Here is a 108186-nt window from a genome sequence, read left to right as displayed (position 1 = left end):
TATCCTGCCGCTTCTGCCGACCCCCGCGGGCTTTGACATGCGCCGCTTTCTGGACAAGCTCGGGCCGCGCCGCGATGTCGAGGGGCTGCACCCCGAGAACGCGGGCCGCCTTGCCCTCGGGCGGCCTGATATTACCCCGCCCACGGCGGAGGCCGCAACGCTGGTGGCCGCGCATCTGGCCGGATCGCTGCAAGGCGCGGTGGTGTCGGTGATCGGGGCCTCGGCCTCGGTCGGGCGGCCCCTGGCGCTGTCGCTTCTGGCGCAGGGCGCGACCGTGCGGGTGGCACAGGAGACGGTGAAGGACCTGCCCGCCGAGACCCGTGACGCCGATATTGTCTGCGCCGCCGCCGGGGCGCCAGGGCTGGTCAAGCGCGACCACCTGCGCAAGGGTGCCATCGCGATTGACATTGGCGTCACACGCGCCGGCGACCGGCTGATCGGCGATATCGACCCTGACGCCGCGCGGGGGCATGTCGCCTGGTTGACCGCCGTGCCGGACGGTGTCGGCCCCGTCACCGCCGCCTGCCTGCTGCGCAACGTGCTTCGGCTTGGCCGCTGACCGCCGCCCCCCCGCGTTTGTCGAATCGGCGAAAAGCGACTAGTGTTTCGAAAATCGAAAACAGGGAGGGAAGACGATGATCAAGACCATAGTGGCGGCCAGTGCCGTCCTTGCCGTAACCGCAGGGCTGGCAGCCGCGCAGGAGGAGGTGCGCCCGAACGTCTTCTTCGCCGGTGAGCTGGAGGAACCCGGCAGCGACCGCGCCCTGATGCAGGGCCTCATCCTCGACCTGATGACGGCCTGGGCCGATTGCAACGCCGAGGCGATGCAGGCGTCGGTGTCGCAGGACGTGTTCTTTGCCTACCCGACCACCAGTTACACCGGGCTTGAACCGATGCTGGCCGATCTCGATGCCTTCTGCGGCATGGCGACGGACGTATCCTTCTACCTGCCCGCCGACGCCTTCTATATCGACACGGTCACGGGAAGGATCGCCGCCGAAGTGCAGTTCCGCGCCTTCCAGCGCGGCAATTACCAGGTCGTCAACGATGTCTGGATCGCCACCGTCGAGGGCGGCGAGATCACCATCATCAAGGAATATCTCGACGGTCGTGTGAAAGACCTCCAGGCGTTGGAGATCCTGGAGAGGGATGAAAGCCCCGAGATGCTGACGCCCTAGCCCGCCCGCACCGAGGAATGGGAGGCGTGCTTCCCCATCGTGCGCGCCGCGCCGATCAACACCTGTCCGCCGTCTGAATAGGCGGGCAAGTTGGCGGCGGTCACGGGGCCGCCGCCAGAACCTCCACCTCGACCAGGAACTCGGGCCGGGTAAAGCCCGAGACGATGACCAGCGTGGACGCGGGCAGCCGGGTGACACCCGCCAGCCACGCATCCCGCGCGTCCATGTAGCCCTGCATATGCTCTCGCGCGGTGACAAAGGCGTTGATGCGGATCGCATCAGTGGGGGTCATCCCGGCCTCGCCCAGGATCGCGGTGCAGGCGGCAAAGCACAGATCGGCCTGCGCGCGGGCGCCCTCGGGCACCGTCCCGTCAGCGGCCAGCCCAAGCTGACCCGAGGTGGCAACCAGCCGGTGACCGGCGGGCACCTCGACCCCGTGGGCGTAGCGCGCGAAGGGCGGGGCGATGGTGTCGGGGTGCAACATGCGCATGGGTCAGTGTCCTTTCCGGGCGGCTGCTTCCGTGGCGGCAACGAGGTTCAGCAGCAGATGCGCCCGCGTCATCGCCCCGAGCGAGCCGTGACGCGGCGTCACGAACCCGGCCTTCGCGGCGACGTCATCGGCGATGTCCGAGACCATCTGACCGCCCACATGGCTGATGCCCACCCCCACCACGGCGGCGCCGGGACGGATCATCTCGGCGGTGACGAAATCCGGGATACCGACCGCCGAGATCACCACATCGGCGGAGGCGACCGCAGACAGATCGCCCGAGCGCGAATGCAGCAGGCACACATCCGCGTCGATCCCCTTGCGCGACAGCAGCATCGCCAGCGGCCGACCCACGATGGACCCGCGCCCGAGGATCACCACCTTGCGGCCCGCCAGCGGCACCTGCCTGGCCAGCAACAGATCGAGAATCCCCGCAGGCGTGCAGGGCAATACCCCGTCGCTGCCCCATAGCAGCCGCCCCAGATTGACGGGATGGAACCCGTCCACATCCTTGGCCGGATCGACGGCGGCGACAATCGCGTCACTGTCCAGGTGATCGGGCAGGGGCAGCTGGACAAGAAGACCGTGGCGCGCAGGGTCAGCGTTGAGCCGCGCGATGAGGGCCAGCAGATCGGCCTGGCCGGTCCCGGCGTCCAGCACCATGGCCTCTGACGCGATGCCCACCGCTTCGCAATCGGCGTGCTTGCGGGCCAGGTAAGCCTCGCTGGCCGGATGCGCGCCCACCAGAACGGTTGTCAGATGCGGCTGGACACCACGGCGGCGAAGCTCGGAAACCCTGGCCGCCACCTCGCGCAGGCGGCTGGCGGCCAGGTCTGCACTGTCAAGACTGACGGCGCACATATCGCGTCATTCAAGCCCGATGGTCGGGTCGATGAAGCGGTTCGTCACGACATCGCCCGGCTGCACATCCGGGTCGGCGCGCTCATCCAGGTTGGGCGACACGATCTCGTAGATCGCCTGCACCCGGTCCATGTCGAAATCGCCGATGGTGTCGTTGGGCCCGTTGCCGATGATCCCGGCCTCGCGCATGACGGCGGCGGCATTGGCGACCTCGTCCGCGGGCGTGTTCCACCAGCCGACGGCATAATCGCCCTCGTTGAAGGCGACGACGACCTCGTTCACCTCCTCGGGGTCGGTGATGTAATCGACGGCGGCCTGCTGCATGATCGGCACCAGCGCTTCGAGGCAGGGGGCAAGCTCCTCCATCCGGTCGCGGCTGACCGAGACCATGCCGGTATAGTTCGGATAGCCCAGGTCGTTGACCAGCACGTAATCCATCGGGCGGCCCCAGTTGTTGCCGTTCTCGAACTTGTAGACCTCGCTGGTGATGAAGCCCTGGTTCAGCCAGGTGCCGTTATTGACCACGAAGTTTTCCGCATCGCCGCGATAGCCCTCGACGAAGACGCTTTCGGGCACGCCCGCCTCGACAAGGTAGCGCCCGAATGTGCGGTTGATGGTCGAGACATAGATCATGCCCTGTTCGGATTCGGCGAAGGCGATCAGGTCCTCGACCGAACCGAAGCCGTCCGGGTATGTGCCCGCGTCCCAGATCAGCGCCTGCGGGGCCAGTTCGAGCGGGGTGAACACGCCCACGGCGGGGAAGCGCTCCGAGAAGATGAAGGCGTTGTCCAGCTCATGATAGGCCAGATGCGGCACCAGGCCCGCGCGGTTATTGCCCAGGAACAGCGCCGAATAGGCGGTTTCGCCATCGGCCAGGCCAATGCCGCCGCCCCCCTCAAGCACGACCAGTTCGATACCGGTAGAGCCGAGCGGCCCGCGATAGGCGCCCTGTTCCATCACCCCGCCCGAGCCGATCATTTGCAGGATCGGCCCGTGTTCGGCCTGCATCAGCCAGTCCTTCTGGATGATCAGCGGGTTGGGGCAGACCCCGCTCAGATCGGTGGTGTAGTTCGCCTCGGCAAACTCTCCGGCTCCGGCGGCCGTGGCCGATACGGCCAGCGCGCCAAGAACGCTTGTCAGATGTTTCGCAGTCATGGTCGTTTCCTCTCTGTTGGCGTTGTTTTGATCAGGTTCATACACGTCCGTGCCATTCCCCGAACAGCACGTTTCCGACAAACTGGAAGAACAAATAGACAGAGATCGACAGGGCCGAGGAGGCGATCAGCGCCGCGTACATCTCCTCGTACTTGAACTCGATCTTCGAGTTGATGAGCATCTGGCCAAGCCCGCCCGCGCCGGCCAGGAAGAACAGCTCGGACACGATGGCCCCAATGACGGCCAGCCCCGCCGAGATGCGCAGACCGGCGAAGAGGGCAGGCGCGGCGGAGGGAAAGCCCGCTTTCCACAGCGTCACCCACCAGCTTGCATTGGCGAGGCGGAAGAGGTCGATGACGCCCCGGTCGAGGCTTTTCAGGCCCAGAAGCAGCGTGGTGGGGATCGAAAAGAAGGTGAACAGCGCGACAATCAGAACCTTCGGCAGGAAGCCGAAGCCGAGCGCGGCCTGGATCAGCGGGATGATCGCCAGAATCGGGATGGATTGCAGCGCCACCAGATAGGGAAAGATCGCGCGTTCCATCACCGTCAGGCGGAACATGATGATGGCCAGGATGATGCCGATGGGGATCGAACAGGCCAGACCGGCGGCGGCGATCGACAGTGTCACCAGCGTGCGGGTGCCAAGCTCGGCCCAGACCTCGGGGCGGGAAAAGGCCATCTCCCACAGGCCCGAGGCGCTTGGCATCAGGAACAGGCGATGATCCGGCAGGCCCGAGCGGACCCAGGCGTAAAGACCAAGCAGCGCCAGCCCAAGCAGGATGGGCGGCAGCACGGTATAGACAAAGCGCAGCGCGGGTGGGGGGGGCGCGACATTGGGAACGGGCTTGTGCGCGCGAAGGGCGGCGGCGTCGGACATCAATCCTCTCCTGTGTCATGCATGGTGGCCTGAAGCGACTCGGATACCAGCGCGCAGCCCTCGGTAAAGGGCGCCTCAAAGCGCATCGCGTGGGTGCGCGGGCTTGGCAGGTTCACCTCGAATTCGGCATGGATGCGGCCCGGTCGCGCGCTCATCACCACGACGCGGTCGGACAGGTAGACCGCTTCCGGGATCGAATGGGTGATGAAAAAGCCGGTAAATCCCTTCTCGCGGTGCAGCGCCGACAGGTCTTCGATCAACCTCTCTCGGGTGATCTCATCGAGCGCGCCGAAAGGCTCGTCGAACAGGAACACCGTGGGGTCCAGCGTCAGCGACCGCGCCAATGACGCGCGCATCTTCATGCCGCCCGACAGGGCGCGCGGGAACCGATCCTCGAAACCTTTCAGCCCCACCGCCTCCATCTGCTCCAGCGCCTTGCGCCGCCGTTCGGACGCGCGCACGCCGCGCAGCTCCATCATCAGCTCGACATTCTGCAAGGTCTTGCGCCAGGGCAAGAGCGTCGCCTCCTGAAAGACAAAGGCCAGATGCTCGCGGTCGATGCGCACGGTGCCGCCGGTATGCTGCAACAGCCCCGAGGCGATGCGCGCCAGCGTGGATTTCCCGCAGCCCGACGGCCCGATGAACGAGACGAACTCCCCCTCGCGGATGGTCAGGGTGATGTCCTGCAACGCCTCGGTGCCGTCCGGGTAGGTCATCGACAGATTGTCGAACGCCACCGCCGTCGCGCGGTCGGCGCGCGTCGCGGGGTCATGCGCGATCTGGTGGACCCCGTATGCGGGCGCGGAACCGGTAGACGTCTGGTTCAACATCAGAACTTCCTCATGGATTTGCCGACCTTCTCGATGAACGCATCGACGTCTTGCCGGGGCAGGCGGTCGATATTGTAAAGCGCATGGTAGGACACCTTGACACGCGGATGACAGATGGCGCGCAGGAACCGGGTCGCGTTCTTGCGGGGCGGATCGCCCAGAACCGCGGCCCGCCAGCGCTTGGACCCGTAGGTCGTGACGGTCGCCAGTTTCCTGATATTGGTCAATCCCGGACCAAGCCGGTTTTTCTCGAACACGAAGGACACCTCGGGCAGGAAGACGCGGTCGATATACCCTTTCAGCATGGCGGGCCAACCGAAATTCCAGACCGGATGGCAGAAAACCAGCGCATCGGCGGCTTCCAGGCGCTCGACGTAAGGCTGCACCGGCGCGCGGTTGGTCGGAACATCATGGTAGAGGCTGCGCCCCTCGGCCGACAGCACCGGATCGAACCCGGCCTTGTAGAGGTCGAGATCGTCGACCTCGTGCCCCGCCTCGGTCAGGTTCTCGATGACGGTTTGATGCAGTGTCGCGGCCAGGCTGGTCTCAAGCGGATGGGCATAGATGACATGGACACGCATCGCTCAATCCTCACCCGCCGTCGCGCCGAAAAGATAGCTCCGCCCCGCCTCAGGCACCCAATCGGGGTTGTCCCAGGCGATCATCTTGCCGGGGTTGAGCAGCCCCTTGGGATCGGTCCGGCGCTTGAATTCCAGCTGCGCGGGGTCGGTCTCCTTCATACCGCCTTCCTCCAGCGTGACGCGGTGCGGGTTGAAGACGGTCAGGCCAAGCTCCTCCTCCAGGATGGTGACGATCCGCTCCAGCCGCGCCTCGTCGGTGTAGCGGACCAGGGGCAGGGCGACGGCGCGGACCTTTCCTTCGATGCGGGTGAACTCGATATGGATCATCACCTCGTCGGCGAAGCGGTTCTTGATCGCGGTGACCTGGCCGCTGACATCTTCGCCGAACATCATTTGCAGGTAGGTGATGGAGGGATCGACCTTGAGGGCGCGAAGCGTGGTGTGGTTCCAGCCGATCTCGTACAGCTCGGGAAACCGGCCCTCCTGCGCGCCGTCGCGGTAGCGTACGGTTCCGCCCATTTTTCCCACCAGCGCCTCGAACGCCGGCAGGGTCTGCGCCGAGACATAGACCGCCACCAGCGCCTCGCCGGGGTTGGTCAGCTTGCGGTGGCGCAGGAAATACGCCTCGGCGATGCCGGGCTCGAAAAGCGAGATCATGCGGTTCAGGATGTCCGGGTCGTCGCCGCAGGCAAACGCAAAGGCCAGCGCCGCCTGCGTATCGGGCAGCCCCACCAGAACCTCGCGCCACGCCGTCGCAGGGTCGATCGGCAGCTCCACTTCGGTGATCACGCCGTTGACGCCATAGGCATGGGCGGCCTTGTGAACATCGGCGCCGGTCAGCTCGATCACCTGCGGTTCGGCCTCCATGGTCAAGATGCGCAGGCGGTGGATATTGGCCGGGTTGCGCAAGCCGCCCCACCGGATCGCGCCCACCCCGCTGGATCCGCCCGCGATGAAGCCGCCGATGGTCGCGGTTGCCACGGTCGAGGGAAAGAGGCGGATCTCCTGCCCCGTCGCGCGCGCCTCGGTCTCGATCTCGGCAATGATCGCGCCGGGCCCGGCAATGACGCGCCCCGTGCCGATCTCGATCCGGTTCAGCCGTTCGGTCAGCAACACGCAGCCGCCCTTCAGCGGCATGGCCTGCCCGTAATTCCCGGTCCCCGCGCCGCGCACCGTCACCGGCACGTCAAAGCGGAAACAGGTGGCGAGGATGTCGCGCAGCTCAGCCTCGCTTTCGGGCGTGGCCAGAAAATCGGCCCGCACATCGGCCAGTTGCCGTTTCAGGATCGGGGAATACCGATAGAAATCCCGGCTCTTGCGCTCGATCGGACCGGCGGCGGTCTCGACCGCGATACCCTGCGCCGTCAGCGCGTCGATACAGTCCGGGATCCGCGCGGTCATGATGCGGCCTCCTTGCGGGGCAGGTCGCGCAGCGTGCTCTGCGCGCTCTCGCGGCCCCCGATCAGGATGGTCCGATCCTCGGGCCGGGTGGTCAGGATGCCGCTCCAGTTGCGGGCCGGTAGCAGGACCAGGTCGGCGGCAGCCCCGGCCCGGACACTGCCCGCCCCGCCGAGGCCGAGCATGTCGGCGGCCACATCGGTAACGGCGCGGAGCCAGCCGCCGAGATCGTCATCCAGATGCAGCGAATAGGCGGCGTCGGCGAAGAGGTTCAGCAAGTCGTAGCCGCCGAAGGGAAAGAAGGCGTCGCGCACATTGTCGGTGCCGAAGACGACCGGCACGCCGCGCGCGGCAAGCTCGTGGATCGGCGCCATGCCGCGCCGCGTGGGCGTGCGCCCCGCCTGACGGTCCTGAAGGTAGAGGTTGGTGCGCGGCAGTGACGCCACAGCGATGCCGGAGCGGGCGATCACATCCACCGCGCGGTCAAGCTCATCGGCACTCATCAGCCCGAGCCGGCAGGTATGGCCCGCCAGGACGCGACCGGCGAACCCGGTGCGCAACACCGCCTCGGCCAGCGCGACCGTGGCCGAGGGCACTGCGCGCAAATGCTCATCGACGTGGAAATCCACGTCCAGCCCGTGCCGTTCTGCCCCCGCCAGGAACGCATCCAGCAGGTCAGGGTCGGCCCCGTCCGGGCCAATGAACGCCCCCAATACGCCGCCCGCGCGCGCCACCTGCGCGCAGCGCGTGTCGAAATTTTCCGCCCTGGTTCGGTCAAGGGCCGCCAGCGCGACCGGTGTGATCTGCATTCGGCCCGCGAACGTCTCCGCCACTTCGGAAATCGCGCGCCAGCCCGGTTGCTCCTCGGGCAGGTCCATGCAGTCGATATGGGTCCGCATCGCGCCGACGCCTGCTGTCAGCGCCTCCTTGACCGCGCGGGACATCCGGGCCGCGTAATGCGCATCGTCCCAATCGCGCATCGCCGCGCCCATGGTTCCGATCGCGCCCATCAAGGTGCCGTCACCCGCGCCGGTCTCCGCGATCGTGTCGGATTTGTCGAGGTGGACATGCGGTTCAACGAGGCGCGGCAGCGCGGTCCAGCCCCCGGCGGGCACCTGCAACGCCTCCGCGATTTCGTCCGGCGCGCAGATGCGACCGGCGGCAACCCCCAGGCTGGTCCGCACGAGGCCCCCCTCCATCCCGCCAGTCATCGCGATACCGGGCAGGTCGCGCAGCAGCGCCTGCGGCACGGCGATGTCGTGCAGGATGTAGGGTTGCGGGGCCTGCGGAAGGGGCAGAGGCGCGCTCACGGGGCGCTCCAATCCGGCTGATGTGCTGCGATTTCATCGAACAGCGAGCCAAGCCGCGCGGCGGCGGTCTCGACAATGACCTTGCCCGCCTCGGCGCTGGCGGCGGCGGCATTGCCCGCGGCCCCCTCGGCATGCAGGTCGCGCGCGGTCCAGCCGGTCGAGACCGCGCCGAGGAACCGCAGATGCGCGTAGGTCTCGGCCATGGTCCGGTTGGTCGAGACGAAATCGCGGGCCTCTCCCATATCGACAAGATCGGGGTGCAGATGCAGCATCGCCGCCGTCTCCAGAAAGCCGCCGTGAATGTCGTCGATCCGCGCGCCCTCGGGGTGGTCGCCGATGCCAAGCGCCATCCAGCCAAGCGTCGAGGCGAAGAGGTCATGCCTGATCCGCGCGCGGCGCACGGCGGTGTGCAGCGCCGGGATATTGCCGCCATGGCCGTTGATGAAGACCAGTTTGGCGATGCCCGCCGACGCGACGCCCCGCGCTACGGCCATCAGCGCGGCGATCATCTGTTCCGTCTCAAGGGTCAGCGTTCCGGGCCAGTCGTGATGTTCCTCCGACACCCCGAGGGAGAGCGTCGGCATCAGGTAGACCCGCGCCGTTTGCGCCTGCGCCGCGCCGCGTTCGGCCAGCGCCTCGGCCAGCAGGTGGTCGGTGCCGAGCGGCAGGTGCGGCCCGTGCTGCTCCACCGCCCCCACAGGCACCACCGCGACCGCGTCGGGCGGGGCGGGGAAATCTGAACTGCGTAGGCGGGACCAGCGATACAGGCTCATGGAGTATTCGTTTATCGAAGTTTCATTCGCTATCAGCATCGCGCAGCTTGCCCGCCAAGGCAACCCGTCCCGCGCGCGGCGGCTCGAATGTCTTGCAAATGCGCAGGAAACGGGCAAAGGATCGGGCGAAATGACCAATTCCGCAACACCCCCCCCGCCCGAGGCAGGCCAGCGAATCGCCGAGGATTCCGAGATTTCGCTGACCTTTCGCAAGGGGATGCAGGTGATGCAGGCCTTCGACGGCAAGGACCGGTTGATGAGCCTCGCCGAGATCGCCCGCAAGGCCGGTCTGAACCCCGCCGTCACCCGCCGGTTGGTGCGCACGCTGTTGCAGAACGGAATGCTGATCGAGAAGGGCCAGCGCTACGAGATGACGGTCGGCGTGATGCGGCTGGCGCGCGGGTTTCTCGACGGTCACGGCATCGCGCAGGTGATCCAGCCGATCCTGCGCAAATCCGCCGCCAAGATCGGCGAGAACATCTCCTTTGCGCTCAGGGATGGGCCCGAGGCAATCTATGTCGCCCATGCCTATCTGCCCGGCCAGTTCACGCTGAACATGATCTCGGTCGGCACCCATGTGCCACTGGACCGCACCGCGACGGGCCACGCGATCCTGGCGCATCTGGACCCCGCCGACTGGCCCGAGGGCTGCGATGCCGACGCGCTTGCGCCCTCGCTGGACAGCACCCGCCAGCGCGGTTTCGCCTTTCTCGATTCCGGGCTGGTGACCGGCGTGACCTCGATTGCCGTGCCGGTCTTTTCCGCCGCGCGGCAGGTCACGGGGGCGATCTCGATGCTGTTTCCGACCGGGCGCTACACCCCTGACCAGACGCCGCAGCCGATCATCGACGAGATGCGCCAATGCGCCATCGACATCGGCACCACGCGCTGATCCGTCAGGCGGCGCCATACCCCGCCCCGCCACAGCTTTCCACGATCAGTCGGTCGCCCCGGTCCAGCACCACCGCCGAACGCGGGCCCAGGATCTCGACCGCGCCGCCCGCGCGCCGGATCTGCGCCGCCGCCGGTTTCGGCGCCCTGCCCCCCGCGGACCCTTCCGGCACCCGCTGGAACCGCTCGCCCCGGACCGAGACCGCGATGCCGTCCGACAGCGCCTCATAGACCCGCCGCACCCCGTCGCCGCCGGGAAAGCGCCCCGCCCCGCCCGAGCCGCGCCGCCGCTCGGCGCTGATCATGCGGATCGGCAGCTCCGCCTCGATGATCTCCACCGGCGTGTTGCGCGCATTGCCCACATCGGTCGAGGTGCCATGCGCGCCGGGTGCGTCCGGGCCGCCGCCCGCCCCGCCCGCGACGATCTCGGTCGCCAGGAACCGCGCGCCATCCGGCCCCTGTCCCGAAAACGCGATCACATAGGCCATGCCGCAATTGGCCGCCGGACGGCGCTTGGGGTCCATGCCCGCCAATGCCGCCAGCACGGTCGAGGTGATCGCCCGGACCATGTTGGTGCGCGCGTTGACCGGGGCGGGCGGCGCGGCGTTTACCACGCTCGCCTCGGGCAGGACCAGGCGCAGGCAACGCAACAAGCCGCCATTGCGCGGGGCACCCTCTGGCAGCAGCGTCAGCATCGCATAGAGCAGGGCGGAAAGCGGCCCCGACGCGACGCAGTTGATCGGCGCGGGAACCTGCGGCGAGGATCCGGTGAAATCGGCACTCAGCCCCTTGGGCGTCACCGTCAGGCGCACCGACACGCTTGAGGTGCCAAGCGCCGCGTCGGGGTCCAGCCCATCCGTCGCGCGGGCCTCGGCCCTTGCCAGCCGTGCGAGCGCGGCCAGCGTTTCGGCCTCGCCTCTGTCCAGCAACTCGCCCGCCGCGTGAAGAAACCCATCCACGCCGAGGTCACCCACGATCCGCCGTAGTCCCCTCACCGCCGTCAGGCTTGCGGCGATCTGCGCGTCCAGATCGGCCAGCACCGTCTGCGGCACCCGGCTGTTGGCCGCGATCAGCCCGCGCATTTCCTCGGACAGGCGATGGTCCGCGCCCGCCCGCATCACCGGCAGGCGCAGCCCCTCCTGCGCGATCTCGGTCGCATCGGGCGGCACCGATCCGGGGCGTGTGCCGCCGATATCCTGATGGTGCAGCAGGCTGGCCGCGACACCGATCAGTCGCCCTTGCGCAAAGACCGGCAGCATCACCGCGATATCGGGCAGATGCGTGCCGCCCGAATAGGGATCGTTGGCCAGGAAGAGATCGCCCTCGCACATCCCCTCCGCCGGGTAACGCGCAAAGAGCGCCTGAACCTGTCCCGGCAGCGCGCCCAGAAGCAGCGGGATAGCCTCCGACATCGCCAGCAACTCGCCGCCCGCGGTGAACAGCGCCGAGGCACAATCCGCCGCCTCCCGCGCGACCGGAGAGACCGCCGTGTCCAGCAGCATCCGCTGCATGGCCTCGGCCAGCCCATCCAGCCGCATCTGCAAGATCCGGCCCGCCTGCGTCATCCGCCTACCCTTTCCAGCCGCGTGCCGCCGGGGATAGCGACTGCGCGCCAACCTTTCGGGGCGGCCACCTCGCCTTCGCCCATATCCCGCGCCAACGCGCCGGTCAGGTCGTCCGCCCGCGTGCAAAGCTGCGTCACATGCCCCGGCCCCTGCGGCGCGATCGCATAGCGGGCGCGATAGGCGGCGTGATACGCGACGGCCAGCCCATCAAGCCGTTCGGGGTCGACGGCCACCTCAAGCTCCGGCATCCTTGGGCGCGGCGCGATGCGGGCGTGGACGGTGCCTTCGCCCTTTGCTGTCAGCATGTCTGCCGTCACGTTGTCCAGCGCCGCGTCGATCCGGGTGATCGTCTCGCTGCGCCTCGGGGCCTGCGCCAGCCCCACCGCCCCGGCGATGGCGGGCAGATGCGGCAGCAGCACGTGATCCAGCCCAAGCGCCTCGGCGATCCCTGGCCCCATCAGCGCCCCGGCCCCGCCTGTCAGCACCAGGCCCGCGCGGGTCGGGTCGGTATTGCGACGGGTGGCGTGACGGGTGATCGCCTCGGCCAGCGCCTGAGACGCCACGCCAAGCAGCTGTGCCGCCTCCGAGGTCGGACAATCGCTCTGCCCCGGCATCAACCCGGCCGCGATCAGCGCGTCATCCAGCGTGTGGCGTGACCCGGCCACGGTTTGCGCGCCGCCGATCGCAAGGCTTTCCAGATCGACGCGGCCCCCCCGGATCGGCAGCCCCGCCAACACGCCCCCTTCGGTCAGGGCAGGGGCACCGCCGCGCACCAGCGCGATGTCGGTGGTGCGTGACCCGATATCGAGCGCGACCGCGTCACCCTCCGCCGCCAGCGCCGCCGCCCGGAGCGACGCCGCAGGCCCGCCCGCGATCAGCGGCACCAGCGACGTTGGCGCCGCCGTCAACACGCCGCGCCCGTCGCCCCAGACCCATCGGCCCGCAAACCCCGCCCCCCGCAGCCGCGCCCGAAGCGCGTCCAGCGCGGGCAATGCCGTGATCCGCAGCCAGGCGTCCAGAACGGTCGAGACCGTGCGTTCGAACTCGCGCGGCTCAGGGTCGATCCGGTGCGACAGGCTGACGGTCAGGCCGGGGGCCGCCGCGCTCAGCGCCTCGGCCACGGCGCGCTCATGGCGGCCATCGACATGGGCATGCAGCAGGCAGACCGCCACCGCCGTGATCCCCCGCGCCGCGAAGCCCTCGGCGATCCGCGCGACCTGGCCTTGATCGACCGGCGAGATCTCTCCTCCCCCGGCATCCATCCGGGCCGAAACCCCCTCGACACAGTCGATGAGGTGCTCGGGCGTGGCCACCCGCGTCACCGGATCGTAGAGCGACAGGCGGTCCTGCCGGCCCAAAACGGCGACATCCTCGAACCCGGCACTGGCGATCAGCCCGATCTGCGGCAGGCCGCCACCCTGCGCGTCATGCAGGCAATTGAGAAACCCGGTCGAGGCGATGCGAATTTCGGCAAGCGCCCCCGGCGCGATACCCAGGCCCCGCAGCCCCGCCACCACATCCTCGGACAGATCGCCGCCCACCGGCTCCTTGGCGTGACCGATCACGCCGCCATCCCCCCAGGCCAGCATGTCGATGAACCGCGCGCCGACATCCACACCGAGCCGCGTCATGCGACCTCGATCCGCACGGGCCGCGATGCGGTATCCCGCGTGCCCCGGCCGCGAAACAACAGCGGCGCGGCGGTCAACAGGATCGGTGGCGGATCGGTCCCGGCGCGCATGCCATCCCTTGCCTCTTCTCGGATGGCTTGATTGTTCGGTCCCGCCTGTCAAAATGCAAACGAATATACCTCACCTCTGCATAAGAAAATCTGATGAAGATCACCCTGCGCCAGATTCGCGCCTTCGCCGCCGTTGCCGAAACCCAAGGCTTCACCACGGCGGCCGAGCGGCTGAACCTGACGCAATCGGCGGTCAGCATGCTGGTGCGGCAGTTGGAGGAGATCCTCGGGCTTGAATTGTTCATCCGCACCGGGCGCGGCGTGATGCTGACCGAGTTCGGCGACCAGGCCCGCCCGGTCTTTGCCCGCGTCATGGCCGATCTGGAGGGCGTGCAGGACGCGGCGCAGGGGCTCAGGGCGCTCAGCCGGGGCACCTTGCGGCTGGCGCTGACGCAGGTTCTGGCGGCGACATGGTTGCCGGGTGTCCTAGACCGGTTCAGCCACGACCATCCCGGCGTCGCGCTGGAGATCGCCGACATCACCGGCGACCGGATCGTGCAGGCCATCGCGCGCGACGAGGCCGAAATCGGCATCGGTCCCGCGCGCAGCCATGGGCCCGATGTCGTCTCACTCCCGCTCTGGCGGGTGCCGATCCGGCTGGTGACGCCGCGCGGGCAGGGCACAGGGCAGGAAGGGCGGCAGTGGATCCACTATTCCGACGAATTCCGCGTCCTGCTGGAACAGGCCCACCAGTTGCACGAGGCGGCGGGCAGCGCGATCCGGGTGCGCAGCCTGATCCCGGCGTTGGCGATGATCGGGCGCGGGCGCTACGTGACCGCCGCGCCCTCCTATGCCGCCGGTTTCGCGGAGCAGTTCGACATCGCGTTCCACGATTTCCCCGATCCCGCCGTCACGCAGGAGTTCATGATCTACCTGCGCCGCGACCATGCGGTGTCTCCCGCCGCGCGCGCCTTTCAGGAGATCGCGGTGTCCGCGCCGCCGATCGGGGCGACACGGCTTGTGGTGACCAGATAGCGCCCCGGCATAGGGGCCACGCGCGCCCCGAAGACAGCGGGCCGATCCGCCCAAACGATCCCCTCCGCCTCGGGCAAAGGCCCCCAGAGCGCCGCCCCTGATCCCGCCTCCGCGCCCGCCGTCAAATCAACCTCGGCCGGTTTGCAGGCTCCGTCCTCCGCCCCCGGCCAGCCGATGCCGTGCAGGAACGCCGGTTCCGCCAGCCGCGTCATCGGGTCCAGCCTTGCGCCATCCGATACACCCGCCAGCCAGCGCCATTGGCCTCTTGCACGCAATCGCATCCCCTCGCCATCGTGCCAGAGCCAGAGGGCCGACCAATCAATCAACCCCGCCCGCCCCGCGCGGATGGTCAGCGGCACGGGCGCGTCCTCGGGCAGGCCCGGAAACGCCGCGACCGGCGCCTGCGTCAGCGAGACCAGCGCCGCGTCGAACCCGTTTCGGGCCATCATCTGCGCCAGCGACACGCGCAGCGGGAAATAGCCGTCGATCGTGTCCTCGAAGATGCGGGTGTCGGTTAGGGGCATGGCTCAGAACAGCCCGAAATATTCCTGATGCTCCCAGTCCGAGACGGTCATCAGGTAGCGATCCCATTCCGCGCGTTTCAGCGTCACGAGGTAATCGACCACACCCTCGCCAAGCGCCTTGCGGTAGAACGCCGATCCCTCGAACGCCTCGACCGCCGCGATCAGACTGCGGGGCAGGGGGGTGCCGGCCTCGGTATAGGGCGTCTCGCTCGGGCGGGGCGCGGGCTCACCCGCCTCGATCCCCGAGAGCCCTGAGAGGATCTGCGCGGCAAAGGCGTAATGCGGGTTGGCGGTGGTATCGGCGACACGGTTTTCCACGCGTGAGGCATCATCGCCGGGGGCCAGCAGCGCGCGCAGCATCGCGCCCCGGTTATCCGCGCCCCATTGCACCGAGTTGGGGGCCAGCTGGAACGGCGCGAAGCGCTTGTAGCCGTTCACCGTCGGGTTGGTCAGCAGGCAGGACGCGGCGGCGTGTTTCAACAGCCCCGCGATCCAGCCGCTGGCAGCTTGCGTCAGCGCGCCATCTGCCTCGGGCCGGAACAGCGGCCTGCCGGTCCGCGCGTCCTGCAAGGATTGATGAATATGCCAGCCATTCGCGGCGGCATTGGGCAGGTTCGGCTTGGCCATGAAACTGGCATGCAGCCCGCGTGTGTGACAGACCTCCTTCACCATGGTGCGGAAGAGGACGAAGCGATCCGCCTGCACCTGCGGGTCCGACGGGTCGAAGGTGAACTCGAACTGGCTCGGCCCCATCTCGATCTCCATCGAGCGGGGGCGCAGCCCAAGCCCCTCGGCCATCCGCCGCAGATGATCCAGCAGCCCCTCGACCTCGGCATATCGGGTCTCGGTCAGGTATTGGTAGCCCTGCGTCAGGTTGCGCGTCTGAACCGGCGCACCGGGCATGGTGGCCTGCGCATGGGTCAGCGCGGGGTCCAGCCGCTCGAACACCTGGAACTCCACCTCCAACCCGAAAAGCGCGCGATACCCTGCGCCCTCCAGCTTGCCCACGGCATCGGCCAGAACCGCGCCCGAGGAAAACGAGACCGGCGCGCCCGACCGTTGGCAGACATCGCAGAGCAGGATCGCCGAATGTGGCGACCAGGGCAGCGGAAAGAAGCGCGCCGGGTCCGGCCACAAGATCACGTCGCCCGCGCCGCCAAAGGGCTGATCGGCGACCGAGACACCCGCGCTCCAGACCGGGAACACGGTGCGGTGCGAGGTGTCTTTCAGAAGCAGCGTCGAGGGCACGCCGATGCCGGAAGTGAAGGCCGAGGCCAGCGCGCGGGCAACAATCATCTTGCCGCGCAGGATGCCGTGCTGGTCGGCAAAGACCATGCGGATGGTCTCCAGGCCGGTCTCCTCGACCTTGGCCAGCAACGCCTCAGCCGCCGCAATCGCGGCCCCATCGTAGCGGCCCGCGCGGGTCAGGGCCGCCGTGAAATCATCCGAACCCATAACAGCCCCTCAGACCGTGGCGTCCCAGGGGCACTCTGCCCGACGCGCCAGATCGGCCGCGCGGCTGGCTGATTTCCAGTCCTGCGTCCCGGCGATGGAATCGTTCGACAGCGGCCCGACCAGGCGCGTCACGTCATCGCCGCGCATCGGCAAAGCACCCTCGTCGCCCTCCTCAACCGCCTTGATCGCCTGCCGCAGCATCCGGCGATACCGGATGATCGCCACGTCGCTGCGGCCCAGGTGTTCCTGCGTGCGGTCCTGGATCGCGCCCATGCCTTCCACTGCCCATTGGTCATGCACGTTGATGTCCAGCCCCATGCCGGTATAGGTCAGCCGCTCCTGCTCCGCCGGGTCGTAGTGGTAGTTGTTCTCGCGGTTCTTCAAGGGCGCATAATCCGGCAGGCGGTGTTCCTTCAGGCGCTGCGCGCGCATCACCTCCTTGTTGACGGGATTCTTGAAGCTGGTGAAGACGGTGTACCAATAACAATTCTCGTCATCGACCGGCACATGCCATTGCGTGATCGTCATCTCGCGCGACATCGGGATGCAGATCGCCTCGGGGAAGATCTGGTTGGTCACGCGCACATGGGTCAGGTCGTTCGCCATGTGGCGCAGCGCGGTGATCCTGAGGCCGTATTCCGTCTCATCGACCTGGATGTCGGGGCGCGGGTATTCGCGCAGAACCTGCGTCATCGGCATGTCGGTATGGGCCGCCTTGTCGCGGAACTGCTGGCCGTATCCCTCTTCGGGGTCGGCATCCTCCAGGAACCGGTGCAGGTAGGAGGCATGCGCCGGGTCGATCCCGATTTCCAGCGCCTGCAGCCAGTTGCATTGCCACAGCCCCTTGAAGGCGAAGACGTGATCCTCGGGTGCGCGGAAACAGTCGAAATTCGGGAAAGCCGGTGGGTCACCGGGTCCGAGATAGGCAAAGACCACACCCGCGCGGTCTACCGCCGGGTAGCGCGGGCCGCCCTGGACCTCGCGGATGTCGCCGCTGGCTGGGTGGTGCGTCGGGGCCTCGGACGGGTCGGCCTGCCGCGTGATCAGCAGCAGGCCGTCGCCCTCGCGGATCAGCGCCAGCCGTTCGCCCATCAGGTTCACCGGCACCGGGACATCGCCCTGCACCTCGTCGCTCAGCGCGGCGGGCTGCCAATAGCGCCGCAGCACCGCGCCCGCCTGCGTTTCCGGGCCGATCCGGGTGATCTGGTCGTTAAGCTCCTGGCTGATCATCTGCGTTCCCCTTCCGAGACCTGGGCGAAAATGACGCCGCCCTCTTCGCGCACCGGCACCATCGGCACCTTGATCTGGGTGTGCATGGTCGAGCCCTCGGGTTCCGCAGGCTGTTCGACACATTGCCCGGTGCGATCAAAATGCCAGCCATGGAACGGACAGCGCAAGCCGTTATCCTCGAGCCGCCCGAAACACAGATCGGCACCGCGATGCGGGCAGTTGCGCCCGATTAGGCCAAGCTGGCCCTCATCGTCGCGGAAAAGCACATAGCGCTGCCCCGCCAGCGTCACCGGCATCACCGCGCGGCCCGTGTCCAGTTCAGAGCTGCTGGCGATCCGGGTCCAGCGGACGGTTTGCGTTTCGGGATGCGATGTCATGGGGTGCCTCGGGGGGTGTTTCTATATCCGAAGATTTGTTCGCAATAGGACGGTAGGCCAGGTTGCACGACAGGTCAACGCCGCGCCATTTCTTGACATGAATAATGATTCATGTTTCATAAACGTGGAGGAGACCCAAGGGAGAGGAACTCAAGACATGAAACGGACATTTTCGGCCGCGCTGCTGGCCTCGGTCGTGGCGACTCCGCTCGCCGCCGAGATCCGCATCGGCCATATCTACGGCCAGACCGGCGCGCTGGAGGCCTATGCCGCCCAAAGCCACACCGGGCTGATGCTGGGGCTGGAATATGCCACCGGCGGCACGATGGAGGTGAACGGCGAGCCGATCAGCGTGCTGGAATACGACACGCAGCTTGACCCCGCCCGCGCTCGCGCGTTGCTGGCCGAGGCCTATGGCGATGACGAGGTGCATATCGCGGTCGGCCCGGTGTCTTCTGGCGTGGCGCTGGCCATGCTGCCCGTGGCCGAGGAATACGAACAGATCCTGATCGTGGAACCGGCGGTCGCCGATTCGATCACCGGCGCGAACTGGAACCGCTATATCTTCCGCACCTCGCGGAACTCCTCGCAGGACGCCATTTCCAACGCCATCGCCCTGGGCGAAGAGGGCGTCGCCATCGCCACGCTGGCGCAGGACTACGCCTTTGGCCGCGACGGCGTTTCGGCCTTTGCCGAGGCGCTGGAGGGCACCGGGGCCGAGATCGTGCACCAGGAGTTTGTGCCGACCGACACCACCGATTTCACCGCCGCCGCCGAACGCATCTTCCAGGCCATGGCGGATGTCGAGGCCGAACGCCGCGTGCTCTTCATCATCTGGGCGGGCGGCGGCAACCCGATGGGCGCCTTGAACGCCATGGACCCCTCGCGCTTCGGGGTCGAGATCGCCACCGGCGGCAACATCCTGCCCGCGCTGGTGGCGTATCGCGACCTGCCGGGGCTGGAGGGCGCGACCTACTATTATTACGAGATCCCGCAAAACGAGGTGAATGACTGGCTGGTCGAGACGCATTTCGAACGCTTCGGCACCCCGCCCGATTTCTTCACCGCGGGCGGCATGGCCGCGGGCATCGCCATCGTCGAGGCGATCGAGGCCGCGGGCACGTATGAGGATACCGAGGCGCTGATCGCGGCGATGGAAGGCATGACCTGGGAAACCCCCAAGGGCCCGATGACCTTCCGCCCCGAGGATCACCAGGCGATGCAATCCATGTATCACTTCCGCATCGAGGTGCAGGACGGCGTCGATTGGGGCGTGCCGGTCCTGGTGCGCGAGATCGAAGCGGGCGACATGGACGTGCCGATCCGCAACTGACCCCCCGGCCCGGCACGCGCGCAAGCCTGCCGGGCCGCCTTACCAGGATCTTCCCGACATGACCCGGACACTTCTGGAAACCACCGACCTCACGGTTCGGTTCGGCGGCCATGTGGCGGTCGATCGGGTCACCTGCGCCTTTCACGCGGGCGAACTGACCGCCATCGTCGGGCCGAACGGCGCGGGCAAGACGACCTATTTCAACCTCATCTCGGGGCAGATCGGCGTCAGCGCGGGCCGGGTGAAGCTGAAGGGCCATGACGTGACGCGGTTCAACGTCTCGCGCCGCTGCAAGATGGGCCTTGGCCGCGCCTTCCAGCTGACCAACCTTTTCCCCGCGCTCAGCGTTCTGGAAAACGTCCGCCTCGTGATGCAGTCGCGCATGGGCAAGGGGTTCAACCTCTTCACCACGGCGGCCAGCCATACCGAGATCACCGAGGCCGCGATGGCGGTGCTGTCCCGCGTGCGCCTCGACGGTCTGCGCGATCAGAAAGTGTCCGAACTCAGCCACGGCAACCAGCGCAAACTGGAGGTGGCGATGCTGATCGCGCTCGACCCGGATGTCTACATGTTCGATGAACCCACGGCGGGGATGAGCGTCGATGAGGCCCCCGTGGTCCTCGACCTGATCGCCGAGCTGAAACAGGACCGGGACCGCACGATCCTGCTGGTCGAACACAAGATGGACGTGATCCGGAGCCTCGCCGACCGCATCATCGTGCTGCATAACGGCGCGCTGGTCGCCGATGGCCCGCCGGCCGAGGTCATGGCCTCGGACGTGGTGCAGGAGGCCTATATGGGCAAGGAGCTGGCCGATGTCTGACCCCATCCTGACGCTCGACGCTATCGCCACCGACATTGCGCAATACCACATCCTGAAAGGTGTCGGTTTTCAGGTGCCGCGCGGGCAGGTCACCATGCTTCTGGGGCGCAACGGGGTCGGCAAGACCACCACCATGCGCACGATCATGGGCCTTCTGCGCAACAAATCCGGCCAGATCCGGTTCGACGGGCAGGAGATCGGCGCGCTTCCCGCCTCGGCGCGGGCGCGGGCTGGCATCGGTTACGTCCCCGAGGATATGGGCATTTTCACCGATCTGACGGTCGAGGAGAATATGCACCTCGCCGCCGTCTCCGGGGCCCCCGATCAGGCCCGGCTGGATTGGCTCTTCTCCGTCTTCCCGCCGCTCAAGACCTTCTGGCGGACCTCTGCGGGCAACCTGTCGGGCGGGCAGAAACAGATGCTCTCCATCGCGCGCGCCATGATAGAGGAGCGTCGCCTCTACCTGATCGACGAACCCACCAAGGGCCTCGCGCCCGCCATTGTCGCCACCATGGTCGGTGCCCTGCGCGACCTCAAACGCCAGGGCGCATCCATCCTGCTGGTCGAACAGAATTTCGCCGTCGCCCGCGCGCTTGGCGACAAGGTTGTCGTGATGGATGACGGCCATGTCACATGGGAAGGCGACATGGGCGAGCTTGCAACCGATACCGGCCTTCAGGAACGCCTGATGGGCCTCAGCATGGAGGCCGGATGATGTCAGCCGCCCCCGATCATAGCCCCACATTCGCGCGCCTCACGCTCATCGACCGGCTTGGCCGCGCCGCGCCCTACCTGCTGGTGCCGGTGCTGGTCGTGCTCGGCTTCCTGGCCATCGGCGCGCCGACAAGCTGGCTGACGCTGACGGTCTCGGGCCTCGCAATGGGGATGATGATCTTCATCATGGCCTCGGGCCTCACGCTGGTCTTCGGCCTCATGGACATCATCAATTTCGGCCATGGCGCGTTCATCTCTCTGGGCGCTTTCGTCGGCGTCTCGGTCCTTTTCGCGCTGCCGGGCTGGACCGATGCCGCCTCGCTGCCCCTCAACATCGCCGCGATCCTGCTGGCGATCCTCGCCGCGATGGTCCTGACCGGCGCGCTGTCCTGGGTGTTCGAGCGGGTGATCATCCGCCCGGTCTACGGCTCGCACCTGAAACAGATCCTGATCACCGTCGGCGCGCTGATCGTGCTGGAGGAGGCGATCCACGTCATCTGGGGCGGCGAGGAGATCTTCCTGATCCGCCCCAGTGAACTGCGCGGCGCGATCACCTTCGCCGGGGCCGCGCTGGAGAAATACCGCATCCTCGCCGTGGTCCTCGGCCTCGCCATCTTCTTCGCCCTGCGCGTGGTCCTGCGCCGCACCAAGATCGGCCTCATCGTGCGCGCGGGCGTGGAAAACCCCGACATGGTCGAGGCGCTCGGCTACCGGCTGAAACTGGTCTTCATCGGCGTCTTTATCGCGGGGTCCGCGCTGGCGGGTCTCGGCGGGGTGATGTGGGCGCTCTACGAACAGGTCATCACCGCCGGCATGGGCGAGAACATGATGGTGCTGATCTTCATCGTCGTCATCATCGGCGGGCTCGGCTCGGTCGAGGGGGCCTTTGTCGGCGCGCTGCTGGTCGGCCTCCTGCAGAACTACGTCGCGTTTCTTGAGCCGAAACTGGCGCTCATTTCCAACATCGCCCTGATGACCGCGATCCTGCTCTGGCGGCCCGAGGGCATGATGCGCGTAGCGAAAGGACACTGATATGGGTCTCCGGCTTCTCTCGGGCGATGCGCCCCGTTCAGGCATCCTGTCCCTGCTGCTGATCGTGGTGTTCCTGGGCCTCGCCCTCGCGCCGTTCCTCTTTCCGGGGGTGCGCGCGTTGCACACGGCGGCGACGATCTGCGTCTTCATCCTGCTGGTCGCCTCCTATGACCTGCTCTTGGGCTATTCCGGCATCGTCAGCTTCGCGCACACGATGTTCTTCGGCCTCGGGGCCTGTGGCGTGGCGCTGGCCTCGATCCATATGGGCCGGGGGTGGGACGCGCTGCTGGTCGGCACGCTGTCGGGCGCGCTGGCCGCTACGGTGCTGGCCTATGTCATCGGCCTCTTCTCACTCAGGGTGCGCGCGATCTTCTTCGCCATGATCACGCTGGCAGTGGCTTCCGCCGTGGCGGTGCTGGTCAGCCAGCTGTTCCAGTTGACAGGCGGCGAGGACGGCCTGACCTACCAGATCCCGCGCGAACTGACCCCCGCCTTCCGGTTCGGAGAGGTCTTCGGCACCAACCTCAACGGGCGGCTCCTGAACTATTACCTGGTATTCTTCGCCTGCCTCGCCCTGTTCCTGCTGCTCCTGCGGCTGGTCAATTCGCCTTTCGGACGGGTGCTGCAATCCATCCGCGAGAACGATTTCCGCGCCGAGGCCATTGGCTACCGTGTCGTGCATTACCGCACCGCCGCGACCTGCATGTCGGCGGCCATCGCCGCACTCGCGGGCAGTCTCTACGCGATCTGGCTGCGCTATGTCGGCCCCGACACGACGCTGAGCTTCGAGATCATGATCGACGTGCTTTTGATGGTGGTGATCGGCGGCATGGGCACGATGTATGGCGCGGTCATCGGGGCCACGATCTTCGTGCTGGCGCAGAACTACCTGCAAAACCTGATGGGCGTGGCGGCCGAGGCCACCGCAAACCTGCCGCTCATTCCCGACCTGATCGACCCGAACCGCTGGCTGATGTGGCTCGGTATCCTCTTCGTGCTCAGCGTCTATTTCTTTCCCTCCGGCATTGTCGGGCGGCTGAGGGCAGGGCGCTGAGCCCCCCCCAACCCATCCTGTTCCTGCATGGCTGGACGATGCGGGGGGCGATCTTCGATGACGTGATCGCGCGGCTCGGCCCCGGTTTCGACTGCGCCGCCCCCGATCTGCCCGGTCACGGCTGTGCCGCCACGCGCCCCGCCACGCTGGAGGCCTGCGCCACCCTGGTTGCGCATAGCCTCGCGCGCTGGCCGGGGCAGCGCCCGCTGGTCGTGGGCTGGTCGATGGGGGCGGCGGCGGCCTGGCGCTACATCGCCCGGCGCGGAACGGGCAGGATCGGCGCGCTGATGACGATCGACATGAGCCCCCGGATGCAGCCCGCCCCCGACTGGCCGCACGGGCTGATCGGCCAGAACGCGGCCAGCATCGCCGCCACCACGGCCCGCTTCGCCGAGGATTGGGAGGGGGCCACCCACGGCATCGCCGCCACCATGTTCGCAAGCTCGGACGGCGCGCCGACCCTCACGCGTGAGGAGGCGCGCCAGGTGATCCTGACGCAGGATCCCGGCCAGATGCGGCGGCTGTGGCAGGATATGGTGACAATGGACCTGCGTGGCGTGATCGGGCAGATCGACCGCCCCTACCTCGTCGCCTCGGGCGCGAAAAGCCGCGTCTATCCCGGCAGCGCCGCCGACTGGATCGCCGAAGCCGCCCCGCACGCGCGCCGCCACGTCTTTGCCCATTCCGGCCATTCCCCGCATCTGGAGGAACCCGAGACCTTCGCCCGAACCGTTCAGGACTTCGCCACCCTGATCCCGGCCTGACCTCAGGCCCCCACATCCTTGACCTTCACCAGCGCGCGGCCCGCGCAGATGACGGTGCTGTCGGGCGCGGTGCAGCTTGCCCAGAGGTCGACCAGGTGCTTATCGGGCCTTACCTTCGTCACCTCGACCGTCGCGGTCAGGTCCGTGTTCAGCGGCGCGGGGGCGCGGAAATCCAGCTCCTGTTTGAGGTAGTTGGTCCCCGACCCCGGCAGGCGCACCCCCAGAAGGTAGGAGAACAGCGCCGCGATCAGCGGCTCGGGCACATGTGGCCCCGGCGCGGCCCCGGCCAGATCGGCGAACTCCGTCAGGTCGGCCTCCGTGTAGCTGCGCGTCACCTCGGCGCGATCGCCCACCTGCATCACGCCACCTCCGTTTCGGCCAGCAAGAGCTCGGCATCGTCGGCGCGGCGGAAGGCGCGCAAGGTCAGCGTGCCGGGCACATCGCCGGTCACGCGCAGCACCACCTCCTCGCCCGCGTAGCAGGGGTTGGGGAACATCATCGCCTGGTTGATCTGCCGCAGGCCGGGGGTGTGGCGCTGCACCATGCCCCAGAATTTCGCGTAGATCAGCATGCCGTGGCTGACGGTGCGGCCAAAGCCCGTGCGTGCCGCGAAATCCTCATCGACATGGATCGCATTGTCATCGCCCGAGACCGCCGCGAAGGCGTCGAACTCGGCCTGCGTCGGCAGCCAGGTTTCCGTCAGATCAAGCATCGAAAAGCCTCCTCAACTCGGGCTTGCGGATTTTTCCGGCGGCGGTGCGGGGGAAGTCCCCGACCAGCCGCAGATGGGCAGGCACCTTGTAACCCGCCAGCCTCTCCCGGCACCAGGAACGCAAAGCCTCCGCCTCCAGTTCCGCGCCGGGGCGCAGCAGGACGAAGGCGGCGCCGGTCTCGCCCCATTTCTTGTCCGGCACGCCGATCACGGCAACCTCCAGGATCGCGGGATGCGTGTCCAGCACCCGCTCGACCTCCGCCGGATAGACGTTTTCGCCGCCCGAGATGAACATGTCCTTGATCCGGTCGACGATGTAGTAATATCCCTCCGCGTCGCGCCGCCCGACATCGCCGGTGGCCAGCCAGCCATCCTCGGTAGAGGCCGCCGCCGTCGCCTCCGGGTTCTCGTAGTAGCCGGGCGTGATGTTCGGCCCGCGCAGCTGCAATTCGCCCTCGCCGGGGCTGCCCTCCGCGACCCCCGCCAGCCGCACCTCAGTCAAGACCTGCGCCTTGCCGACCGAGCCGATCTTCTCCGAGGCATGGTCCGGGTCCATCAGGAACACGGTCGGCCCGGTCTCGGTCATGCCCATCCCGTTCAGCACGTCGAGGCCGCGTTCGGCGAAGAACCGGATCAGCGGCTCGGACAGGGGCGCTCCGCCGCAGCCACAGCGCACGCCGCGCCAGTCGATGCGGTCGATGCCCTCGGTCAGCGAAAACGCCTGGTAGATCGCGGGCACGCCGAAGAACTGCGTCACCGCGCCCTGGCCGATCAGGTGCAGCAGGGTGGCGGGCTCGAACCTCGGCAGGATGGTCGAGGAAGCACCATTGAGGAACACCGGCAGCGTGTAGAGGTTGATCCCCGCGGTATGAAAAAGCGGCAGGAAATTCACCGAGCGGTCGGCCCCGGTCAGCCCGATCGCCTGGCCGATATTGATCGCATTGGCCCAGGCCATGCGCGCCGTCTGGATCACCGCCTTGGGCCGCCCCGTGGTGCCGGAGGAAAACAGCAGATACCAGGGCCGTGTCGCCGGGATCTGGTCCCGCAACGCAGGCCCGCCCGCGTCGATCCAGTCTGCCAGCCCGTCCTCGATGCCGATGGTCTGCGCGCCGATGGCCCCGGCAACCTCACCCGCCAGCGCCGCATGGTCCGCGTCATGCAAGATCGCCTTGACCCCGATGGGCCCAAGCGTGTCGGCCAGTTCCGGCGCGGGTTGGCGCCAGTTCAGCGGGCAGAGGATCACGCCCGCCTTCTGGCAGGCAAAGAGCGTCAGGAAGACCTCGACCCGATTGAGGCACAGGATCGCCAGCCGGTCGCCCGCCGTGATCCCCTGCACCTGCAGCCCCTCGGCAATCGCATCGGCGGCGGCGTTGACCTCTGCGAAGCTCCAGTCCCGGCCCCGGTCGTGGAAGGCCAGCGCATCCGGGGCGATCTCGGCCCGTTTCAGGGCCATGTCGGGGATGTGGTCAAGCATCCGCCCGCGCCCCTTCGCCCAGGAACCGCGCCATGCCCTCGCGTGTCTCGGGTCGTCCGATCAAGGCACGAAAGGCCCGCGTCTCCGCCTCCAGCCGCGCCGTTAACGCCGCCACCCGCGCACCGTCCCAGATCAGCCGCTTTGCCGCCAGCGCGGGCGCGATCCTCATCCCGGTCAGCATCTCCGCCGCGCGGTCTTCCGGCGCGTCCTGTACCTCGCGCGCCAGCCCCGCCTGCACCAGATCCGCCGCCGAAGCCCGCGCATCGGACAGGAGCCAATCTTGCGCCGCGCCCGCGCCGATCCGCTCGGGCAGCAGCGCGGTCCAGCCGCCATCGGGGGCAAAGCCCACCTGCGCGTAGTAGGGCTGCACGAAGGCATCCGGCGCCAACACGGCCAGGTCGCTGGCAAAGAGCAGCCCCGCCGCGCCGCCCGTGATCGCGCCCCGCGCGGCGATGGCGAAGATCACCGGCATCTCGACCATCCGCCGCAGCGCATCCTGCAACAGCGGCACCACCGCGTCGGCATGGGCCTCGGGGTTTGCCGCCCGGAAGAACGCCGCCACATCGCCGCCCGAACAGAAGTTCCGCCCGCCCGCGATCACCGCCCGATCCGCGTCGGAGGCGTCCAGCGCATCCAGCCCCGCATGAAACTCGCGCAATATCCCCGGCTCAAGCGCATTGGCGCGCGGCCCGCACAGGGTCAGGCGAAAGACGCCCTCCGCCCCGGCCTCGGCCCGCACCTTCATGGCGCGAGGCCCCGGCAGATCATGCGATGCGCCTCCGCGACGACATGCTCGATATCGGGGGCGTCGTCCCACAGCACGAACCGGTCGCCAAGCGCCTTGGCCATGCCCATCAGCGCCCAGGCCCGGACCTCGGCATTGCCGGGGCTGACCTCGCCGCGCGCCTCGGCCTCGCGCAGGCCGGTGGCGTAGCCTTCCGCAAAGCCCGAGAAATAATCCTGATAGGCCTCCGGGTCGGCAAAGCGCGCCTCCTCGACGATGCGGTAAAGCGCCGGGCGCGCGGCGACGAAGCGCAGGAACGCCTCCAGCCCCGCGCGTTCCGCCGACAGCCGGTCGGGCGCCTTGGCGATGGCCCCGGCCACCTGCGCCCTCGTGGCATGGCCCATCTCCTGCACCAGTTCGCGGAACAACTCTTCCTTGCTGGCGAAATAGATATAGAATGTGCCAAGCGCCGTCTCCGCCCCGCGCGTAATGTCGGCGATGGAGGCGGCAGAGAACCCGCGCGCGCCGATCACCTGCTCGGCCGCGTCCAGGATCTGCGCCCGCCGGGCCTGACCCCGCTTGGTCTTGGGAAGGGTGGGTTTGTCCATGGATACATGAATACTGATTCATGTTTCATTTGGCAAGCCGTCACAGCGCGTGTCGCAAAGAGGCAAGACCGCCCCGCGCCTTGCATGGCTGGCTGGACGCGGAACCGAAGCAAAGAGTGGCCCCCGATGTCCCGCGATCCCCTGCTGCACCCCTACACGCTCAAGCACCTGACCCTGAAGAACCGGGTGATGACCACAAGCCATGAGCCCGCCTATCCCGAGGACGGGATGCCCAAGGACCGCTACCGCGCCTATCACGCAGAACGCGCCCGCGCGGGCGTGGCGCTGACCATGACCGCCGGATCCGCCATCGTCAGCCGCGACAGCCCGCCCGCCTTCACCAATGTGTTGGCCTACAAGGACGAGGTCGTGCCGTGGATGGCGAAGCTGACCGATGCCTGCCACGACCACGGCTGCGCGGTGATGATCCAGTTGACCCATCTGGGCCGCCGCACGCGGTGGGACAAGGGCGACTGGCTGCCGTCCCTCGCCGCCGCGCAGGACCGCGAACCGGCGCACCGGGCCTCTCCCAAACTGCTGGAGGAGTGGGACATCGCGCGCATCATCACGGATTACGCCGACGCCGCCGAACGGATGCAGGCGGCGGGGTTGGACGGGATCGAGCTTGAGGCCTATGGCCACCTGATGGACCAGGTCTGGTCGCCGCTGACCAACGATCTGGACCCGCCCTATGGCGGCTCGCTGGAGAACCGGATGCGCTTCGGGCTGGAGGTGATCGACGCCATCCGCGCCCGCGTGGGCCCCGATTTCATCGTCGGCATCCGCTACGCGGCGGATGAGGCGCAGGCGGGCGGCATCACACCCGAGGAAGGCTTGCAGATCGGCCATCGCCTCAAGGACACGGGCCAGGTCGATTTCCTCAACATCATCCGGGGCCGCGTCCATACCGACCCGGCGCTGACCGACGTGATCCCGGTGCAGGGCATGCGATCGGCCCCGCATCTGGATTTCGCCGGTCGCGTGCGTGCCGAGATCGGGCTCCCCACCTTTCACGCTGCGCGCATCCCCGATGTGGCCACCGCCCGCCATGCGATCTCCTCCGGCCTGCTCGACATGGTCGGCATGACCCGCGCCCATATGGCCGATCCGCATATCGTGCAGAAGGTGATCGAGGGGCGCGAGGATGATATTCGCCCCTGCGTCGGTGCCACCTATTGCCTCGACCGCATCTACCAGGGCGGCGAGGCGCTCTGCATCCACAACCCGTCGACGGGCCGCGAACTGTCCCTGCCGCATCTCATCCCGCCCGCCGGAACGCGCAAGAAAGCGGTCATCGTCGGCGCAGGCCCCGGCGGGTTGGAGGCCGCGCGGGTGGCGGCGGAGCGTGGCCATGTCGTGACCGTGCTGGAGGCCGCCGCCGACCCCGGAGGCCAGATCCGCCTGACCGCGCAAACCCTGCGCCGGGCCGAGATGATCGGCATCATCGACTGGCGCATGGCCCAATGCGCCGCCCGCGATGTCGCCTTCCGCTTCAACAGTTTCGCCGAAGCCGACGACGTAACCGACCTCGCCCCCGACATGGTGGTGATCGCCACCGGCGGCATGCCCGAAGTGAGCGTGCTGGAGGAAGGCAACGACCTCGCCGCGACCGGCTGGGATATCCTCGCGGGCGATGTGAAGCCAGGCGCGGATGTGCTGATCTATGACGAGGCGGGCGATCATGTCTCCCTGCAAGCCGCCGAACTGATCGCCGCGACCGGGGCACGGGTCGAGATCATGACCCGTGACCGCAGTTTCTCGCCCGAGGTGATGGGCATGAACCTGGTCCCCTATATGCGGACGCTCCAGGCGCAGGACGTGGGCTTCACCGTCACCCGTCGCCTCAAGGGGATAACGCGCAATGGCAACCGCCTGTCTGCCCGGATCGGCACCGATTATTCGGATCATGAGGACATGCGCGATTACGACCAGGTCATCGTCAACCAGGGCACCACGCCGCTCGCCGATCTCTATTTTGACCTGAAACCGCTCTCCCGCAACCTCGGCGCGGTGGATCACGGCGCGCTGGTCTCGGGGCAGGGCGCGCTCTTCCCCGACCGGAACCCCGAGGGCGCGTTCACCCTCTACCGCATCGGCGATGCCGTCTCGGCGCGCAACACGCACGCCGCGATCTACGAGGCGATGCGGATGGGCGTGCGCTGGTAACGCGGGCCTTGCACATCCCGCAGGCTCCGGGCCAAAATCCCTGACGAAGGATTTTCCCCCACCCGGAACAGGCGCCGCGCATCCCATGACCATCGCCCAATGGCTCCAGGCCACCGCCGAGGCCCACCCCGCGCGCCCCGCCCTCTATCTGGGTCATGATCTTATAGAAGATTATGCAGGCTTTCACGCCGCTGCTGCCCGTGTCGCCGCCGCGCTGGTCGGGATGGGCGTCACCCCCGGCGACCGGGTCGCGCTGTTCCTTAAAAACACGCCCGACTACCTGATCGCGCTTTTCGGGGCCTGGTTTGCCGGGGCCGCCGTGGTTCCCGTCAACGCCAAGTTGCACCCCGCCGAGGTCGCCTGGATCCTCTCCAATGCCGGCGCGCGTCTCTGTTTCGCCTCGCCCGATCTGGCCCACGGCCTGCCCGCCCTGACCGACGCGCAGATCCTCACCGAGGTGCCGCAAGCCGCGCCCCTCGCCGCGCCGGTCCCGCGCGCGCCCGACGATCTGGCCTGGCTCTTCTACACCTCCGGCACCACCGGGCGGCCCAAGGGCGTCATCATCACGCATCACATGCTCACCGCGATGAGCGACAGCTACCTGACGGATGTCGACCAGGTCCGCGCGCAGGACGCCGCGCTCTACGCCGCCCCCCTCAGCCATGGCGCGGGGCTCTATTCCATGCTGCATGTGCGGGCAGGCGCCCGCCATATCTTCCCGCCCTCCGCGGGCTTCGATCCGGCCGAGATCCTCTCGCTCGCCCGCCATCACGGCAACATCCACATGTTCGCCGCCCCCACCATGGTCAAGCGCCTGACCGACCATGCGCGGGCGGCGGATGATCCCGGCACGGGCCTGCGCAGCGTGATCTACGCGGGCGGGCCGATGTACCTGGCCGACATCATCGCCGCGACCGATCATTTCGGGGATATCTTCATCCAGATCTACGGCCAGGGCGAATGCCCGATGGCGATCACCGCGCTGTCGCGTCACGATGTTGCCGACCGCAGCCATCCGCGCTGGCGCCAGCGTCTCGCCTCGGTCGGACGCGCGCAGACCGGCGTGCAGGTCCGCGTCGATGCACCTCCGGGCGAGACCGGCGAGATCCTTGTGCGCGGCACCCCTGTGATGCCGGGTTATTGGCGGAACGCACAGGCCACCGCGACCACGCTGCAAGACGGCTGGCTGCATACCGGCGATATGGGGTATCTCGATGCCGACGGCTACCTGACGCTTCAGGACCGCTCGAAGGACATGATCATCTCGGGCGGCTCCAACATCTACCCGCGCGAGGTCGAGGAGGTGCTCTTGCAACACGCCCGCGTCACCGAGGCCGCCGTCATCGGCCTGCCCCATCCCGACTGGGGCGAGGAGGTGGTGGCCTTCATCGTGGGCGACGCGACGGCGCAGGAGCTGGACGATCTCTGCCTCAGCCAGATCGCCCGCTTCAAACGCCCCAAGCGCTATCGCCATGTCGCTGGCCTGCCCAAGAACAACTATGGCAAGGTGCTGAAAACCGAGCTGCGCACATGGAGGGAGACAGACCCATGACCGACCTCACCGGAAAGACCGCCCTTGTCACCGGATCCTTGCAAGGCATCGGGCTGGCCATCGCCACGGCGCTCGCAGGCGCGGGCGCGCGCATCGCCGTGCACGGGATCGGCGGCGACGCGCAGATCCACGAGGTGTGCGAAGGGTTGCGCGCCGCCGGCAGCCCGCAGGCCGAATTCTTCGCGGGCGACCTGCGCCAGCCCGACCGGATCGACGCGCTGATGGAGGCGGTCGGCGCCTGGGGCGGGGCCGACATCCTGGTCAATAACGCAGGCATCCAGCAGACTGGCCCGCTGGCCGACATGCCGCGCGACGCCTGGGACGCGATCCTGGCCGTCAACCTCTCCGCCGCCTTCCACACCATGCAGGCGGCACTGCCCGTCATGGCGGATCGCGGCTATGGACGGGTCGTCAATATCGCGTCGGTGCAGGGGCTGGTGGGCTCGATCCACAAGGGGCCATACGTCGCCGCGAAACACGGGCTCGTGGGCCTCTCCAAGGTGGCGGCGCTGGAATATGCCGCCGTTGGCTCGGCACGCACGGGTGGCGTCACCGTCAACTGCATCTGCCCCGGCTGGACCGAGACCACGCTGATCGCCCCGCAGATCGAGGCCCGCGCCGAGGCCCTCAGTGGCGACCGCGACAAGGCCATCGCCGATCTTCTCTCCGAGAAACAACCCTCGCGCCGCATGTCCGACCCGTCCGAGATCGGCGCGCTGGCGCTCTGGCTCTGCGATCCCGTGGCCCATAACGTCACCGGCACCACGATCCCGGTCGATGGGGGCTGGACGGTGCAGTAGCCGCGCCATTGACGGGCCGGGGACTGTCGATCCGACATCAGTGTTTCGCGCTTTATCTCAGCCAAACCCGTCCGACCCGGATACCGCGCGCTGGCCTCACCCAATCGACAGGCCGCCGGACGGCCCGTCGATGGCGCGGCGGCTTCGCCTTGATTCCGCGCCGGGACAGATTAACCCCGCGCCGCCACCGCCATCGTCTTCAGCACCGCGAACAGCCGTTTCCCAGGCTCCAGCCCCAGCCGTCTGACCGACCGCTTGGTGATCCGCGCCATCAACCTGTGCCCATCATGATCCAGCGCCACCAGCGCGCCCGATCCCGGCCCCGCCCGCACCTCGCGCACCGTCACCGGCAGGATGTTCAGCGCCGAGATGCCCTGCGGCTCCGTCTCGCTCAACATCACGTCACGCGCGTCGATGCGCAGCCGCAGCCTGTGGCCCAACTCACCGGCCTGACCCGGCAGCCAGAGGGGGGTGCCGCCAAGCCGCAACTCGGTCAGCCCGTCGCGCGCGTCATAGCCCGCGATACTCACCTCCAGCACGGCGGCCGCCATGTCGCGGCTGATCTCGGGGGCCATGCCTTCACCGGCAAAGACCTGCGCCACCGGCCCGAGCGCCTGCATCTGCCCCCCGCGCAGCAGCATCACCTGGTCGGCCAGTTGCGCGACCTCCTCGACATCGTGACTGACATAGAGGATGGGCAGGCGGGCCTCGTCGCGCAGGCGCTCGAAATAGGGCATCAACTCCTGTTTGCGCGCCCGGTCCAGCGCCGAAAGCGGCTCATCCATCAAGAGCAACTCGGGGTCCGACAGCAGCGCGCGGCCAAGTGCGACCCGCTGCGCCTCGCCGCCCGAAAGCGTGCCGGGCGCGCGGGTCATCAGCGCGCCAAGCCCCAGAAGATCGACCATATCGGCCAACCCGTCGCGGGACTTCGCGCCGTAAAGCAGGTTCCGCTCCACGCTCAGATGTGGAAACAGGCGCGCCTCCTGGAACACCACCGCGACACGGCGCTTGGCGGGCGGCAGGAAGACGCCCGCCCCGGTATCCACCAACACGCGGCCATTGACGCAAACCCGCCCCGCATCGGGCCGGATCAGCCCCGCAACGATGTTCAGCACGGTCGTCTTGCCCGCGCCAGACGGCCCGAAAACGGCGGTCAGCCCGCCCTTTACCTCGGCCTCCACCCGCAGGGTCAGCCCGTCGAACCCATGCGTGATGTCGATCTCGACGTTCACCGCCCCAGCCTCCGGCGCATCCGCGCGGCCAGAAGCTCCGAGGCAATCAGCGCCCCCGCCGACAGCAGGATCGACACCACGATCAGCCGCAGCGCAGCGCCCTCCTGTCCCGGCACTTGCAGGAAGGTGTAGATCGCGGTCGGCACGGTCTGGGTCTGGCCGGGGATGTTGGAGACGAAGGTGATCGTCGCGCCGAACTCGCCCATCGCCTTGGCGAACCCGAGGATCGCGCCCGCCGCGATACCCGGCGCCATCAGGGGCAGGGTGATGGTCAGGTAGACGCGCGCGCGGGACGCCCCGAGCGTGCCCGCCGCATCCTCAAGCCGCCCGTCCACCGCCTCCAGCGCCAGCCGCACCGCGCGCACCATCAGCGGAAAGCCCATGATCGCGCCCGCCAGCGCGGCGCCGGTCCAGCGAAAGGCGAATTCCACCCCGAAGAGGGCGAAGAACCGGCCCAAGGGCCCTTGCGTGCCGAAAAGCACCAGCAGCAGGTAGCCGGTGACGACGGGCGGCATGAGGAGCGGCAGGTGAACCGCGAGGTTCAGCGCCGATTTGCCCCAGAACCGCCCCCGCGCCAGCGCCTGCGCGGTGATCAGCGCCAGCGGCAGGCTCAGCACCGTGGCCCAGAACGACACTTTCAGCGACAGCGCCACCGCGCCCCATTCCGCCTCGCCCAGGCCAAGCATCACGGCGTGACCCCGGAAAAGCCCTGCGCCCGGAACGCCTCCAGCGCCTCCGGGCCGGACAGGTAGTCGAACAGGGCCGCGCGCCCCGGATGCGGCCCCCGTGCCACCATCGCCAGCGGGTAGGCGATGGGATCATGCAGGTCGGCAGGCACCTCCGCTTCTACCGCCAAACCGGGATCGGCGGCCACATCGGTGGCATAGATCAACGCCCGCGCGACCTCGCCCCGTGCGGCGAGTGCCGCCGCCACCCGCGTGTTCTCGGTCTGCACCAGATACGGCAAGACCCGATCCCATTGCCCCAACGCCTGCAACGCCTGCCGCGCGTAGATGCCGACCGGCACCGCCTCGACGAAGCCGGTGGCGATGCGGGCATCCTCGGGCAATGCCGCCAGCGCCGCCTCGATCCCGCCGGGCGAGATCTCCCCCTCCCGGCCCGCCAGCACCAGCGTATTGGACAGCACCACCCGCGCCGCGCCGTCCAGCAACTCGCGCGCTTCCAGATAGGCGGCCCAGTCCGCATTCGCGCCGAAGAACAGATCGGCTCTTGCGCCTGCCTCAATCTGGCGGGCCAGCGTCGCGGTGCCTGCATAGGAGACCGTGACCGGCGCGCCCTGCCATCCCTGCAGCGCGGCCTCCAGCCCCTGCCGCAGGCTGGACGCGGCAAAGACCAGGATCGCCTCCGAGGCCGCCACGGGGCGGACAACAAGCGGCGCGGCCAGCAGGCCTAGCATCGTGCGGCGGGTCAGGTCCATGGCGGCACATTCCATGAGGCGCCCCCCGCACGCAAGCGTGTCGTGCGGGAGGCGCACGCAACCATGTCGTGCGGGAGGCGCACGCTGGCGCGACCTGCGGGGCGCGCGCACGCAAGCGTGACGTGCATCCGCGCCACAAAGCGCGAATTCCCCGGCCCCCTGCCTTGTTCGCCCCCCCCGCGCACTCTACATCGCATCCCATGAAGCGCTTTATCCCCTTTGTCTCCGGCCCGCCCCTCGTCGCCGTGATCCGCCTGCATGGCGTGATCGCCTCGGGCGCGAAACCCGGCACGCTCAATGACGCGACGCTGGCCCCGCTGATCGAAAAGGCGTTCCGCAAGGGCAAGCCCAAGGCGGTGGCGCTCCTGATCAACTCGCCCGGTGGCTCGCCGGTGCAGTCCTCGCTGATTGCCGCGCGCATCCGCGGGATTGCGGATGAACACGACATTCCCGTCCATGCCTTCGTCGAGGATGTGGCGGCCTCGGGCGGCTATTGGCTGGCCTGCGCGGGCGATCATATCTGGCTCGATGACAGCTCGATCACTGGGTCGATCGGCGTGATCTCGGCCAGCTTCGGCTTTGACAAGCTAATGGCGCATCACGGCATCGACCGGCGCGTGCATACCGCCGGCAAGGACAAATCCATGCTCGACCCCTTCCGCCCCGAGCGCGAGGAGGACGTGACCCGCCTGAAGGATCTGCAGCGCCAGATCCACGACAGTTTCATCGCCCATGTGAAGGCGCGGCGCGGATCGCGCCTGACCGGCGAAGACCTCTTTACCGGCGAGATCTGGGTCGGGCAGGGCGCGGTCGACCTTGGGCTGGCCGATGGCATCGCGCATGTGCAGCCCAAGATGAAGGAGATCTTCGGGGACGACGTGAGGTTCAGCCGCTATGGCCCCAAACGGGGCCTCTTCGCCCGGTTCGGCGCGCAGATCGTCGGCGATGCGCTGGCCCAGATCGAGGATCGCGCCGCATGGGCGCGGTTCGGGCTGTGACGCGATGATCATCAAGATCGCCACATTCTTCCTCATCGGCATGGCCGTGCTGGCCATGTTCGGACGATTGCGCTGGCCCGGTGGCGCGCGTCGCCGCCGCGACCTGCCGAAACCCACCACCTGCGCCCGCTGTGGCCAGATCAACCTGACCGGCGGGCGCTGCCCGACCTGCGACGAAGGACGCGGCTGAATTGCTGATCACCGAGTTTCTGCTGGCGGGCCTCGGCCTGGTGATCTTGTTGCTTGCGGGCGACACGCTGGTGCGCGGCGCGGTCAACCTGTCCCTGCGCCTCGGCATCCCCGCGATGATCGTCAGCCTCACGATTGTCGCCTTCGGCACCTCCGCGCCCGAGCTTCTGATCTCGGTCAATGCCATCCTCGACGGGGTGCCGGGGCTGGCGCTTGGCAACGTGGTGGGGTCGAACACCGCCAATATCCTGCTGGTCCTGGGGATCCCTGCGCTGATCTCGGGGCTCGATACGCGCGACTGCGACACGCGGCACGATTTCCAGATCATGATCGCGGCGACCTTCCTCTTCATCGCGCTGGCCTTCGCGGGGCCCTTCACATGGTGGCACGGTCTGATCCTGCTGGCCGGGCTGGCCCTGATGCTGTCCCGCGCCTTCCTGTCCGCGCGCAACCACAAGCGCGCCGGGAAACGCGCCGCGGCGCAGGCCGAAGACCTGGAGGAGGTCGAGGGCGCCGACCCCGACATGCCCTGGTGGAAGATCGCGCTCTACCTCGTGCTCGGCCTGGTCGGCCTGCCGCTTGGGGCGGATATCCTGGTCGATGCCTCCGTCACCATCGCGCGCAGCTTCGGCGTCAGCGAGACCGCCATCGGCCTGACGCTGGTGGCCGCCGGCACCTCGCTGCCCGAGCTTGCGACCACCGTGATGGCCGCGATCCGCCGCCATGCCGAGGTGGCGCTTGGCAATGTGATCGGCTCGAACATCTTCAACCTTCTGGGCATCATCGGCGTTGCCGCGCTGGTCGGGCCGATCCCGGTCGATAGCGGCATCCTGCGCTATGACCTCTGGGTGATGCTGGCCGCCTCGCTGCTGCTGATCCCGTTCGTCTACATGAAATGGGTCATGGGTCGGGCTGTGGGCCTGGTGCTGTCGGCGCTCTATGTCACCTATGTGGTGATGGTCTTCACCTGATCACCGGCAGAACGGGGTTAACAGGGCGGAGTCCGGTCCTTTTTTCGGGGCCTCCGGTCCACTTGTCCACCGGTTAACATGGGGTAACAGTCCTGTGACAGTTCCATGACTGCAACGCCCCACAGGGTGCGGCAAAGAAAATTCAGCAATAAAATCAGTAAGTTAAAAATATGCTCAAAAATTAGGCAAATCACGGAAAGCTGCCGAAAACAACGATTTTTTCTGCCTGCCCAAGATTTATCCTAAAGGTTATCCACAGAAACCGTTGATACTATTTAACTTGATCAGGATTGCCGGGCGTTGCAGGCCGCAAGGGAATCGATTCAGATTGGTAACAATGCCCGAAACCGACCCAGAACCGCGCCTTTCCGGCCATGAGGCCATCGCCGCCTTCGCCCGCACGCTGGACAATTCCCCCGGCGTCTACCGGATGCTCGATGCCGAGGCGCGGGTGCTTTATGTCGGCAAGGCGCGCAACCTGAAAAAGCGCGTCTCGAACTACGCCAAGCCCTCGGGTCATTCCCCCCGCATCGCCCGGATGATCTCGGAAACGGTCGAGATGATGGTGCTGACCACGCGCACCGAGACCGAGGCGCTGCTCTTGGAACAGAACCTCATCAAGCAGCTCAAGCCGCGCTACAACGTGCTCTTGCGCGACGACAAGAGCTTTCCGAATATCCTTGTGTCCCGCTCGCACGACTATCCGCAGATCAAGAAACATCGCGGCGCGCGCAAGGAAAAGGGCAGCTATTTCGGCCCCTTCGCCAGCGCCGACGCGGTCAATCGCACGCTGAACCAGCTGCAAAAGGTGTTCCTCTTGCGCAACTGCTCGGACGCGACCTTCGACAGCCGCACGCGCCCCTGCCTTCTCTACCAGATCAAGCGCTGCTCGGGGCCTTGCGTCGGGCTGATTTCGCGTGACGATTACCTCGCCTCGGTCAAGGATGCCGAGAATTTCCTTTCCGGCAAATCCGCCAAGATTCAGGAGGTGCTGGCCAGCGAGATGCAGGACGCCTCCGAAGCGATGGAGTTCGAGCGCGCCGCCGCCCTGCGCGACCGCATCCGCGCGCTGACCGTGGTGCAGGGCGCGCAAGGCATCAACCCGCGCGGGGTGGCCGAGGCCGACGTGATCGCGCTGCATATGGAGGGCGGGCAGGCCTGCGTTCAGGTCTTCTTCATCCGCGCCAACCAGAACTGGGGCAACCGCGATTTCTACCCCCGCACCGGCTCGGGCGCGGGTGAGGCCGAGGTGCTCGAGGCGTTTCTCGGCCAGTTCTACGATACGAAAATTCCGCCCCGTCAGGTGATCCTGTCTCACGCGATCGAAAACGATGACCTGATGGCCGACGCGCTCGGCGAGAAACTGGGCCGCAAGGTCGAGATCGTGGTGCCCTTGAGGGGCGAGAAGATGGAGCTTGTCGCGGGCGCCGCAAGAAACGCCCGTGAAAGCCTCGCCCGCAAGATGAGCGAGGCGGCAACGCAAGGAAAGCTGCTCAAAGGTCTGGCCGACGCCTTCGGGCTGGAGACCGTGCCGCAGCGGATCGAGGTCTATGACAACAGCCACATCCAGGGCACCAACGCCGTCGGCGGCATGATCGTGGCGGGGCCGGAGGGGTTCCTGAAAAGCCAGTATCGCAAGTTCAACATCAAGGGCGACAGCCTGACACCGGGCGATGATTTCGGCATGATGAAGGAGGTCTTGAGCCGCCGTTTCAAGCGGCTGCTCAAGGAAGACCCGGACCGGCAGGGCGATACCTGGCCCGACCTTCTGCTGATCGACGGCGGCGCGGGGCAGGTCAGCGCGGTGGCCGAGATCATGGCCGATCTGGGAGTCGAGGGCGTGCCCTTCATCGGTGTCGCCAAGGGCATCGACCGCGACGCGGGCAAGGAGGAGTTTCACCGCCCCGGCCAGCGCCCCTTTGCCCTGAAACGCAACGACCCCGTGCTCTATTTCATCCAGCGCCTGCGTGACGAGGCGCACCGTTTCGCCATCGGCACGCATCGCGCCAAACGCGCCAAATCGGTCGCCGCGACGCCGCTTGACGACGTGCCGGGCGTGGGTGCCACCCGCAAGCGCGCGCTCCTGTCGCATTTCGGCAGCGCCAAGGCCGTTTCCCGCGCCGACCTCGCCGATCTCAAGGCGGTCGAGGGCATTTCCGGCGCGCTGGCCGAGACCATCTACGACTATTTCCACGAGCGCGGCTAAAGCGGGATTCTGCCCGCTGCGGCATAAGGTTGCTTCCCTGTCCCGCCCCGACAGGTTAAGCCTGTGCCATGCGTTGGACCTTGCCGAACCTGCTGACCGTTTCGCGGATGATCGCCGCCCCCGGCGTGGCGGTGATCTTCCTGATATTGCCCCGTCCCTACGCCGATTGGGTGGCGCTGATCCTCTTTGTCAGCGCGGCGATCACCGACTGGATCGACGGCTACCTGGCGCGGCTCTGGAAACAGCACAGCCGCTTCGGCGCAATGCTGGACCCGATCGCCGACAAGGCCATGGTGGTCATTGCGCTCGCCACCCTGATGGGGCTTTTCGGCTTCAACACCTGGCTGATCATCCCGGTCTCGGCGATCCTCTTCCGCGAGGTGTTTGTGTCGGGTCTGCGCGAATATCTCGGCCATGCGGCGGCGTCGCTCAAGGTCACCAGGCTGGCCAAATGGAAGACCACGGCGCAGATGATCGCCATCGCGGTGCTGTTTTCCTTCGGCATTTTCGAACATAATTTCGGCATGAACATCATCGGCATGGATGCCGAGATCGTGGCGGGCATATTTGCCGGCGAGATCGAGGATGAATTCGGCCTGGTCTGGCTCAGCAATGGCGCGGCCCTGGCCTATTGGGGTGGCACCGGGTTGCTCTGGTTCGCCGCCGCGCTGACGCTCTTGACCGGGGCCGATTACCTGATGAAGGCCATGCCGCACCTGAGGGATGACCCGAATGATTGAGCTGCGATATTTCGCCTGGCTGCGCGAGCGCGTCGGCACCGGCCATGAACGGATCGAGACGGATGCCCGCACGGTGGCCGAGCTGATGTCGGAACTGGCCGCCCGCGACGAGGGCTATGCGCTGGCCTTCTCCGACCCCTCCACGATCCGCGCCGCCGTGGATCAGGAACTGGCCGATCTGGACGCCCCGATCGAGGGCGCGCGGGAGGTTGCGTTCTTCCCGCCGATGACGGGGGGCTAGGGGCAATGGATATCCGGGTGCAGGCCGGGGCCTTCGACATGGGGGCCGAGCTGAACAGCTTCGCCGCCGCGCAGTCCGGCGCGGGCGCGGTGGTCAGCTTCACCGGCATCACGCGTGACCTGGCTGAGGGCGGGCTGGAGCGGATGGAGATCGAGCATTATCCCGGCATGACCGAAAGGGCGCTGGCCGAGATCGCGGCAGAGGCCGAGGCACGCTGGCAACTGGCCGGCAGCCTGATCCTCCACCGCTACGGGCCGCTGACCCCTTCCGATCCGATCATGATGGTGGCCACCGCCGCGCGTCACCGGGGCGATGCCTTCGCGGCGGCGGAATACCTGATGGACTACCTGAAATCCCGCGCGCCGTTCTGGAAGAAGGAAATCACCCAAGCCGGCGCGGAATGGGTGCAGGCGAAGGAGGCCGATGAGGATGCCCTCAGCCGCTGGTCCGATCCGGACGAAAGGGGCTCGTGAGGGGGCTTGGAAACTTGCGGGCCCGCAAGGGCGAAAAGCGGTTCGTGAACGCCGGGGCGTCACACCCGGCGCGCGGTGGTCCGACCGATCTGCCTTGGCCCTGTCGGGGCTGTCTTCGGCAGACCGCGAAAACCTGATTTCCAAAAGGTACCTGTCCGCCACCCTGCCGCAAGACCGTTAACACCGCCCTAACGCAGCCAATAAAAAACCGCCCACATCTTCTTTGTTCCGCAAATATCCCGGGGGTTTGGGGGCAGCGCCCCCAACCGGTCGGATTGCGCAGCAATCCGACACCCTACCCCTGGCTCTCCTGTTCGACATAGATGCGCAGCTCTTCCGCCTCGCGCCGTGCCTCGCGCAGCCCTTCCATCGCGGCGCGCAGCTCGGCCTCGGTCTGGGCGATCTGGTTGGTCAGTTCCGCCTCGCGGTGCTGCAGGTAGGTGATCGCCTGGTCGCGCGTCTCCTCGGCGTCGTGCAGCGCCTTGGCCATCTCCTCCAGCTCGTTCATGTCGACGCCCGACACCCGTGTCAGGCGATGGATCAGCCAGTTGGCGAACCAGCCAAGCGCGAAAGCCACAAAGAGGATGATCGCGATCACCACGATGAATTCGGTGCGGTTCATTCGGTCTCTTCCTCTTCGTGATCGGGCGCAAGCCCCTCGGGCCGCATCACGGGCCGGGGGGCATTGGCCAGGATGGCCGCGCGCTCCTCGGCCGCCTCGCGCAGTTCACGCTCGCGGACGTCAGTCAGCAGCATGAACTCGATGCGGCGGTTGGCCTCGCGGCCCTCTGCGGTGTCGTTATCGGCCACGGGGCGTGTCTCGCCATAGCCCTGCGCGCTGAGATTGCTGGTCAGCACCCGGCGCGCCAGCAATCCGTTCAGCACCGCATCGGCGCGGGCCTGGCTGATATTGAGGTTCAGTTCCTCGCGGCCCTGCGTATCCGTGTGGCCGCCGATCTGCATCTCGACATGCGAGCAGTCGCGCAGGATCTCGGCCAGGTCGTCCAGCACCTCGCCCGCCGCCTCGTTGATCTCGACCGAACCGGGATCGAAGGTGATCTTGCGCCGGTCCAGCACTGTGTTGACGCGGTCGAGGCATTGCTGGTCGGTCAGCTCTCCGGTGATCGGGTCGAGGCTGGCCATGTAGGTCACGTCGATCTCGAAACTGGCGGCGTCACCCAGCTGTTGCGCCAGCAGGCGCGACAGGTCCGACGTCGCGTCCTCGCTGCCGGAATTGCCGCGCAGGATCAGGTGGTCGGGTTCGACCGTGAGCGAGCCGTTGGGCAGCCGCGACAGCGCTTCAAGCCCGGCCAGCACGCGCAGCGGCCAGCCTTCGGGCAGGTCGGGATCGGTGCGGGTGGCCAGGTAGGTGTTGCGGCGCCCGAAAAGCGCATTGGCATAGGCCAGCACGGCGGCCGAGACGCGGTCATCGGGCAGGCGACCGCGCAGTTGCACGTAGCCTTCCGGGCTGCGCGTCGCGGTGAAGCGGGGCGGGCCATCGGGTTCCGAGCCTTCCGCGGGCGCGGCGGGCAGCACGGCATGGAGCGAGAAGACATCCGGCAGCGCCGCGTCCAGCTCGCCGATCACGGTATCGAAGAGGCTGCCCGGCGTGCCCTCGGCGGCGACCAGCGACAGGTCGGCATCCGAGAAGGTCAGCGTGGCCCCCTCGAACCGGCTGGCGGCGGTGATCGCGGTCTCGACCGCCTCGGCCCAACGGGGCGAGGGCACGCCGAGGCCGATGACGCAGCTTGCGTTCTCGGCGACGCCCAACTCGATGGCGGTCTCCAGGATGCGGTCGCGGTCGGCTTCGGTGCCGACAGAGCAGGCTTCGAACCGGGGGGTGCCGTCTTCGACCACGTAGCGCAGGGTGAAGGGGGTGATGACGGGGCGCGGGGCCGAGATGTCCATCACCAGGTCGATGCCGTCGGGCAGATTGTCCTCCAGGAATGCGACCCAGCCGGCGCGCTCGGCGGGGCTGTTCGAGACCGCCTCGACCTCGACCCGGCCCGCGAAGATCGACACTTTCGAGCGCGGCAATTCGGTCAGCGCCAAGAGGCCGTAGCGCACCGCGGCGTCCCATCCTTCGGGTGCCGCGAAATCGGCGGTTTCGACCATGTTGGCCACGTCCAGCCCGGCGGTGATGTCGGAGATGCCATCGGTCAGCCGGTCGGCGCCCTCGGTGCCCGGAATGAGACCGATCAGCGACACGCCGGTGCCGTTGCGCAGCATCTCGATCGAGAAGGTCGGCGCGGTGATGCCCTCGGGGTCCAGCACCGTCATCTGGTCTACGACCCGGTCGCTGTCCACCACGGTGCCCGCCCGGCGCAGGGCGCGAAAGCGCGTGGCCTCGTCCGGGGCCTCGCCCATCAGGAAGACTTGCAAGCCGTCGGCGTCGATCTCGACCCAGTCCAGCCCGTCCTCGCGCATCGCGAAGGAGACATCCTCGACCGATTGCCGCTCGACCGTCTGGGCCCCGATCACGGCCAGGCCAAGGCTGATGCCCGCCGCCAGGGCGAAACTCGCGATCGCCGCGAATGTAAAGCTGATACGCATCGGGTGGGTCGTGCCTCTGCTCTTGTTCCGCCAAGGCTTATCCGCTTGGCGGGGCGTGTTCAATCACACCAGCGCGGCAAGGGCAAGAAATAGCGCAGCGATCAGCCCCGCATCGCGGTTCGAGCGGAAAAGCCGCAGGCAGGTGGCATTATCCCCGGTGTCCAGCTGGCCAAGCTGCCAGACCAAGTGCCAGCCGAACCCCCAGGCGCCCGCGATGGCCAGCACCATGGCGAGGATCCCGGCCTCGGGTGGCAGCGCCAGGATGATCGCGACGGCCATCAGGACGACCGAGGCGATCAGGAAGCCGCGCAGCCAGGGCTTGCTGTTCTCGCCAAAGAGGCGCGCGGTCGATTTCACGCCGATCAGCGCGTCATCCTCGACATCCTGATGCGCATAGATCGTGTCGTAGAACAGCGTCCAGGCGATGCCCGCGAGGTAGAGCATGAAGGGCGCAAGCCCGAGGCTGCCGGTATGCGCCGTCCAGGCCAGCAGCGCGCCCCAGTTGAAGGCGAGGCCGAGAAACACCTGTGGCCACCAGGTGAAGCGCTTGGCGAAGGGATAGATCGCGACGGGGATCAGCGCGGCAAAGCCAAGCAGGATCGCGGCGCTGTTGAAACTCAGCAGGATCGCCAGCGCGACCAGGCATTGCAGCGCCATCCAGATCAGCGCCTGGGTGACCGTGACCGCGCCCGAGGGGATCGGCCGCGACCGGGTGCGCGCGACCGAGCCGTCGATACCGCGATCGGTGATGTCGTTCCAGGTGCAGCCCGCCCCGCGCATCAGCACCGCGCCGATGCCGCAGCCCGCGATGATCCACAGATCGAACCAGCGTGGTTCGGTCGCGGCAGCGGCCAGCAATACACCCCACCAGCAGGGCAAGAGCAGCAGCCAGGTGCCGATGGGCCGGTCGGCGCGGGACAGGCGCAGGTAGGGGCGCGTCCAGGCGGGCGCGCGCCGGTCCACCCAATTGCCCGTCACCGCGTCGGCAACTTGCCCCACTGGCGTTTCATTTCTCGCGGTCATATGGTCCGCCCCATGTCGGTCAAAGCCAAAATCCGCCTCTACGTAGAGCATCCATTGGGGCAAGGGCAAAGCGTTCCTCTGTCGCGGGACCAGGCGAATTACCTGTTCAACGTCATGCGCCTGCAAACCGGGGCGATGGTGGCGCTTTTCAACGGGGCGGATGGCGAATGGCAGGCCGAGGTCGTGGAGGCGGGCAAGCGCGGCGGGGTGCTGGAGTGCCAAACACAGAGCGCGCCGCAGCGGATGCCGCCCGACCTCTGGCTCCTCTTCGCGCCGATCAAGAAGGCGCGCACCGATTTCATCGTCGAAAAGGCCGCCGAAATGGGGGCCGCGCGCATCCTGCCGGTGCAGAGTGAGTTCACCAATGCCGAGAGGGTGCGGCAGGACCGCTTGCAGGCCCATGCTGTGGAGGCGGCCGAGCAATGCGGCGGCGTCTTCGTGCCGCCGGTGGAGGGGTTGCAGAAACTCGACCGCGTGCTGGCGGAGTGGCCCGAGACCCGCGCGCTTGTCTTTTGTGACGAGGGGTTGGCGGGCGGCTCCTCGCCCCTTGCGGCGCTCCTCGCCCGGACCAGCGGCGAGGACATCCGCAAGGATGGAGGAGCGGCCATATTGATCGGCCCGGAGGGCGGGTTTTCGGATGCGGAACGCGCGCGGCTGGCGGCGATGCCGCAGGCCATTCCGGTGGCGCTCGGCCCCCGCATCCTGCGCGCCGATACCGCCGCCGTCGCCGCCCTGACCGCCGTGCAACTGGCCTGGGGCGATTGGGGATGATCCGGCCCGATGCCCTTGCCGCCCTGAAACGCTGGCGCGAGGCGATCATCGCGGGCTGTGTCATCGTGCTTGGCCTCTGGCTCGGCCTCAGCCCCGGCCCGGTGGTCGAGGGGGTGGGCTATGTCCTCGCCCTGATTGGTGTCCTGCTCATGATCCTCGCGCTGCGCCGCATCCGGTTTACCCGTCCCGGCGACGGGCCCGGCGTGGTGACGCTGGATGAGGGGCGCATCGCCTATCTCGGGCCCTATTATGGCGGCGCGGTCGCGATCCGCGACATGACGCGGCTGGCGCTGCGCCGCGCCCCCGGTGGTCAGACCTGGGTGCTGACCCATCCCGAGGGGGTGCTGGCGATCCCGGTGAACGCGCTTGGGGCCGATCAGCTCTTCGATGCGTTCTCGGCGCTCGATGGCCTGAACATGCCGCATTTGTTGCGCGCGCTTGGCGATCCCACGCCCGGCACCGTCACGCTTTGGCAGGCGGATCGCCCCGTGGCCTTGACTTGACCCGCCGCCGGGGTCAGGGATTGGGACCGTTATCAGCCCCGTCGTGAAAGGCCCGACCCCCCATGTCCATCCCCCAATCCGGCGGCGGCCCCATCGAGCGGCACGAGCAATTGGCCGAATACCTGGCCTCGGGCTGCAAACCCAAGGCAGACTGGCGCATCGGCACCGAGCACGAGAAATTCGGCTATTGCAAGGACACGCTGAAGCCGCTGCCGTTCGAGGGGGATCGCTCCATCGTGGCGGTGCTGGAGGGGTTGCGGGACCGGCATGGCTGGACGGAAGTGCGCGAGGGCGGCCACCTGATCGGGCTGGAGAAGGACGGCGCGAACGTGTCCTTGGAACCCGGCGGCGCGCTGGAATTGTCGGGGGCACCGCTGGAGACCATCCACGCCACCTGCGACGAGGTGAATATCCACCTGCGCGAAGTGAAAGACATCGCGGATGAAATCGGGGTAGGCTTCATCGGCCTCGGGGCCGCGCCCATCTGGACGCATGAGCAGATGCCGCTGATGCCCAAGGGGCGCTACAAGCTGATGGATGCCTATATGGGCAAGGTCGGCACGATGGGCCGGGTGATGATGCGGCGCACCTGCACGGTGCAGGTCAATATCGACTTCGCCTCCGAGGCCGACATGGTGCAGAAACTGCGCGTGGCGCTGGCGCTGCAACCCGTCGCCACCGCGCTCTTCGCCAATTCGCCCTTTTTCGAGGGCAAGCCGAACGGGCATAAATCCTGGCGCTCCCGCGTCTGGCGCGACCTGGATTCGGCGCGGACGGGGATGCTGCCTTTTGTCTTTGAAGACGGGTTCGGGTTCGAGGCTTACGCGCAATACGCGCTCGATGTGCCGATGTATTTCGTCTATCGCGACGGCAAATATATCGACGCGCTCGGCATGTCGTTTCGGGATTTCCTGCAAGGCAAGCTGCCCGCGCTGCCCGGTGAGACGCCAACGCTGTCCGACTGGGCCGACCACCTGACCACGGCCTTCCCCGAGGCGCGGATCAAGAAATACATGGAGATGCGCGGGGCCGATGGGGGCCCGTGGCGGCGGCTCTGCGCGCTGCCTGCCTTCTGGGTCGGGCTGACCTATGAGCAGTCGGCGCTGGATGCGGCCTGGGATCTTGTAAAAGATTGGGATGCGGAGACGCGTGAGGGGCTGCGGGTTGCGGCCTCGGTCGGCGGGTTGCAGGCCGAGGCGAACGGTATCCACATGCATGACCTCGCGCGGCAGGTCGTCGAAATCGCGGAACACGGGCTTGCCACGCGGGCGCGGCCCGGCGCGGGCGGGCTGGTCCCGGACGAGACCCATTTCCTGAACGCGCTGAAGGAGAGCCTGGAGACCGGCCAGGTGCCCGCCGATGAATTGCTGGCGCAGTACCATGGCGACTGGGATGGCGACCTGACGCGCATCTACGCGGAATACAGTTACTAGGGGCCCCATGACACTCAGCCACATCACGTTCATCAGTGCCGACCTGGACCGGATGGAGGAGATGCTGATCCGGGTTCTGAAGGCGCGCAAGGTCTATGAAAGCGGCGCGACGAAATTCTCGCTCTCGCGTGAGCGGTTCTATGATGTCGGCGGCGTCTGGGTCGCGGTGATGGCCGGCGAGGCGCTGAAGGAACGCAGCTACAACCACGTCGCCTTCTATGTCGACGAGGAAGAGCTGGAGGAACGGCTCGCCGAGATCGCGGCGCTTGGGCTGGAGGTCATGCCGGGGCGCGCGCGGGTGCGGGGTGAGGGGCATTCGATCTATTTCTACGGGCCGGACGGGCATCTGATCGAGCTGCATTCCGGCACGCTGGAAGCGCGGCTGGAGCGGTATCGGGAGGGGTAGGAGCGCGCAGCCTGACGGTCAGGATTTGGATCCGATCCGGGGTTCCTCGCCGCGCATGAGCCGTCCGATATTGGTCTTGTGCCGGATCACGACCAGCACCGCCAGAAGTGCCGTGACAAGGGCCGCCTGCGGCATGCCCAGGAGGCTGATCCAGACCGGCGCAAGGACGGCCGCGACCAGCGCCGAAAGCGAGGAGATGCGCGTGATCGCGGCGGTCACGGCCCAGGTCAGGCAGGCGGCGATCCCGGCGGGCCAGAACAGCGCCAGCAATGTTCCGAGGAAAGTGGCGACGCCCTTGCCGCCCTTGAAGCCCAGGAAGACCGGGAAGCAATGGCCCAGGAAGGCGAAGAGGCCCGCGAGTTGCGCCGCGTCCTCGGCCAGCAGCGCGCGTGCCAGCAACACCGCGATGCCGCCCTTGCCCGCGTCGCCAATGAGGGTGAGGAAGGCGGCCAGCCTGTTGCCGGTGCGCAGCACGTTGGTGGCCCCGATATTGCCCGACCCGATGGCCCGGATGTCGCCAAGCCCGAATACCCGCGCCATCACCAGGCCGAAGGGCACCGAGCCGAGCAGATAGGCGAGGAGCGCGGTGAGCGCGAGGAGCGGCGCGGAGGTCGCGAAGACGGGGATCATGGCGCGCTCCGGTCATAGACGGTCTCGCCTGCGACCACGGTCAGGCTCACGCGCCCTTCCATCCGCATCCCGTCAAAGGGCGTATTCTTGGATTTCGAGCGCAGCCTGGAGCGGTCCAGCACGAAGGGCGCATCGGGGTCGAAAAGGACCAGATCGGCGGGCGCGCCTTGTGCCAGCCGCCCCGAGGGCAGGCCGAGGCGGCGCGCGGGGTTCAGCGCCATGGCGCGGAACAGCTGCGGCAGGGTCAACTGGCCCGCATGGTAGAGGCGCATCGCGGCGGGCAAGAGCGTTTCCAGCGCGACGGCGCCCGAGGCCGCGACCTCGAAAGGCAGGCGCTTGCTTTCCTCGTCCTGCGGCGTGTGCATGGAGGAGATGATGTCGATCTGGCCATCGTGCACGGCCTCGACCATGGCCATGCGGTCATCCTCGGGGCGCAGCGGCGGCTTGACCTTGAAGAAGGTGCGGTAATCGCCGACGTCGAACTCGTTCAGCGTCAGGTGATGGATCGAGACGCCCGCGGTTACGTCCAGTCCGGCTTGCTTGGCGCGGGCCAGGGCGGGCAGGCTGGCGGCGGCGGTGATCTGGTCGGCGTGGTAGCGGGCGCGGGTCATCTCGACCAGCGCGAGATCCCGCTCCAGCCCCATCCGCTCGGCCATTGGCGAGACGGCGGGCAGGCCGCGCAGAGACGCGAATTTGCCCGAGGTGACGGCGGCCCCGGCGGAGAGGTCGGGATCCTGCGGATGCGCGATGATCAGCGCGCCCAGGGAGCGGGCATAGGTCATGGCACGGGCCAGCACCTTGGGGTTGCGCACCACGTGGTCGCAATCGGTGAAGGCGACGGCGCCCGCGTCCATCAGGAACCCGATCTCGGTCATTTCGGCCCCGGCGCGGCCCTTGGTCAGGGCGGCCATCGGCAACATGCGGACGCGCGCCACCTCGGCCCCGCGCCGCCGCACGAAGGCCAGCACCTCGGGCGTGTCCAGCGCGGGCGTGGTGTCGGGGCGGGTGACCATGGTGGTGACGCCGCCCGCCGCTGCCGCCAGCCCCGCCGTGCGGATGCTTTCCTTGTGGCGTTCGCCCGGTTCGCAGGTCTTGACGCCGATGTCGATGATGCCGGGGGCCAGGGCCTGGCCGTTGCAGTCGATGCGCGTGCGGGCCTCGATCCCTTCGGGGCTGCCGGTGCCGATCCCGGCGATCACGCCATCCGAAATCAGCAACCAGCCGGGCGCGTCGCTGTCGGCCTCGGGGTCGATCAGGCGGGCGTTTTCCAGAAGCGTGGTCATGCGGTGTTGCCTTGTGTCAGCGCGCTGCGGGCGTCGCGCAGCATCCGGTAGACCTCGCGCGCGTCGTCGATCAGGTAGAAGCCGGGGCGGGTCGCACCACGGCCCTGCACGCCCGAGAAGATCACCGATCCGGGGATGCCATCCTCCAGCAGGACGCGGTCCATCCGGTCGATCGGGTAGCTCAGCAGCGTGCGCCGCATCAGCAGGTTCACGCCGACAAAGGCGGTGCGGTTGGTCAGCGTGTAATGCGTCCCCGCGCGCTTGATCGTGTCCCAGATCGCGTGGCCGCCGAGCATATAAAGGCCGATGGCCAGGAAGGGCAGGCCGAAAAGCGGGAAGATCTGGAACGGGAACGGCACATCCGCGCCGCGGGTCATCGACGTGGCCATGCTGATCCAGAAGAGCGAGAATCCGGTAAAAAACGCCCCCATCAGCGTCAGCGGCGAGGCCAGGCTGCGCCAGCGGATGCCGGTGCCGGGCTGACCCTGCCAGAGGATTGTCTCGCCCGGTGCCAAAAGGCCCTGCCAACCCTGCGGATGCGTGTTCTCGATCATCGCAATGCGGCCCAGATCAGCAGCCCCGCCAGCACGATCACCGCGACCAGCACGAGCGAGGCGATGGAGCCGGGGCGCCCCGGTTGCGGGGCATCCGCGGGCGCGTCGCCGATGACGCCTGCGGCGGCCTCGGATTGCAGCGGCGGCGCGACGGAAAAGCGCGGTTTCTCCTCGTAGCGGCCGACAAGGGTGAGGGGGGCGGAAGGGGCGATCCGCGCGGTCCCTTCGGGCAGTGCGGCATCGAAGAGCAGCAGGACCGGTCCGGTCAGCGCGTCCAGAGTTTTGGCATCCGGGCCCACATCGTCGGGGTTCATGCCGTTTGCCTCGGTCAGATAGGCCGCCATGCCGTAATCGAGGATCGAGGCGGCGTCGAAAAGCTCGTAGTAATCGGGATCGAGCGGGCCCGCGCCCACGGCCTCGGCGATGGGGGTGGTGCCGGTCTCGCCCTCCTCCTGGAAGCCCTCCAGCGCCTCTTGCGGCAGATCCACCCGGAACACCCAGACCGTGCGCAGGGATGTGGGGACGTCAAGATCGTCGGTCATCGCGGGATACCTCCTGGCTGGTCCTGAGTGTGGCCTCGGGGGGCGCAGCGGGCAAGCGGATGCTCATGGTGCACTCCCTCGGGCGGCGGTCTCGATCCTTGCGGCCACGTCGCGGGGGCTGGCCATGTATTTCATCAGGTGCTTGTCGCCAGCATGGGTGATGATCTGCACGGCGCTGCCAAGGGTGCGGACCTTTGCGATTTCGGCCAGCGGGATGCGGCGGGATTCGGGGCCGATGATCTCGGTCCCGGTCAGGGTCCATTCGGCGCGGGCCTCATCCGAGGCGAGGTAGAAGGCGCGCACGGCGACGGCAAAGAGGCCGCCCACGGCCCCGGTCCAGACATGCGGGTTGTCCATCAGCCACAGCACGCCCATGCCCACGGCCATGGCAAGGGCGGCCAGCCAGGCATGGGCGCGCCAGTAGGTCATGCGGTCGGCGTGGAAGGTGGTGTCAGGCATGGGCCGCCCGCTCCGCAGCCAGGTTCTGCGCCAGCAGGTCCATCGCCGCCATGCGCACGGCGACGCCCATTTCCACCTGCTCCTGGATCACGCTTCGGTTGATGTCATCGGCGATGGTGCCGTCGATCTCCACCCCCCGGTTCATCGGGCCGGGGTGCATGACGATGGCATCCTCCTTGGCGCAGGCCAGCTTCTCGGCATCCAGCCCGTAGCGGTGGTAATATTCGCGCTCCGACGGGATGAAGCCGCCATCCATGCGCTCACGTTGCAGGCGCAGCATCATCACCACATCCGCGCCCTCCAGCCCGCGCGCCATGTCGTCATAGACCTCGACCCCCCAATCGGCGACGCCCGCGGGCATCAATGTGGGCGGGCCGATCAGTTTCACCCGGTTCTCCATCTTGCCCAGAAGAAGGATGTTGGACCGCGCCACGCGGCTATGCGCGATGTCGCCGCAGATGGCGATGTTGAGGCGGTGCAGCCGGCCCTTGCGGCGGCGGATGGTCAGCGCGTCCAGCAGCGCCTGGGTCGGATGCTCATGCCGCCCGTCGCCCGCGTTCAGCACCGCGCAATTGACCTTTTCCGCCAGCAGGTTCACCGCACCGGAATGCGGGTGGCGCACGACCAGCAGGTCGGGGTGCATCGCGTTCAGCGTCAGCGCGGTGTCGATCAGGGTCTCGCCCTTCTTCACGCTGCTGGTCTGCATCGCCATGTTCATCACATCCGCGCCAAGCCGCTTGCCCGCGATCTCGAAGCTGGCCTGGGTGCGGGTGGAGTTCTCGAAGAACATGTTGATCTGGGTCATCCCGGCCAGCGCGGTGGCGTGCTTGTCGGTCGTGCGCTCCCGCTCGGCGTAGCGGTCGGCGAGGTCGAGGAGGGTGGTGATCTCGGGCGGCGACAGCGGCTCGATCCCCAGAAGGTGACGTTTGGAAAATGTCATGCGCCCGATCCCTTGGCCACCGGCGTGCCCGGTCCCGCCGCTTATAGGAAAGAGGCGCGGGGCCGACAAGGCGCGCTTGCGCGATGGCCAGTCCGGCGCGATGGTGGGGCGGGGGAGGGCGACATGCACAACCTGGCGCTGCCGAAATGGGACACGGTCATTCGCTGGAGCGAATTGCCGGGCGAGGGGCGGCCGATCCTCTGCCTGCCGGGATTGAGCTCGGCCGCGCTGCCAACCTTCCTGCCGATGATGATGCAGCCGGAATTGCGCGGGCGACGGGCGCTTATGCTGGATTACGTCGGATCGGGCCTCAGCGGGCATTCGGCCCTGTTCGGCTCGTCGCTGGCCGAGCATGTGGAGGCGGTCGTCGCGGTGCTGGAGGCGGCGGGGACAGGGCCGGTCTGCGTGTTGGGTCATTCCATGGGCGGCACCGTGGGGATCGCGCTGGCATTTGCGCGGCCCGACCTGGTGGCGCGGCTCATCGTCTGCGAGGGCAACGTGACACCGGGCGGGGGCGCCGCGACACGGGCCATTGCCGGGTTCGACCGGGAGGATTTCGTGAATGGCGGCTACGCGGAGATGCTGGCGCGTCGGCACGCGGCGGTGATGGCGGGCGATGTCTTCGCCAATTTCCTGGAAGCCGCGCGGGGCGGGGTCGATCCCGGCGCGCTGCATGACAATTCGGTGATGCTGGTGGCGTTGGAGGAGGGGTTCGAGGCGCGGTTCCTGGCGTTGAGGCTGGAGCGGCATTTCGTCTATGGCGAACGGAGTTTTCCGGGCACGACCGGAAAGGTAATGCCGGACGCGCCCGACCCCGCGTTGTTGCGCGCCCATGGCGTCGGCGTTCATGTGGTGCCGGGGGTGGGCCATGGCCTGATGGCCGAGGATGCGGCGGGGTTCGCGCAAGTGGTGGGGCCGGTGCTGCGGCAGGCGTGACATGCTGCCGTCGATCTGGCCCGAGCAATTTCGAAATTGCTCATGAGCGCCTTGGAAGGCGCTTCCCCCCTCAAGCCAGATGCGCCAGCACGTTGACCAGCCGCCCCGCCGGGTCGCGCAGGTAGAAGCGGCGCACGCCCCAGGGCTCGTCGGTCAGGGGATAGGCGATCTCGGCCCCCATATCGGTGGCGCGGGCATGAAGCGCATCGACATCCTCGACCTCGATGGAGACGTCAGGCACCGGCGTGCCGGAGCCGCCTTCGCTGGCGATGCTCAGCTGGACCGGCGCGCCCTCCGCTCCGGCCAGCGTCACGATCCAGCCGTGATCCATGACCTTCCGAAGCCCGAACAGGGCGGCATAGAACCCGGCGACGCCATCCACGTCATCGGCGGCGATATTGGTGACGATGCGTCTTACGGTCATGTCGGTGCGCCTTTCGTGAGGGGTTTGCGCATCAGAACCTTCTGCCCCTCGCGGCCGGTTTCGGCCCATCCGAGCCGCGCATAGAGGGCGAGGTTTTCGGTCAAAGCCTCATGCGTGGCCAGCGCGAGGTTGTCATGGCCCGCCGCGCGCGCGGCCTCCTCGGCCCGCGCGATCAGGGCCTTGCCGACGCCTCTGCCCATCGCCGCCGCCGTCACCGCGACGTTTTCGATCTGTGCGCCCTCGTCCATCCGCAAGATGATACCACCGAGGATCTCTCCCGCCTCTTCCGCCACGAAAACCGGTGTGCCCGCGATGGCCTCGGGCACGCCGTCGGCCACGGGCGGCAGGGTCAGGCCACGCCCGTCATGGACGGCATAGGCCGCCACGATGGCGCGCGTCAGCGCGGGCGCATCTTCGGGCCTGGCGGGGCGGATCACGAGATCGGTCATCGGGGCAGTCTGACTCCCATTGTCCTTGGCCGCAAGCGGGCGTAGCTTGGCGCAATGGACCCCGCGACCGACTTTCATGCCCTGAAATCCCTGCTGCAATGGCAGGTGGAACTTGGTGCCGATGAGGCGATCGGGGAGGCGCCGCTCAATCGCTACGAATTGCCCGAAGCGGCCCCCGCACCCGCGCCCAAAGCCGCGCCGACCGTGGCCGCGCCTGAGCCGCGGGAGGGGCCCGACCCGGTGGTCGAGGCGCGCAATGCCGCCGCGCGGGCGGGCGACCTGAACAGCCTGCGCGCCGAACTGGAGGGGTTCCCGCATTGCGACTTGCGCATGGGGGCCACGAACCTCGTCTTCGCGGATGGCAACCCCGCCGCGCGCGTCATGATCGTGGGCGAGGCACCGGGCCGGGACGAAGACCGCGCGGGCAAGCCCTTCGTGGGCCGCGCAGGGCAGATGCTGGACCGGATGTTCGACGCCATCGGGTTGAACCGGGCCAGCCCCGACGCGGAAACCGCGCTCTACATCACCAATATCCTGCCCTGGCGCCCGCCGCAGAACCGCGACCCGACCCTGCCCGAGATGAACATGATGCTGCCCTTCGTGAAGTGCCATATCGAGCTGGTCGCACCGGAAATCGTCGTGCTGATGGGCAATATCCCGTGTCAGGCCCTCATCGGCCAGCGCGGCATCACAAGGCTGCGGGGGACCTGGACCGAGGTGCAGGGCCGTCCCGCGCTGCCGATGTTCCACCCCGCCTTCCTCTTGCGCCAGCCGCTGATGAAGCGCGAGGCCTGGGCCGATCTCTTGGCTCTCAAGGCACGGTTGGAGGGGTAGATGCGTATCCTCGCCTTCTCCGACCTGCACCTGTCGCGTGCCCGTGCCGCCGATCTGGTCGCGGCCAGCGTCGATGCCGACCTCGTTCTCGGCGCGGGCGATTTCTGCGGTTTCCGCGAGGGGCTGGCGGAGGCGATGGAGATGCTGGCGGACCTCGCCGCGCCGCTGATCATGGTGCCGGGCAACCATGAAACCGCCGAGGAACTGCGCGCCGCCGCGCGGGCCAATATGCGGGTGCTGCATGGGCAGGGCCTGGAGGAACAGGGCCTGCGCATCTTCGGTCTTGGCTATGGCATCCCGCTATCGCCCTTCGGGGACTGGTCCGTCGAGATGGACGAGGACGCCGCCACGCTGCTGCTGGACCGCTGCACCGGGGCGGATCTGCTGCTGACCCATTCGCCGCCCAAGGGGCTGGCCGACCGCACCGCGACCGGGGCCAGCGTCGGTTCGGCCGCGATCCGCGCCGCGATCGAACGCTTGCAGCCGAAACTGGCGCTCTGCGGGCATATCCACGAATCCTGGGGGCAGGAGGGGCGGATCGGGGGCACCCTTGTCGTCAATCTCGGCCCCACTGTGCATTGGTATGAGGTCACCCCATGAGGTGGCTTGCCGCGCTTGCCCTGATGACCCTGCCCGCCGGGGCCGATCCGCTTGGCCTTGTCGATTACGACGCGGTGATCGCGGCGCATCTGGATGGGGGGCCGGAGACGTCCCGGATCACGCTGGAGGGCGGCGTTGTGCTGACCCTCGATGCGGAGGGCGCGTTGATCGACGCCCGCGATCCGGGGGATGCGCTTGGCTGTCTTGCCAATGGCCTCGCCGAGTTGAGCGCCGCCGCCCGCATCTGCCCCGGCGCGCTGAGCCCCGGTGGTGCGGATGCCGTCGATACCGCCATCGCCCGGCTGATCCCGGCCTATGCCGCCGGGGTCCGGCCCGACCCTGCCGACGTCGCCACCGTCGCCGAACGGTTCGAGGCGCTGGTGCGGACCCGGATGGGCGATGTGCTGATCTGCGGGCTCACCGAACACGCGCTGTTCCTGCGGCAGTTCCTGCGGACCCCGGAAGGGCAGCTCTGGCTGGATAACGCCCTTGTGACCCCGCGCCTGCCTGTCTCTGACCCTTGTTTCTGAAAGCCAAAGCCCCATGACCACCCCGCCGCATCGCCTGAACCCCGACCGGGATTTCATCCCCGTGCGTATCGCCATCCTCGCGGTCTCGGACACGCGGGGGCTGGACCAGGACAAGTCCGGCGACGTGTTGCAGGGACGGATCGAGAAGGCGGGCCATATCCTGGCCGCGCGCACCATCCTGCGCGATGAACGGGCCGAGATCGCCGACCAACTGCGCGAATGGTGCGCCGACCCCGAGATCGACGTGGTGATCAGCACGGGCGGCACCGGGCTGACGGGCCGTGACGTGACGGTCGAGGCGCATCGCGATGTCTATGAGAAGGAGATCGAGGCCTTCGCCACCATCTTCTCGCTGGTCTCCTACCAGAAGATCGGCACCAGCGCGGTGCAGTCCCGTGCCACCGGCGGCGTCGCGAACGGCACCTATCTTTTCGCGCTGCCGGGATCCAGCGGGGCCTGCAAGGACGCCTGGGACGAGATCCTGCACTGGCAGTTGGATTATCGCCACAGCCCGTGCAACTTCGTCGAGATTTTCCCGCGCCTCGATGAACACAAACGACGGAAATGACGCGGCTGATCGTGCAAGCTTTACTTGGCCCTCTCGCGGGCACACTCTATCTATAGCCTGAACCGATTGCCGAAGGTCTGGCCGATGCGCTTTTTCCGCCGCTCCCTTGCGGGGCTGTTCCTGATTTCGCTGACAGTGGCGCTGCTTGCCCTGGCGGGCAATTCGGTATGGACCGCGTTGCAGGCGCGCTGGTCCGAGGAGGGGCGCCCGGCAGAGGCCCGTGAACGGGTGTTCACGGCGGAGGTGGTGACGCTGGAGCCCGTGGATACGGTGCCCATCCTGACCGCCTTTGGCGAGATCCGAAGCCGCCGCACCCTGGAACTGCGCGCGCCCGCCGCGGGCACCGTGCTGGAACTGGCCGAGGGGTTCGAGGATGGCGGCGCGGTCGAGGCAGGGCAGCTTTTGCTGCGCATCGACCCCGCCCTTGCCATCTCGGCCCGCGATGTGGCCGCCGCCGATCTGCGCGAGGCAGAGGGCAACCTGGCCGAGGCCGAGGCCGCCGTCATCCTGGCACGCGAGGACGTGGCCGCCGCGCAACGTCAGGCCGAACTGCGCGACCGCGCGATGGAGCGTCAGCGTGACCTGGTCGAGCGTGGCGTCGGCTCGGCCGCGTCGCTGGAGACCGCCGAACTGGCCGCCGCAAGTGCCGGTCAGGCGGTGCTCAGCCGCCGTCAGGCGCTGGCGCAGGCCGAGGCGCGGCTGGACCAGACCGGCACCCTTGTGGAGCGGCGCGAGATCAGCCTGGCCGAAGCGGAACGCGTGCTGGCGGAAACCGAGCTGCGCGCCGAGTTTGCCGGCGTTCTGGCCGATGTCGCGGTGGTGCAGGGCCGGTTGGTCAACCGCAATGAACAGGTCGCGCGGCTGATTGACGCCGACGCGCTGGAGGTCGCCTTCCGCGTTTCGACCGCGCAATATGCCCGCCTGCTGGATGCCGACGGAAGCCTGCCGCGCGCCGATGTGACCGTGCTGCTGGATGTGCTTGGCATGGATGTGACCGCGCCCGCCCGCCTGACCCGCGAAAGCGGCGCGGTGGAGGAAGGGCAATCGGGGCGCCTGCTCTATGCCGAATTGCAGGAGACGCGCGGCTTTCGGGTCGGCGATTTCGTGACCGTGGCCTTGCAGGAGCCGGAACTGCGCGATGTCGCCATCATCCCCGCCACCGCGCTGGATGCCGAGAACCGCGTGCTGGTTCTGGGCGAGGAGGACCGGCTGGAGGAGGCGCAGGTCACGCTTCTGCGCCGCCAGGGGGACAATGTCATCATCCGCGCGCCGCCGCTCTACGGCGCCGAGGTCGTCACCGCGCGATCCCCGGTTCTGGGGGCGGGCATCCGCGTCGATCCGCTGCGCCCCGGCCAGGCCGAGGCCGCGCCCGAGACGCCCGAGACCATCGCGCTGGACCCCGATCGCCGCGCGCGCCTCATTGCCTTTGTCGAGGGCAACGCCTTCATCCCCGAGGACGTGAAGGCCAGGATGCTGTTGCAACTGAATGAACCCGAGGTGCCCACCCGCATGATCACCCGGATCGAAAGCCGGATGGGCGGATGAGGCGGCTGCCTGACAAAGCGGGCGGCGTGCTGTCCTATTTTACCCGCCACGCCACGGCGGCGAACCTGCTGCTGGTGGTGCTGATCGTCGCGGGGCTGGCCACTTTCCCGCGCATGCGGGCGCAGTTCTTTCCCGATGTGGTCGTCGACAGCATCCGCGTCAACGTGGCCTGGGACGGGGCCGGGGCCGAGGATGTGGACGCGGCCATCGTCGCTGTGCTGGAGCCTGCGCTGCTGTCGGTGGAGGGCGTGACCGAGAGCAGCGCCACCAGCCGCGAGGGCAGCGCCAGCATCCGGCTGGAGTTCGAGCCGGGATGGGACATGGGCCGCGCCACCGATGACATCCAGGTCGCGGTCGATGCGGTGAACACCCTGCCCGAGGACGCCGAAGAACCACGGGTCACGCGCGGGGCCTGGCGTGACCGGGTGACGGATGTGGTGATCACCGGGCCGGTGGGCGTCGACCAGTTGGGCCGCTTCGCCGATGAATTTGTCGCGCGCCTTTTCGATCAGGGTGTCACGCGCACCACGATCCGGGGGGTCGCCGCGCCGCAGATCATGGTCGAGGTGCCCTCCGTCATGCTGATCCGGCATGACGTCTCCATGGCCGCGATTGCACAGGCGATTGCCGCCGAGGTCGATACCGCACCGGCGGGCGACGTGACCGGGGCCAATGCCCGCGTGCGCACCGGCGTGGCGCGGCGCAGCGCGGTCGATATCGCAGGCATCGTCTTGCGCAACAACGATGACGGATCGGCGCTGACCATCGGCGATGTGGCCAGCGTCACGGAAACCGGCATCGACCGGGACAGGGCCTATTTCGTGGGCGAGGATCCGGCCATCTCGATCCGGGTGGACCGCTCGGACCGGGGCGACGCGATCGGCATCCAGGAACAGGTCGAGGCCGTGGCCGAAGCGATGCAGCTGACCCTGCCCGACGGTGTCACGCTGGACCTGATCCGGACGCGGGCCGACTATATCCAGGGGCGGCTCGACCTGCTGCTGGATAACGGGTTGATGGGGTTGGGGCTGGTGGTGCTGCTGCTCTTCCTCTTCCTCAACGCGCGCATCGCCTTCTGGGTGGCGGCGGGTATCCCGGTGGCGATGCTGGCGGCCATTTCGCTGATGTACCTGGCCGGGCTGACGATCAACATGATCTCGCTGTTCGCGCTGATCATCACGCTAGGCATCGTCGTGGATGATGCCATCGTGGTTGGCGAACACGCCGATTTCCGGGCCCGACGATTGGGCGAATCCCCCATCGTGGCGGCGGAGAACGCGGCGCGGCGCATGGCGGCGCCGGTGTTTTCCGCCACCATCACCACGGTGCTGGCCTTTGCCGGGCTGGTCGCCGTGGGCGGGCGGTTCGGCGAATTGATCGCCGATATCCCCTTCACCGTGATCGTGGTGCTGATCGCGAGCCTGGTGGAATGTTTCCTGATCCTGCCCAACCACATGGCCCACGCGCTGGCCCATACCGCGAAACGGCATTGGTATGACTGGCCGAGCCGCATGGTCAATATCGGCTTTGGCTGGTTCCGCGACCGGGTCTTCCGCAATGCGATGCGGGTGGTGATCTGGGCGCGCTACCCGGTTCTGGCGGGGGTCATCCTGGTGCTGGCGGGGCAGGTCGCGGTCTTCGTGCGCGGCGATGCCACCTGGCGCTTTTTCAACGCGCCGGAGCAGAGCAGCGTCTCGGGCAATTTCGCCATGCTGGAAGGGGCGGACCGCGCCGACAGCCTGGCCATGATGCGCGAGATGCAGCGCGCAACGCAGGCCGTGGCGGCGCGCTACGAGGAGGAATACGGGCTGTCGCCGCTCTCCTATGTGCTGGCCGAGATCGGCGGCACCACCGGGCGGGGTCTGGCGGCGGCGGATAACAAGGATGGCGATCTGTTGGGCTCCATCGCGATCGAGCTGATCGACGCCGACCTGCGGCCCTATTCCAGTTTCCAGTTCGTTTCGGACCTGCAGGACGAGGTGCAGAACCATCCCCTGGCCGAGGCGGTCAGTTTCCGGGGCCATCGCGGCGGGCCGGGGGGCGACACGCTGGACGTGCAGCTTTTCGGGGCCGATACGCAGATCCTGAAGGATGCCGCGCTGGCGATCCAGGCCGCGCTTGGCGCCTTTCCGGAAGTCTCGGCGCTGGAGGACAGCCTGGCCTATGACCGCGAGGAACTGGTGCTGGAGCTGACCCCGCAGGGGCAGGCGCTTGGCTTCGATATCGGGTCGCTCGGGCGGGTGCTGCGCAACCGGCTCAACGGGATCGAGGCGGCGACATTCCCCTCGGGCGTGCGCACCGCGACGATCCGGGTGGAGCTGCCCGAGGCCGAGCTGACCGCCGATTTCCTGGACCGGACGCTGCTCAGGTCAAGCTCGGGCGAATACGTGCCGCTGGCCGATCTCGTCTCGGTCACCTCGCGCAGCGGCTTTTCCACCATCCAGCGCGAGAACGGGCTGCGCCTGGTCTCGGTCACCGGCGACATCTCCGAGGACGACCCGGCCCGCGCCGAGGAAATCATGGAGGAATTGCGCGAGGTCATCCTGCCGCAGGTCGAGGCCGATTTCGGCGTGAATTACCGGCTGGCGGGGCTGGCCGAGCAGGAGGGGGAATTCCTCACCGACGCGGCGGTCGGCTTCGCGCTGTGCCTCATCGGCATCTACCTGGTGCTGGCCTGGATCTTCGCAAGCTGGACCCGGCCCCTGGTGGTGATGGCGATCATCCCCTTCGGGCTGGTCGGCACGATCTACGGGCACAATGCCTGGGACGTGCCCTTGAGCATGTTCACGGTGGTGGGGCTGATCGGGATGACCGGGATCATCATCAACGATTCCATCGTGCTGGTGACGACGGTGGACGATTATGCCGAAACGCGCGGGCTGGTGCCGGCGATCATCGACGCGGCGACCGACCGGCTGCGGCCTGTCCTGCTGACGACGTTGACCACGGTCCTGGGGCTGGCGCCGCTGCTGTTCGAGCGCTCCAGCCAGGCGCAGTTCCTCAAACCCACGGTGATCACGCTGGTCTATGGGCTGGCCTTCGGGCTGGTGATCGTGCTCCTGGTGGTGCCGTCGATCCTGGCGATGCAGGCCGATATCGGCCGCCAGGTGCTGGCGTTCCGGCGCGGGTTGCGCGCGGGCGCGCGGGCGCCCTGGATGTTGGCCGGTCTGGGGCTGGCGGTGCTCGCGGTGGCGGCACTCTTTGCGGCCACTGTCGGGTCGGTGCTGATGACGGGGGCCGCGTTCGGGCCGCTGGAGGGGGCTTTGCCCGAGGGGATAGGCGGGGCGGTGATCGGCTTTGGCGCGGGCGCGGCCGCGATCTGCCTTGGCGCCTGGCTGGTCGGGCTGCTGGCGCATGGCGTATCTGGCTTGCGCCGCGCGTGAGACGGGGCGGAGCCTGCGTCGACGCAGGCTTTCTTCATCCGCGTCGACGCGGACGGTCTGCGCGGTTGGGCTACCCCCGGATACCCACGGCGCTGCGATTGCGCGGGACGTGATCCCGGGATCGGCCCTGGGTCCACCCCATCCGGCCAGCCTGCGGCCCCATATTGGGCCGTGGCGGGCAGTGCGGTCAGGGAAAGAGGCCCCGCGACGAGGACCGAAAGAAGGCGCGGGCGAAGGCCATGGAAACCGGTCAGACCCTGCGGCAAGCAAAGGAAAGTCACGTTTTGGCGAAATGACGCCCCGCCGGGACCGGGCCACGCCTTGCAAGGGCGCGGGTTTGCGCACATTCTAAAGGGCAAGAAGATACCGGAGAGGCCATGAGCACGAATTTCACCGGTCAGATGCTGATCGCGATGCCGGGGATGGGCGACCCGCGATTTGCGGATTCCGTCGTGTTTCTGTGCGAGCATTCCGACAAGGGCGCGATGGGGCTGATCATCAACAAGCCGGTGCTCGAGCTGAACTTTGCCGAAATGATCGGACAATTGGGGATCGAGGCGGTGCGCCCGCCCGATATCCCCATCCTCTTCGGCGGCCCGGTCGAGACCGGGCGCGGCTTCGTGCTGCATTCCGAGGAGTATGGCAGCGACGCCACCACGATGAAGGTGCCGGGCGGCTTTGCGATGACCGCGACGCTGGACGTGCTGGAAGACCTGGCGCATGGCGGCGGGCCGAAACGCGCCGTCATGGCGCTTGGCTATGCCGGGTGGGGCGCGGGGCAGCTGGAGGCCGAGATCGGGCGCAATGGCTGGCTGACTTGCGAGGCCAATGCGGGGCTGGTCTTCGGCACCGATTGGGATGCCAAGTGGGAGGGCGCGCTGGCCCTTCTGGGGGTGTCGCCGCTGATGCTGTCGGGGGATGCCGGGAGGGCGTGATCCCCGTGGCGACCGGGGCGGGGCGATCGGGCTCGGCCCCCCTGACGGGAGCCCTCGCCCGACCGCTTGGGGGATCTTCCCCCAAACCCCCTGGGATATTTTCGGAACAAAGAAGAAGAGTGTCGGTCAGGACCGCGGCGCGGCGGCGCGTCTCAGGCGGTCGTTGATGGCGCGGCCGAGGCCACTGTCGGGGATCGGCGCGATGTGGATCGGGAGATTGCGGGCCATGGCCAGGGCGTCGGCCTCGTGCAGGGTGCGAAAGAGGCTGGCGGCGGCCTCGACCAGGTCGCCGGTGCGGCTGAGGGTCAGGTCAGCTTCGGCAGGGCCGAACCCGATGCGGATCGCATGGGGATCGGAAAGGTCGGAGTTCAGCACCAGCGCCGCGGCGGGGGCGTAGTGGCTGCCCAGTTGACCGGGGGCCTGCACCGTGCCGGGGGTGGTGTCGGGAACGAGCGGGCCGGTCAGGGGCTCCACCGCCTCGCGCGGCAGGCCACCCTCGCGCAACAGGCGCGTTCCCTCGGGGCCGGGGGCGAGGATGGTGGATTCGACGCCGACCGTGCAGGGTCCGGCATCGAGCACGGCTGCGATGCGGCCGGATAGCCCGGCAAGGACATGCGCGGCGGTGGTCGGCGAGATGCGGCCCGAGGGGTTGGCGGAAGGGGCGGCGACCGGGCCGCCGAGCTTGGCCAGCACCGCCTGCATGACGCCATGTTCCGGCACCCGCAGCGCCACGGTCTCCAGCCCGCCGGTGACCAGCGGCGAGAGGCCATGGCCGGGTTTGAGCGGCAGCACAAGCGTCAGGGGGCCGGGCCAGAAGGCGCCGGCCAGCGCCTCCGCGTCGCCGGGAAATTCCGCGATACCCCGCGCGGCCTCACGCGAGGGCAGGTGCACGATCAGCGGGTTGAAGCGGGGGCGGCCCTTGGCCTCGAAGATCCGCGCGCAGGCGAGGTCGCTGGTGGCGTCACCGGCCAGGCCATAGACGGTCTCGGTCGGCAGCGCGACAAGCTGGCCGTCCGCGAGCCACGCGGCGGCGCGGTCGATGCCCTCTGCATCCGGGTGCAGGGTTTGGGTCTGGTATGGGGCCATCCGCGACGTTACGTTTCTGTTGATCGAGGTCAGGCGGGTGTCATATCCGCAAGCATGGCCCATAGCGCGCCCGAGCGTCGCTGCCAAGGAGGAGAGACCATGCCCTATACCGCGCCGGTATCCGAATTCACCTTTCTGATGGAGCATGTCGTGGGTCTGCCCCGCGTCGCCGGGACCGAGCGCTTCGCCGAGGCGACCCCCGATATGGTCAGTGCGATCCTGACCGAGGCGGGCAGGCTGGCCGATGAGGTTCTGGCCCCGCTCAACCGTGGCGGCGACCTGCATCCGGCGCATCTGGAAAACGGCGTCGTGCGCACCAGCCCCGGATTTGCCGATGGCTACCGCGCGATTGCCGAGGGCGGCTATATCGGCATGTCGGCGGACCCGGACTATGGCGGGCTCGGGCTGCCGATGGTGCTGACCACGGCGGTGAACGAGATGATCGGCTCGGCCTGCCTGTCGCTGCAACTGAACCCGCTTATGACGCAGGGCCAGATCGAGGCGCTGGAGCATCACGCCAGCGACGATCTGAAGGCGCTCTACCTGCCCAGGCTGACCTCCGGCGAATGGTGCGGCACGATGAACCTGACCGAGCCTCAGGCGGGCTCGGATGTGGGCGCGCTGCGCGCCAAGGCCGAGGAGAATGGTGACGGCACCTACGCCGTGTCGGGGCAGAAGATCTATATCTCCTGGGGCGACAATGATTTCACCGAGAATGTCTGCCACCTGGTGCTGGCGCGGCTGCCCGATGGGGTGCCGGGGACCAAGGGCATCAGCCTCTTCCTGGTGCCGAAATACATCCCCGATGCGGAGGGCAAGCCCGGCAAGGCGAATGATCTGAAAGTCGTCAGCCTGGAGCACAAGATGGGCCTGCACGGCTCGCCCACGGCGGTGATGCAATATGACGGCGCGACCGGCTGGCTGGTGGGCAAGCCGCATGGCGGCATGGCGGCGATGTTCACGATGATGAACAACGCGCGGTTGGGCGTCGGTGTGCAGGGGCTGTGCCAGGCCGAGGCCGCCTATCAGCAGGCACTGGATTATGCGTTGGAGCGCAAGCAGGGCCGCAGCCCGGTCGAGGGCGGCACCGGGACGATCCTGGACCATGCGGATGTGCGCCGGATGCTCTCTGAGATGAAGGCCGAGATCTTCGCCGCGCGCGCCATTGCGCTGGCCAATGCCGCCGCGATCGACATGGCCAGCGCCACGGGCGAGGATGCGTGGAAAGCCCGCGCCGCCCTTCTGACGCCGGTGACCAAGGCCTACGGGACCGAAACCGGCATCAAGGTGGCGCAGATGGGTATCCAGGTGCATGGCGGCATGGGCTACATCGAGGAAACCGGGGCGGCGCAATACCTGCGCGACGTGCGGGTCACCGCGATCTACGAGGGCACCAACGGCATCCAGGCGATGGACCTTGTCGCGCGCAAGATGATGGATGGCGGGGCGGCGATGTTCGCGCTGCTCGATGAGGTGGACCAGACCGCGATGGATGCCGGGGCCGAGGGTGCGCGCCTCTTGGCTGCCTCCGGCGCGCTGCGCGAGGCGACGGAAAAGCTGGTGGCGATGGAGGTGAACGATCGTTTCGCGGGCGCTGTTCCTTTCCTGATGGCGGTGGCGCGTGTCCTGGGCGGGCATTTCCACCTGCGCGCGGCATTGGCCGACGAGGCGCGCCTGAAACTGGCGCGGGTGTTCCTGAACCGGCTGCTGCCCGAGGCGCATTCGTTGCTGGCGCAGGCGGCTGCCGGGGCCGATGACCTCTATGCGCTCAGCGCCGAAGAGCTGTCGGCGTGATCCGATACCCGTTCGATGCGGCGCCGGAGGAAGGTGATGCGAGAGAGGTTGCCGACGGCATCCTCTGGATGCGGCTGCCGCTGCCGATGGCGCTGGATCATGTGAATGTCTACGCGATCCGCGACGGGGCGGGGTGGGCCGTGGTCGATACCGGTTTTGACACAAGCAAGACCCGCGCGATCTGGGAAACCCTGCTGGCGGGTCCGATGCGGGGGCTGCCCGTGACGCGCGTGATCGTCACGCATCATCACCCCGATCATGTCGGGCTTGCGGGCTGGTTCATGGCGCGAGGGGCCGAGCTGATCACCACCCGCACCGCCTGGCTGACGGCGCGGATGCTGGTGCTGGACGTGCAGGAGGCACCGACGCCCGAGACGCTGGCCTTCTGGCGCGCGGCGGGGATGGATGCCGCAACGCTGGAAAAACGCGCCAGCGAACGCCCTTTCAACTTCGCCGATATCGTGGCCCCCCTGCCGCTTGGCTTCACCCGAATCCGCGAGGGTGATGTGGTGGAGATCGGCGGACGGCACTGGGATGTGTGCATCGGCCATGGCCACGCACCGGAACACGCGACGCTCTGGTGCCGCGAGGAGGCGCTGGTCTTGGGCGGCGATCAGCTTCTGCCCTCGATCTCGCCCAACCTGGGTGTCTACGCGACCGAGCCCGCCGCCGACCCGGTGACCGAGTGGATCGAAAGCTGCACCCACCTGGCGCATTGCGCGAAGGCCGATCACCTGGTCCTGCCGGGGCACAAGCTGCCCTTCACCGGCCTGCCGGACCGGCTGCGGCAATTGATCGAGAACCACCACGGCGCGCTGTCACGTCTTCGTGAACATCTGGACCGGCCTCGAACCGCCGCCGAGTGCTTTGCACCGCTGTTCAAGCGCAGGATCGACGCCGGAACCTATGGGCTGGCGCTGGTCGAATCGGTGGCGCATCTGAACCACCTTCTTGCCTTGGGCGAGGTCACGCGCGAGAAACGGGAGGATGGGGCCTGGGCCTGGCAACGAAAGGCGTGACGCGATGGACAAGGATATTCTAACCTCCGCCGAGGCGATGGAGGCCGCCGTCCTGCCCGATGCCGGTGCCGTGCATTGCGACCCCGGCGCGCCCAAGACCGCCGAACAGCAGCCGCTGCCCAAGAAGCTCAAGGAAAAGCCTGTCGAGGAGAAATCGCCCGCCGAATGGGCCTATGAGCGGATCATCCTCTACATCAAGAATTTCGAGGACCAACTGGATGCCGAGCATGAGGTCGCGATGGGGTTCACCGGGTCCGATGCGGGGGTGATGCGGATCGAGGGGATGGGGTTTTTCGCGCCCGATATCATCACCTTCTACGGCACCGACCCCGCTGGCATCAAATCGCAGCTGATCCAGCATGTCAGCCAACTCAGCGTGACCCTGCGCGCCCTGCCGAAGCAGGTGCCGGACCAGCCCGCGCAGCGCATCGGGTTCCGCCTGGCCGCCGATCTGGAGGACGGCGACGCGTGATGCGGGCAATGCGCGGGGGCGATCCCGCGCGATCCCGCCGCGCATCACCCGGCGGTCCAAGAAAACACGGGGGGGCGCTTTGCCGATTGCATGCTGGCGGGCGACGGCGTGCCGGTGGCGCGATTCGAGGTGATCCGCGATCCGGAAGTCTCCGACCATTGCCCGCTGCTGCTGGAAATCGGTCGCGCAAACCGGTCACAATCGCGCGCCGCGGCGCATTGTGCATCGTGACAAGGGCGGGAAAATCGGCTAATTCGGGATCAAACACCAATCATTGCAAGCGGGATGCGATAGCGGGACCATGGCTGACACCGAACACAAGCACGGCGAAATGGACATTCAGGATCATGAGGCGACCTTTGACGGCTTCGTCAAGTTCCTGACCAATGCGATCATCACCTGCATCGTGGTGCTGGTGATCCTCGCGGTGTTCTTCCAATGATCGTGCGGCGCGCGTTCCTGGCCCTGGGGCTTGTTCTGGGTCTCGCGGCCTGCGGTGCGGAACCGGTCTGGGCCCCCGATGAGGCCGTCGCCCGTGCCCGTTACGTGCCGCCCGAGAATACGTCGATCACGCTTTACACGATGATCTCGAACCGCTCCGGCGCGGGCGGGCACCTGGCGCTGATGATCGACGGGGAGCAGCGGCTGCTCTTCGATCCCGCGGGCACCTGGCGTCACCCCGCAGCGCCCGAGCGCAACGATGTCATATTCGGCATGAGCCCGCAATTGCTGGACTTCTACCTGGATTACCACGCGCGTGAGACCTATCACGTCGTGGTGCAGGAACTTGATGTCTCGCCCGAGGTTGCCGCGCAGCTTAGCCGGTTGGTGCAGGAATACGGGGCCGTGCCAAAGGCGCAATGCACCATTTCGATCACCCGAATCCTGCAACAGGTGCCGGGGTTCGAGACCATGCGGACAACCTATTTCCCGCGCAATGCGATGGACGCGTTCGAGCAGATCCCCGGCGTGCGCACCAGTCGCATCTATGACGATGACAGCGACAACAACCGCGAGATCCTGGCGCGTCAGGCGGCGATGGAATTGCGGATCGAACGTGCCGCCGAGATTGCGGCGGCAGGCGGAAGCTGAACCATTCGGCACTATGACATGAAAAAAGCCCCGGGTTTTCTCCCAGGGGCTTTTTTCATGTCGCGTTTCGGGCTGTGTCGGATCAGGCCAGGCCGATGAAGGACAAGATGGCCAGCACGATGACGATCAGGCCGACGATGTAGATGATGCGGTTCATGACGATGCTCCTTTGGGTCCAGGCTGCGTTGCCGCGATACCTTTCCGGGTTGCGGCGTTTACTTGCGGGATCAACTCGCTGACGGACCAATTGGTTGCATTCAGGACTGTTTTGCTTGCCATCCTGTGGGGGAAATCATCAAGCTTCGGCGGCTCATCCGAGGCCGAGGAAGGACAGGATCGCCATGATCACGACGACGAGGCCGACGAGGTAGATGATTCCGTGCATGTCTTGTCTCCGCTTTCAGGGGCTGCGATGGCGGGACAACTCGCCCGGTCGCGGAAAGGTTGCATCCCGCGCTGAAATACCTTGCGCAAAGCGGGGCCCTGAAAAAAGAAAACCCCCGAGCCGGGCGGCGCGGGGGAAGTCTTTGGCCGGGGTCGCCCCCGGATCCGGTTCGTAAAGCTTGAACGACTTCAGGCCGTTCAGGTTGATCTCGGATCGGCTTTCTCTGCCTCTCACGCTTCGCGCTCGAACGCGAAAGCCGATCCACTTATGTGGTCACAACCTGAAGCGACTTAAAGAAGCCCTTCGCGCTGCGCTTTTTTCCGAGCCAGCTTGCGAGCACGGCGAATTGCTTCGGCCTTCTCACGCGCTTTTTTCTCGGACGGTTTCTCGTAATGCTGCTTGAGCTTCATCTCACGAAAAACACCCTCACGCTGCAGCTTTTTCTTCAGGGCACGAAGCGCCTGATCGACGTTGTTGTCACGAACGCTAACCTGCATGTGGTTTTCACCACCTTTCTAAGTTGGAGTTGCAAGAATTTGCAGGAAGTGGCGCCATAGCAAAGGGTGGCCTATATGTCCAGCAAGACCACGAGAGGAGGTGCGCAATGTCCGACCTGAAGGAGACCGTGCTGGAGGCCGCACTTGACCATGTCCCGTTCGACGGCTGGTCCGAGGCCACATTGGCCGCCGCGATCGAGGATACCGGGGCCGATCCGGGCGCGGTGCGGGCGATTTATCCGCGCGGCGCGGTCGATCTGGCGCTGGCCTTTCACCGGCGCGGCGATGCCGAGATGGTCGCGCGTCTGGAACGTGAGGATCTGGACGCGATGAAGATTCGCGACAAGATCACCCATGCGGTGCGGCTGCGACTGGACCTGATGGAGGGCCGGAAGGAGGCCGTGCGGCGTGGCACCACGCTCTTTGCGCTGCCGATCCATGCCGCCGATGGCGCGCGGGCCCTGTGGGAAACCGCGGACGCGATCTGGACCGCGATTGGTGACAGTAGCGACGATATCAACTGGTACACCAAGCGGATGACGCTGTCGGGCGTCTATTCCGCCACGGTCCTCTTCTGGCTTGGCGACAGCAGCGAGGGTCATATGGCGACATGGGGGTTTCTTGACCGGCGCATCGGTGATGTGATGCAGATCGAGAAACTGAAGGCGCAGATGCGCGACAGCAAGCTGTTGGCCCCGCTGATGGCGGGCCCGAACTGGCTGATGAGTCGGATCAAGGCGCCGACAACCCCGACGGATATGCCGGGATCGTGGCGCCGGGATTGAACGAGAAGGACATGGTGATGAGCTTACCCAGTGAGATGCGCGCGATCGAGATTGCCGAACCCGGCGGGCCGGAGGTGCTGCGCGAAACCCGCGTCAAGGTGCCGGAACCGGGCGCGGGCCAGATCCTGATCGCGGTGGAGTATGCGGGCGTGAACCGGCCCGACGCGCTGCAACGTGCGGGCAAATACGCGCCCCCGCCCGAAGCCTCGCCGCTGCCGGGGCTGGAGGCGGCGGGCACCATCGCGGCGGTCGGTCCCGGCGTCACGGGCTGCGCGGTGGGCGACAAGGTCACGGCGCTTTTGCCCGGTGGCGGCTATGCGGAATACGCGCTGACGCAGGCGGATCATGCGTTGCCGGTGCCGGAGGGCATGGCGATGGATCGGGCGGCGGCGCTTTGTGAAACCTTCTTCACCGTCTGGTCCAATGTCGTCATGCGCGGACGTCTGACGGCGGGCGAGCGGTTCCTGATCCATGGCGGCTCTTCGGGCATCGGCACCACGGCGATCCAGATCGCGCGGGAACTGGGCGCGCGGGTCTTCGTCACCGCCGGAACGGAAGAGAAATGCGCCGCCTGCGTGGAGCTTGGCGCGGAGCGGGCGATCAATTACCGCGAGGAGGATTTCGTCGAGGTGATGCGCGAGGAGGGCGGCGCGGACCTGATCCTGGACATGGTCGGTGGCGACTATATCGCACGCAATTTCAAGACCTTGGCCAATGACGGGCGGCTGGTGCAGATCGCTTTCCTGCAAGCCCCGGTGGCCGAGGTGAACTTTGCCGTGCTGATGACCAAGCGCCTGACCATGACCGGATCGACCCTGCGCCCGCAGAGCAATGAGGCCAAGGCCGTGATTGCCGCGGAGCTGCGCAAACATGTCTGGCCCTGGCTGGATGCGGGCAAGATCGGGCCGGTGATGGATTCGGAATTTGCGCTGGAGGAGGCCGCCAAGGCGCATGCGTTGATGGAGCGGTCGACCCATATCGGCAAGATCGTGTTGAAGGTCGGGTGAGGCCCGAAATGGGCAGGCACCCCGCGTACACCCCCCGATGCACCCCCTGTACACCCCCCGGTGCATCGGGGCGGTCATGCTGAGGATCCTGCGCCACCCGGTCTTTGCCCGCCTCTTCGCGGCACAGGTGGTCGCGTTGATGGGCACTGGCCTGTTGACCGTGGCGCTGGCGCTCTTGGCCTATGACCTTGCGGGCGACCGCGCGGGCACGGTTCTGGGCACCGCGCTGACCATCAAGATGGTGGCCTATGTCGGCATCGCGCCGCTGGCCGCCGCCCTTTTCGTCACGCTGCCGCGCAAGGCGGTGATGATCGGGGCCGACCTGGCACGCGCAGGTGTGGCGCTGCTGCTGCCCTTCGTGAGCGCGGTCTGGCAGATCTACCTGTTGATCTTTGTCCTGCAAATCGCCTCGGCGAGCTTCACCCCGACATTCCAGGCGGTGATCCCGGATGTGTTGAGCGACGAGGAGGATTACACCAACGCCCTGTCGCTGAGCCGCCTGGCCTATGACATCGAGAACCTGCTGAGCCCGACGCTGGCCGGTCTGCTGCTCTTGGTGGTGAGCTACAATTCCCTCTTCGCGGGCACGGCGCTGGGCTTTCTCATCTCCGGTTGGCTGATCCTGCGCACCGGGCTGCCGCCGCAGGGCCGCGTCCCGCCGCGCCCGTTCCTGGACCGGCTGACGCGGGGGGGCCGGCTCTACCTTGCGACGCCGCGCCTGCGGGGATTGCTGGCGCTGAACATGGCGCTGTCGGCGGTGATCGCCTTTGTCCTGGTCGATACCGTGGTGCTGGTGCGGGGCCGGTTCGACGGGGCCGAACGTGACGTGGCACTGTCGATGGCGGCCTTCGGCGCGGGGTCGATGGCGGTCGCGCTGAGCCTGCCGCGCCTCTTGCGCGTGACCCGCGACAGACACGTGATGCTGGCGGCGGCGGCGGGGCTGGCCGGGGTCGGGGCGGCCTATGGCCTGGCGCTTCTGGCGGGCGTCGGGGGCTGGCCCTTGATGCTGGCCACCTGGGGCGTGCTGGGGGCGCTGAATGCGGGCGTCATGACGCCGTCGGGGCGGCTGCTCAAGCGCTCGGCGGGGCCCGAGGATCGCCCCGCGCTCTTTACCGCGCAATTCGCGCTGAGCCATGCCTGCTGGCTGCTGGCCTATCCGGCGGCGGGGTGGCTGGGGCCGCTGATCGGGCTGCCCGGCACGCTGCTGGTGCTGGCCCTGGTCGCGGCGCTGGCGGTGGGGCTGGCGGCCCGGGTCTGGCCCGGAGGCGGGCCCCGCCACGGGGGGATCGCGCCGGACCCGGTCGCGCAGACCCGCTGACGCATGCGCAAGGCGATAAGACCGACAGATGGCGCAACGCCCCGCGCAGGACCGTGATCGTCGGCGCAGGTCAGTCCAGCCTGCGGACGAGGATCTGGTTGCCCTCGCCGCGTTTGGTCTCGAACACTTTCAGCGACGAGATCAGGTCGCTCAGCTTGCGCTTGCCATAGCTGCGGGTGTCGAAATCCGGGGTCGCGGCCGAGATATACTGGCCGATCTGGCCAAGCGTGAACCATTCGTCATCCTGGTCGATCGCATCCATCGCACGCGTCACCAGCTTGGTCGGATCTTCCAGCGGGGCCGGGGCGAGGTCGGATGCGTCCTCTTTCTGCGGCTTGGGTTTCGGCTTGGATTTCGACGGCTCCGAGATGAGGTTCTCGACGTAGATGAACCGCTTGCAGGCCTTCACGAAGGCGGCGGGCGTCTTGCGCATCCCGATGCCGAACACATCCACCCCCTGTTCGCGGATGCGGCTGGCGAGCCGGGTGAAATCGCTGTCGGACGAGATCAGCACGAACCCGGCGAAGCGGCCCGAATGGAGAATGTCCATCGCGTCGATGACCAGCGCGATGTCGCTGGCATTCTTGCCGGTGGTGTTGGCGAATTGCTGATGCGGAACGATGGCCAGCGACGCCAGCTTGTCCTTGGTCCAGCCCTGCGCCCCGCCCCCCGAGAAATCGCCATAGATGCGGCGGATGCTGGCCTCGCCGAGCGACGCGATCTCGTCGAACATCGCTTCGGCATATTTGGCCGAGACATTGTCCGCGTCGATCAGGACGGCCAGGAGCGGGGGTTTCGATGCGTCTTCCATGGATGGGCCCTGTCCGATGTTCGAGTTGTTGCGGGCCGAGGCAATCCGCGTCCCGATCCGATGCCCCTGAGTATGAGATATGGGCGCGGTCATGCAAGGGGTGGCCGTGCGGCGGTCCGCGCGGTGCGATGCTGCGCAGGGCCAGACGCGGGATCACGATAGGCACGCGCGCCTCGATGACATCTTTCCTATTGACCGAGAGTTGCATCTAGCGCAACATTATTCAGCGTGATGCAACAAGCTTGAGGGCATGAAGCCAATGGGACCCGCGCGAACGAGGGGCCTGGGATCAGGTGTGCAGCCGCCGTGCTGCGGCACCCCTTCCGGTGCGGAGGGGTCCGTGGGCATCAGCGCGCTTGCCGATGCCCCGGACCGGACCACACCGGCGCGGTGCCCGCGATCACGACATAGAAGGGTCTTTTCACGCCGCATGGGTCGGAGAGACCGGAAAAGACCGGTCGGCGCACCCCGGGCGGGCCAAGGCAATCACACTCGAAAAACAGGGAAATAGATCATGAACAGAAGAGACATTTTCGTCGCCGCAGCACTGGGAACCGGAGGCATGGTTCTGGCCAGCGGAACCCCGGCCGAGGCGCAGGTTTCCGATTCGCGCCTGGCGCGGATCCTGGACCGTGGCACCATCCGCATCGGCACCACGGGGGATTTCAACCCGATGTCGTTCCGCGATCCGGGGTCCAACACCCGCGTCGGCTATGACATCGAGGCGATGACCCAGCTTGCCGCCGACCTGGGCGTCGAGATCGAATGGGTCGTCGCCGAATGGGCCACGATCACGGCGGGCATCGCGGCGGATCGCTACGACATCTTCTCGGGCGCCTCGGTGAACATGTCGCGCGCCCGCGTCGCGGCCTTCACCACGCCCTATACCGAGGCGGGCACCGTTCCGCTGTCCATGGCGGGCAGCGCCGATCAATACGGCACCTGGGAGGCCATCAACCAGCCCGGTGTGCGGGTCGCGGTCTCGATGGGGACGGTGTTCGAGGAACAGGCCCGCGCCCATTTCCCCCTGGCCGATATCCAGGCGGTGCAGACGCCCGCGACCGGTTTCCAGGAGGTGCTTTCGGGGCGCGCGGATGTCACCATCACCTCGAATGTGGAGGGCGGCACGCTGGTCACGCGGTTCCCCGAGCTGCGTATTCTGGTGCCCGGATCCGAGATGCGCAACCGCAGGCCCTTTGCCTATGTCGTGGCGCAGGATGACCAGGTCTGGCTGAACTTCATGAACACCTGGGTCACGCTGAAGCGGACGGAAGGGTTCTTTGCCGAGCTTGACCAAAGATGGTTGGGCCAGAGCTGAGCCTGGCATGAGCAAAGCTTCACGCGAAGCCGCGGGGCGCTGGCGGTTGCCGGCGCTCCTTGCCGGGGTGCTGACCTTGCTCGCGGGGTGTTCGGTCGGATCGGGCGGGGGATACACCTTTGCCTGGTATATCCTGTCGCCTTCGGATTCGCGCGGGCAGGCCAACCTGTCCTTTCTGCTGAAAGGGTTCTGGGCGACGATCTCGATCTCGACGCTGGCCATGCTGATCTCGCTGATCATCGGGCTTCTGGTGGCGCTGATGGGCATCTCGAAGCGGCGATGGGTCAAGCGGGCCAGCCGGGTCTATGTCGAGTTCTTCCGGTCGATCCCTCTTCTGGTGATGATCCTCTGGGTCTATTACGGGCTTCCGGCGCTGACCGGATTGCAGCTTGGCGTCTTCATGACCGGCCTTGTGTGCCTGGCGATTTCGGACAGCGCCTTCACCTCGGAGATTTTCCGGTCGGGGTTGCAGTCGATCAAGGTGGGCCAGGGCGAGGCCGCCCGCAGCCTGGGGCTGAAGCCCTGGACGACGATGCGCCTGGTGATCCTGCCGCAGGTCGTGCGCGCGGTGCTGCCCGCGCTTGGCAACCAGTATGTCTATGTCCTCAAGATGTCCTCGCTGGTCTCGGTGATCGGGTTCCAGGAACTGACGCGGCGCGCGAACGAGCTGACGCTGACCGAGTTCCGCCCGCTGGAGATATACACCTTCCTGGTGATGGAATACCTGGTGCTGATCCTGCTGGTCTCCTGGGGTGTGCGGGTCATGGAACGCCGGATGGGGTTGGGCGTGCATGGCCGCGACTGACCGGGTTCTCTACGGCACGGCCCTCAGCGTCTATTGCTGCAAGCTGCGGCTGGCGCTGGCCCTGAAGGGGCTGACGCTGCCCGAGACGCCGCCGCCGGATGGCTATACCAGCGCGGCCTATCGCAGGATCGTTCCGCAAGGCACGGTTCCGGCCCTGATCGAGGGCGATTTCGTGCTGACCGAATCCGACGCCATCATCGAATATCTCGATGAGATCGGCGCCGGACGGCCGTTGATGCCACAGGGCGCGCGGATGCGGGCGCGGGCGCGGGCGCTGTCGCGCCAGATCGACACGCGGCTTGAACCGGCGGCGCGGGCGCTGTTCCCCTTCGTGGGCGCGCGGCAGCCGGTGCCGGAGGCGGCCAGGCAGGCGTTGACCCGCCCGCTGGACATCGTGGCGCAGGGGGCTGAGGGTGGCCGGTATCTTTCCGGCACTGCAACACCGGGCTTGCCCGATTGCGGCTACTGGGCCGTTCGCGCGGTGCTGGAGGCGCTGGATGGCGCGCTCGGCCTCGGGCTGGACTTGCCGGAGACGGGGCCGCCGCCCACGCCAGAGAGTGCCGAGGTGCTGGAGACCTACCGCCGGACCCTGGCCGGGTGGGTGACGCAGAAGATGGGGGATGCATGATCCTGCAACAGATGAGTTGGGAAGAGGTCGAGACCTACCTGACCACGCGCGACGACGCGGTGCTGCCGGTGGGTTCGACCGAACAGCACGGGCCCATTGGCCTGATCGGCACAGATGCCCTATGCGCAACCGCCGTGGCCGAGGGCGCGAGCGCGCGGGCGGGCGCGATCATGCTGCCGCCCGTGCCCTACACGCCCGCCCCCTTCAACATGGGGTTCCCCGGCACGATCTCGGTCTCGGAGGCGAGTTTCACGGCCCTCGTCTCCGATATCATCGCGGCGCTGGCCACGCACGGCTTTCGCCGCCTCTACGTGGTCAATGCCCATGGGGCCAATCTTGCGCCGCTGAAGGCGCTGGCGGGGGAGGCACCCCTGTCGATGCGCATCCGGTCCTGGTGGGATTACGAGGCCACCAACGCGCGGCGGCAATCGCTCTACGGCGAGTGGGAGGGGATGCACGCGACCCCGTCGGAGATCGCCATCACCATGGCCCGCCACCGCCGGATCGAGCGCGCCCACATGCCCGCCCCGGAGCCGCTGGACGCGGCGTTCCGCGCCGCCCATGCGGGCGACCGCCACGGCCCGCCGGACGAGCACCGGGCGCAATTTCCCTGTGGTCGCGTCGGATCATGGTCGGAGCTTGCCCGCCCCGACCATGGCGAGGCGCTGCTTGACCTGGCGATCGGCGAGGCGGCACAGGATATGCTGGATTTTGCCGGGATCAGCGCCGAAACCCAGGACCAGGACCCGGCAACATGATGCGCGCCGGGTGGCCGTGAGGTGGTCAGCCCCTCAGGTCTTCAGACAAGATCGCCTCGGGCAGGTTCTGGTAGCAGACCGGGCGCAGCCAGCGGCGGATCGAGAGGGTGGCGACCGAGGTGGCCCCGAAATTGGTCGAGGCCGGGTAGGGGCCGCCATGGACCATCGCGTCGCAGAGATATGTCGCCCCTCAGGGGCGTTGGAATACTGCGTCGTCGCCGCAGAGTTGGCCTGCGGCTGGGTGCCCGTGGCCAGCCTGATCGCCCGGGGCAACGCGCTGATCGGCTCGCTGAAATCGCTGCCCGATGACAAGAAGGACGCCTCCTTGCCGCGCATGGTCGCGGGCGAATACCCCGGCGCCTTCGCCCTGTCCGAGCCCCACGTCGGTTCAAAGGCCAAATCCAGCTGGCAGGTTGCCTTCCGGTTCGGTCCGAAACGCCAGTGAGACCGCATCAGCCGAGGCGCGTGTTCAAAGAAGTGCGGGCCCGTTCGGCGCTGCCCGTCAGCTCAGCCGCACAGGTAGACGCAAGGGGCCCCGAAAGCCGAACCCGAACCAGTTGGGGTCCTCATCGGGCACCAGTGACATGTTCGGGAAGCGGTCGAAGATCATGGGCAACATGATCTTGCCGACCATCATCCGCGAGATATGCGTCCCCATGCAGTGATGCGGCCCGGCACCGAAGCTCTGATGCGGTTTGCGGTCGCGGAAGACGTTGAAGAGGTGCCCATCCTCGAACACATCCTCATCGTGATTGGCCGAGGCCTGGACCGTCATCACCACGCGGCCCTCGGGGATGTCGATGCCGCGGATCTGCGCATCGCGCGTGGCCCGGCGCGAGGACACCTGGATTGGGGCGACCCACCGCACGCCCTCTTCGAAGGCATCGCTCCATTTTTCGTTTTCCTTGACCCAGTTCAGCTGCTCGGGGTCCGACAGCAGCCCGTAGAGGATGGTCAGCAGCGCGTCGCGCGGCTCGTTGATGCCGCCGCCGATGGCGATCTTGACGTTCGCCATCATCTGACTCCATTCGATCGGATCCTCGGCATTCAGCATGATCGACAAGGCGGATTGGTCAGGCTCGGCGATCAGCGCGTCGCGTTTGTCCTCCATCAGCTTGTTCATCTGGACATGCGCGAGGTCGACACGTTTGAACGGGGCGTCCTCCCATCCGAAATTCCCGGCCCCGTCGATCAGGGCCTGCGACCATTCCTGCATGTCGTCGTCGCCGGCCTCGGGAATACCCAGGATCACCGACAGGATGTTCGCCGCAACCGGCCCCGCCAAAGCCGGGAACAGATCGACTATCTCGTCTTTCGGCAGCCGGTCGAGATATTCCGAGGCGATTTTCTCATAGGCCGGCACCCAATGGGTCTTGATATTCTTCGCCGAGAAGGTCGGCATCATCGCGTTGCGTTCGCGCAGATGCGCCGCCCCGTCCTTGCGCATCAGGGTATGGGCCTGGAAGGCGCGTTCCATCGGCGTGTTCGGGTCGTTCGAGCTCCAGGTTTCGGGGTCATCCTTCACCGCGCGCGTATCGGTTGCCTTGGTCAGCAGGATCCGTCCTACCGCAGACACGTCCAGAACCGGCGTCTCCGCGCGCAGGCGCTGATAGATCGGGTAAGGCGCACGCGTGAGTTCCGCGATGGTGACGTCGTTATCGACCGGGGCCAGGGGCATTGGATCCATCCTCAATTTCGCAGCTTTCCTCAGGATTACATACTGGCGATACATCTGACAAACTGATCCGATAGATGATACGTATCTGGGAAACAGATTTTGAGGAGGCAGCCCCATGGCAAAGACCGACACCGGACGGGTGGATTTCGCGGCGCTGAACATCTTGCGGCTGGTTCATGACCTGCGGTCCTTTTCCGAGGCGGCGGCGCAGTTGGGGATCAATCAGTCGGTTGTCAGCTATACGATCAAAAAGTTGCGCCGGGCCTTCGATGACCCCCTTTTCTACCGTCAGGGCGGCAGCGTCGTTGCCACCGAGCGCTGCGCTACACTGCACGAGTTCGCAACGCGGGCGCTGGCCGAAATAGGCGAGATCGCCGAGCCGGCGGAGTTCGATCCGGAACGGACCTCGGCCAAGGTCACCATTGCGTGCAACTTCTACGAACGGCAGATCATCCTGCCGCCTCTCATCCGCGCCCTGCGCCGCGCCGCGCCGCGCATGCGGATTGAGACCATTCCGTCGATCTCGCAAGGCCATCTGCAACTCAAGCGCTCCGAGGCCGATCTGCTGATCGGGCCGCTCAAGCCCGACACGCCGGAATTCTTCTGTCGCAACCTGTTGACGGAACATTACGTCTGCGTGATGGATCCTGAGAACCCGTTGGCCGCTGCGCCGCTGACGCTGGACAGCTACATCGCCGCCAATCATGCCGTTGTGCTTTATGCGGGGGGCTGGAGGTCGGGGTATCTCAAGGCGCTGGACGACCTCGGGCTCAGCCTCAACCAGATCCTCAACGTGCCGAGTCCGGCGGGGATCGGTGGTGTGCTGAAGGGAACCGACCTGATGACCACCCTGCCGATGCGCGTGGCCCGGGCGGAATGTGGCGGGCTGTGCATCCGTGACTGCCCCTGCCCGTCTCCGTTCGAGATCGACCTGGTCTGGACCACACGCACCCATCGCTCGACGATGCATATCTGGCTGCGCGACCTCATCGCGCGGGAAGTGAAAGCCCAAATCCCGCCCCTTTGATATGGGGCGGGGGCCGCGTCACATCACGCTTGGCAGCCACAAGGTCAGAACCGGGAACATGATCAGCACCACGACGCGGACAAGCTCGGCGCCGAAGAACGGCAACACGCCCTTGAACGTGTCCATCATTGGCGTGTCGCGCGCCAACGCCGAGATGACGAAGACATTCATCCCCACAGGCGGCGTGATCAGCCCCAGTTCCACGACGATGAGCGCGAGTATCCCGAACCAGACCTTCAGATCCTCCGTGCTCATCCCGAAACCGGTGTCTGGGCCGAAAGCGTAGAGCCCGCCATTGAGTTCGACCAGCACCGGCCAGAAAAACGGGATGACCAGAAGGATCATCGACAGAGAGTCCATCAGGCAGCCCAGAAGGATCAGCGCGACCAGCAGCAAGATCAGGACCGTCATCGGCTCCAGCCCAGAGGTCGAGATCCATTCGGCGGTGGCCTGCGGCATCCGGATGCGCGACATGAAGATCTTCATCAGTTCGGCCCCGAGCAAGATCAGGTAGATCATGCCTGTGGTGCCGGCGGTTTCCTTGAGGCTGCCGATGGTGCCTTCCCAGGTCAGGCTGCGCATGGCCAGCCCGTAGATTGCCACCAGGAACACGCCGATGGCCGCACCCGGGGTCGGATTGTAGAAGCCAAGATAAATACCGCCAAGCACGATGCCGAAGATCAGGAAGACCGGCAGCAAACCGATGGTCGCGGCGATGAACTCGGCCCGGTCGGCGGCACCGCCCTTGGGGCCCGCCTCGGACTTGATCATCACGTAGATCAGGATGGTCAGCATGAAGAACAGCACGGCGAGGAAACCGGGGATCATCGCCGCCATGAACATGGTCACGATGTTGGCCTCGACGATCACCGCGTAGATGATCAACACGACCGAGGGCGGAATGAGAATGCCAAGCACGCCGCCCGCCGCCAGCGAGCCCGTCGCAAGCGCACCGGAGTAGTTGAAGCGCTTGAGTTCCGGCAGCGCGATGCGCCCCATGGTCGAAGCGGTGGCCAGCGAAGATCCCGACACCGCGCCGAACCCCGCGCAGCCCGCGATGGCCGCCATCGCGGTGCCGCCCGGCGCCCATCCCAGCCAGGCGTTGGCCCCGCGAAACAGGGCCTTGGACAAGCCCGAGCGGCTGGCAATCGCGCCCATTAGCACGAACATCGGCACCACGGACAGCCCGTAATTCGAGAACGAGCCAAAGGCCAGCGTCTTGAGCTGGTTCAGGACCGTAAAGGGGCCGTTCATGATGACGGTGCCGACGCCGCCAACCAGGATCATGGAATAGGCAATCGGCATCCTGAGCGCGATCAGCAGAATCAGGATGGCAAGGCTGATCAGCCCCAGGGTAATTGGATCAAGCATGATGGATCAGGTTCCGCCCCGGACGGTCTTGCCGAGGTTGTCCAAGAGGGTGATGAGGGAGGCCACGGCCAGTAGGACCAGCGAAAACAGGCAGGGCAGATAGGCCCACCAGATCGGTATCTGCAAGATCGCGGTGGTGTAGTTGTACTGACGCTGGCTGAGCATGCCGCCATACATGGAATAGAGCAGCAAGAGGCCGAAAAGCAGTGCGACGATCGAGGCCGCAAGCGCGAATACCGAGACCCAGAACTGCGAGGCGCGCGCCGTAAAGATGTCGGCGGTAACGTTGCCTCCGGTTATCTGGCAATAGGGCAGGAAGGCGAAGGCCGCGATGGCGATGCCCATCTGGGTCAGCTCGAAATCACCCGCGAACGGAATCCCGAGGATGGAAGCGACGACCGCCCAGACGTTCATCAGGACAACCGCCACCACCATGACTCCGCCCATGAGCGACCAGAAATTGATGAGCCGCTCCGCCGCACCGGTCCAGCCGGTGCGGCGCGTATCAAGGACGGGAGCCTCCATCACATGTCCGAAGCGTTCGCCGCGATCGCCTCACGTGCGGCTTCTACAAGGGCTTCGCCTTCGATGCCCATGCCGGATACTTCCTCGATCCAGCGATCGACCACCGGCTCCAGCGCCACACGGAAGGCCTCGGTCTCATCCTCGCTGAGGACGACGTGGGTATTGCCCGCCTCGACCGCCATGTTGATCCCGAAATTGTCCGAGTTGCGCCAGATCTCACCGACCTGCCCCCACCATTCGCGGTTGGACGCTTCGCGGAAAATGGCCTGGATGTCCTCGGGCAATCCGTTCCAGCGATCGGCGTTCATCGACACCTGGAAGGTGGTGGTACCGAAACGGGCCATGTCGTAGCCTTCGATCTGGAACTCGGTCTGCTCCTGGATCCGCAGCGGCGGGATGATCTCCCACGGGATGAAGGCCCCATCGACGACACCGGTTTGCAGCGCCTGCGGCAGGTCCGGCACCGGCATCGCCACCGGGGTCGCGCCGAGCGCCTCGATGATCCACGATCCGGTGCGGGTCGGGATACGCATCCGCAGGCCCTCGAAATCGGCCGGGCTGCGGGTTTCTGTTTCGACCATGTGAATGCCCTGGCCCGCGTGGACATGCAGGAACATGACCTCGACGCCCTGGTATTCCTCGGCCAGGTACTCCTCGAACATGTCATACATCGCAAGGTTCGCCGCGACCGGATCGTTCACGTAGACGAAGGGCAGTTCGAACACCTCGGTGCGCGGGAACAGACCCGGCGTGTAGCCGTTGACCGTCCAGATCAGATCGACCACGCCGTCACGGACCTGGCTGATCAGTTCGGGCGGGGCACCGCCGAGGGTCATGGCCGGAAAGATCTCGATCTCGACGCGACCTTCGGACATTTCCTCGATCCGCTCGGCCCAAGGCACCAGCATCTGGGTATGGGCAGGGGCCTGTGCGCTCAGCAGATGGTGCAGGCGGAATGTGTATTCCTGGGCCGAGGCGGCCGTTGCCAGCGACAGCGCGCCGGCAAGGGTGCCTGTCAGTGCAAGATAGTTCATGTGGGTCTCCTCCCCTTTTTGGTTCGTCGGTTACAGTCATCGAAGACGCGCCCCCCTCTCATGGCAAGCCTTTTCTGCGTCATGCCTTGGATTGGTGATGCGTCATCCAGTCTTTCGCGTCCTCGAACAGGCGCACGAGACGCGCAATCGTGTTGTTGGCCGGTGTGGCGATGCCAAGCCGCGCCGCCGTCTCGGAAACGGCCCCGTTCAGCGCGTCTATCTCGGTGCGGCGTCCGGCCTTGCGGTCCTGGAGCATCGAGGCCTCGTGAAACACGTGTTGCGCGAAAGCGTGACGCATCAGCGCCCTGACCTTGTCCGGGTCGGCCGCGACACCGCTGGCCCGCGCCACCGAGACGGCTTCGTCGGCAACCTCGAAGGCCAGGGTTCGGCCCGCCTCGGAGGCACCGATGGCCCCTGGCGTCGCGTTCGAGAGGGCGCAGAGCCCGTTCATGGCGCAGTTGAAGGCGGCCTTTTCCCAGATCGCGGCCTGAATATCGGGGTCGATCGCCGCGTCGATGCCACCGGCCCGCATGGCTGCGGCGATGTCGTCCAGCAGCTGGCGGTGCTGGCCATCGGCGGCATGGAATTGCGTGGTCGCTGGCCCGTATGACGCGACCTTGCCAGGGGCGATGAATTCCGCGGGCGTCATCGTCATACCGATGAGAATCCGCTCCATCGGCAGATGTCGGGCTATCCGTTCCACGTTGCCAATGCCGTTCTGCAGGCTAAGCACCGGGGTACTGTTCAGATGCCGCCGGATCGTTTGCAGCGCCGCATCGGTGTGGAAGATCTTGGTGAAGAGCAGGATCAGATCGGAAGGGTCCACGAACACCTCGGGCCGCATGATCGGGATGTCCAGCACCTGAGTGCCTTCATCCAACGCCACGCTGAGGCCGGTTTCGCGCACTGCCGCGATATGGGCCTCGTTCACATCGAGCAGCGTGACCTCGGCTCCGCCCAAGTGCAACCGCGCGCCAAAGACGGACCCCATGGCCCCTGCTCCCAGAACCACGATCTTCATGTGTCGTCCCCGGTGAACAGCGCCCGGACATCCTCGGGCACCGGCACGGATTTCAGCCCCGCGCCATCTGCCGATTTCGCAACCAGAACCCGTTTTTCGAAGCCTTCGACGGCCAGCACGTCGCCCCGCATCAGTCTGTGTTCGACCTCGAAGCTCGACCGGCCAAAGGCGGCGATCCGGGTTTCGATCACAACCTCGTCGCCATAGCGCGACGGGACAAGGAACCGCGCCCGGGTATCGACCATCGGGAAGCCGACGACATTGTAATCGGTCACCAGTTTCGGCTTCGGCAATCCCGCCGACCTGAAATGCGCGGCGGTCGAGGCATCGAACCAGCGGAAATAGTTGGGGTAGAAAACGATATCAGCGGGGTCGCAATCGCCCCATTCAATCAAGACAGTCCGTCGGCTGGTCAGCATGGTCAGGCGCTCCGCAGATTGGGGATGCGCGGATCGGGGGCCTCAGCCCCGGACAAGATGGCATCGAGCGCCGCGTGATCTTCGTCGGCCAGGGCCGCTGCAACGGCATGGCGCAGGGTCTGGGCGGTTTGCGCCTCTTGGCCCGCGGCGATCGCGGGCAGGACAATGCCGTGCATGATCTTCGAATAGGCCGCCTTGCCGCGCTGTTGCGTGTCGGAATAGCCTTTCAGCACGCGCGGCAGTTCCGCCAGCACAGAGGCAAACCCGGCATCCCGGCCAAGCGCGGTCCTCATAGCTTCAAGCCATTGCGCGATGTCTTCCATCTCGGCGCGGAACCTGAACGAGCGGCGGCGCCAGCGGCCCATTCCCGCCACAAGGCGCAACAGGCGATAGCCAAAGACTCCGTTCGAGCGGATATGGACGCCCCGCCCGGTAAAGGGCAGCCCCCTGCCCCGAGCAACCCGCCGCATGACCCAGGCCCCCAGACCCACGGGCAGGATGTCGGCAACCTCCTCGGCGCGGGGTTTGAGGTATTCCGTCACCCACAGCACCTGATCGGGCGTCACCTCTGCCTCGTCGCGGATGCGCGCAAACCGTTCGGGCCGGGTCTTGAGATCCGCCACGCGAGCCACATCCTCGTAAGCCATCCACAGGGCCAGTCGGCGGGCGGCCTCGGACAGGGCATAGACAGCGCGGTGATCCGCCATATCCGTGACAGCGGCCAGCCCCGCGACATGGGTGAGGTAGTCCTGGCCATAAGCCGCATCCTGAAAATCGACGGTCCGGTCATGTCCGTGGCCCACAATGGTCTGCACCTCGGGCGGCAACCCTTCGAGATGCATCGCGGCAGGTGCAGCGGCAGTCGCGTCCGGCGCGTGCATCGGGTTTCGGACCGCCTCGGCCGCCGCACGGGCCCCATCGATCGAGGCCTGGTTGCCGCCGATGACGGAGAGCGATACCTCATCACTCCATGGCAAAACGTCGGCCCCCATCAACGCCCCAAACATGGTCGCAGAGATGAAGGTGCGGTTTGCGGTCGCCAGGGCGTCGAGATCCAGCAGATGCGCGGTCCTGGCCATGGCCTGGGCCGCCTCGCGCATTTTGTTTTCCGAATAACGGCCATCGCCCAACTTGATCTTCTCGGCGGTTGAATAGACCCGGTTGGTCGAGGCGATCAGCGTGGTCAGGTCAGGCGACACGAAACCGCCTGCCATGCAACGGGCGGCTTCCACCAATTCGCTGGCCAGCACCACGTCGATACGCGCGGGCAGTGGCACGAGGCTGAACACCGCCCCCTGCCCCGGTTCCGCGATCTCGATGTAGTAGCTGGTCGATCCCGTGCGTTGCGCCACGCCGGGCACCGAAGTCGCCTGCACCTCCTTGCCAGCCGCCCGCGCGGCGGCCACGATCCAACTGGTCAGAACCCCGCCGCCTTCGCCGCCGAGCGCGGCGACCAGAATGCGCACCACATCGCTCATGCCACTGTCCCTCGGGCCAGGGTCGCGCTGAAGCGCGCCTTGGCCCTGTCCCACCAGGTCGGGTTCGATATGATCGTGGCCTTCCAGAAAGATGGGCAGAGCGTCGCCGCATGGGCGACCTCGCCACATAATCCACAACCGACACAGCCATTGGTGACATGGGCTACCGGGTCGGTCTTCAGCGGGTCCGAGGCCGGTTTGACCGTCAGGGTCGGGCACCCGGACAGGCGGATGCAGGAATGATCGCCGGTGCAGGTATCCTCATCGATCCCGAACCGGTCACGCGCCACACGCTCGCCCGCCGCCAGCGCCTTGGCGCGGATGGGTTTGATGCGGCGTTGTCTTTCGAGCTGACATTCTCCCTCGGCCACGATGACCTTGAGCCCCTTGAACGGGGACCGGAACGCCTCCAGCAACGTGTCCCGCATCTTGGCCACGCCATAGGTGTGCACTGTGCGCTGCCACTTCACACCAACGCCTTTCAGCGCATCCTCGATGGTGGTTTCGCCATGGGTCGCGCTTTTCTCGGCCGCTTTCAGCTTCAGCGCCGGATCGGGGGAGGAGATGACCTCCTGCGTGCCGGTGGCCGAGGTATAGCCGTTCTTCATGATCACCAGGACACCGTCACCACCATTGAGCAGCCGCGACGCCACCCCCGACAGCAATCCGTTATGCCAGAAACCGCCATCGCCCATGACCGCAAGCGGCGGCTTTTTCTGAAAGGACGCGACAGAGGCGTTCGAGGCGAGACTCATCCCGTAGCCAAGGATCGAGTTGCCGAAGTTGAAGGGCGCGAACGTTGCGAAGGCATGGCAGCCGATATCGGCGGAGTAATGCACCTTGCCGATCTCGCGCTCGGTCAGTTTCAAGGCCGAGAAGAAAGGCCGTTCCGGGCATCCGGTGCAGAACCCCGGCGGACGCGGCGGCACGGGGGCACCAAGCAGCCTGGCGGCCTGTTCCTTCAGGCCCTGCACCTCTGCGTCATAGTCCTGCTCCCCCAGGACATTGCCAAGCGACGGCAAATGTCGGCGCAGAAAGGCACCCACCCCCTCCAGCAGGACCGGCGCGGAATATTCGCCTGCCAATGGCATGATGTCCTTGCCCGCAAGTGTCACGTCACAGCCCGCTCGGCGCAGGATCGTGCCGATCTCGTTCTCGATGAACTCCGGCTGGCCCTCTTCCAGCACCATCACTGCGCGCTTGCCTTCCACGAAGGCGGTGATCTCGTCGGGGACCAGCGGATAGACGACATTCAGCGCCATGATCGGCAGGTCGCAATTGCCCGCCGCATCGGCAAGTCCAAGCTCCTCCAGGGCGCGCATCAACGCGTTGTAGAGACCGCCCTGGACGATCAGGCCCACATCCTTGTGCATCCGGCCCTCGAACAGCTCGTTCAAGCCGCGATCGCGAATGAAATCCCGCGCGGCCTGCATCCGTTCGCCGCTTTTCTTGCGCTCGTGCCCGAAGGTCGCGGGCGGGTGGGCAAGCTGTTCGTAGACATGCGGCGCAGGTTCGGCCAGGAGCTGCGTCATCGAGATGTCGGCCGCCACATTATCCTTGGCCTGGAAACTGCCCTGCACGTGGCAGGCGCGGATGCGCAGTTCCATCATGACCGGGGTGTTGGACGCCTCGGACAGTTCGAACGACGTCTCCACCGCATTGACGATACTGGTCAGGTTCGGGCGCGGATCCATCAGGCACAGGGTGGATTTCATCGCGAAAGCGTGCGTGCGTTCCTGGATGACAGAGGAGCCTTCGCCGAAATCCTCCCCCACCACGATCAAGGTGCCGCCCATCACACCGGGTGAGGCAAGGTTCGACAGCGCATCCGCCGCCACATTGGTGCCGACGATGGATTTCCAGGTCACAGCGCCGCGCACCGGATACATGATCGACGCGCCTAGCATGGCCGCGGCAGAGGCTTCGTTCGTGCAGGGCTCTACGTGCACGCCCAGTTCGGCCATCTGCGGCGCGGCCTGCACCATGACGTCGATCAGATGGGACACAGGCGCGCCCTGATAGCCTCCGATATAGGAGACACCGGACTGCAGAAGCGCCTTGGTAACGGCCAGGATCCCCTCACCCTCGAAGGTCTCGCCATCCCCGAGCTTCAACTTCTCGATTTCCTTGGCGAACGAGACTTCCATGGGTTGAGATCCCCTTTCAGATGGCTGGCCAGTGGCTGTCAGGACATTCGCCCCCACGAAAATCAAAGTAAACTTTAATTACTGAATAGGCTTCATTCAAAATCTCGATACAGATGACTCGCTTCGATCCGACCCTGCAGCACGTGGTCGCAACCGACAGGAGAACGGGTCGGAGACGGCCCGCCAACCGGGCTCGGCCCGACAGGCCGGTGAGGCTTTTGCGGTTCTCTTTGGTGCAGATGACGCTCGCGCTTCGGCTCGAAGAAGCGGCCTTGTTCTGGTCGCAGGTCTTGCCGACGTCGCGGATCAAATCGCGCTGTCGAGCAAGCGGGGTTTGACCTTGCCTGGACAGGGTCGAGACGAAGCTGACATCGCCGAGGTTTGGCCAGACCGCCTCGAACTCCTCCGGCATCCGGCATGTATGAGACCATATCCGCAGGAGCAGAATGAAGCTCAGAAAATCCGGGCATCGACCACGAATTGGGAAGCACCTCAAAGGCCCATGCCTGGTTCGCGCGGATCAGGGCCGGTGAAACGTTCTCAGATATTGCCGAAACAGAGAGTGAATCGAAGCGCCGCATCCAGCAGATCGTCGGTCTCGCCTTTCTGGCACCGGACATTACCCGCGATGTAATGGATGGAAGACAGCCTCCGGGCCTTAGGTCCGACTGGTGTGTCCGTCACGACCTTCCAACGGACTGGGCTGAACAGCGCCAGCTGATCACCACGCTCTGATCCGACATCTCTCACCTTCGTATCGCGAAAGTGCCGGGCCCAGACTTCCGGCGATATCGGGCCCTGTTCGAGGCCCGGTCCCGGTCTACGCCAGAACGCTATCCACACATCCGTTTGAAAATACGCCACTATGTGAGGGACACTCTGCACGGTCTGGAATCAGGAGAGTGGCTGGCTGGGGTGGTAGGATTCGAACCTACGATACACGGTACCAAAAACCGATGCCTTACCGCTTGGCTACACCCCAACTGTGCAGCGCTAGTTACGCAAGCTGGGGCGGGGGATCAAGACCTTTCGGTCAAAAAATGCCCCGCGCCCGCGGCTATTCCTGCGGGGCTTCATGCGCCAGCAGATCCTTGTGCTGCGTGTCGGCGCGTTCGGCGTCGACGATGCGTTCCAGCTCCTGGGTTTCCTCGTCGCGCACGGGCAGGGCCACGGCTGGGGCGGCCTCGGGGGCGGGCGCTGGCTTGGCGGTCTCGGCGGGTTGGGTGATCAGGCGGTAGGTCGGCTCGGGCAGGGTGATCCCGGCCTCCTCCAGCCTTGCCTTGGCCATGCGGATCGCCTCGCCGCGGGCCATGAAGAGGCCGGTTTCATGCTGCTTGACCCAGGCCGCCGCGGTGATGGTGATATTGCTGTCGCCGACCTCCTCGACCCAGGTGGAGGGGCCGGGGGTGGTCAGCAGGAAGGGAAGCTCGGCCAATGCGGCCAGGATGATGTTCTGCGCCTCGGCGGGGTCGGCATTGGCGTCGATGCCGAGGGTGAAGGTGAAGCGGCGTTCGTCATTGCGGGTGAAATTCACGATCCGCGCCTTGAACACCGTCGCGTTGGGAATGCGGATGTGGTTGCCGTCGGGCGACAGCAGGATCGTGGCGCGGCTGGTCAGGCGGATGACATGGCCGGTATCGCCCTCGATCTCGACCAGGTCCTTGGGGCGGAAGGGCTGGCGCATCGACAGCATGATCGAGGCGATGAAGTTTTCCACCGTGTCGCGCACCGCAAAGCCGATGGCGAGGCCGACGATCCCGGCGGCGCCCAGGATGGTGGACAGAAGGGCCGTGAGGTTGAGAAGGTCCAGCGCCATAACCACACCCATGACGACAAAGAAGAGCCGGGTGATCTGGCGGTAGATATCGGCGATGAAGGCATTGGGGGCCATGCGGTCCCAGGGGTTCTTGCGGCGCGCGATGAAGAAGCCGAACCACATCACCAGAAGGCCCGCCACGACAGCGATCAGCATCAGCGGCAGGAAGGAGATGAATTGCATGGTGCGGGCCCGCAGGCGTTCCACCGCAGGGGTCAGGCGTTCGACGACATCGGTGGTCTCCTCGACCTCGTTCTCGATCGCGACGACGCCTTCGACCCGCGAGACCAGCCCGTTCAGCGCGGAGGCCGTGGCCGCGTCCAGCGTGGTGCCGCGCAGGGTGACGATGCCGTTGGCGACATAGACGGTGACGTCGTCATAGCCGTCGAGCTGGCGAATGATCTCGCGGATGCGCACCGCGATGGCGGCGTCCTCCTCCAGCGAGTTCTCGACCGAGATCGTGCCCTCGGGTTGGGCGGCGTCCTGCGCCAGCGCGGGCAGAGGCAGGGCAAGGAGGGCGAGCAGAAGAATGAGACGCATGGAAAATCACCGGCGATCTGGAAATATGCCGGTGATCCTAGGGGTTTCGACCCTCGTGGAAAAGTGCGGATTGCACCTTCAGATGCGGATCGGGTCGGCCTTGGCGAGTCGGTCGAACTGCATCAGGCCCTGCACCAGCGCCTCCATCCGGTCGAGCGGGATCATGTTGGGGCCGTCCGAGGGAGCGGTGTCCGGGTCTTCGTGCGTCTCGATGAAGACCGCCCCGATGCCGAGGCTGACGGCGGCGCGCGCCATGACCGGGGCAAATTCACGCTGACCGCCCGACGATCCGCCTTGCCCGCCGGGTTGCTGCACCGAATGGGTGGCGTCCATCACCACCGGATAGCCGGTCTGCATCATCTGCGGCAGGGCGCGCATGTCGGCCACAAGGGTGTTGTAGCCGAAAGACGTGCCGCGCTCGGTCAGCAGGATGCGGGTGTTGCCGGTGCTTTCGATCTTGGCCACCACATTGGGCATGTCCCAGGGCGCCAGGAACTGCCCCTTCTTGACGTTGATCACCGCGCCGGTCTGGCCCGCGGCCAGCAACAGGTCGGTCTGGCGGCACAGGAAGGCGGGGATTTGCAGGATGTCGGCCACTTGCGCGACCTCGGCGCATTGTGCCTCGGTATGGATATCGGTCAGGACCGGGCAGGCGAAGCTGTCCTTGACGCTCTGCAATATCTCCAGCCCTTCCGCGATGCCGGTGCCGCGCTTGCCCTTCAGGCTGGTGCGGTTGGCCTTGTCGAAGCTGGCCTTGAAGACATATTGCGCGCCCGCCCGGTCGCAGATCTCGGCCATGCGACCGGCGATCATGTGGGCGTGGTCGCGGGTCTGCAACTGGCAGGGGCCCGCGATGAGGGTCAGGGGGCGATCGTTGCCAACAACGATCTTCCCGATCTCGACTTGTTTCATATCGTCACGCAGAAACCTGTTCACGAAGGATGGATGCCGTCATCGACACCATCAGGTAAATGCCAGAAAAGACCAGGAAGGCAAGCAGGGTGTTCTCCAGCTTGCGGGGATAGGCGGCCTCATCCGTGGCGACGGGATTGACGCTGACGGTCAGGTAGAGCGACTGGCGGCTGGCCTCGAGCCGCGATGCCTCCAGCGCCTGCAACGCCTGCGCCAGCATCAACTGCCGGGTTTGCAGATCGGCCTGCGCCACCACCAGTTGGGCGGAAATCTGCGCCAGCGAGGCATCATCGGACTGCCCGTCGGTCATCGAGGCGCGCAATTCGGCGATCAGGGCCTCGAGCCGCTGGATATTGCGTTCCGCCACCTCGACCTGGGCCTGGTTCGGGCGCTGGACCGATTGCAGTTCAGCGAGGCGCAGGCGTTCCTGTTGCGCCTGGATTTCGAAGGTGGAGATCTGGTTGAACAGCGCGCCGACCTCGGCCTCGGAGCTGAGCACGCCGGATTGTTCCTGAAGCGCGACGACACGTTGTTGCGCCGCCATCATGTTGGCCTCGGCTTCCTCATAGCTTTCGCGCGCGCCCGCCATCTGGTCGCCGCGCAGGCGTTGCGCCATCTGGTCGACGCGAGACTCGGCATGGCGGATCAGGGCCTGCGAGAAGCGTTCGGACAGCTCGGGATCGGCCGAGACCACCTCCATCCGGATCAGCCCCTCGGTCGGGTCGTAGCCGATGGTCAGGTTGCGCGAATAGAGATCGTAGAGGTCTTCCTCGGTGGCGTCGGGGGCCAGGCGGTTCAGCGGGTCGATGTCGGGGGAGGAGAAATGGTCCCGCAGGCCCAGTTCCTCATCGACCAGCTGCATCGCCTCGCGGCTTTCAAGGAAGCTCTGCACCGCGATGGAATCCTGGACCGTGGCGAAGGTCGTGCCGCCGAAGAGGCCCGCAAGGCCGCCGGCGGGGCTGGAGGCTTCGGCCTTCTGGATCTGGAACTCGGAATTGGCCGCGTAGAAGGGTGTGGCCACGTTGTAGAAATAATACCCGACACCTGCGGTCGGCAGCAGGACAAAGACCAGAAGCCGGGCGGCCAGAAGGATCAGGCGCTTGCGGCGGCGGGCGGCGATGTCGCGCTGCATCCGCAGAATCTCCTGCGCGCGCGTCGCCTCGTCTATCGTGGGGGGCGGTCCGGCGGGGGCCGTGGCGGGCACCTGCGAGGAGGGGTGGCGTACCGTGGCGGGCAGGCGCGCCTGCGCGCTTTTCTGACCCTCATTGACCACCAGTTCCAGCATGTTGGAACGTTCGAACGGGTCGATCCCCTGACGCCGCAACAGGCGCACCGCATCGAAATCCGAGGCCGGTTGCAGCCCGTGTTTCTGCGCCGTGCGCCGGGCCATGCGCAATTGCCGCCCGGTCAGCCCTTCCTGGCGGATGGCGGCAAGCTCCTCCTCGATCGAGAGGGTGCGCGGCGGTTGCTGGTCCTGGGCCGCGGCCGCGCCTGGAAAGGCCCCGCCGCCGAAGCCGTCCTCGCTGTCCTGCGCGTCCCCGTCAGTGGCCCCCGCCGGGGAGGCCGCCGATCCGGGTGCCGCGCCGGTGCGCCGGATGCGGAACTTCTTACCCTTGGGTTTCATAGTCATAGAGCCTCTTTGCCTCTTCGAGCGTGTCGAACTGGTAGAACTGGCCATCCTTCAGGACGGCGGCCTTGTTGGCGAATTTCTCCAGCGTCTTTGCCTGGTGCGACACGATGATCACGGTGGATGTGGTCAGCCGGTCGGCCAGGATGCTGCCCGCCTTGCGGTTGAACTCGGCATCCGTGGTGCGCGGCATCCCCTCGTCGATCAGGTAGATGTCGAACTCCAGCGCCAGCATCAGCGAGAACTGGAACCGCGCCTTCATGCCGGAACTGTAGGTGCCGAGGGGGCGGTCGAAATATTCCTCAAGGTCACAGAGCCAGCGGCAGAACGCCTCGATATAGTCGGGGTCCAGCCCGTAGAGCTGCGCGATATAGCGGGCGTTTTCGGTGGCCGACAGCTTGCTGATCACGCCGCCCATGAAGCCGAGCGGGAAGGAGATGCGGCAGTTGCGCACGATCTCGCCCTCATCGGGCTTTTCGAGCCCCGCCATCATGTTGATCACGGTCGTCTTGCCGGTGCCGTTGGGGGCCAGGATGCCGAGCGATTGCCCGATCTCCACGCGGAACGAGGCGCGATCAAGGATCACCTTGCGCTGCGTGCCCGTCCAGAAGGACTTGGAGACGTTCCGAAATTCGAGCATCCGTTGCCCTATGCTGCTGCCACATCCGTGCCCTGTCTTTCTTAGCGCAGAGCTTATGAACATGTGATGTATCGCATCAATTGGGCGCGATTATGTCCAGTATCGGCGCAATTTCCTAGCGCCATCGTGGTGACGGGGCGGCAAATCGGCACATTTGTCCCATAAATGAACGGCCCCGGCGAAGGAGTCGCCGGGGCCGGTATGCGGTGAGGCGCCGACGCCTCAGTTCTCCTGCTTCTCGACCATCAGCACCTTGCCCGCGATGAAGGACAGCACGGCGGCGAAGAAGCTGAACAGCGCGCCCATCTTGGCGGCGTCCTGCACCGGCCCGGCATCGAACGCGACCGAGGCCACGAAGAGCGAGACGGTAAAGCCGATGGCGGCGACAAAGCCGATCACCACAAGGTCGATGATGCGCATCCCCTCGGGGATACCCAGGCCAAGCGGTTTCGCCGCGACCCAGCCGAAGAGGAGGATACCGATGGGCTTGCCGATGATCAGCCCGGCCAGAACCAGCCAGGTCGCGGGGCCCATGGACGAGAACTCCACCCCGGCGTTGAGCAGGCCGAAAAGGCCCAGGATGATCTCGACCGGGTATTTCAGCGCGTGTTCCATCTGGTTCAGCAGGTCATGCAGGTGACGCTCGGCATCGGCGAAGAAGCCGAAGGCGCGGTCGGCATGGGGGATGGCGGGGACGATGGGCAGAAGGCCAAGCGCCGGGTGCAGCCCGCTTTCCTGGAAGCCATACCAGGACAGGCAGCCCGCGACGGCATAGGGCCAGAAGCTGAAGGTCTTGCGCACGAAGGTCGACCGGGTGCGCAGCTGGTCGCCCCTGTCCAGCCGGCGGGGCAGCCAGTTGAACAGGATGAAGGCACCGACCGAGGCCCCGAGGCTGAGCAGCAGCCATTCCGGCGCAAGCTCGGCCGAGGGATAGAAAATGGCCAGGATCAGAAGGCCCGCCGCGTCATCGGCAATCGCAAGAAGCAGCAGGAAGCGCACCGCCGGGTGGCCCGCGCCAAAGACCATGCGGCCCACGAGGTAGGAAAAGGCGATGTCGGTGGCGGTGGGGATCGCCCACCCGTTGGCCACGGCGCTGTAGGTCTCGGATCCCATGACGGCGGCGAGGCCCAGATAGACGGCGATCGGGCCGAACATGCCGCCCGCGGTGGCGAAAAGCGGCGTCGCGGCCTTCTTGCCGCGCAGGGAGCCGTTCTTGAGGATCACGGCCTCCCACACCTCTTTCGCGGCGATGGCGAAGAACAGCGCCATGAGCACGTCATTGACCAGGTAATGCAGCGTCAGGGTGCGTATCAGATTGCCGTTCTCGTCCTCATGCAGGTAGCCGATGAAGAAATCGTCGACGATGGCGTAATCGACGAAATAGTGGTAACTGTCCGGGTTCAGGTTGGCCCAGATCAGGGCAATAATCGCGCCGCCGATCAGAAACAGCGAATAATTGGTGACAAAATTCCAGACGCGATACATGTGGCCCCTCCGCATTTTTCCTTCGAGATCAGATACCGGATGGGGCGGGGCGGGACAATGCAACTTTTTGTCCGGCTGTTGGGGGAGGCATTGCCCGGTTGATGGGCAATGCCTTGTTATTCGGACGAATTCGCCGGATTGTTCGGGTTTATCCGTAGAAGCCTTTTTTCAGGTCAGGCAATCGCGCCCCAGGTCAGTCCCGCCAGGATCGCCCCCGTGATGGCCAGACCCAGGTAGGACAGGAAGATCTTGGGTTTCACCAGTGCCCAGACCGCCACGGCGGCAGGGATGCTGCTGACCCCGCCCGCGATGACGAAGGACATGGCGGCCCCCTGGCTCATGCCTTGGGCGACCAGCCCCTCGATCAGCGGCACCGCGGCATAGCCGTTCAGATAGGCCGGAGCCCCGAGGAGCGCACCAAGCAGGATCGGGCCGATACCGTCGCCGCCAAGCGTGGTTCCGATCCACTCGGCGGGGATGTAGCGTATCAGAAGCGCCTGTAACAGGTAGGCCAGCAAGAGCCATTTGCCGAGGAACAGCAGGTTGGCCCATGCGGCCTCGGCAAAGACACGGCGGCGCGGCGCGTCCTGCCAGAAGGCCCATTTCAGGGTCGGCCTGGCCGCCTCGCCGCCGCAGCAGGAGCCGCAGCCGGACGGCGTCCGCGCCTTCAGCGGATTGGCCAGCAATGCCGTGCCGGAGAGGGCCATCATGGCAAAGCCGCCCATCAGGCCGATGGCGACGGCGCCGATGGTCTTGGCAATGGCGAAGTCGGTGCCGAGCGCGCCCGCCGTGATCGCGAACATGGCCGGATCCATCAGGGGCGAGGCCAGCCAGAAGGCCATGACGGCCGAAAGCGGTGCCCCGGCGGCCAGAAGCGCGGCGATGAAGGGGATCACCTCGCAGGAGCAGAAGGGCGACAACCCGCCTGCCAGCGCGCCAAGCACGATCATGCGCGTCTCGCGGCCCTCGAACGCGCCTTCCATCAGCCGCTCGGAGCCGGTCGCGCGCATCACGCCGATGGCGGCGACGGCGAAGAGGATGAAGGGGCCGGTCTGGGCGAGGCTGGTGGCGGCCTCGGTGATCGAGGGCCAGAACGCGGCGCGGTCGAGCAGCAGGAGCGCAATCGCGATGCCCACGCAGGTCAGCAGCACCTTGTCGATGCGCGCGAACGGCCGCCGCAGGGGCGCGGCGGATTGGGACAGGTCAGTCATGAGGCACCGCGCTAGCGTGGCTGTCCTGATCCTGGCAACATTCGTGCAGCAGGAAATCCGAGACGGCGTGAATCTGGTCGTAATCGACGGCGCAGAGAATGCGGCGCCCGTCGCGGCGTTGCAGCACCAGACCGGCGCTGACAAGCTGTTTCAGGTGATGGGTCAGGACCGAGCCGGTGATGCCGACGCTTTCGCCAAGCTCGCCCATCGGAAGGCCCTCCGGCCCCGCGCGGACGAGGCGGCGCAGGATGGCAAGGCGGTGTTCCGAGCCGAGCGCGGCAAAGGCCGTCGCGGCAAAGGTGAGGGCGGGGGGATATTGCGTCATTTCCATGATTCTATATTTATAGAAATAAAGAAGTGTTGTCCAGCGGGTTTTCATTCCTGCATGGCTGCTGTCAGATGGCCTCATGACCTTTGACACGCTTGCCAGGGACATTGCGGCCTGCCGCCTCTGCGCCGACCGATTTGCGGCGACCGAGACGGGCCATGCGCCGCGCCCGGTCTTCTGGGCGTCGCCGACCGCGCGGGTTCTGGTGGCGGGGCAGGCCCCCGGCGCGCGGGTCCATGCCTCGGGGCGGCCCTTCACCGATCCCTCGGGCGACCGGCTGCGCGACTGGATGGGGGTGGAGGAGGCGACGTTCTACGACCGGTCCCGCGTCGCGATCCTGCCGATGGCCTTCTGTTTTCCGGGCTATGACGCGAAAGGCTCGGACCTGCCGCCGCCCGCCATTTGCGCGAAGACCTGGCGCGCCAACGTGCTGGAGCATCTGCCCGACCTGCGGGTCACGCTGCTGGTCGGGGCCTATGCGCAGAACTGGCACTTGCCGGGACGCATGAGCGTGAGCGACCGGGTCGCGGCCTGGCGCGACCATGCGCCCGACCTCTTCCCCTTGCCGCACCCGTCCTGGCGCAATACCGCATGGCTGAAGAAACACCCCTGGTTCGAGGCGGAGCTTGTCCCCGCCCTGCGCGCCCGCCTGCAAGAGGTTCTGTGATGGATGACGAGACAACCCCGCTGGACCGCGCCCATGCCTTGATGCAGGCCGCGCCCGAGGATGAGGCCGCGCGGATGCGCTTTTACGAGCGGCTGGCCGATGGCGAGCTGTTCCTGTTGCTGGCGGAGGAGGCCACGGATGACGAGATCGCGCCGCAGGTCTTCCCGGTGGATGGCGGCACATATGTGCTGGTATTCGATCGCGAGGCGCGGCTGGCGGCGTTCTCGGGGCGCATCGCGCCTTACGCGGCGCTGTCGGGGCGCAATATCGCCGGGCTGCTTACGGGGCAGGGCGTGGGGCTGGCGGTCAATCTCGGCGCGCCCTCGGCGATCCTGATCCCGGAGGCGGCGGTCGGCTGGCTGGCGGAGACGCTCGGCCCCGCGCCCGAGGAGGTGACGGAAGCGCCGGAAGAGGTGTCGCGCCCCACCGGCCTGCCCGACCGGCTGATCGAGGCGCTGGATACCAAGCTGGCGCAGGCGGGCGGATTGGCGAAACTGGCCTATCTGGCGGGCGTGACCTATCGCGGCGGGCGGCCCTCGCACATGCTGGCGCTGGTCGATGCGGTGCCCGGGGCGGAACCCGCGCTGGCGCAGGCCGTGGGCGAGGCGTTGCGGTTTTCCGGCATCGAGGCGGGGGTGCTGGACGTGGCCTTCTTCCGCGCCGCCGACCCGGTCTGCGCGCGGCTGGCCCGCGTCGGGTTGCGGTTTGACCTGCCAGAGGTGCGGACCGCATCGGTGCCGGGTTCCGCGCCGGGGATGGACCCGTCCAAGCCTCCAAGGTTGCGCTGAGCGGCGGGCGGCGCGCGTCAGGCCCCCTTCGGGAGCCCTCCTTGCGCCGCATTGCCATGGGCGGGGGGTGAGGTCTGTGGATCTGCCGGAACGTGGTGCGGGTTGGACGCGCCGGACTTGAGTATTTTTGCCAAGAAGATGACAGGGCGGAGGCGTCAGTAGCCGAGGTTGCGATCGACGACATGGCGCAGGGGCTCATCCGCCTCGGCCCGGGCGATGTTTTCGGCGATCAGCTCGGACGCGGTGTCGGGGCGGGTTTCCGACGCGATATGCGGGGTGACTGTGACCCTGGGATGCGCCCAGTAGGGATGGTCCTTGGGCAGCGGTTCGGTGCGGAAGACATCGAGCGTGGCGTGCCCGATCTGCCCCGCGTCGAGCGCGGCAAGGAGCGCGTCATCGTCGATCAGCGTGCCCCGGCCCGGATTGACGATCACCGCGCCCCTGGGCATCAGCGCCAGCGTGCGCGTATTCAGGGTGTTTTCCGTCTCGGGCGTGTCGGGCAGAAGCAGCACCGCGATCTCGGCGCTGGCGAGGCAGGTGTCGAGCCCCTCGGCCCCATGGTGACAGGCGAACTCCGGCAGGGATTTGGGGCTGCGGCTCCAGCCCGTGACGTTGAAGTTGAGCGCCGCCAGCATCCTGGCGCAAGCCGCGCCAAGTTCGCCGAGGCCAAGGACCGCGACCGTGCGATGGCGCGCGAGCGGCGGGGCGTCGGGCCGCCAGGTGCCGGATTGGTCGGTGATGTAGGTATCCAGACCCAGGTGATGGCGCAGCACATGGCCGGTGACCCATTCCACCATGCCTTCCCGCAGACCGGCATCGGCCATGCGCGTGAGCGGCACCTTGAGGGTCGCATTGTCCACGATGGTCTCGACCCCGGCCCAGAGGCTGAGCACGGCCTTGAGGCGGGGAAACCTGGAGAAATCCTGCACCGGGCTGTTGGGGGAATAGACGATGTAATCGACATCGGCCGCGGGGATGTCCGGGCCGACGCGGGCCGTCTTGAGGCCCGCCTGGTCAAGGGCGCGGCGCAGGTGCGGGGCGTAGTCGTCCCATTGGTCCGGGGCGGCGGCGAAGAGGATATTGGGCAAGGCAGCGGTCCCTCTGATCAGCGGGGGCGGTGGATATGGGCCGATTGCACCAGCCCGAAGGCCACCAGAAGCACAAGCATCGCAGACCCGCCATAGCTGACCAGCGGCAGCGGCACGCCGACCACGGGGGCAAGCCCCATCACCATCGCCATGTTGATCGCGAAATAAAGGAAGAAGGTGACGGCGATGCCGAGCGTGACCAGCGATGCGTAGCGGTCCTTGGTCTTGAGCCCGGTGATGACACAGAAGAGCAAGATCAGCGCGTAGAGGCCAAGCAGGGTGATGGCGCCCACGAAGCCGAACTCCTCGGCCAGGGTGGTGAAGATGAAATCGGTGTGCTTCTCGGGCAGGAAATTGAGGCTGGACTGGGTGCCCTGCATGAAGCCGCGCCCGGTCCAGCCGCCCGAGCCGAGCGCGATCTGGCTCTGCGTGATGTTGTAGCCCGCCCCGAGCGGATCGGTGGTGGGGTCCAGGAACGTGTCGATGCGGCGATACTGGTAGTCCTCCAACAGCTGCCAGGGCGTGCCGCGGGAATAGAACACCGCCGTGACCAGCCCCACGCCCGCCCCGATCACGGCGGCGAAATAGGCCCAATGGACGCCCGCGAGGAACATCACCGACGCGCCGCCAACGAGCAGCAGGATCGCGGTGCCCAGATCGGGCTGGCGCAGCGTCAGGTAGGTGGGCACCAGGATCAGCACCACCGGGATCAGCACGAAGAGGGGGCGCGACGACTTGCGCGGGTCGAGCCAGTCGTAATAGGCGGCCAGCAGCATCACCAAGGTGATCTTCGTCAGCTCGGAGGGTTGCAGGCGCATGAAGCCGAGGTCGATCCAGCGCTGCGCGCCCATGCCGATGGAGCCCATGACCTCGACCAGCAGAAGCAGCAGGACCGAGACCCCATAGGCCAGGCCCGACATGTTGCGCCAGAACCAGATCGGGATGAAGGCAACGACAAGGAGGACGGCAAATCCGAGGACAAAGCGCTGAAGCTGCGGCGTGACCCAGGGCCGCATGGAGCCGCCGGCGACCGAATAGAGCATCAGGAAGCCGATGCAGGAGACGGTGACGATCAAGACGATCAGCGCCCAGTTGAGATACAGGACCTTGTGCAGGCCCGAGGGCGTGGATTTCTGGGTGTATTCGAGAAAGCTCATGTCTGCACGCGCCCGGTTTCCTCGGGCGTCTCGAAGGACCGCAGGTCCAGCTGGTCCTGCATTTCCTCGATACCGCGGCGCTGGTTGACCGGGTAGGCCGACAGCGGCGGCATCTCGCCAAAATGGGCGCGCAGAAGGATGTCGCGGGCAATCGGCGCGGCCACGCCGGAGCCGCTGCCGCCATGTTCCACCACGACGCTGACGGCGTAGCGCGGGTTGTCCGCGGGCGCATAGGCGACGAAGAGGGCGTGATCGCGCCTGTTCCAGGGCAGTTCGTCATCGCCGAGAACCCCGGTTGCGCGTTCGGCCATGGTGATACTGCGGACCTGGCTGGTCCCGGACTTGCCCGCGATCTCGAAGCCCTCGGCCTCGGACCGCATCCGGTAGGCGGTGCCGCGCGGGGCGTTGTTGACGGACCACATGCCGCGGCGCACAATCTCGAGATTGGCGGGGTCGAGGCCCAGATCGCCGCCATCATCCATCCGGGCGGAAACGCCATTGACGGTGCGCACCAGGCTGGGGCGGATCATCCGGCCCGTGGCCAGACGGCTGGTCATGATGGCAAGCTGCAGCGGCGAGGCCAGCACAAAGCCCTGCCCGATGGTCGCGTTCAGGGTGTCGCCAACCACCCAGTCCGCGCCGCGATTGGCGCGTTTCCAGTCGCGGGTGGGAATCAGGCCCTCGGAGACGGCCGACAGGGGAAGTTCATGGTGCTCGCCAAGGCCGAAGCGGCGCGACATGGCTGCGATCGCGTCGATCCCGACCCGCTGCGACAGCTCGTAATAATAGACATCGCAGGATTGCGCGAGGCCGTTATTCATGTCCATCCGACCGTGGCCGCTGCGCTTCCAGCAATGGAACCTGCGGGTGCCGAGCTCGATATAGCCGATGCAGTTGATCAGCTCTTCGGGGTCGATCAGGCCCATTTCCAGACCGGCAAGCGCGGTCATCATCTTGAAGGTCGATCCGGGCGGGTAGGTGCCCTGCACCGGCTTGCTGGCCAGCGGGCGGTAGGGGTCTTCGGTCAGCGTGTTGTAATCGGCCACCGAGATGCCGCGCACGAAGAGGTTGGGATCGAAGGACGGCGACGACGCCATGGCGATGATCTCGCCGGTTTCCACCTCCATCACCACAGCCGAGGCGCTTTCACCGGCCATTCGTGCCTGGGCAAAGTTCTGCAACCCCGCATCGACGGTCAGCTGCACGTCATCGCCGGGGGTTGCGGGGTCGCGGTCCAGCTCGCGCATGATGCGGCCCGCCGCGTTGACCTCGACGCGGCGGGTTCCGGCCTCGCCGCGCAGATCCTGTTCCAGTTGCGCCTCGGCGGCATAGCGCCCGACCTGGAAATCGGGAATTTGCAGGACCGGGTCGGTGTCGCCGCTCGATTGCAGGTAGTAATCCGAGACCGGGCCGACATAGCCGGTGATATGCGCGAAATCCTGGCCGAGCGGATAGACGCGGCTGAGGCCCACTTCCGGCGTGATGCCGGGCAGGGAGGGCGCGTTGACGGCGACCGAGGAAAATTCCTCCCAGCTGAGCCGGTCGGCGATGGTGACGGGAACAAAGGGCGCGCGGGACATCATCTCGTCGCGGGCGCGGGCCATCGCGCCCATATCCAGGTTGACCAGCCGCGACAGACGCTCAAGCACCTCGTCCACGTCATCGGCGTTTTCGCGCACCATGACGACGCGGTAATTCTGTTCATTGGCCGCCACGAGCCGCCCGTACCGGTCATAGATCAGCCCGCGGGCGGGCGACAGAAGCTGGATGTTGATGCGGTTTTCCTCGGCCAGCAGGCGGAAATCGCTGGCCCGCTCGACCTGAAGGTAGCGCATCCGCGCCGCCAACACCGCGCCCGTGGCCAGCATCGCGCCGCCCATGATCAGGCTGCGGCGGCCCACCTTGCGGGCACTGTCCTCGATTTCCTTCTGACTGCGTTTCATCCTCTGAGTCCGGCTTCCAGGTCGACCAGCGGCAGCTTATCCATTCTCAGCAGGAATTTCGAGACAAGGACCACTAGGGGGTAGATCACAATCGTGGCAAGCCCCTCCATCAGCACAAGGCCAAGGCTCGGCTGGTCGGTCATCAGCACCCACAGGATCACGCGTTCGGCGACGATCATCATCAGAACGATGCCCGAGACCATGGCCATCTCGACCAGGAACGGCGCTTCGGCCAGGCCCGCGCGGCGGTTGCGCAGCGCCTCGGAGCCAAGCAGCGCCAGCAGGGTCCACAGACCCAACGGGCGTTGCAGCAGGAAATCGGACAGGAGGAACAGGAACACGATCGCCCAGAGGGGCACGGCGGCGGGCTGGCGCACCACCCAGGCCAGGGTCACGCCCAGGATGATATCGGGGCCGGGCAAGCCGGGCGTGCCGGTTTCCAGCGGCAGGATGCGGAAGAATATGACGCCGAGCCCCAGGCCGATATAGAGGCTGCGCCAGGTCCAGAGGCGGCGGGGCGAAGGGGTGCTAGCCATCGGTCGGCACCTCCTCGGCGGGGGGGGGCGCGTCCGCCTCTGTTTCCTCGGGCATCAGCGGCCAGGGCGGGCCGATCATGCCGCCGGGATCGGACAGGGCGGTGCCGGGGTGGCTGCGCATCACGCGCAGGAAGTTGAGGCGCGAGAAATCGGCCGAGGGACGCACCCGCAGCCGCCCTTCGCGATCCACCACGACGTGACCGACCAGGAGGTCGGGGGGGAACACGCCGCCATCGCCCGAGGTCACGACGCTGTCGCTGGCGGTGATGTCCTCGGGGGCTTCCAGAAACTCCAGCAGCGGCACGCCGGTATTGTCGCCCATCAGCAGCGCGCGCTGGCCCGAGGGCAGGACGGTGACCGGGATGCGGCTGTTCGAATCGGTCAGCAGGATGACGCGCGAGGTGTTCTCGCCCACGCCCGAAATGCGCCCCACCACGCCAAGCCCGTCCATCGTGGCCCACCCGTCGATGATGCCGTCCCGCGCGCCCACGTTCAGCAGCACCGAGCGCCGGAACGGCGAGCCGCTATCGGCCAGCACCACGCCGGTCACGAAGGTCAGTTCGGGGTCCAGCTGCACCCGGTTGAGGTCCAGCAGGCGGGCGTTCTCCTGTTCCAGCTGCAATGCCGCCTCGCGCCAGGTGCGCATCTGCTGAAGCTCGCGCCGAAGCTCGGCGTTCTGTTCGTAGAGCCTTGAATAGCTTTGGAAATCATCCATCATCCGTCCGAAGGCCGTGACCGGGGCCATGACCCATTCCAGGTTCGGCACGATCCGGTCGGTCACCGCCGAGCGCAGCCGTTCGGCCCGCGGGTTGTCGATGCGCCAGAGCAGGACCAGCACCGCAAGGCAGAGCAGCAGAACCGTCAGCAACAGGCGCCGGACGGGGCGGGAATGGCTGTTATCCTGGCGGTCTCGGGCCATGTCGTCCTATACGTCAGGGTCGCGCCTGCGCGACGGTCAGCTGTCGTAGTCGATCGCGTGGCGCAGAAGATCCTCGTATTCCAGCGCCTTGCCGGTGCCAAGCGCAACACAATTCAGGCTTTCATCGGCGACCGAGATGGCCAGCCCGGTCTGTTCGCGCAGTGCCAGGTCAAGCTCGCCCAACAGCGCGCCGCCGCCTGTCAGCATGACACCCCGATCGACGATATCGGCGGCGAGGTCGGGGGGTGTGGCCTCCAGCGCGCTCATCACCGCCTCGCAGATCTGCTGCACCGGTTCGGACAGCGCCTCGGCCACCTGGGCCTGGCTGATCTCGGTTTCCTTGGGCACACCGTTCAGCAGGTCGCGCCCCCGGATCATCATCGAGGAGCCGCGCCCGTCATCGGGCATCCGCGCGGTGCCGATCGAGGTCTTGATGCGTTCCGCCGTTGCTTCGCCAATGAGCAGGTTCTGCTGGCGGCGCAGATAGGCGATGATCGCCTCATCCATGCGGTCGCCGCCAACGCGGACCGAGCGGGCATAGACGATGTCGGCCAGGCTGAGGACGGCCACTTCGGTGGTGCCGCCGCCGATATCGACCACCATCGACCCGGTCGGGTCGGTGATCGGCATGCCCGCCCCGATGGCCGCCGCGATGGGTTCGGCGATCAGCCCCGCCTTGCGCGCGCCCGCCGACAGCACCGATTGCCGAATCGCGCGCTTTTCCACCGGGGTTGCGCCATGCGGCACGCAGACGATGATCTTGGGCTTGGTGAAGGTGGTGCGCTTGTGGACCTTGCGGATGAAATGCTTGATCATCTCTTCGGCCACGTCGAAATCCGCGATCACGCCGTCGCGCATCGGCCGGATCGCCTGGATGCTGCCCGGCGTGCGCCCGAGCATCAGCTTGGCATCCTCGCCGAAGGCCAGCGCCTTCTTGACGCCGTCCTTGATCTGATAGGCCACGACCGAGGGTTCGTTCAGAACCACACCCTTGCCTTTCACATAGACAAGCGTGTTCGCGGTGCCGAGGTCGATCGCAATATCGGCGGAGAAGAGGCTGCCAAATCCAAAAACCATAAGGGGGGCGATCCTGCTGTCGAAATCAAAAAGGCGCGCAAGAGACTCACACGCCCAAACCGATCTGCATATAGCGCCCCTTGCCGGATTACGTAAAGGGCCGACAGTGGCGGGGGTGGCGTGATCTTGCCGGGACCGGAACTGGCGCTTGCGCTATCACGCACGGCGCGGCCTATCAACCCTGGTCCGCGCCGGTTTTTGTGCGTCTGGCGATCTTATGTTAACCTTATAAAGTGGCGTTTCGCCGCCCCGCCTCGGCGGCGCGTTCCTCGTCTTTTCGACTGTTCGACCACATTGGGGAAGGAGACCAATAATGCTCAAATATATTGCAACAATCTCGATGCTCTGCCTGGGTCTGACCCTGGCCACACCCGCCGCCGCACAGAATTGCGACAATCGCGGGTCGAACTGGCAGGGGCGGATCGACCTGCCAAGCGGCATCTACGGGTTCGAACTGCGCCGACTGACCTGCGCGGCGGACAGTATGTGGAACTATTATATCTGGAACACGACATCGCGGTGGGAAGGCACCGCCACGGTCGGGATGGCCGGAACCGCGCTGTCGGTGAACACCGTGTCGGGCAGCCTGGCCGGATGCAGCCTGTCGGGCACCTGGTATCCGCGCGACGTGACCAACGGCATTCCCTATCGCGGCAGCGGCAGCGCTTTTTGTTCGGGCAGCGGCACCTGGAGCGCCAATATCAGGTGAGGAGGAGGGCCGTCCGGCCCCCCGATCAGGTCACTCGCCCGCATCCTTGTAGGAGATTTCCCTGACATCCCCGCCGCCCGTCTTGCCGCGCCGCATGACCAGCCGGTTGAGCGCGTTGACATAGGCGCGTGCGCTGGCCACCACGGTATCGGTATCGGCGGATTGCCCGGTGGCGATCATGCCGGCCTCCTCGATCCGCACGGTCACGGTGGCCTGCGCGTCCATGCCCTCGGTCACGGCGCTGACCTGGTAGAGTTGCAGCACCGCATCATTCGGGAAGATCGCCTTCACGGCATTGAAGGCGGCATCGACGGGTCCGTCGCCTTGCGCCGTCGCCTGATGGTCCGTATCGCCCACGCGAAGGGTGATGTCGGCCGATTGCGGGGCCTCGGTGCCGCAGATGACGCGCAGGAACCTGACCTCCAGGTGGCCCTCGCCATCGGCGCCCGCATCGGTGACCAGCGCGATCAGATCCTCGTCGAAGACCTCCTTCTTGCGGTCGGCCAGCGCCTTGTAGCGCACGAACACGTCGTTGAGCTGGTTTTCCCCCAGATCATAGCCCAGGTTCTTCAGCTTCGAGCGCAGCGCCGCCCGGCCCGAATGCTTGCCCATGACGATATTGGTCTCGGACAGGCCCACATCGGCGGGGCGCATGATCTCGAAGGTCTCGGCGTTCTTCAGCATCCCGTCCTGGTGGATGCCGCTTTCATGCGCGAAGGCGTTCTTGCCGACGATGGCCTTGTTGGGCTGCACGTTGAAGCCCGAGACGGTCGAGACGCGGCGGCTGATATGCATGATCTTGGTGGTGTCGATGCCGGTCTGCCAGGGCATGATGTCATTGCGCACCTTCATGGCCATCACGACCTCTTCGAGTGCGGTGTTGCCGGCGCGCTCGCCCAACCCGTTGATGGTGCATTCGATCTGGCGTGCGCCGCCCTCGACGGCAGCGAGGGAGTTGGCCGTCGCCATGCCCAGATCGTTGTGGCAATGGGTGGCAAAGACCACATCCCCCGCGCCCTCCACCTCGGCGATCAGGCGGCGGATCAGGTCGGCGCTTTCGACCGGGGCGGTGTAGCCCACGGTATCGGGGATGTTGATCGTGGTGGCACCCGCCTTGATGGCGATATCGACGGTGCGCTTGAGGAACTCCCATTCCGTGCGCGTCGCATCCATCGAGGACCATTGCACATTGTCGCACAGGTTGCGGGCATGGGTGACGCAATCATGCACCCTTTGCGCCATCGCGTCCTGGTCCAGGTCGTGCATTTCGCGGTGAAGGGGCGAGGTGCCGATGAAGGTGTGGATGCGCGGATATTTCGCGTGTTTCACGGCCTCCCAACAGCGGTCGATATCCTTAAAATTGGCCCGCGCCAGCCCGCAGATGACGGCGTTTTTCGCGTTTTTCGCGATCTCGCTGACGGCTGCGAAATCCCCTTCCGAGGCGATCGGGAACCCGGCCTCGATGATATCGACGCCCATTTCGTCGAGCAGGGCCGCGATCTCCAGCTTCTCGGCATGGCTCATGGTGGCGCCGGGGCTCTGTTCGCCGTCGCGCAGGGTGGTGTCGAAAATCACCACTCGGTTCTTGTCGGATGTCATGGAGTCTGTCCTTGGTCTTAGCCTGGGTATCTGGTGTGAATCTCGGCGCTGGTTCCCCCCTGAGCGGTCGCGCCGAAAGGCACGCTCAGAGGCGGCTAAGGAGAAGAAGCGCACACAGGGCCGCGCCGCCGGGCAGGCGGGAAGGGGCCGGGATATGGGTGCGCGTCGTCATGGGCGGCAGTATTACCGGGCAGGACCGGGATGAAAAGGGGAAATTTGACCCGCGTGGCTTGCGCCTTAGATGGAGCGTCATGACAAAGAGAAGCTTGATACTCGGCGCATCTGGCGGGATCGGATCGGCGCTTGCGGCGCGGCTGCAAGGCATGGACGAGGTCGTTGGCCTCTCACGCTCCGGCGACGGGTTCGACATCACCGACGAGGCCAGCGTGGCGCAGCATCTGGGGGCGCTGGATGGCCCCTTCGACCGCATCATCGTGGCCACAGGCGCGTTGGAGATCGACGGCGCCGAGCCCGAGAAGACCCTGCGCGCGCTGGACCCTGAGGCGATGGCGGCGCAGTTTCGGTTGAATACCATCGGCCCCGCGCTGGCGATCAAGCACGCCATGCCCCTGATGCCGCGCGACGGGCGCTCGGTTTTGGCGGTGCTGTCGGCGCGGGTGGGGTCCATCGGGGACAACCGGCTTGGCGGGTGGGTCAGCTACCGGGCCGCGAAATCGGCGGTGAACCAGGTTGTCCGCGTGGCCTCGATCGAACTGGCGCGCACGCATAAGGGGGCCGTTTGCGTGGCGCTGCATCCCGGCACCGTGCGCACCGAATTCACCCGCAAATACCTGGGCCGCCACCCGGCGGTGGAACCGGAGGCGTCGGCGCAGAACCTGTTGTCGGTCATGGATGGGCTGACGCCTGAGGACAGTGGCGGCTTCTTCGATTGGGCCGGAAAACCGGTGCCATGGTAGCGCCCCGCCTGGTGCTGGTCCTGGGCGACCAGCTGACGCTCTCTATCGCGGCGTTGAAAGCCGCCGACATGGACCGCGACATCGTGGTGATGGCCGAGGTCGCGGCGGAAACCGGATATGTCGCGCATCACCCCAAGAAGATCGCCTTCGTCCTCTCTGCAATGCGCAAGTTCGCCGCGCGATTGCAGGAGGACGGCTGGCGGGTCTGCTACACGCGGCTGGACGATGAAGACAACGCGGGCTCTATCGGCGGTGAGCTTCTGCGCCGGGCCGAGGAACATGGCGCCAAGGAGGTGCTGGCCACCGAGCCCGGCGAATGGCGGCTGATCGAGGCGCTGCGCGATCACCCCCTGACGCTGCATATCCAGCAAGATGACCGGTTCATCTGCTCGCATAAGGAATTTGAGGATTGGGCCGAGGGCCGCAAATCGCTGCGCATGGAGTATTTCTACCGCGAGATGCGGCGCAAGACGGGCCTGCTGATGGAAGGTGACGATCCGGCGGGGGGCGCGTGGAATTTCGACAGCGACAACCGCAAGTCGCCACCCAAGGGGCTGGAAGGGCCCGAGCCGCCCCGGTTCGAGCCGGATGGGGTGGTCAGGCAGGTGCTGGACCTCGTCGAGGCGCGGTTCTCCGAGAATTTCGGCAAGCTGCGCCCGTTCCGCTTTGCCACCGATCCGGAAGAGGCGGAAAAGGCGCTGGATCATTTCATCGCCCATGCCCTGCCCTGCTTTGGCGATTACCAGGATGCGATGGTCAGGGGGCAGGATCTCCTCTTCCACTCGCTGCTGTCGCCCTACATGAATGTCGGCCTGCTGGACCCGCTGGAGGTCTGCCGCCGGGTCGAGGCGGCGTGGCAGGCGGGCGATGTGCCGATCAATGCCGCCGAGGGATTCATCCGCCAGATCATCGGTTGGCGCGAATATGTCCGTGGCATCTATTTCCTGGAAGGCCCCGACTATACGTCCCGCAACGCGCTGGACCACACCCGCAAGCTGCCCGCGCTCTACTGGGGCGGAGAGACCGAGATGCGCTGCCTCAGGGAATGCGTCGATGCGACCAGGCGTGAGGCCTATGCCCACCACATCCAGCGCCTGATGATCACCGGCAACTTCGCGCTGCTCGCGGGCGTCGATCCGGGCGAAGTGCATGAATGGTATCTTGAGGTCTATGCCGACGCCTATGAATGGGTCGAGGCGCCGAATACCATCGGCATGAGCCAGTTCGCCGATGGCGGTGTCATCGCGTCGAAACCATATGTCTCAAGCGGCAATTACATCGCGAAGATGTCGGATTACTGCAAAAGCTGCAGCTATGGCGTGACCGTCAAGACCGGCGAGGGGGCGTGCCCGTTCAACCTGCTCTACTGGCATTTCCTGATCCGCCACCGCGCGCGGTTCGAGGACAACCCCCGGATGGCGCAGATGTACCGGACATGGGAGCGGATGGACGCGGAGAAACGCGACACGGTGCTGGCCGAGGCGGAGGCGTTCCTTGAGCGAATGGATGCGGGGGAGGTGGTTTGAACGCAACTTCGAGATTGCGCATGAGCGGCCTTATTTATCAAACGCACCAAGAGAATAGTGGATTTGCGGGGCGGCGTGAATCACCCTTAGGGCATGATGAAGAAGACACCGGGGACTTACGCGCAGCTGGCAGAAAAGATCGGAGAGACGGAGGTGAGCATTCGCAACAAGTTGTCGCGACGCAGGTTTAGCGCGGCTTTTCTTCTTCAGTCTCTTGAGGCGATTGGGAAGACTGATCTTCGATTGTGAAAAGTCTTGGGTAATCCTGCGCAACTTTGGCGGCTTTTTGATGCTCAAGATAAGGCGTTAACAAATCAAGAGATATGGCGGCGCTCTTCAAGAAGTCTGCCGCCTCACTATGTCCATCGTGAGCCGGGAGTATGATGCCGGTTAGATAGTGTCCCGGGAAATGGTGTAACTTTGCTCTTCGGCCTTGGCTCGGCCGCAGTTACAGGGCGGCGATTGTCGCC

General features: G+C 66.6%; 115 protein-coding genes, 1 tRNA gene and 1 pseudogene (1 of these 117 only partly in view). 53 read left to right on the top strand and 64 right to left on the bottom strand.

Annotated features, from left to right (window positions below):
* Together HNS34_RS03720 and HNS34_RS03715 are read left to right on the top strand one after the other, a co-directional pair.
* A protein-coding gene (locus tag HNS34_RS03720; protein WP_172318164.1) for a bifunctional 5,10-methylenetetrahydrofolate dehydrogenase/5,10-methenyltetrahydrofolate cyclohydrolase crosses the window boundary here: on the top strand, positions 1–559 show its 3' portion. The gene continues 233 nt to the left of window position 1, outside the view; only the last 559 of its 792 coding nucleotides appear in the window; its start codon lies beyond the left edge, outside the window; it ends in the stop codon at positions 557–559.
* 76 nt (positions 560–635) lie between these two features.
* Positions 636–1178 carry a nuclear transport factor 2 family protein gene (locus HNS34_RS03715; protein ID WP_235952613.1) on the top strand — a complete coding sequence of 181 codons (543 nt, stop codon included), beginning with the start codon at positions 636–638 and terminating at the stop codon, positions 1176–1178.
* A 100-nt stretch (positions 1179–1278) separates the two neighbouring features.
* Here the strand turns inward: HNS34_RS03715 and HNS34_RS03710 are convergent, their stop codons facing one another.
* The 9 genes from HNS34_RS03710 to HNS34_RS03670 are packed head-to-tail and all read right to left on the bottom strand — an operon-like array spanning position 1279 to position 9453.
* Positions 1279–1668, bottom strand: coding sequence for a RidA family protein (locus HNS34_RS03710; protein WP_172318162.1), 390 nt, complete (start codon positions 1666–1668; stop codon positions 1279–1281).
* A 3-nt stretch (positions 1669–1671) separates the two neighbouring features.
* On the bottom strand, positions 1672–2529 hold the full coding sequence (locus tag HNS34_RS03705; protein WP_172318160.1) for a bifunctional 5,10-methylenetetrahydrofolate dehydrogenase/5,10-methenyltetrahydrofolate cyclohydrolase: 858 nt from the start codon (positions 2527–2529) through the stop codon (positions 1672–1674).
* Positions 2530–2535: 6 nt separating this feature from the next.
* Positions 2536–3684 (bottom strand): hypothetical protein, encoded by a 1149-nt coding sequence (locus tag HNS34_RS03700; protein ID WP_172318158.1) that lies wholly within the window; start codon positions 3682–3684, stop codon positions 2536–2538.
* Between the two features lie 37 nt (positions 3685–3721).
* Positions 3722–4561 (bottom strand): ABC transporter permease, encoded by an 840-nt coding sequence (locus HNS34_RS03695; protein WP_172318156.1) that lies wholly within the window; start codon positions 4559–4561, stop codon positions 3722–3724.
* Complete coding sequence (locus HNS34_RS03690; RefSeq protein ID WP_235952612.1) at positions 4561–5391, bottom strand: ABC transporter ATP-binding protein; 831 nt, start codon at positions 5389–5391, stop codon at positions 4561–4563. Before HNS34_RS03690 ends, HNS34_RS03695 begins: the two co-directional genes overlap by 1 nt.
* Complete coding sequence (locus tag HNS34_RS03685) at positions 5391–5972, bottom strand: NAD(P)H-dependent oxidoreductase (RefSeq protein ID WP_172318154.1); 582 nt, start codon at positions 5970–5972, stop codon at positions 5391–5393. Before HNS34_RS03685 ends, HNS34_RS03690 begins: the two co-directional genes overlap by 1 nt.
* Positions 5973–5975: 3 nt before the next feature.
* Positions 5976–7373 (bottom strand): FAD-binding oxidoreductase, encoded by a 1398-nt coding sequence (locus tag HNS34_RS03680; RefSeq protein ID WP_172318152.1) that lies wholly within the window; start codon positions 7371–7373, stop codon positions 5976–5978.
* Complete coding sequence (locus tag HNS34_RS03675) at positions 7370–8680, bottom strand: amidohydrolase family protein (protein WP_172318150.1); 1311 nt, start codon at positions 8678–8680, stop codon at positions 7370–7372. The genes HNS34_RS03680 and HNS34_RS03675 overlap by 4 nt, the downstream gene beginning before the upstream one ends.
* A complete protein-coding gene (locus tag HNS34_RS03670; RefSeq protein WP_172318148.1) occupies positions 8677–9453 on the bottom strand; it encodes a creatininase family protein in 777 nt (258 codons plus the stop codon). The genes HNS34_RS03675 and HNS34_RS03670 overlap by 4 nt, the downstream gene beginning before the upstream one ends.
* A gap of 130 nt (positions 9454–9583) precedes the next feature.
* Here HNS34_RS03670 and HNS34_RS03665 point away from each other — a divergent pair, with 130 nt between their 5' ends.
* Positions 9584–10345 carry an IclR family transcriptional regulator gene (locus tag HNS34_RS03665; RefSeq protein WP_172318146.1) on the top strand — a complete coding sequence of 254 codons (762 nt, stop codon included), beginning with the start codon at positions 9584–9586 and terminating at the stop codon, positions 10343–10345.
* 4 nt (positions 10346–10349) lie between these two features.
* Here HNS34_RS03665 and HNS34_RS03660 read toward each other — a convergent pair whose 3' ends face one another.
* Entirely contained in the window at positions 10350–11909 is a 1560-nt protein-coding gene (locus HNS34_RS03660) for a hydantoinase B/oxoprolinase family protein (RefSeq protein WP_172318144.1), read from the bottom strand.
* On the bottom strand, positions 11906–13540 hold the full coding sequence (locus tag HNS34_RS03655) for a hydantoinase/oxoprolinase N-terminal domain-containing protein (protein ID WP_172318142.1): 1635 nt from the start codon (positions 13538–13540) through the stop codon (positions 11906–11908). The genes HNS34_RS03660 and HNS34_RS03655 overlap by 4 nt, the downstream gene beginning before the upstream one ends.
* A gap of 203 nt (positions 13541–13743) precedes the next feature.
* Between HNS34_RS03655 and HNS34_RS03650 the strand changes: the two genes are divergently transcribed.
* Positions 13744–14625 (top strand): LysR family transcriptional regulator, encoded by an 882-nt coding sequence (locus tag HNS34_RS03650; protein ID WP_172318140.1) that lies wholly within the window; start codon positions 13744–13746, stop codon positions 14623–14625.
* Here the strand turns inward: HNS34_RS03650 and HNS34_RS03645 are convergent.
* From HNS34_RS03645 to HNS34_RS03630, 4 genes are read right to left on the bottom strand one after another with little or no spacing between them, the layout of a single operon-like run.
* On the bottom strand, positions 14565–15149 hold the full coding sequence (locus HNS34_RS03645; protein WP_172318138.1) for a hypothetical protein: 585 nt from the start codon (positions 15147–15149) through the stop codon (positions 14565–14567). The two genes, HNS34_RS03650 and HNS34_RS03645, sit on opposite strands and share 61 nt — an antisense overlap.
* A 3-nt stretch (positions 15150–15152) precedes the next feature.
* Positions 15153–16604 (bottom strand): glutamine synthetase family protein, encoded by a 1452-nt coding sequence (locus HNS34_RS03640; protein ID WP_172318136.1) that lies wholly within the window; start codon positions 16602–16604, stop codon positions 15153–15155.
* A 9-nt stretch (positions 16605–16613) separates the two neighbouring features.
* The gene (locus HNS34_RS03635) at positions 16614–17834 is read right to left on the bottom strand and encodes an aromatic ring-hydroxylating oxygenase subunit alpha (RefSeq protein WP_172318134.1); all 1221 of its coding nucleotides are present in this window, start codon (positions 17832–17834) and stop codon (positions 16614–16616) included.
* A complete protein-coding gene (locus HNS34_RS03630) occupies positions 17831–18211 on the bottom strand; it encodes a Rieske 2Fe-2S domain-containing protein (RefSeq protein WP_172318132.1) in 381 nt (126 codons plus the stop codon). Before HNS34_RS03630 ends, HNS34_RS03635 begins: the two co-directional genes overlap by 4 nt.
* Positions 18212–18368: 157 nt before the next feature.
* Between HNS34_RS03630 and HNS34_RS03625 the strand changes: the two genes are divergently transcribed.
* Genes HNS34_RS03625 through HNS34_RS03600 form a run of 6 tightly spaced genes read left to right on the top strand, consistent with a single transcriptional unit; the run spans position 18369 to position 23931 of the window.
* Complete coding sequence (locus HNS34_RS03625) at positions 18369–19544, top strand: substrate-binding domain-containing protein (RefSeq protein ID WP_172318130.1); 1176 nt, start codon at positions 18369–18371, stop codon at positions 19542–19544.
* A 58-nt stretch (positions 19545–19602) separates the two neighbouring features.
* Positions 19603–20367, top strand: a complete 765-nt coding sequence (locus HNS34_RS03620; protein ID WP_172318128.1) for an ABC transporter ATP-binding protein — start codon at positions 19603–19605, stop codon at positions 20365–20367.
* Positions 20360–21082 (top strand): ABC transporter ATP-binding protein, encoded by a 723-nt coding sequence (locus tag HNS34_RS03615; RefSeq protein ID WP_172318126.1) that lies wholly within the window; start codon positions 20360–20362, stop codon positions 21080–21082. The genes HNS34_RS03620 and HNS34_RS03615 overlap by 8 nt, the downstream gene beginning before the upstream one ends.
* Entirely contained in the window at positions 21082–22113 is a 1032-nt protein-coding gene (locus HNS34_RS03610; RefSeq protein WP_172318124.1) for a branched-chain amino acid ABC transporter permease, read from the top strand. The genes HNS34_RS03615 and HNS34_RS03610 overlap by 1 nt, the downstream gene beginning before the upstream one ends.
* A 1-nt stretch (position 22114) precedes the next feature.
* Positions 22115–23167: a branched-chain amino acid ABC transporter permease gene (locus HNS34_RS03605; RefSeq protein WP_172318122.1), complete on the top strand. Its 1053-nt coding sequence runs from the start codon at positions 22115–22117 to the stop codon at positions 23165–23167.
* Entirely contained in the window at positions 23089–23931 is an 843-nt protein-coding gene (locus HNS34_RS03600; RefSeq protein WP_328700461.1) for an alpha/beta fold hydrolase, read from the top strand. Before HNS34_RS03605 ends, HNS34_RS03600 begins: the two co-directional genes overlap by 79 nt.
* A gap of 2 nt (positions 23932–23933) precedes the next feature.
* Here HNS34_RS03600 and HNS34_RS03595 read toward each other — a convergent pair whose 3' ends face one another.
* Genes HNS34_RS03595 through HNS34_RS03575 form a run of 5 tightly spaced genes read right to left on the bottom strand, consistent with a single transcriptional unit; the run spans position 23934 to position 27449 of the window.
* On the bottom strand, positions 23934–24290 hold the full coding sequence (locus HNS34_RS03595) for a hotdog family protein (protein ID WP_214647412.1): 357 nt from the start codon (positions 24288–24290) through the stop codon (positions 23934–23936).
* A complete protein-coding gene (locus tag HNS34_RS03590) occupies positions 24290–24643 on the bottom strand; it encodes a MaoC family dehydratase (protein WP_172318116.1) in 354 nt (117 codons plus the stop codon). Before HNS34_RS03590 ends, HNS34_RS03595 begins: the two co-directional genes overlap by 1 nt.
* A complete protein-coding gene (locus tag HNS34_RS03585; protein ID WP_172318114.1) occupies positions 24636–26117 on the bottom strand; it encodes a class I adenylate-forming enzyme family protein in 1482 nt (493 codons plus the stop codon). The genes HNS34_RS03590 and HNS34_RS03585 overlap by 8 nt, the downstream gene beginning before the upstream one ends.
* Positions 26110–26862, bottom strand: a complete 753-nt coding sequence (locus HNS34_RS03580; protein WP_172318112.1) for an enoyl-CoA hydratase/isomerase family protein — start codon at positions 26860–26862, stop codon at positions 26110–26112. Before HNS34_RS03580 ends, HNS34_RS03585 begins: the two co-directional genes overlap by 8 nt.
* Complete coding sequence (locus HNS34_RS03575) at positions 26859–27449, bottom strand: TetR/AcrR family transcriptional regulator (RefSeq protein ID WP_172318110.1); 591 nt, start codon at positions 27447–27449, stop codon at positions 26859–26861. The genes HNS34_RS03580 and HNS34_RS03575 overlap by 4 nt, the downstream gene beginning before the upstream one ends.
* A gap of 126 nt (positions 27450–27575) precedes the next feature.
* Here HNS34_RS03575 and HNS34_RS03570 point away from each other — a divergent pair, with 126 nt between their 5' ends.
* The 3 genes from HNS34_RS03570 (at position 27576) to HNS34_RS03560 (ending at position 31967) form a co-directional block, all read left to right on the top strand.
* Entirely contained in the window at positions 27576–29615 is a 2040-nt protein-coding gene (locus tag HNS34_RS03570; RefSeq protein WP_172318108.1) for an NADH:flavin oxidoreductase, read from the top strand.
* Positions 29616–29700: 85 nt separating this feature from the next.
* A complete protein-coding gene (locus tag HNS34_RS03565) occupies positions 29701–31167 on the top strand; it encodes a class I adenylate-forming enzyme family protein (protein ID WP_172318106.1) in 1467 nt (488 codons plus the stop codon).
* Positions 31164–31967, top strand: coding sequence for a 3-hydroxybutyrate dehydrogenase (locus HNS34_RS03560; RefSeq protein WP_172318104.1), 804 nt, complete (start codon positions 31164–31166; stop codon positions 31965–31967). The genes HNS34_RS03565 and HNS34_RS03560 overlap by 4 nt, the downstream gene beginning before the upstream one ends.
* 170 nt (positions 31968–32137) lie before the next feature.
* On the opposite strand, the gene modC is transcribed toward HNS34_RS03560, so the two are convergent.
* From modC to modA, 3 genes are read right to left on the bottom strand one after another with little or no spacing between them, the layout of a single operon-like run.
* The gene (modC, locus tag HNS34_RS03555; protein ID WP_172318102.1) at positions 32138–33199 is read right to left on the bottom strand and encodes a molybdenum ABC transporter ATP-binding protein; all 1062 of its coding nucleotides are present in this window, start codon (positions 33197–33199) and stop codon (positions 32138–32140) included.
* On the bottom strand, positions 33196–33885 hold the full coding sequence (gene modB, locus HNS34_RS03550) for a molybdate ABC transporter permease subunit (RefSeq protein WP_172318873.1): 690 nt from the start codon (positions 33883–33885) through the stop codon (positions 33196–33198). The genes modC and modB overlap by 4 nt, the downstream gene beginning before the upstream one ends.
* The gene (gene modA / locus HNS34_RS03545) at positions 33885–34637 is read right to left on the bottom strand and encodes a molybdate ABC transporter substrate-binding protein (RefSeq protein WP_172318100.1); all 753 of its coding nucleotides are present in this window, start codon (positions 34635–34637) and stop codon (positions 33885–33887) included. Before modA ends, modB begins: the two co-directional genes overlap by 1 nt.
* A 200-nt stretch (positions 34638–34837) precedes the next feature.
* Here modA and HNS34_RS03540 point away from each other — a divergent pair, with 200 nt between their 5' ends.
* The 7 genes from HNS34_RS03540 (at position 34838) to HNS34_RS03510 (ending at position 40455) form a co-directional block, all read left to right on the top strand.
* Complete coding sequence (locus tag HNS34_RS03540; RefSeq protein ID WP_172318098.1) at positions 34838–35635, top strand: S49 family peptidase; 798 nt, start codon at positions 34838–34840, stop codon at positions 35633–35635.
* A 4-nt stretch (positions 35636–35639) separates the two neighbouring features.
* A complete protein-coding gene (locus HNS34_RS03535) occupies positions 35640–35825 on the top strand; it encodes a hypothetical protein (RefSeq protein ID WP_172318096.1) in 186 nt (61 codons plus the stop codon).
* 7 nt (positions 35826–35832) lie between these two features.
* On the top strand, positions 35833–36795 hold the full coding sequence (locus tag HNS34_RS03530) for a calcium/sodium antiporter (protein WP_172318871.1): 963 nt from the start codon (positions 35833–35835) through the stop codon (positions 36793–36795).
* Positions 36796–37132: 337 nt separating this feature from the next.
* A complete protein-coding gene (gene uvrC / locus HNS34_RS03525; protein ID WP_172318094.1) occupies positions 37133–39001 on the top strand; it encodes an excinuclease ABC subunit UvrC in 1869 nt (622 codons plus the stop codon).
* 68 nt (positions 39002–39069) lie between these two features.
* The gene (pgsA, locus tag HNS34_RS03520; protein ID WP_172318092.1) at positions 39070–39741 is read left to right on the top strand and encodes a CDP-diacylglycerol--glycerol-3-phosphate 3-phosphatidyltransferase; all 672 of its coding nucleotides are present in this window, start codon (positions 39070–39072) and stop codon (positions 39739–39741) included.
* Positions 39734–39982, top strand: coding sequence for a molybdopterin converting factor subunit 1 (gene moaD / locus HNS34_RS03515; protein WP_172318090.1), 249 nt, complete (start codon positions 39734–39736; stop codon positions 39980–39982). Before pgsA ends, moaD begins: the two co-directional genes overlap by 8 nt.
* A gap of 5 nt (positions 39983–39987) precedes the next feature.
* Positions 39988–40455, top strand: a complete 468-nt coding sequence (locus HNS34_RS03510; RefSeq protein ID WP_172318088.1) for a molybdenum cofactor biosynthesis protein MoaE — start codon at positions 39988–39990, stop codon at positions 40453–40455.
* Positions 40456–40750: 295 nt separating this feature from the next.
* Here the strand turns inward: HNS34_RS03510 and HNS34_RS03505 are convergent, their stop codons facing one another.
* The 3 genes from HNS34_RS03505 to ubiA form a co-directional block, all read right to left on the bottom strand.
* Positions 40751–41077 carry a hypothetical protein gene (locus tag HNS34_RS03505; RefSeq protein WP_172318086.1) on the bottom strand — a complete coding sequence of 109 codons (327 nt, stop codon included), beginning with the start codon at positions 41075–41077 and terminating at the stop codon, positions 40751–40753.
* The gene (locus HNS34_RS03500) at positions 41074–43008 is read right to left on the bottom strand and encodes an OmpA family protein (RefSeq protein WP_172318084.1); all 1935 of its coding nucleotides are present in this window, start codon (positions 43006–43008) and stop codon (positions 41074–41076) included. The genes HNS34_RS03505 and HNS34_RS03500 overlap by 4 nt, the downstream gene beginning before the upstream one ends.
* Before the next feature lie 63 nt (positions 43009–43071).
* On the bottom strand, positions 43072–44031 hold the full coding sequence (ubiA, locus tag HNS34_RS03495) for a 4-hydroxybenzoate octaprenyltransferase (RefSeq protein WP_235952611.1): 960 nt from the start codon (positions 44029–44031) through the stop codon (positions 43072–43074).
* Positions 44032–44043: 12 nt separating this feature from the next.
* Between ubiA and HNS34_RS03490 the strand changes: the two genes are divergently transcribed.
* The 4 genes from HNS34_RS03490 to fosX all read left to right on the top strand — a co-directional run bounded on the left by HNS34_RS03490 (position 44044) and on the right by fosX (position 47144).
* Positions 44044–44802 (top strand): 16S rRNA (uracil(1498)-N(3))-methyltransferase, encoded by a 759-nt coding sequence (locus HNS34_RS03490; RefSeq protein ID WP_172318080.1) that lies wholly within the window; start codon positions 44044–44046, stop codon positions 44800–44802.
* Positions 44799–45305 carry a hypothetical protein gene (locus HNS34_RS03485; RefSeq protein ID WP_172318078.1) on the top strand — a complete coding sequence of 169 codons (507 nt, stop codon included), beginning with the start codon at positions 44799–44801 and terminating at the stop codon, positions 45303–45305. Before HNS34_RS03490 ends, HNS34_RS03485 begins: the two co-directional genes overlap by 4 nt.
* Before the next feature lie 62 nt (positions 45306–45367).
* Entirely contained in the window at positions 45368–46738 is a 1371-nt protein-coding gene (locus tag HNS34_RS03480) for a glutamate--cysteine ligase (protein ID WP_172318076.1), read from the top strand.
* A gap of 7 nt (positions 46739–46745) precedes the next feature.
* Complete coding sequence (fosX, locus tag HNS34_RS03475; RefSeq protein ID WP_172318074.1) at positions 46746–47144, top strand: FosX/FosE/FosI family fosfomycin resistance hydrolase; 399 nt, start codon at positions 46746–46748, stop codon at positions 47142–47144.
* Between the two features lie 18 nt (positions 47145–47162).
* Here the strand turns inward: fosX and plsY are convergent, their stop codons facing one another.
* From plsY to HNS34_RS03445, 6 genes are all read right to left on the bottom strand, one after another.
* Positions 47163–47774 carry a glycerol-3-phosphate 1-O-acyltransferase PlsY gene (gene plsY, locus HNS34_RS03470; protein WP_172318072.1) on the bottom strand — a complete coding sequence of 204 codons (612 nt, stop codon included), beginning with the start codon at positions 47772–47774 and terminating at the stop codon, positions 47163–47165.
* The gene (pyrC, locus tag HNS34_RS03465; protein ID WP_172318070.1) at positions 47771–49057 is read right to left on the bottom strand and encodes a dihydroorotase; all 1287 of its coding nucleotides are present in this window, start codon (positions 49055–49057) and stop codon (positions 47771–47773) included. Before pyrC ends, plsY begins: the two co-directional genes overlap by 4 nt.
* Positions 49054–49611, bottom strand: a complete 558-nt coding sequence (locus HNS34_RS03460; protein WP_172318068.1) for a hypothetical protein — start codon at positions 49609–49611, stop codon at positions 49054–49056. Before HNS34_RS03460 ends, pyrC begins: the two co-directional genes overlap by 4 nt.
* On the bottom strand, positions 49608–50153 hold the full coding sequence (locus HNS34_RS03455) for a hypothetical protein (protein WP_172318066.1): 546 nt from the start codon (positions 50151–50153) through the stop codon (positions 49608–49610). Before HNS34_RS03455 ends, HNS34_RS03460 begins: the two co-directional genes overlap by 4 nt.
* A gap of 63 nt (positions 50154–50216) precedes the next feature.
* The gene (locus HNS34_RS03450) at positions 50217–50612 is read right to left on the bottom strand and encodes a hypothetical protein (protein ID WP_172318064.1); all 396 of its coding nucleotides are present in this window, start codon (positions 50610–50612) and stop codon (positions 50217–50219) included.
* Positions 50605–51552: an aspartate carbamoyltransferase catalytic subunit gene (locus HNS34_RS03445; RefSeq protein ID WP_172318062.1), complete on the bottom strand. Its 948-nt coding sequence runs from the start codon at positions 51550–51552 to the stop codon at positions 50605–50607. The genes HNS34_RS03450 and HNS34_RS03445 overlap by 8 nt, the downstream gene beginning before the upstream one ends.
* 123 nt (positions 51553–51675) lie before the next feature.
* Here HNS34_RS03445 and HNS34_RS03440 point away from each other — a divergent pair, with 123 nt between their 5' ends.
* Positions 51676–52488: an alpha/beta fold hydrolase gene (locus HNS34_RS03440; RefSeq protein WP_172318060.1), complete on the top strand. Its 813-nt coding sequence runs from the start codon at positions 51676–51678 to the stop codon at positions 52486–52488.
* 70 nt (positions 52489–52558) lie between these two features.
* Here the strand turns inward: HNS34_RS03440 and HNS34_RS03435 are convergent, their stop codons facing one another.
* On the bottom strand, positions 52559–52912 hold the full coding sequence (locus tag HNS34_RS03435) for a VOC family protein (protein ID WP_172318058.1): 354 nt from the start codon (positions 52910–52912) through the stop codon (positions 52559–52561).
* On the bottom strand, positions 52909–53361 hold the full coding sequence (locus HNS34_RS03430) for a GNAT family N-acetyltransferase (protein WP_172318056.1): 453 nt from the start codon (positions 53359–53361) through the stop codon (positions 52909–52911). The genes HNS34_RS03435 and HNS34_RS03430 overlap by 4 nt, the downstream gene beginning before the upstream one ends.
* 54 nt (positions 53362–53415) lie before the next feature.
* On the opposite strand from HNS34_RS03430, the gene HNS34_RS03425 reads away from it, so the two are divergent.
* The 7 genes from HNS34_RS03425 to HNS34_RS03395 all read left to right on the top strand — a co-directional run bounded on the left by HNS34_RS03425 (position 53416) and on the right by HNS34_RS03395 (position 61756).
* Positions 53416–54195, top strand: a complete 780-nt coding sequence (locus HNS34_RS03425) for a uracil-DNA glycosylase (protein WP_172318054.1) — start codon at positions 53416–53418, stop codon at positions 54193–54195.
* A complete protein-coding gene (locus tag HNS34_RS03420; RefSeq protein WP_172318052.1) occupies positions 54196–54795 on the top strand; it encodes a metallophosphoesterase family protein in 600 nt (199 codons plus the stop codon). It begins immediately after the preceding gene.
* The gene (locus HNS34_RS03415; protein WP_172318050.1) at positions 54792–55325 is read left to right on the top strand and encodes a hypothetical protein; all 534 of its coding nucleotides are present in this window, start codon (positions 54792–54794) and stop codon (positions 55323–55325) included. The genes HNS34_RS03420 and HNS34_RS03415 overlap by 4 nt, the downstream gene beginning before the upstream one ends.
* A gap of 13 nt (positions 55326–55338) precedes the next feature.
* Entirely contained in the window at positions 55339–55893 is a 555-nt protein-coding gene (gene moaB / locus HNS34_RS03410) for a molybdenum cofactor biosynthesis protein B (protein ID WP_172318048.1), read from the top strand.
* 84 nt (positions 55894–55977) lie between these two features.
* Positions 55978–57438 (top strand): efflux RND transporter periplasmic adaptor subunit, encoded by a 1461-nt coding sequence (locus HNS34_RS03405; protein WP_172318046.1) that lies wholly within the window; start codon positions 55978–55980, stop codon positions 57436–57438.
* Positions 57435–60821 carry an efflux RND transporter permease subunit gene (locus HNS34_RS03400; RefSeq protein WP_172318044.1) on the top strand — a complete coding sequence of 1129 codons (3387 nt, stop codon included), beginning with the start codon at positions 57435–57437 and terminating at the stop codon, positions 60819–60821. Before HNS34_RS03405 ends, HNS34_RS03400 begins: the two co-directional genes overlap by 4 nt.
* 377 nt (positions 60822–61198) lie before the next feature.
* Positions 61199–61756, top strand: a complete 558-nt coding sequence (locus HNS34_RS03395; protein ID WP_172318042.1) for a YqgE/AlgH family protein — start codon at positions 61199–61201, stop codon at positions 61754–61756.
* A gap of 126 nt (positions 61757–61882) precedes the next feature.
* On the opposite strand, the gene HNS34_RS03390 is transcribed toward HNS34_RS03395, so the two are convergent.
* Complete coding sequence (locus HNS34_RS03390) at positions 61883–62842, bottom strand: L-threonylcarbamoyladenylate synthase (protein WP_172318040.1); 960 nt, start codon at positions 62840–62842, stop codon at positions 61883–61885.
* 99 nt (positions 62843–62941) lie between these two features.
* On the opposite strand from HNS34_RS03390, the gene HNS34_RS03385 reads away from it, so the two are divergent.
* The 6 genes from HNS34_RS03385 (at position 62942) to HNS34_RS03360 (ending at position 67219) form a co-directional block, all read left to right on the top strand.
* Complete coding sequence (locus HNS34_RS03385; protein WP_172318038.1) at positions 62942–64636, top strand: acyl-CoA dehydrogenase; 1695 nt, start codon at positions 62942–62944, stop codon at positions 64634–64636.
* A complete protein-coding gene (locus HNS34_RS03380) occupies positions 64636–65655 on the top strand; it encodes an MBL fold metallo-hydrolase (RefSeq protein WP_328700467.1) in 1020 nt (339 codons plus the stop codon). The genes HNS34_RS03385 and HNS34_RS03380 overlap by 1 nt, the downstream gene beginning before the upstream one ends.
* 4 nt (positions 65656–65659) lie before the next feature.
* Complete coding sequence (locus HNS34_RS03375) at positions 65660–66127, top strand: DUF6173 family protein (protein WP_172318036.1); 468 nt, start codon at positions 65660–65662, stop codon at positions 66125–66127.
* A gap of 90 nt (positions 66128–66217) precedes the next feature.
* On the top strand, positions 66218–66358 hold the full coding sequence (locus HNS34_RS03370) for a hypothetical protein (RefSeq protein ID WP_172318034.1): 141 nt from the start codon (positions 66218–66220) through the stop codon (positions 66356–66358).
* A gap of 70 nt (positions 66359–66428) precedes the next feature.
* Positions 66429–66569 (top strand): aa3-type cytochrome c oxidase subunit IV, encoded by a 141-nt coding sequence (locus HNS34_RS03365; protein WP_172318032.1) that lies wholly within the window; start codon positions 66429–66431, stop codon positions 66567–66569.
* Complete coding sequence (locus HNS34_RS03360) at positions 66566–67219, top strand: hypothetical protein (RefSeq protein ID WP_235952610.1); 654 nt, start codon at positions 66566–66568, stop codon at positions 67217–67219. The genes HNS34_RS03365 and HNS34_RS03360 overlap by 4 nt, the downstream gene beginning before the upstream one ends.
* Before the next feature lie 82 nt (positions 67220–67301).
* Here the strand turns inward: HNS34_RS03360 and HNS34_RS03355 are convergent, their stop codons facing one another.
* Both HNS34_RS03355 and rpsU read right to left on the bottom strand, forming a co-directional pair.
* On the bottom strand, positions 67302–67466 hold the full coding sequence (locus HNS34_RS03355; protein WP_172317956.1) for a hypothetical protein: 165 nt from the start codon (positions 67464–67466) through the stop codon (positions 67302–67304).
* Positions 67467–67894: 428 nt separating this feature from the next.
* Positions 67895–68101 (bottom strand): 30S ribosomal protein S21, encoded by a 207-nt coding sequence (gene rpsU / locus HNS34_RS03350; protein ID WP_025310998.1) that lies wholly within the window; start codon positions 68099–68101, stop codon positions 67895–67897.
* 107 nt (positions 68102–68208) lie between these two features.
* On the opposite strand from rpsU, the gene HNS34_RS03345 reads away from it, so the two are divergent.
* From HNS34_RS03345 to HNS34_RS03335, 3 genes are all read left to right on the top strand, one after another.
* The gene (locus HNS34_RS03345) at positions 68209–68886 is read left to right on the top strand and encodes a COQ9 family protein (RefSeq protein ID WP_172318030.1); all 678 of its coding nucleotides are present in this window, start codon (positions 68209–68211) and stop codon (positions 68884–68886) included.
* Between the two features lie 17 nt (positions 68887–68903).
* On the top strand, positions 68904–69893 hold the full coding sequence (locus tag HNS34_RS03340; protein ID WP_235952609.1) for an NAD(P)H-quinone oxidoreductase: 990 nt from the start codon (positions 68904–68906) through the stop codon (positions 69891–69893).
* Between the two features lie 76 nt (positions 69894–69969).
* Positions 69970–71211 (top strand): MFS transporter, encoded by a 1242-nt coding sequence (locus tag HNS34_RS03335; protein ID WP_172318028.1) that lies wholly within the window; start codon positions 69970–69972, stop codon positions 71209–71211.
* 70 nt (positions 71212–71281) lie between these two features.
* Here the strand turns inward: HNS34_RS03335 and HNS34_RS03330 are convergent, their stop codons facing one another.
* A complete protein-coding gene (locus HNS34_RS03330; protein ID WP_172318026.1) occupies positions 71282–72022 on the bottom strand; it encodes an NYN domain-containing protein in 741 nt (246 codons plus the stop codon).
* 514 nt (positions 72023–72536) lie between these two features.
* Here HNS34_RS03330 and HNS34_RS03325 point away from each other — a divergent pair.
* From HNS34_RS03325 to HNS34_RS03310, 4 genes are read left to right on the top strand one after another with little or no spacing between them, the layout of a single operon-like run.
* Entirely contained in the window at positions 72537–73340 is an 804-nt protein-coding gene (locus HNS34_RS03325; RefSeq protein ID WP_214647411.1) for a transporter substrate-binding domain-containing protein, read from the top strand.
* Between the two features lie 7 nt (positions 73341–73347).
* Complete coding sequence (locus HNS34_RS03320; protein WP_172318024.1) at positions 73348–74145, top strand: amino acid ABC transporter permease; 798 nt, start codon at positions 73348–73350, stop codon at positions 74143–74145.
* On the top strand, positions 74132–74773 hold the full coding sequence (locus tag HNS34_RS03315; protein WP_172318022.1) for a glutathione S-transferase family protein: 642 nt from the start codon (positions 74132–74134) through the stop codon (positions 74771–74773). Before HNS34_RS03320 ends, HNS34_RS03315 begins: the two co-directional genes overlap by 14 nt.
* Positions 74770–75531, top strand: coding sequence for a creatininase family protein (locus HNS34_RS03310; protein WP_172318020.1), 762 nt, complete (start codon positions 74770–74772; stop codon positions 75529–75531). The genes HNS34_RS03315 and HNS34_RS03310 overlap by 4 nt, the downstream gene beginning before the upstream one ends.
* Positions 75532–75556: 25 nt before the next feature.
* Here the strand turns inward: HNS34_RS03310 and HNS34_RS03305 are convergent.
* A pseudogene (locus HNS34_RS03305) lies at positions 75557–75709 on the bottom strand (aldehyde dehydrogenase (NADP(+))); the annotation flags it as partial.
* Here HNS34_RS03305 and HNS34_RS03300 point away from each other — a divergent pair.
* Complete coding sequence (locus HNS34_RS03300; RefSeq protein WP_172318016.1) at positions 75689–75976, top strand: hypothetical protein; 288 nt, start codon at positions 75689–75691, stop codon at positions 75974–75976. The pseudogene HNS34_RS03305 and the gene HNS34_RS03300 sit on opposite strands and share 21 nt — an antisense overlap.
* A gap of 57 nt (positions 75977–76033) precedes the next feature.
* On the opposite strand, the gene HNS34_RS03295 is transcribed toward HNS34_RS03300, so the two are convergent.
* On the bottom strand, positions 76034–77209 hold the full coding sequence (locus HNS34_RS03295; protein WP_172318014.1) for a cytochrome P450: 1176 nt from the start codon (positions 77207–77209) through the stop codon (positions 76034–76036).
* A 115-nt stretch (positions 77210–77324) separates the two neighbouring features.
* Between HNS34_RS03295 and HNS34_RS03290 the strand changes: the two genes are divergently transcribed.
* Positions 77325–78236, top strand: a complete 912-nt coding sequence (locus tag HNS34_RS03290) for a LysR family transcriptional regulator (RefSeq protein ID WP_172318012.1) — start codon at positions 77325–77327, stop codon at positions 78234–78236.
* An 18-nt stretch (positions 78237–78254) separates the two neighbouring features.
* Here the strand turns inward: HNS34_RS03290 and HNS34_RS03285 are convergent, their stop codons facing one another.
* From HNS34_RS03285 to HNS34_RS03210, 16 genes are all read right to left on the bottom strand, one after another.
* The gene (locus HNS34_RS03285) at positions 78255–79607 is read right to left on the bottom strand and encodes a TRAP transporter large permease (protein ID WP_172318010.1); all 1353 of its coding nucleotides are present in this window, start codon (positions 79605–79607) and stop codon (positions 78255–78257) included.
* Positions 79608–79613: 6 nt separating this feature from the next.
* A complete protein-coding gene (locus tag HNS34_RS03280) occupies positions 79614–80132 on the bottom strand; it encodes a TRAP transporter small permease (RefSeq protein WP_172318008.1) in 519 nt (172 codons plus the stop codon).
* Positions 80132–81166, bottom strand: a complete 1035-nt coding sequence (locus HNS34_RS03275; protein ID WP_172318006.1) for a TRAP transporter substrate-binding protein — start codon at positions 81164–81166, stop codon at positions 80132–80134. The genes HNS34_RS03280 and HNS34_RS03275 overlap by 1 nt, the downstream gene beginning before the upstream one ends.
* Positions 81167–81245: 79 nt before the next feature.
* Complete coding sequence (locus HNS34_RS03270) at positions 81246–82187, bottom strand: ketopantoate reductase family protein (protein WP_172318004.1); 942 nt, start codon at positions 82185–82187, stop codon at positions 81246–81248.
* On the bottom strand, positions 82184–82606 hold the full coding sequence (locus HNS34_RS03265; protein WP_172318002.1) for an acyl-CoA thioesterase: 423 nt from the start codon (positions 82604–82606) through the stop codon (positions 82184–82186). The genes HNS34_RS03270 and HNS34_RS03265 overlap by 4 nt, the downstream gene beginning before the upstream one ends.
* A gap of 2 nt (positions 82607–82608) precedes the next feature.
* Positions 82609–84084 carry an indolepyruvate oxidoreductase subunit beta family protein gene (locus tag HNS34_RS03260; RefSeq protein ID WP_172318000.1) on the bottom strand — a complete coding sequence of 492 codons (1476 nt, stop codon included), beginning with the start codon at positions 84082–84084 and terminating at the stop codon, positions 82609–82611.
* Positions 84081–86231, bottom strand: coding sequence for a thiamine pyrophosphate-dependent enzyme (locus HNS34_RS03255; protein ID WP_172317998.1), 2151 nt, complete (start codon positions 86229–86231; stop codon positions 84081–84083). Before HNS34_RS03255 ends, HNS34_RS03260 begins: the two co-directional genes overlap by 4 nt.
* 16 nt (positions 86232–86247) lie before the next feature.
* Positions 86248–86643, bottom strand: a complete 396-nt coding sequence (locus HNS34_RS03250) for a hypothetical protein (protein WP_172317996.1) — start codon at positions 86641–86643, stop codon at positions 86248–86250.
* Between the two features lie 495 nt (positions 86644–87138).
* Positions 87139–87213 (bottom strand) — tRNA-Gln (locus tag HNS34_RS03245).
* Positions 87214–87288: 75 nt separating this feature from the next.
* Positions 87289–88587: a mechanosensitive ion channel family protein gene (locus HNS34_RS03240; RefSeq protein WP_172317994.1), complete on the bottom strand. Its 1299-nt coding sequence runs from the start codon at positions 88585–88587 to the stop codon at positions 87289–87291.
* A gap of 78 nt (positions 88588–88665) precedes the next feature.
* The gene (kdsA, locus tag HNS34_RS03235; protein WP_172318863.1) at positions 88666–89499 is read right to left on the bottom strand and encodes a 3-deoxy-8-phosphooctulonate synthase; all 834 of its coding nucleotides are present in this window, start codon (positions 89497–89499) and stop codon (positions 88666–88668) included.
* A gap of 4 nt (positions 89500–89503) precedes the next feature.
* Entirely contained in the window at positions 89504–91123 is a 1620-nt protein-coding gene (locus HNS34_RS03230) for a KpsE/RkpR family capsule polysaccharide export protein (protein ID WP_328700460.1), read from the bottom strand.
* The gene (locus HNS34_RS03225; RefSeq protein WP_172317990.1) at positions 91107–91766 is read right to left on the bottom strand and encodes an ABC transporter ATP-binding protein; all 660 of its coding nucleotides are present in this window, start codon (positions 91764–91766) and stop codon (positions 91107–91109) included. The genes HNS34_RS03230 and HNS34_RS03225 overlap by 17 nt, the downstream gene beginning before the upstream one ends.
* Positions 91767–91988: 222 nt before the next feature.
* Complete coding sequence (locus HNS34_RS03220) at positions 91989–93251, bottom strand: Na+/H+ antiporter NhaA (RefSeq protein WP_172317988.1); 1263 nt, start codon at positions 93249–93251, stop codon at positions 91989–91991.
* 173 nt (positions 93252–93424) lie between these two features.
* Entirely contained in the window at positions 93425–94462 is a 1038-nt protein-coding gene (locus HNS34_RS03215) for a permease (protein WP_172317986.1), read from the bottom strand.
* A complete protein-coding gene (locus tag HNS34_RS03210; RefSeq protein ID WP_172317984.1) occupies positions 94455–94793 on the bottom strand; it encodes an ArsR/SmtB family transcription factor in 339 nt (112 codons plus the stop codon). The genes HNS34_RS03215 and HNS34_RS03210 overlap by 8 nt, the downstream gene beginning before the upstream one ends.
* 76 nt (positions 94794–94869) lie before the next feature.
* Here HNS34_RS03210 and HNS34_RS03205 point away from each other — a divergent pair, with 76 nt between their 5' ends.
* Positions 94870–95457, top strand: coding sequence for a uracil-DNA glycosylase family protein (locus tag HNS34_RS03205; RefSeq protein WP_172317982.1), 588 nt, complete (start codon positions 94870–94872; stop codon positions 95455–95457).
* Complete coding sequence (locus HNS34_RS03200) at positions 95457–96245, top strand: SseB family protein (protein WP_172317980.1); 789 nt, start codon at positions 95457–95459, stop codon at positions 96243–96245. The genes HNS34_RS03205 and HNS34_RS03200 overlap by 1 nt, the downstream gene beginning before the upstream one ends.
* 155 nt (positions 96246–96400) lie before the next feature.
* Here the strand turns inward: HNS34_RS03200 and HNS34_RS03195 are convergent, their stop codons facing one another.
* Genes HNS34_RS03195 through HNS34_RS03170 form a run of 6 tightly spaced genes read right to left on the bottom strand, consistent with a single transcriptional unit; the run spans position 96401 to position 102965 of the window.
* On the bottom strand, positions 96401–97333 hold the full coding sequence (locus HNS34_RS03195) for a 2-hydroxyacid dehydrogenase (RefSeq protein ID WP_172317978.1): 933 nt from the start codon (positions 97331–97333) through the stop codon (positions 96401–96403).
* Between the two features lie 17 nt (positions 97334–97350).
* Positions 97351–98490, bottom strand: coding sequence for a rod shape-determining protein RodA (gene rodA / locus HNS34_RS03190; RefSeq protein ID WP_172317976.1), 1140 nt, complete (start codon positions 98488–98490; stop codon positions 97351–97353).
* Positions 98487–100433: a penicillin-binding protein 2 gene (mrdA, locus tag HNS34_RS03185; RefSeq protein ID WP_172317974.1), complete on the bottom strand. Its 1947-nt coding sequence runs from the start codon at positions 100431–100433 to the stop codon at positions 98487–98489. The genes rodA and mrdA overlap by 4 nt, the downstream gene beginning before the upstream one ends.
* Entirely contained in the window at positions 100430–100969 is a 540-nt protein-coding gene (locus tag HNS34_RS03180; protein WP_172317972.1) for a rod shape-determining protein MreD, read from the bottom strand. The genes mrdA and HNS34_RS03180 overlap by 4 nt, the downstream gene beginning before the upstream one ends.
* A complete protein-coding gene (gene mreC / locus HNS34_RS03175) occupies positions 100962–101888 on the bottom strand; it encodes a rod shape-determining protein MreC (protein WP_172317970.1) in 927 nt (308 codons plus the stop codon). Before mreC ends, HNS34_RS03180 begins: the two co-directional genes overlap by 8 nt.
* Before the next feature lie 36 nt (positions 101889–101924).
* Positions 101925–102965 (bottom strand): rod shape-determining protein, encoded by a 1041-nt coding sequence (locus HNS34_RS03170; protein ID WP_172317968.1) that lies wholly within the window; start codon positions 102963–102965, stop codon positions 101925–101927.
* 313 nt (positions 102966–103278) lie between these two features.
* On the opposite strand from HNS34_RS03170, the gene HNS34_RS03165 reads away from it, so the two are divergent.
* Positions 103279–103674: a hypothetical protein gene (locus HNS34_RS03165; RefSeq protein WP_172317966.1), complete on the top strand. Its 396-nt coding sequence runs from the start codon at positions 103279–103281 to the stop codon at positions 103672–103674.
* 30 nt (positions 103675–103704) lie between these two features.
* On the opposite strand, the gene HNS34_RS03160 is transcribed toward HNS34_RS03165, so the two are convergent.
* Entirely contained in the window at positions 103705–105273 is a 1569-nt protein-coding gene (locus HNS34_RS03160; RefSeq protein WP_172317964.1) for a 2-isopropylmalate synthase, read from the bottom strand.
* Positions 105274–105524: 251 nt separating this feature from the next.
* Here HNS34_RS03160 and HNS34_RS03155 point away from each other — a divergent pair, with 251 nt between their 5' ends.
* The 3 genes from HNS34_RS03155 (at position 105525) to HNS34_RS20645 (ending at position 107965) form a co-directional block, all read left to right on the top strand.
* A complete protein-coding gene (locus HNS34_RS03155; protein WP_172317962.1) occupies positions 105525–106190 on the top strand; it encodes an SDR family NAD(P)-dependent oxidoreductase in 666 nt (221 codons plus the stop codon).
* Positions 106184–107716, top strand: a complete 1533-nt coding sequence (locus HNS34_RS03150; RefSeq protein WP_172317960.1) for a cryptochrome/photolyase family protein — start codon at positions 106184–106186, stop codon at positions 107714–107716. Before HNS34_RS03155 ends, HNS34_RS03150 begins: the two co-directional genes overlap by 7 nt.
* 93 nt (positions 107717–107809) lie before the next feature.
* The gene (locus HNS34_RS20645; RefSeq protein ID WP_328700459.1) at positions 107810–107965 is read left to right on the top strand and encodes a DUF6471 domain-containing protein; all 156 of its coding nucleotides are present in this window, start codon (positions 107810–107812) and stop codon (positions 107963–107965) included.
* Here the strand turns inward: HNS34_RS20645 and HNS34_RS03145 are convergent.
* Positions 107904–108056: a hypothetical protein gene (locus HNS34_RS03145; protein ID WP_172317958.1), complete on the bottom strand. Its 153-nt coding sequence runs from the start codon at positions 108054–108056 to the stop codon at positions 107904–107906. The two genes, HNS34_RS20645 and HNS34_RS03145, sit on opposite strands and share 62 nt — an antisense overlap.
* Positions 108057–108186 lie beyond the last annotated feature (130 nt).

This window comes from Alterinioella nitratireducens, from assembly GCF_013155465.1.
GTDB lineage: Bacteria > Pseudomonadota > Alphaproteobacteria > Rhodobacterales > Rhodobacteraceae > Alterinioella > Alterinioella nitratireducens.
This window is presented reverse-complemented; position numbering and strand designations above follow the sequence as displayed.

What these genes read in the sequence shown, in the direction of transcription:
- HNS34_RS03285 (WP_172318010.1), bottom strand. Translation starts at nt 79,607, where the DNA reads ATGCTTGATCCAATTACCCTGGGGCTGATCAGCCTTGCCATCCTGATT.
- HNS34_RS03575 (WP_172318110.1), bottom strand. Translation starts at nt 27,449, where the DNA reads ATGGACAAACCCACCCTTCCCAAGACCAAGCGGGGTCAGGCCCGGCGG.
- HNS34_RS03420 (WP_172318052.1), top strand. Translation starts at nt 54,196, where the DNA reads ATGCGTATCCTCGCCTTCTCCGACCTGCACCTGTCGCGTGCCCGTGCC.
- HNS34_RS03150 (WP_172317960.1), top strand. Translation starts at nt 106,184, where the DNA reads ATGGTAGCGCCCCGCCTGGTGCTGGTCCTGGGCGACCAGCTGACGCTC.
- HNS34_RS03360 (WP_235952610.1), top strand. Translation starts at nt 66,566, where the DNA reads ATGATCGTGCGGCGCGCGTTCCTGGCCCTGGGGCTTGTTCTGGGTCTC.
- mreC (WP_172317970.1), bottom strand. Translation starts at nt 101,888, where the DNA reads ATGGCCCGAGACCGCCAGGATAACAGCCATTCCCGCCCCGTCCGGCGC.
- plsY (WP_172318072.1), bottom strand. Translation starts at nt 47,774, where the DNA reads ATGATCCCCGTCTTCGCGACCTCCGCGCCGCTCCTCGCGCTCACCGCG.
- HNS34_RS03620 (WP_172318128.1), top strand. Translation starts at nt 19,603, where the DNA reads ATGACCCGGACACTTCTGGAAACCACCGACCTCACGGTTCGGTTCGGC.
- HNS34_RS03205 (WP_172317982.1), top strand. Translation starts at nt 94,870, where the DNA reads ATGACCTTTGACACGCTTGCCAGGGACATTGCGGCCTGCCGCCTCTGC.
- HNS34_RS03505 (WP_172318086.1), bottom strand. Translation starts at nt 41,077, where the DNA reads ATGAACCGCACCGAATTCATCGTGGTGATCGCGATCATCCTCTTTGTG.
- HNS34_RS03340 (WP_235952609.1), top strand. Translation starts at nt 68,904, where the DNA reads ATGAGCTTACCCAGTGAGATGCGCGCGATCGAGATTGCCGAACCCGGC.
- ubiA (WP_235952611.1), bottom strand. Translation starts at nt 44,031, where the DNA reads ATGACCGCGAGAAATGAAACGCCAGTGGGGCAAGTTGCCGACGCGGTG.
- HNS34_RS03220 (WP_172317988.1), bottom strand. Translation starts at nt 93,251, where the DNA reads ATGTATCGCGTCTGGAATTTTGTCACCAATTATTCGCTGTTTCTGATC.
- rodA (WP_172317976.1), bottom strand. Translation starts at nt 98,490, where the DNA reads ATGAGCTTTCTCGAATACACCCAGAAATCCACGCCCTCGGGCCTGCAC.
- HNS34_RS03485 (WP_172318078.1), top strand. Translation starts at nt 44,799, where the DNA reads ATGATCCGGCCCGATGCCCTTGCCGCCCTGAAACGCTGGCGCGAGGCG.
- modA (WP_172318100.1), bottom strand. Translation starts at nt 34,637, where the DNA reads ATGGACCTGACCCGCCGCACGATGCTAGGCCTGCTGGCCGCGCCGCTT.
- HNS34_RS03275 (WP_172318006.1), bottom strand. Translation starts at nt 81,166, where the DNA reads ATGAACTATCTTGCACTGACAGGCACCCTTGCCGGCGCGCTGTCGCTG.
- HNS34_RS03625 (WP_172318130.1), top strand. Translation starts at nt 18,369, where the DNA reads ATGAAACGGACATTTTCGGCCGCGCTGCTGGCCTCGGTCGTGGCGACT.
- HNS34_RS03570 (WP_172318108.1), top strand. Translation starts at nt 27,576, where the DNA reads ATGTCCCGCGATCCCCTGCTGCACCCCTACACGCTCAAGCACCTGACC.
- HNS34_RS03535 (WP_172318096.1), top strand. Translation starts at nt 35,640, where the DNA reads ATGATCATCAAGATCGCCACATTCTTCCTCATCGGCATGGCCGTGCTG.
- uvrC (WP_172318094.1), top strand. Translation starts at nt 37,133, where the DNA reads ATGCCCGAAACCGACCCAGAACCGCGCCTTTCCGGCCATGAGGCCATC.
- HNS34_RS03200 (WP_172317980.1), top strand. Translation starts at nt 95,457, where the DNA reads ATGGATGACGAGACAACCCCGCTGGACCGCGCCCATGCCTTGATGCAG.
- HNS34_RS03630 (WP_172318132.1), bottom strand. Translation starts at nt 18,211, where the DNA reads ATGACATCGCATCCCGAAACGCAAACCGTCCGCTGGACCCGGATCGCC.
- HNS34_RS03580 (WP_172318112.1), bottom strand. Translation starts at nt 26,862, where the DNA reads ATGAAGGTGCGGGCCGAGGCCGGGGCGGAGGGCGTCTTTCGCCTGACC.
- HNS34_RS03365 (WP_172318032.1), top strand. Translation starts at nt 66,429, where the DNA reads ATGGCTGACACCGAACACAAGCACGGCGAAATGGACATTCAGGATCAT.
- HNS34_RS03645 (WP_172318138.1), bottom strand. Translation starts at nt 15,149, where the DNA reads ATGCCCCTAACCGACACCCGCATCTTCGAGGACACGATCGACGGCTAT.
- mrdA (WP_172317974.1), bottom strand. Translation starts at nt 100,433, where the DNA reads ATGAAACGCAGTCAGAAGGAAATCGAGGACAGTGCCCGCAAGGTGGGC.
- pyrC (WP_172318070.1), bottom strand. Translation starts at nt 49,057, where the DNA reads ATGACCACGCTTCTGGAAAACGCCCGCCTGATCGACCCCGAGGCCGAC.
- HNS34_RS03540 (WP_172318098.1), top strand. Translation starts at nt 34,838, where the DNA reads ATGAAGCGCTTTATCCCCTTTGTCTCCGGCCCGCCCCTCGTCGCCGTG.
- HNS34_RS03330 (WP_172318026.1), bottom strand. Translation starts at nt 72,022, where the DNA reads ATGGAAGACGCATCGAAACCCCCGCTCCTGGCCGTCCTGATCGACGCG.
- HNS34_RS03255 (WP_172317998.1), bottom strand. Translation starts at nt 86,231, where the DNA reads ATGGAAGTCTCGTTCGCCAAGGAAATCGAGAAGTTGAAGCTCGGGGAT.
- HNS34_RS03180 (WP_172317972.1), bottom strand. Translation starts at nt 100,969, where the DNA reads ATGGCTAGCACCCCTTCGCCCCGCCGCCTCTGGACCTGGCGCAGCCTC.
- HNS34_RS03510 (WP_172318088.1), top strand. Translation starts at nt 39,988, where the DNA reads ATGGATATCCGGGTGCAGGCCGGGGCCTTCGACATGGGGGCCGAGCTG.
- HNS34_RS03715 (WP_235952613.1), top strand. Translation starts at nt 636, where the DNA reads ATGATCAAGACCATAGTGGCGGCCAGTGCCGTCCTTGCCGTAACCGCA.
- HNS34_RS03435 (WP_172318058.1), bottom strand. Translation starts at nt 52,912, where the DNA reads ATGACCGTAAGACGCATCGTCACCAATATCGCCGCCGATGACGTGGAT.
- HNS34_RS03490 (WP_172318080.1), top strand. Translation starts at nt 44,044, where the DNA reads ATGTCGGTCAAAGCCAAAATCCGCCTCTACGTAGAGCATCCATTGGGG.
- HNS34_RS03280 (WP_172318008.1), bottom strand. Translation starts at nt 80,132, where the DNA reads ATGGAGGCTCCCGTCCTTGATACGCGCCGCACCGGCTGGACCGGTGCG.
- kdsA (WP_172318863.1), bottom strand. Translation starts at nt 89,499, where the DNA reads ATGAAACAAGTCGAGATCGGGAAGATCGTTGTTGGCAACGATCGCCCC.
- HNS34_RS03160 (WP_172317964.1), bottom strand. Translation starts at nt 105,273, where the DNA reads ATGACATCCGACAAGAACCGAGTGGTGATTTTCGACACCACCCTGCGC.
- HNS34_RS03590 (WP_172318116.1), bottom strand. Translation starts at nt 24,643, where the DNA reads ATGCTTGATCTGACGGAAACCTGGCTGCCGACGCAGGCCGAGTTCGAC.
- HNS34_RS03585 (WP_172318114.1), bottom strand. Translation starts at nt 26,117, where the DNA reads ATGCTTGACCACATCCCCGACATGGCCCTGAAACGGGCCGAGATCGCC.
- HNS34_RS03610 (WP_172318124.1), top strand. Translation starts at nt 21,082, where the DNA reads ATGTCAGCCGCCCCCGATCATAGCCCCACATTCGCGCGCCTCACGCTC.
- HNS34_RS03700 (WP_172318158.1), bottom strand. Translation starts at nt 3,684, where the DNA reads ATGACTGCGAAACATCTGACAAGCGTTCTTGGCGCGCTGGCCGTATCG.
- HNS34_RS03455 (WP_172318066.1), bottom strand. Translation starts at nt 50,153, where the DNA reads ATGACCGACGATCTTGACGTCCCCACATCCCTGCGCACGGTCTGGGTG.
- HNS34_RS03565 (WP_172318106.1), top strand. Translation starts at nt 29,701, where the DNA reads ATGACCATCGCCCAATGGCTCCAGGCCACCGCCGAGGCCCACCCCGCG.
- HNS34_RS03400 (WP_172318044.1), top strand. Translation starts at nt 57,435, where the DNA reads ATGAGGCGGCTGCCTGACAAAGCGGGCGGCGTGCTGTCCTATTTTACC.
- pgsA (WP_172318092.1), top strand. Translation starts at nt 39,070, where the DNA reads ATGCGTTGGACCTTGCCGAACCTGCTGACCGTTTCGCGGATGATCGCC.
- HNS34_RS03375 (WP_172318036.1), top strand. Translation starts at nt 65,660, where the DNA reads ATGGACAAGGATATTCTAACCTCCGCCGAGGCGATGGAGGCCGCCGTC.
- rpsU (WP_025310998.1), bottom strand. Translation starts at nt 68,101, where the DNA reads ATGCAGGTTAGCGTTCGTGACAACAACGTCGATCAGGCGCTTCGTGCC.
- HNS34_RS03240 (WP_172317994.1), bottom strand. Translation starts at nt 88,587, where the DNA reads ATGCGTCTCATTCTTCTGCTCGCCCTCCTTGCCCTGCCTCTGCCCGCG.
- HNS34_RS03430 (WP_172318056.1), bottom strand. Translation starts at nt 53,361, where the DNA reads ATGACCGATCTCGTGATCCGCCCCGCCAGGCCCGAAGATGCGCCCGCG.
- HNS34_RS03445 (WP_172318062.1), bottom strand. Translation starts at nt 51,552, where the DNA reads ATGACATTTTCCAAACGTCACCTTCTGGGGATCGAGCCGCTGTCGCCG.
- HNS34_RS03460 (WP_172318068.1), bottom strand. Translation starts at nt 49,611, where the DNA reads ATGATCGAGAACACGCATCCGCAGGGTTGGCAGGGCCTTTTGGCACCG.
- HNS34_RS03640 (WP_172318136.1), bottom strand. Translation starts at nt 16,604, where the DNA reads ATGGGTTCGGATGATTTCACGGCGGCCCTGACCCGCGCGGGCCGCTAC.
- HNS34_RS03270 (WP_172318004.1), bottom strand. Translation starts at nt 82,187, where the DNA reads ATGAAGATCGTGGTTCTGGGAGCAGGGGCCATGGGGTCCGTCTTTGGC.
- HNS34_RS03165 (WP_172317966.1), top strand. Translation starts at nt 103,279, where the DNA reads ATGCTCAAATATATTGCAACAATCTCGATGCTCTGCCTGGGTCTGACC.
- HNS34_RS03705 (WP_172318160.1), bottom strand. Translation starts at nt 2,529, where the DNA reads ATGTGCGCCGTCAGTCTTGACAGTGCAGACCTGGCCGCCAGCCGCCTG.
- moaB (WP_172318048.1), top strand. Translation starts at nt 55,339, where the DNA reads ATGACCACCCCGCCGCATCGCCTGAACCCCGACCGGGATTTCATCCCC.
- HNS34_RS03670 (WP_172318148.1), bottom strand. Translation starts at nt 9,453, where the DNA reads ATGAGCCTGTATCGCTGGTCCCGCCTACGCAGTTCAGATTTCCCCGCC.
- HNS34_RS03225 (WP_172317990.1), bottom strand. Translation starts at nt 91,766, where the DNA reads ATGCTCGAATTTCGGAACGTCTCCAAGTCCTTCTGGACGGGCACGCAG.
- HNS34_RS03250 (WP_172317996.1), bottom strand. Translation starts at nt 86,643, where the DNA reads ATGCCGGAGGAGTTCGAGGCGGTCTGGCCAAACCTCGGCGATGTCAGC.
- HNS34_RS03170 (WP_172317968.1), bottom strand. Translation starts at nt 102,965, where the DNA reads ATGGTTTTTGGATTTGGCAGCCTCTTCTCCGCCGATATTGCGATCGAC.
- HNS34_RS03260 (WP_172318000.1), bottom strand. Translation starts at nt 84,084, where the DNA reads ATGAGCGATGTGGTGCGCATTCTGGTCGCCGCGCTCGGCGGCGAAGGC.
- HNS34_RS03425 (WP_172318054.1), top strand. Translation starts at nt 53,416, where the DNA reads ATGGACCCCGCGACCGACTTTCATGCCCTGAAATCCCTGCTGCAATGG.
- HNS34_RS03230 (WP_328700460.1), bottom strand. Translation starts at nt 91,123, where the DNA reads ATGAAACCCAAGGGTAAGAAGTTCCGCATCCGGCGCACCGGCGCGGCA.
- HNS34_RS03315 (WP_172318022.1), top strand. Translation starts at nt 74,132, where the DNA reads ATGGCCGCGACTGACCGGGTTCTCTACGGCACGGCCCTCAGCGTCTAT.
- HNS34_RS03215 (WP_172317986.1), bottom strand. Translation starts at nt 94,462, where the DNA reads ATGACTGACCTGTCCCAATCCGCCGCGCCCCTGCGGCGGCCGTTCGCG.
- HNS34_RS03650 (WP_172318140.1), top strand. Translation starts at nt 13,744, where the DNA reads ATGAAGATCACCCTGCGCCAGATTCGCGCCTTCGCCGCCGTTGCCGAA.
- moaD (WP_172318090.1), top strand. Translation starts at nt 39,734, where the DNA reads ATGATTGAGCTGCGATATTTCGCCTGGCTGCGCGAGCGCGTCGGCACC.
- HNS34_RS03605 (WP_172318122.1), top strand. Translation starts at nt 22,115, where the DNA reads ATGGGTCTCCGGCTTCTCTCGGGCGATGCGCCCCGTTCAGGCATCCTG.
- HNS34_RS03660 (WP_172318144.1), bottom strand. Translation starts at nt 11,909, where the DNA reads ATGACGCAGGCGGGCCGGATCTTGCAGATGCGGCTGGATGGGCTGGCC.
- HNS34_RS03395 (WP_172318042.1), top strand. Translation starts at nt 61,199, where the DNA reads ATGAGCACGAATTTCACCGGTCAGATGCTGATCGCGATGCCGGGGATG.
- HNS34_RS03405 (WP_172318046.1), top strand. Translation starts at nt 55,978, where the DNA reads ATGCGCTTTTTCCGCCGCTCCCTTGCGGGGCTGTTCCTGATTTCGCTG.
- HNS34_RS03310 (WP_172318020.1), top strand. Translation starts at nt 74,770, where the DNA reads ATGATCCTGCAACAGATGAGTTGGGAAGAGGTCGAGACCTACCTGACC.
- HNS34_RS03265 (WP_172318002.1), bottom strand. Translation starts at nt 82,606, where the DNA reads ATGCTGACCAGCCGACGGACTGTCTTGATTGAATGGGGCGATTGCGAC.
- modB (WP_172318873.1), bottom strand. Translation starts at nt 33,885, where the DNA reads ATGCTTGGCCTGGGCGAGGCGGAATGGGGCGCGGTGGCGCTGTCGCTG.
- HNS34_RS03480 (WP_172318076.1), top strand. Translation starts at nt 45,368, where the DNA reads ATGTCCATCCCCCAATCCGGCGGCGGCCCCATCGAGCGGCACGAGCAA.
- HNS34_RS03690 (WP_235952612.1), bottom strand. Translation starts at nt 5,391, where the DNA reads ATGTTGAACCAGACGTCTACCGGTTCCGCGCCCGCATACGGGGTCCAC.
- HNS34_RS20645 (WP_328700459.1), top strand. Translation starts at nt 107,810, where the DNA reads ATGATGAAGAAGACACCGGGGACTTACGCGCAGCTGGCAGAAAAGATC.
- HNS34_RS03665 (WP_172318146.1), top strand. Translation starts at nt 9,584, where the DNA reads ATGACCAATTCCGCAACACCCCCCCCGCCCGAGGCAGGCCAGCGAATC.
- HNS34_RS03295 (WP_172318014.1), bottom strand. Translation starts at nt 77,209, where the DNA reads ATGCCCCTGGCCCCGGTCGATAACGACGTCACCATCGCGGAACTCACG.
- HNS34_RS03595 (WP_214647412.1), bottom strand. Translation starts at nt 24,290, where the DNA reads ATGCAGGTGGGCGATCGCGCCGAGGTGACGCGCAGCTACACGGAGGCC.
- HNS34_RS03390 (WP_172318040.1), bottom strand. Translation starts at nt 62,842, where the DNA reads ATGGCCCCATACCAGACCCAAACCCTGCACCCGGATGCAGAGGGCATC.
- HNS34_RS03300 (WP_172318016.1), top strand. Translation starts at nt 75,689, where the DNA reads ATGGACCATCGCGTCGCAGAGATATGTCGCCCCTCAGGGGCGTTGGAA.
- HNS34_RS03710 (WP_172318162.1), bottom strand. Translation starts at nt 1,668, where the DNA reads ATGCGCATGTTGCACCCCGACACCATCGCCCCGCCCTTCGCGCGCTAC.
- HNS34_RS03680 (WP_172318152.1), bottom strand. Translation starts at nt 7,373, where the DNA reads ATGACCGCGCGGATCCCGGACTGTATCGACGCGCTGACGGCGCAGGGT.
- fosX (WP_172318074.1), top strand. Translation starts at nt 46,746, where the DNA reads ATGACACTCAGCCACATCACGTTCATCAGTGCCGACCTGGACCGGATG.
- HNS34_RS03560 (WP_172318104.1), top strand. Translation starts at nt 31,164, where the DNA reads ATGACCGACCTCACCGGAAAGACCGCCCTTGTCACCGGATCCTTGCAA.
- HNS34_RS03635 (WP_172318134.1), bottom strand. Translation starts at nt 17,834, where the DNA reads ATGATCAGCCAGGAGCTTAACGACCAGATCACCCGGATCGGCCCGGAA.
- HNS34_RS03440 (WP_172318060.1), top strand. Translation starts at nt 51,676, where the DNA reads ATGCACAACCTGGCGCTGCCGAAATGGGACACGGTCATTCGCTGGAGC.
- HNS34_RS03320 (WP_172318024.1), top strand. Translation starts at nt 73,348, where the DNA reads ATGAGCAAAGCTTCACGCGAAGCCGCGGGGCGCTGGCGGTTGCCGGCG.
- HNS34_RS03655 (WP_172318142.1), bottom strand. Translation starts at nt 13,540, where the DNA reads ATGACGCGGCTCGGTGTGGATGTCGGCGCGCGGTTCATCGACATGCTG.
- HNS34_RS03370 (WP_172318034.1), top strand. Translation starts at nt 66,218, where the DNA reads ATGCTGGCGGGCGACGGCGTGCCGGTGGCGCGATTCGAGGTGATCCGC.
- HNS34_RS03155 (WP_172317962.1), top strand. Translation starts at nt 105,525, where the DNA reads ATGACAAAGAGAAGCTTGATACTCGGCGCATCTGGCGGGATCGGATCG.
- HNS34_RS03695 (WP_172318156.1), bottom strand. Translation starts at nt 4,561, where the DNA reads ATGTCCGACGCCGCCGCCCTTCGCGCGCACAAGCCCGTTCCCAATGTC.
- HNS34_RS03385 (WP_172318038.1), top strand. Translation starts at nt 62,942, where the DNA reads ATGCCCTATACCGCGCCGGTATCCGAATTCACCTTTCTGATGGAGCAT.
- HNS34_RS03615 (WP_172318126.1), top strand. Translation starts at nt 20,360, where the DNA reads ATGTCTGACCCCATCCTGACGCTCGACGCTATCGCCACCGACATTGCG.
- HNS34_RS03500 (WP_172318084.1), bottom strand. Translation starts at nt 43,008, where the DNA reads ATGCGTATCAGCTTTACATTCGCGGCGATCGCGAGTTTCGCCCTGGCG.
- HNS34_RS03685 (WP_172318154.1), bottom strand. Translation starts at nt 5,972, where the DNA reads ATGCGTGTCCATGTCATCTATGCCCATCCGCTTGAGACCAGCCTGGCC.
- HNS34_RS03210 (WP_172317984.1), bottom strand. Translation starts at nt 94,793, where the DNA reads ATGGAAATGACGCAATATCCCCCCGCCCTCACCTTTGCCGCGACGGCC.
- HNS34_RS03335 (WP_172318028.1), top strand. Translation starts at nt 69,970, where the DNA reads ATGCTGAGGATCCTGCGCCACCCGGTCTTTGCCCGCCTCTTCGCGGCA.
- HNS34_RS03450 (WP_172318064.1), bottom strand. Translation starts at nt 50,612, where the DNA reads ATGCCTGACACCACCTTCCACGCCGACCGCATGACCTACTGGCGCGCC.
- HNS34_RS03325 (WP_214647411.1), top strand. Translation starts at nt 72,537, where the DNA reads ATGAACAGAAGAGACATTTTCGTCGCCGCAGCACTGGGAACCGGAGGC.
- HNS34_RS03345 (WP_172318030.1), top strand. Translation starts at nt 68,209, where the DNA reads ATGTCCGACCTGAAGGAGACCGTGCTGGAGGCCGCACTTGACCATGTC.
- HNS34_RS03415 (WP_172318050.1), top strand. Translation starts at nt 54,792, where the DNA reads ATGAGGTGGCTTGCCGCGCTTGCCCTGATGACCCTGCCCGCCGGGGCC.
- HNS34_RS03290 (WP_172318012.1), top strand. Translation starts at nt 77,325, where the DNA reads ATGGCAAAGACCGACACCGGACGGGTGGATTTCGCGGCGCTGAACATC.